At 60.8% G+C, this 115,343-nt stretch carries 98 protein-coding genes, 1 tRNA gene and 2 pseudogenes (1 of these 101 running past the window's edge); 45 read left to right on the top strand and 56 right to left on the bottom strand.

The annotated features are described in order from the left end of the window. Together fabG and ACM6J5_RS04170 are read left to right on the top strand one after the other, a co-directional pair. Window positions 1–388, top strand: partial view of a 3-oxoacyl-ACP reductase FabG gene (gene fabG / locus ACM6J5_RS04175; RefSeq protein WP_095943253.1) — the 3' portion only. Its footprint begins 341 nt before the window's first position; 388 of the gene's 729 nt are visible here — the last part of the coding sequence; the start codon falls outside the window, past its left edge; its stop codon occupies window positions 386–388. Continuing rightward, window positions 388–1,614: a beta-ketoacyl-ACP synthase gene (locus ACM6J5_RS04170; protein WP_414927876.1), complete on the top strand. Its 1,227-nt coding sequence runs from the start codon at window positions 388–390 to the stop codon at window positions 1,612–1,614. The genes fabG and ACM6J5_RS04170 overlap by 1 nt, the downstream gene beginning before the upstream one ends. A gap of 139 nt (window positions 1,615–1,753) precedes the next feature. On the opposite strand, the gene ACM6J5_RS04165 is transcribed toward ACM6J5_RS04170, so the two are convergent. Continuing rightward, window positions 1,754–2,017 (bottom strand): DUF6124 family protein, encoded by a 264-nt coding sequence (locus ACM6J5_RS04165; protein ID WP_414927875.1) that lies wholly within the window; start codon window positions 2,015–2,017, stop codon window positions 1,754–1,756. A gap of 481 nt (window positions 2,018–2,498) precedes the next feature. After that, window positions 2,499–3,401: a LysR family transcriptional regulator gene (locus tag ACM6J5_RS04160; protein ID WP_150672334.1), complete on the bottom strand. Its 903-nt coding sequence runs from the start codon at window positions 3,399–3,401 to the stop codon at window positions 2,499–2,501. Window positions 3,402–3,519: 118 nt separating this feature from the next. Here ACM6J5_RS04160 and ACM6J5_RS04155 point away from each other — a divergent pair, with 118 nt between their 5' ends. Beyond that, the gene (locus ACM6J5_RS04155; RefSeq protein WP_414927874.1) at window positions 3,520–4,794 is read left to right on the top strand and encodes an MFS transporter; all 1,275 of its coding nucleotides are present in this window, start codon (window positions 3,520–3,522) and stop codon (window positions 4,792–4,794) included. 82 nt (window positions 4,795–4,876) lie between these two features. Here the strand turns inward: ACM6J5_RS04155 and hemE are convergent, their stop codons facing one another. The 11 genes from hemE to ACM6J5_RS04100 all read right to left on the bottom strand — a co-directional run bounded on the left by hemE (window position 4,877) and on the right by ACM6J5_RS04100 (window position 20,683). After that, entirely contained in the window at window positions 4,877–5,944 is a 1,068-nt protein-coding gene (gene hemE / locus ACM6J5_RS04150; protein WP_095943258.1) for a uroporphyrinogen decarboxylase, read from the bottom strand. A gap of 250 nt (window positions 5,945–6,194) precedes the next feature. Continuing rightward, window positions 6,195–7,613, bottom strand: coding sequence for an FAD-dependent oxidoreductase (locus ACM6J5_RS04145; protein ID WP_007975602.1), 1,419 nt, complete (start codon window positions 7,611–7,613; stop codon window positions 6,195–6,197). A 32-nt stretch (window positions 7,614–7,645) separates the two neighbouring features. After that, a complete protein-coding gene (gene gltB / locus ACM6J5_RS04140; protein ID WP_095942364.1) occupies window positions 7,646–12,091 on the bottom strand; it encodes a glutamate synthase large subunit in 4,446 nt (1,481 codons plus the stop codon). A 350-nt stretch (window positions 12,092–12,441) separates the two neighbouring features. Further along, window positions 12,442–14,043: an AAA family ATPase gene (locus tag ACM6J5_RS04135; protein ID WP_414927873.1), complete on the bottom strand. Its 1,602-nt coding sequence runs from the start codon at window positions 14,041–14,043 to the stop codon at window positions 12,442–12,444. Between the two features lie 10 nt (window positions 14,044–14,053). Further along, the gene (gene aroB / locus ACM6J5_RS04130; protein ID WP_095942362.1) at window positions 14,054–15,154 is read right to left on the bottom strand and encodes a 3-dehydroquinate synthase; all 1,101 of its coding nucleotides are present in this window, start codon (window positions 15,152–15,154) and stop codon (window positions 14,054–14,056) included. A gap of 151 nt (window positions 15,155–15,305) precedes the next feature. Continuing rightward, window positions 15,306–15,824, bottom strand: coding sequence for a shikimate kinase AroK (aroK, locus tag ACM6J5_RS04125; RefSeq protein ID WP_057712350.1), 519 nt, complete (start codon window positions 15,822–15,824; stop codon window positions 15,306–15,308). A gap of 4 nt (window positions 15,825–15,828) precedes the next feature. Continuing rightward, window positions 15,829–17,895: a type IV pilus secretin PilQ gene (pilQ, locus tag ACM6J5_RS04120; RefSeq protein ID WP_414927872.1), complete on the bottom strand. Its 2,067-nt coding sequence runs from the start codon at window positions 17,893–17,895 to the stop codon at window positions 15,829–15,831. 13 nt (window positions 17,896–17,908) lie between these two features. Next, a complete protein-coding gene (locus tag ACM6J5_RS04115; RefSeq protein ID WP_414927871.1) occupies window positions 17,909–18,436 on the bottom strand; it encodes a pilus assembly protein PilP in 528 nt (175 codons plus the stop codon). Further along, on the bottom strand, window positions 18,433–19,056 hold the full coding sequence (gene pilO, locus ACM6J5_RS04110; protein ID WP_414927870.1) for a type 4a pilus biogenesis protein PilO: 624 nt from the start codon (window positions 19,054–19,056) through the stop codon (window positions 18,433–18,435). Before pilO ends, ACM6J5_RS04115 begins: the two co-directional genes overlap by 4 nt. Further along, window positions 19,053–19,619: a PilN domain-containing protein gene (locus tag ACM6J5_RS04105; protein WP_095942358.1), complete on the bottom strand. Its 567-nt coding sequence runs from the start codon at window positions 19,617–19,619 to the stop codon at window positions 19,053–19,055. The genes pilO and ACM6J5_RS04105 overlap by 4 nt, the downstream gene beginning before the upstream one ends. Beyond that, window positions 19,619–20,683: a pilus assembly protein PilM gene (locus ACM6J5_RS04100; RefSeq protein ID WP_414927869.1), complete on the bottom strand. Its 1,065-nt coding sequence runs from the start codon at window positions 20,681–20,683 to the stop codon at window positions 19,619–19,621. Before ACM6J5_RS04100 ends, ACM6J5_RS04105 begins: the two co-directional genes overlap by 1 nt. Before the next feature lie 216 nt (window positions 20,684–20,899). On the opposite strand from ACM6J5_RS04100, the gene ACM6J5_RS04095 reads away from it, so the two are divergent. Beyond that, entirely contained in the window at window positions 20,900–23,341 is a 2,442-nt protein-coding gene (locus tag ACM6J5_RS04095; protein ID WP_371918217.1) for a penicillin-binding protein 1A, read from the top strand. A gap of 234 nt (window positions 23,342–23,575) precedes the next feature. Here ACM6J5_RS04095 and ACM6J5_RS04090 read toward each other — a convergent pair whose 3' ends face one another. From ACM6J5_RS04090 to rpmE, 3 genes are all read right to left on the bottom strand, one after another. Next, entirely contained in the window at window positions 23,576–24,844 is a 1,269-nt protein-coding gene (locus ACM6J5_RS04090) for a malic enzyme-like NAD(P)-binding protein (RefSeq protein ID WP_056725708.1), read from the bottom strand. 182 nt (window positions 24,845–25,026) lie between these two features. Beyond that, window positions 25,027–25,815, bottom strand: coding sequence for a thermonuclease family protein (locus ACM6J5_RS04085; protein ID WP_095942354.1), 789 nt, complete (start codon window positions 25,813–25,815; stop codon window positions 25,027–25,029). Window positions 25,816–25,850: 35 nt separating this feature from the next. Further along, entirely contained in the window at window positions 25,851–26,069 is a 219-nt protein-coding gene (rpmE, locus tag ACM6J5_RS04080) for a 50S ribosomal protein L31 (protein WP_008047849.1), read from the bottom strand. Window positions 26,070–26,355: 286 nt separating this feature from the next. Between rpmE and ACM6J5_RS04075 the strand changes: the two genes are divergently transcribed. From ACM6J5_RS04075 to ACM6J5_RS04030, 10 genes are all read left to right on the top strand, one after another. Continuing rightward, window positions 26,356–28,575 (top strand): primosomal protein N', encoded by a 2,220-nt coding sequence (locus ACM6J5_RS04075; RefSeq protein ID WP_414927868.1) that lies wholly within the window; start codon window positions 26,356–26,358, stop codon window positions 28,573–28,575. Window positions 28,576–28,813: 238 nt separating this feature from the next. After that, window positions 28,814–30,550 carry an arginine--tRNA ligase gene (gene argS / locus ACM6J5_RS04070; RefSeq protein ID WP_150672329.1) on the top strand — a complete coding sequence of 579 codons (1,737 nt, stop codon included), beginning with the start codon at window positions 28,814–28,816 and terminating at the stop codon, window positions 30,548–30,550. Between the two features lies 1 nt (window position 30,551). After that, window positions 30,552–31,259 carry an SPOR domain-containing protein gene (locus ACM6J5_RS04065; RefSeq protein WP_095942351.1) on the top strand — a complete coding sequence of 236 codons (708 nt, stop codon included), beginning with the start codon at window positions 30,552–30,554 and terminating at the stop codon, window positions 31,257–31,259. A 235-nt stretch (window positions 31,260–31,494) separates the two neighbouring features. After that, a complete protein-coding gene (gene hslV / locus ACM6J5_RS04060) occupies window positions 31,495–32,025 on the top strand; it encodes an ATP-dependent protease subunit HslV (RefSeq protein ID WP_007975582.1) in 531 nt (176 codons plus the stop codon). A 54-nt stretch (window positions 32,026–32,079) separates the two neighbouring features. Then, entirely contained in the window at window positions 32,080–33,417 is a 1,338-nt protein-coding gene (hslU, locus tag ACM6J5_RS04055; RefSeq protein WP_008047842.1) for an HslU--HslV peptidase ATPase subunit, read from the top strand. 119 nt (window positions 33,418–33,536) lie between these two features. Continuing rightward, window positions 33,537–33,914: a gamma-butyrobetaine hydroxylase-like domain-containing protein gene (locus tag ACM6J5_RS04050; protein ID WP_095942350.1), complete on the top strand. Its 378-nt coding sequence runs from the start codon at window positions 33,537–33,539 to the stop codon at window positions 33,912–33,914. Window positions 33,915–34,173: 259 nt separating this feature from the next. After that, on the top strand, window positions 34,174–35,853 hold the full coding sequence (phaC, locus tag ACM6J5_RS04045) for a class II poly(R)-hydroxyalkanoic acid synthase (protein WP_095942349.1): 1,680 nt from the start codon (window positions 34,174–34,176) through the stop codon (window positions 35,851–35,853). Between the two features lie 164 nt (window positions 35,854–36,017). After that, window positions 36,018–36,872 carry a poly(3-hydroxyalkanoate) depolymerase gene (gene phaZ / locus ACM6J5_RS04040; protein ID WP_008047834.1) on the top strand — a complete coding sequence of 285 codons (855 nt, stop codon included), beginning with the start codon at window positions 36,018–36,020 and terminating at the stop codon, window positions 36,870–36,872. 116 nt (window positions 36,873–36,988) lie between these two features. Next, window positions 36,989–38,671: a class II poly(R)-hydroxyalkanoic acid synthase gene (phaC, locus tag ACM6J5_RS04035; protein ID WP_095942348.1), complete on the top strand. Its 1,683-nt coding sequence runs from the start codon at window positions 36,989–36,991 to the stop codon at window positions 38,669–38,671. 172 nt (window positions 38,672–38,843) lie between these two features. Beyond that, window positions 38,844–39,464 (top strand): TetR/AcrR family transcriptional regulator, encoded by a 621-nt coding sequence (locus ACM6J5_RS04030; protein WP_057712365.1) that lies wholly within the window; start codon window positions 38,844–38,846, stop codon window positions 39,462–39,464. Window positions 39,465–39,660: 196 nt separating this feature from the next. On the opposite strand, the gene ACM6J5_RS04025 is transcribed toward ACM6J5_RS04030, so the two are convergent. The 3 genes from ACM6J5_RS04025 to ACM6J5_RS04015 all read right to left on the bottom strand — a co-directional run bounded on the left by ACM6J5_RS04025 (window position 39,661) and on the right by ACM6J5_RS04015 (window position 41,492). Then, window positions 39,661–40,539, bottom strand: coding sequence for a phasin family protein (locus tag ACM6J5_RS04025; RefSeq protein ID WP_414927867.1), 879 nt, complete (start codon window positions 40,537–40,539; stop codon window positions 39,661–39,663). Window positions 40,540–40,549: 10 nt separating this feature from the next. Continuing rightward, the gene (locus ACM6J5_RS04020) at window positions 40,550–40,972 is read right to left on the bottom strand and encodes a phasin family protein (protein WP_008047828.1); all 423 of its coding nucleotides are present in this window, start codon (window positions 40,970–40,972) and stop codon (window positions 40,550–40,552) included. A 244-nt stretch (window positions 40,973–41,216) separates the two neighbouring features. Continuing rightward, the gene (locus tag ACM6J5_RS04015) at window positions 41,217–41,492 is read right to left on the bottom strand and encodes a polyhydroxyalkanoic acid system family protein (RefSeq protein WP_008047826.1); all 276 of its coding nucleotides are present in this window, start codon (window positions 41,490–41,492) and stop codon (window positions 41,217–41,219) included. Between the two features lie 155 nt (window positions 41,493–41,647). Here ACM6J5_RS04015 and ubiE point away from each other — a divergent pair, with 155 nt between their 5' ends. The 11 genes and pseudogenes from ubiE to ACM6J5_RS03960 all read left to right on the top strand — a co-directional run bounded on the left by ubiE (window position 41,648) and on the right by ACM6J5_RS03960 (window position 49,827). Further along, window positions 41,648–42,418 (top strand): bifunctional demethylmenaquinone methyltransferase/2-methoxy-6-polyprenyl-1,4-benzoquinol methylase UbiE, encoded by a 771-nt coding sequence (gene ubiE / locus ACM6J5_RS04010; protein ID WP_007989286.1) that lies wholly within the window; start codon window positions 41,648–41,650, stop codon window positions 42,416–42,418. Continuing rightward, window positions 42,418–43,041 (top strand): SCP2 domain-containing protein, encoded by a 624-nt coding sequence (locus tag ACM6J5_RS04005; RefSeq protein WP_414927866.1) that lies wholly within the window; start codon window positions 42,418–42,420, stop codon window positions 43,039–43,041. Before ubiE ends, ACM6J5_RS04005 begins: the two co-directional genes overlap by 1 nt. After that, on the top strand, window positions 43,038–44,642 hold the full coding sequence (gene ubiB / locus ACM6J5_RS04000; protein WP_095942345.1) for a ubiquinone biosynthesis regulatory protein kinase UbiB: 1,605 nt from the start codon (window positions 43,038–43,040) through the stop codon (window positions 44,640–44,642). The genes ACM6J5_RS04005 and ubiB overlap by 4 nt, the downstream gene beginning before the upstream one ends. A gap of 81 nt (window positions 44,643–44,723) precedes the next feature. Next, the gene (hisI, locus tag ACM6J5_RS03995; RefSeq protein ID WP_046816940.1) at window positions 44,724–45,125 is read left to right on the top strand and encodes a phosphoribosyl-AMP cyclohydrolase; all 402 of its coding nucleotides are present in this window, start codon (window positions 44,724–44,726) and stop codon (window positions 45,123–45,125) included. Then, window positions 45,118–45,450 (top strand): phosphoribosyl-ATP diphosphatase, encoded by a 333-nt coding sequence (locus tag ACM6J5_RS03990; RefSeq protein WP_007975564.1) that lies wholly within the window; start codon window positions 45,118–45,120, stop codon window positions 45,448–45,450. Before hisI ends, ACM6J5_RS03990 begins: the two co-directional genes overlap by 8 nt. A 25-nt stretch (window positions 45,451–45,475) precedes the next feature. Beyond that, on the top strand, window positions 45,476–45,748 hold the full coding sequence (locus ACM6J5_RS03985; RefSeq protein ID WP_007989280.1) for a twin-arginine translocase TatA/TatE family subunit: 273 nt from the start codon (window positions 45,476–45,478) through the stop codon (window positions 45,746–45,748). Between the two features lie 10 nt (window positions 45,749–45,758). Then, window positions 45,759–46,211, top strand: a complete 453-nt coding sequence (gene tatB / locus ACM6J5_RS03980) for a Sec-independent protein translocase protein TatB (RefSeq protein WP_414927865.1) — start codon at window positions 45,759–45,761, stop codon at window positions 46,209–46,211. Then, on the top strand, window positions 46,208–47,002 hold the full coding sequence (gene tatC, locus ACM6J5_RS03975; protein ID WP_095942342.1) for a twin-arginine translocase subunit TatC: 795 nt from the start codon (window positions 46,208–46,210) through the stop codon (window positions 47,000–47,002). The genes tatB and tatC overlap by 4 nt, the downstream gene beginning before the upstream one ends. Then, complete coding sequence (locus ACM6J5_RS03970; RefSeq protein WP_414927864.1) at window positions 46,999–47,706, top strand: 16S rRNA (uracil(1498)-N(3))-methyltransferase; 708 nt, start codon at window positions 46,999–47,001, stop codon at window positions 47,704–47,706. Before tatC ends, ACM6J5_RS03970 begins: the two co-directional genes overlap by 4 nt. Before the next feature lie 204 nt (window positions 47,707–47,910). After that, window positions 47,911–48,972, top strand: a pseudogene (locus tag ACM6J5_RS03965) (methyl-accepting chemotaxis protein); the annotation flags it as partial. Beyond that, window positions 48,955–49,827 carry a methyl-accepting chemotaxis protein gene (locus ACM6J5_RS03960; protein ID WP_371918216.1) on the top strand — a complete coding sequence of 291 codons (873 nt, stop codon included), beginning with the start codon at window positions 48,955–48,957 and terminating at the stop codon, window positions 49,825–49,827. The pseudogene ACM6J5_RS03965 and the gene ACM6J5_RS03960, both read left to right, overlap by 18 nt. Window positions 49,828–49,985: 158 nt before the next feature. On the opposite strand, the gene mdoH is transcribed toward ACM6J5_RS03960, so the two are convergent. The 17 genes from mdoH to hutC all read right to left on the bottom strand — a co-directional run bounded on the left by mdoH (window position 49,986) and on the right by hutC (window position 71,718). Next, window positions 49,986–52,556: a glucans biosynthesis glucosyltransferase MdoH gene (mdoH, locus tag ACM6J5_RS03955; RefSeq protein WP_095942339.1), complete on the bottom strand. Its 2,571-nt coding sequence runs from the start codon at window positions 52,554–52,556 to the stop codon at window positions 49,986–49,988. Next, window positions 52,549–54,363 carry a glucan biosynthesis protein G gene (locus ACM6J5_RS03950; RefSeq protein ID WP_150672325.1) on the bottom strand — a complete coding sequence of 605 codons (1,815 nt, stop codon included), beginning with the start codon at window positions 54,361–54,363 and terminating at the stop codon, window positions 52,549–52,551. Before ACM6J5_RS03950 ends, mdoH begins: the two co-directional genes overlap by 8 nt. Window positions 54,364–54,684: 321 nt before the next feature. Continuing rightward, window positions 54,685–55,122, bottom strand: coding sequence for a D-aminoacyl-tRNA deacylase (gene dtd / locus ACM6J5_RS03945; protein WP_095942337.1), 438 nt, complete (start codon window positions 55,120–55,122; stop codon window positions 54,685–54,687). After that, window positions 55,119–56,090: a prolyl aminopeptidase gene (gene pip, locus ACM6J5_RS03940; protein WP_095942336.1), complete on the bottom strand. Its 972-nt coding sequence runs from the start codon at window positions 56,088–56,090 to the stop codon at window positions 55,119–55,121. The genes dtd and pip overlap by 4 nt, the downstream gene beginning before the upstream one ends. A 105-nt stretch (window positions 56,091–56,195) precedes the next feature. Continuing rightward, window positions 56,196–57,101: an alpha/beta hydrolase gene (locus ACM6J5_RS03935; protein ID WP_095942335.1), complete on the bottom strand. Its 906-nt coding sequence runs from the start codon at window positions 57,099–57,101 to the stop codon at window positions 56,196–56,198. A gap of 151 nt (window positions 57,102–57,252) precedes the next feature. Beyond that, a complete protein-coding gene (locus tag ACM6J5_RS03930; RefSeq protein ID WP_414927863.1) occupies window positions 57,253–58,209 on the bottom strand; it encodes a choline ABC transporter substrate-binding protein in 957 nt (318 codons plus the stop codon). Between the two features lie 244 nt (window positions 58,210–58,453). Continuing rightward, window positions 58,454–59,257 carry an N-formylglutamate deformylase gene (gene hutG, locus ACM6J5_RS03925; RefSeq protein ID WP_414927862.1) on the bottom strand — a complete coding sequence of 268 codons (804 nt, stop codon included), beginning with the start codon at window positions 59,255–59,257 and terminating at the stop codon, window positions 58,454–58,456. Between the two features lie 10 nt (window positions 59,258–59,267). Beyond that, window positions 59,268–60,473, bottom strand: a complete 1,206-nt coding sequence (gene hutI / locus ACM6J5_RS03920; RefSeq protein WP_150672324.1) for an imidazolonepropionase — start codon at window positions 60,471–60,473, stop codon at window positions 59,268–59,270. 17 nt (window positions 60,474–60,490) lie between these two features. Beyond that, a complete protein-coding gene (locus tag ACM6J5_RS03915; RefSeq protein ID WP_095942331.1) occupies window positions 60,491–61,897 on the bottom strand; it encodes an amino acid permease in 1,407 nt (468 codons plus the stop codon). A 124-nt stretch (window positions 61,898–62,021) separates the two neighbouring features. Further along, window positions 62,022–63,554, bottom strand: coding sequence for a histidine ammonia-lyase (hutH, locus tag ACM6J5_RS03910; protein WP_095942330.1), 1,533 nt, complete (start codon window positions 63,552–63,554; stop codon window positions 62,022–62,024). Window positions 63,555–63,667: 113 nt separating this feature from the next. Then, complete coding sequence (gene hutH, locus ACM6J5_RS03905; RefSeq protein WP_414927861.1) at window positions 63,668–65,191, bottom strand: histidine ammonia-lyase; 1,524 nt, start codon at window positions 65,189–65,191, stop codon at window positions 63,668–63,670. 132 nt (window positions 65,192–65,323) lie between these two features. Then, window positions 65,324–66,154: a quaternary amine ABC transporter ATP-binding protein gene (locus ACM6J5_RS03900; protein ID WP_095942328.1), complete on the bottom strand. Its 831-nt coding sequence runs from the start codon at window positions 66,152–66,154 to the stop codon at window positions 65,324–65,326. After that, window positions 66,151–67,002 (bottom strand): ABC transporter permease, encoded by an 852-nt coding sequence (locus tag ACM6J5_RS03895; RefSeq protein ID WP_095942327.1) that lies wholly within the window; start codon window positions 67,000–67,002, stop codon window positions 66,151–66,153. The genes ACM6J5_RS03900 and ACM6J5_RS03895 overlap by 4 nt, the downstream gene beginning before the upstream one ends. A gap of 70 nt (window positions 67,003–67,072) precedes the next feature. Beyond that, a complete protein-coding gene (locus ACM6J5_RS03890) occupies window positions 67,073–68,041 on the bottom strand; it encodes an ABC transporter substrate-binding protein (RefSeq protein ID WP_150672323.1) in 969 nt (322 codons plus the stop codon). Between the two features lie 233 nt (window positions 68,042–68,274). Beyond that, a complete protein-coding gene (hutU, locus tag ACM6J5_RS03885; RefSeq protein WP_095942325.1) occupies window positions 68,275–69,957 on the bottom strand; it encodes a urocanate hydratase in 1,683 nt (560 codons plus the stop codon). A gap of 484 nt (window positions 69,958–70,441) precedes the next feature. Further along, window positions 70,442–71,011, bottom strand: a complete 570-nt coding sequence (locus ACM6J5_RS03880; protein ID WP_095942324.1) for a HutD family protein — start codon at window positions 71,009–71,011, stop codon at window positions 70,442–70,444. Beyond that, window positions 71,008–71,718 (bottom strand): histidine utilization repressor, encoded by a 711-nt coding sequence (hutC, locus tag ACM6J5_RS03875; protein WP_172435301.1) that lies wholly within the window; start codon window positions 71,716–71,718, stop codon window positions 71,008–71,010. The genes ACM6J5_RS03880 and hutC overlap by 4 nt, the downstream gene beginning before the upstream one ends. A 146-nt stretch (window positions 71,719–71,864) precedes the next feature. On the opposite strand from hutC, the gene ACM6J5_RS03870 reads away from it, so the two are divergent. Next, window positions 71,865–73,229, top strand: coding sequence for a formimidoylglutamate deiminase (locus ACM6J5_RS03870; RefSeq protein WP_414927860.1), 1,365 nt, complete (start codon window positions 71,865–71,867; stop codon window positions 73,227–73,229). Between the two features lie 107 nt (window positions 73,230–73,336). Here the strand turns inward: ACM6J5_RS03870 and ACM6J5_RS03865 are convergent, their stop codons facing one another. Continuing rightward, entirely contained in the window at window positions 73,337–73,906 is a 570-nt protein-coding gene (locus ACM6J5_RS03865; protein WP_414927859.1) for a lipocalin family protein, read from the bottom strand. 30 nt (window positions 73,907–73,936) lie between these two features. After that, the gene (locus tag ACM6J5_RS03860; protein ID WP_007975531.1) at window positions 73,937–74,191 is read right to left on the bottom strand and encodes a hypothetical protein; all 255 of its coding nucleotides are present in this window, start codon (window positions 74,189–74,191) and stop codon (window positions 73,937–73,939) included. Window positions 74,192–74,472: 281 nt separating this feature from the next. Between ACM6J5_RS03860 and ACM6J5_RS03855 the strand changes: the two are divergent. Both ACM6J5_RS03855 and ACM6J5_RS03850 read left to right on the top strand, forming a co-directional pair. Continuing rightward, window positions 74,473–75,507, top strand: a pseudogene (locus tag ACM6J5_RS03855) (cache and HAMP domain-containing protein); the annotation flags it as partial. Window positions 75,508–75,600: 93 nt separating this feature from the next. Continuing rightward, the gene (locus ACM6J5_RS03850) at window positions 75,601–76,365 is read left to right on the top strand and encodes a methyl-accepting chemotaxis protein (protein ID WP_371918215.1); all 765 of its coding nucleotides are present in this window, start codon (window positions 75,601–75,603) and stop codon (window positions 76,363–76,365) included. Window positions 76,366–76,482: 117 nt separating this feature from the next. Here the strand turns inward: ACM6J5_RS03850 and ACM6J5_RS03845 are convergent, their stop codons facing one another. The 5 genes from ACM6J5_RS03845 to ACM6J5_RS03825 all read right to left on the bottom strand — a co-directional run bounded on the left by ACM6J5_RS03845 (window position 76,483) and on the right by ACM6J5_RS03825 (window position 85,561). Beyond that, the gene (locus ACM6J5_RS03845) at window positions 76,483–77,085 is read right to left on the bottom strand and encodes a DUF924 family protein (RefSeq protein WP_095942320.1); all 603 of its coding nucleotides are present in this window, start codon (window positions 77,083–77,085) and stop codon (window positions 76,483–76,485) included. Window positions 77,086–77,088: 3 nt separating this feature from the next. Then, complete coding sequence (locus ACM6J5_RS03840; protein WP_095942319.1) at window positions 77,089–78,099, bottom strand: class 1 fructose-bisphosphatase; 1,011 nt, start codon at window positions 78,097–78,099, stop codon at window positions 77,089–77,091. A gap of 269 nt (window positions 78,100–78,368) precedes the next feature. Further along, on the bottom strand, window positions 78,369–79,742 hold the full coding sequence (locus tag ACM6J5_RS03835; RefSeq protein ID WP_095942318.1) for a DUF3999 domain-containing protein: 1,374 nt from the start codon (window positions 79,740–79,742) through the stop codon (window positions 78,369–78,371). Further along, on the bottom strand, window positions 79,739–82,945 hold the full coding sequence (locus ACM6J5_RS03830; RefSeq protein ID WP_414927858.1) for a DUF2339 domain-containing protein: 3,207 nt from the start codon (window positions 82,943–82,945) through the stop codon (window positions 79,739–79,741). The genes ACM6J5_RS03835 and ACM6J5_RS03830 overlap by 4 nt, the downstream gene beginning before the upstream one ends. A gap of 165 nt (window positions 82,946–83,110) precedes the next feature. After that, a complete protein-coding gene (locus tag ACM6J5_RS03825; RefSeq protein WP_095942316.1) occupies window positions 83,111–85,561 on the bottom strand; it encodes a glycogen/starch/alpha-glucan phosphorylase in 2,451 nt (816 codons plus the stop codon). Window positions 85,562–85,817: 256 nt separating this feature from the next. Here ACM6J5_RS03825 and ACM6J5_RS03820 point away from each other — a divergent pair, with 256 nt between their 5' ends. Then, window positions 85,818–86,255: a YkgJ family cysteine cluster protein gene (locus tag ACM6J5_RS03820; protein WP_095942315.1), complete on the top strand. Its 438-nt coding sequence runs from the start codon at window positions 85,818–85,820 to the stop codon at window positions 86,253–86,255. A 201-nt stretch (window positions 86,256–86,456) separates the two neighbouring features. Here the strand turns inward: ACM6J5_RS03820 and typA are convergent, their stop codons facing one another. Then, complete coding sequence (gene typA / locus ACM6J5_RS03815; protein WP_095942314.1) at window positions 86,457–88,277, bottom strand: translational GTPase TypA; 1,821 nt, start codon at window positions 88,275–88,277, stop codon at window positions 86,457–86,459. Window positions 88,278–88,416: 139 nt separating this feature from the next. Continuing rightward, window positions 88,417–89,871: a tRNA uracil 4-sulfurtransferase ThiI gene (gene thiI / locus ACM6J5_RS03810; protein WP_095942313.1), complete on the bottom strand. Its 1,455-nt coding sequence runs from the start codon at window positions 89,869–89,871 to the stop codon at window positions 88,417–88,419. Window positions 89,872–90,199: 328 nt separating this feature from the next. Here thiI and glnA point away from each other — a divergent pair, with 328 nt between their 5' ends. The 4 genes from glnA (at window position 90,200) to ntrC (ending at window position 95,057) form a co-directional block, all read left to right on the top strand. Then, on the top strand, window positions 90,200–91,606 hold the full coding sequence (gene glnA / locus ACM6J5_RS03805) for a type I glutamate--ammonia ligase (RefSeq protein ID WP_008002929.1): 1,407 nt from the start codon (window positions 90,200–90,202) through the stop codon (window positions 91,604–91,606). Window positions 91,607–91,749: 143 nt separating this feature from the next. Continuing rightward, a complete protein-coding gene (locus tag ACM6J5_RS03800; RefSeq protein WP_150672316.1) occupies window positions 91,750–92,265 on the top strand; it encodes a DUF4124 domain-containing protein in 516 nt (171 codons plus the stop codon). 273 nt (window positions 92,266–92,538) lie between these two features. Further along, window positions 92,539–93,624 carry a nitrogen regulation protein NR(II) gene (gene glnL, locus ACM6J5_RS03795; RefSeq protein WP_056725787.1) on the top strand — a complete coding sequence of 362 codons (1,086 nt, stop codon included), beginning with the start codon at window positions 92,539–92,541 and terminating at the stop codon, window positions 93,622–93,624. After that, a complete protein-coding gene (gene ntrC, locus ACM6J5_RS03790) occupies window positions 93,621–95,057 on the top strand; it encodes a nitrogen regulation protein NR(I) (RefSeq protein WP_046040882.1) in 1,437 nt (478 codons plus the stop codon). The genes glnL and ntrC overlap by 4 nt, the downstream gene beginning before the upstream one ends. Window positions 95,058–95,583: 526 nt before the next feature. On the opposite strand, the gene ACM6J5_RS03785 is transcribed toward ntrC, so the two are convergent. Then, a complete protein-coding gene (locus ACM6J5_RS03785) occupies window positions 95,584–96,024 on the bottom strand; it encodes a hypothetical protein (protein WP_414927857.1) in 441 nt (146 codons plus the stop codon). Between ACM6J5_RS03785 and trmL the strand changes: the two genes are divergently transcribed. Continuing rightward, the gene (gene trmL / locus ACM6J5_RS03780; protein ID WP_095942309.1) at window positions 96,023–96,478 is read left to right on the top strand and encodes a tRNA (uridine(34)/cytosine(34)/5-carboxymethylaminomethyluridine(34)-2'-O)-methyltransferase TrmL; all 456 of its coding nucleotides are present in this window, start codon (window positions 96,023–96,025) and stop codon (window positions 96,476–96,478) included. The genes ACM6J5_RS03785 and trmL overlap by 2 nt on opposite strands. A 131-nt stretch (window positions 96,479–96,609) precedes the next feature. Here trmL and secB read toward each other — a convergent pair whose 3' ends face one another. Genes secB through ACM6J5_RS03765 form a run of 3 tightly spaced genes read right to left on the bottom strand, consistent with a single transcriptional unit; the run spans window position 96,610 to window position 97,821 of the window. Further along, window positions 96,610–97,095, bottom strand: coding sequence for a protein-export chaperone SecB (gene secB, locus ACM6J5_RS03775; RefSeq protein ID WP_008047739.1), 486 nt, complete (start codon window positions 97,093–97,095; stop codon window positions 96,610–96,612). A gap of 56 nt (window positions 97,096–97,151) precedes the next feature. Then, the gene (gene grxC / locus ACM6J5_RS03770) at window positions 97,152–97,406 is read right to left on the bottom strand and encodes a glutaredoxin 3 (protein WP_008047737.1); all 255 of its coding nucleotides are present in this window, start codon (window positions 97,404–97,406) and stop codon (window positions 97,152–97,154) included. A gap of 1 nt (window position 97,407) precedes the next feature. After that, window positions 97,408–97,821: a rhodanese-like domain-containing protein gene (locus ACM6J5_RS03765; protein ID WP_095942308.1), complete on the bottom strand. Its 414-nt coding sequence runs from the start codon at window positions 97,819–97,821 to the stop codon at window positions 97,408–97,410. 152 nt (window positions 97,822–97,973) lie between these two features. On the opposite strand from ACM6J5_RS03765, the gene gpmI reads away from it, so the two are divergent. From gpmI to ACM6J5_RS03745, 4 genes are all read left to right on the top strand, one after another. Then, on the top strand, window positions 97,974–99,503 hold the full coding sequence (gene gpmI, locus ACM6J5_RS03760; protein WP_414927856.1) for a 2,3-bisphosphoglycerate-independent phosphoglycerate mutase: 1,530 nt from the start codon (window positions 97,974–97,976) through the stop codon (window positions 99,501–99,503). 230 nt (window positions 99,504–99,733) lie between these two features. Continuing rightward, window positions 99,734–101,029: a murein hydrolase activator EnvC family protein gene (locus ACM6J5_RS03755; RefSeq protein WP_095942306.1), complete on the top strand. Its 1,296-nt coding sequence runs from the start codon at window positions 99,734–99,736 to the stop codon at window positions 101,027–101,029. Between the two features lie 31 nt (window positions 101,030–101,060). Continuing rightward, window positions 101,061–102,380, top strand: a complete 1,320-nt coding sequence (locus ACM6J5_RS03750; protein WP_095942305.1) for a S41 family peptidase — start codon at window positions 101,061–101,063, stop codon at window positions 102,378–102,380. Window position 102,381: 1 nt separating this feature from the next. Then, a complete protein-coding gene (locus ACM6J5_RS03745; RefSeq protein ID WP_414927855.1) occupies window positions 102,382–103,158 on the top strand; it encodes a divergent polysaccharide deacetylase family protein in 777 nt (258 codons plus the stop codon). Window positions 103,159–103,285: 127 nt separating this feature from the next. Here the strand turns inward: ACM6J5_RS03745 and ACM6J5_RS03740 are convergent, their stop codons facing one another. The 7 genes from ACM6J5_RS03740 to ACM6J5_RS03710 all read right to left on the bottom strand — a co-directional run bounded on the left by ACM6J5_RS03740 (window position 103,286) and on the right by ACM6J5_RS03710 (window position 109,093). Next, entirely contained in the window at window positions 103,286–104,041 is a 756-nt protein-coding gene (locus tag ACM6J5_RS03740; protein ID WP_095942303.1) for a substrate-binding periplasmic protein, read from the bottom strand. Window positions 104,042–104,112: 71 nt separating this feature from the next. Beyond that, a complete protein-coding gene (gene hisF, locus ACM6J5_RS03735) occupies window positions 104,113–104,883 on the bottom strand; it encodes an imidazole glycerol phosphate synthase subunit HisF (protein ID WP_095058287.1) in 771 nt (256 codons plus the stop codon). 9 nt (window positions 104,884–104,892) lie between these two features. Continuing rightward, window positions 104,893–105,630 carry a 1-(5-phosphoribosyl)-5-[(5-phosphoribosylamino)methylideneamino]imidazole-4-carboxamide isomerase gene (hisA, locus tag ACM6J5_RS03730; protein WP_095942302.1) on the bottom strand — a complete coding sequence of 246 codons (738 nt, stop codon included), beginning with the start codon at window positions 105,628–105,630 and terminating at the stop codon, window positions 104,893–104,895. 42 nt (window positions 105,631–105,672) lie between these two features. Further along, on the bottom strand, window positions 105,673–105,933 hold the full coding sequence (locus tag ACM6J5_RS03725; protein ID WP_095942301.1) for a DUF2164 domain-containing protein: 261 nt from the start codon (window positions 105,931–105,933) through the stop codon (window positions 105,673–105,675). Continuing rightward, on the bottom strand, window positions 105,934–106,572 hold the full coding sequence (hisH, locus tag ACM6J5_RS03720) for an imidazole glycerol phosphate synthase subunit HisH (protein WP_008047713.1): 639 nt from the start codon (window positions 106,570–106,572) through the stop codon (window positions 105,934–105,936). Next, a complete protein-coding gene (hisB, locus tag ACM6J5_RS03715) occupies window positions 106,572–107,165 on the bottom strand; it encodes an imidazoleglycerol-phosphate dehydratase HisB (RefSeq protein ID WP_003218037.1) in 594 nt (197 codons plus the stop codon). The genes hisH and hisB overlap by 1 nt, the downstream gene beginning before the upstream one ends. Before the next feature lie 263 nt (window positions 107,166–107,428). Then, a complete protein-coding gene (locus ACM6J5_RS03710) occupies window positions 107,429–109,093 on the bottom strand; it encodes an OFA family MFS transporter (protein ID WP_150672310.1) in 1,665 nt (554 codons plus the stop codon). 231 nt (window positions 109,094–109,324) lie between these two features. Here ACM6J5_RS03710 and ACM6J5_RS03705 point away from each other — a divergent pair, with 231 nt between their 5' ends. From ACM6J5_RS03705 to ACM6J5_RS03675, 7 genes are all read left to right on the top strand, one after another. Then, on the top strand, window positions 109,325–109,729 hold the full coding sequence (locus ACM6J5_RS03705) for an acetyl-CoA sensor PanZ family protein (protein WP_414927854.1): 405 nt from the start codon (window positions 109,325–109,327) through the stop codon (window positions 109,727–109,729). 78 nt (window positions 109,730–109,807) lie between these two features. After that, a complete protein-coding gene (locus ACM6J5_RS03700; protein WP_414927853.1) occupies window positions 109,808–112,039 on the top strand; it encodes an AsmA family protein in 2,232 nt (743 codons plus the stop codon). Next, a complete protein-coding gene (gene mutY / locus ACM6J5_RS03695; protein WP_414927852.1) occupies window positions 112,036–113,103 on the top strand; it encodes an A/G-specific adenine glycosylase in 1,068 nt (355 codons plus the stop codon). The genes ACM6J5_RS03700 and mutY overlap by 4 nt, the downstream gene beginning before the upstream one ends. Beyond that, entirely contained in the window at window positions 113,100–113,372 is a 273-nt protein-coding gene (locus ACM6J5_RS03690) for an oxidative damage protection protein (RefSeq protein WP_007989188.1), read from the top strand. The genes mutY and ACM6J5_RS03690 overlap by 4 nt, the downstream gene beginning before the upstream one ends. 103 nt (window positions 113,373–113,475) lie before the next feature. Beyond that, window positions 113,476–113,551, top strand: a tRNA-Phe gene (locus ACM6J5_RS03685). Window positions 113,552–113,726: 175 nt separating this feature from the next. Beyond that, a complete protein-coding gene (locus tag ACM6J5_RS03680) occupies window positions 113,727–113,864 on the top strand; it encodes a hypothetical protein (protein WP_414927851.1) in 138 nt (45 codons plus the stop codon). An 89-nt stretch (window positions 113,865–113,953) separates the two neighbouring features. Then, on the top strand, window positions 113,954–115,343 hold a 1,390-nt coding region (locus ACM6J5_RS03675), incomplete at its 3' end, for a calcium-binding protein (RefSeq protein ID WP_414927850.1).

Here is a 115,343-nt window from a genome sequence, read left to right as displayed (position 1 = left end):
TTTCTACAACGTGCTGCACCCGGTGATGATGCCGATGATCCGTCGTCGCGCCGCCGGGCGGATTGTCTGCATCACCTCGGTGTCGGGGCTGATCGGCAACCGTGGCCAGGTCAACTACAGCGCCTCCAAGGCCGGGTTGATCGGTGCGGCCAAGGCATTGGCGATCGAGCTGGGCAAGCGCAAAATCACCGTCAACTGTGTCGCACCCGGCCTGATCGACACAGCCATGCTCGACGAAAACGTGCCGGTGGAAGAACTGATGAAAATGATCCCCGCACAACGCATGGGCACCCCTGAAGAGGTGGCCGGCGCGGTGAATTTCCTGATGTCGGCGGAAGCCTCGTACATCACCCGGCAGGTTCTGGCCGTCAACGGAGGCCTGTGCTGATGAAGCGCGTCGTCGTCACCGGCATGGCCGGTATCACCTCACTGGGCAGCGACTGGGAGACCATCGCCGGCAACTTCGCGGCCAACCGCAGCGGCATCCGCCGGATGGACGAGTGGGATCGTTTTACCGAGCTCAACACGCGCCTGGCGGGCCCCATCGATGACTTCAAGGTGCCGAGCCACTGGACCCGCAAGCAACTGCGCAGCATGGGCCGGGTATCACGGCTGGCCGTCGGCGCGTCGGAACTGGCACTGGCCGACGCCGGCCTGTTGGGCGACGAGTCGATCAAGGACGGGCGCATGGGCGTTGCCTGCGGTTCCTCCACCGGCAGCACCGACGAGATCAAGGCATTCGGCAACATGCTGCTCAACTCGGTGGCCGAAGGCCTGAACGCCAACTCCTACGTGCGCATGATGCCGCACACCACCGCGGCCAATATCAGCATCTTCTTCGGCCTCACCGGTCGCCTGATTCCCACCTCCAGCGCCTGCACCAGCGGCAGCCAGGGCATCGGCTATGCCTACGAGGCGATCAAGTTCGGGCGACTGCCGCTGATGCTCGCCGGCGGTGCCGAAGAGCTGTGCCCGACCGAAGCCATGGTCTTTGACGCGCTCTACGCCACCAGTCTGAAAAACGACACCCCACAACGCAGCCCACGCCCTTACGACAGTGCACGCGACGGCCTGGTGATTGGCGAAGGCGGCGGCATGCTGGTGCTCGAAGAACTGGAACACGCCCTGGCCCGTGGTGCCCACATCCATGCCGAGATCGTCGGATTCGGCAGCAACGCCGACGGCCAGCACACCACCCGCCCCGAACAAATCACCATGCGCCGGGCCATGGAACTGGCCCTGGAAGACGCCGGGCTGAAACCTTCGGACATCGGCTACGTCAACGGTCACGGCACCGCCACCGAACAGGGCGACATTGCCGAAACCCTGGCCACCAGCAGCCTGTTCGGCGAACACATGCCGATCAGCTCGCAGAAAAGCTTCCTCGGCCACACCCTCGGCGCTTGCGGTGCGCTGGAGTCCTGGTTCAGCATCGAAATGATGAACCGCGACCTGTACGCCCACACCTTCAACCTCGACGAAGTCGATCCGCACTGCGGCAAGCTCGACTACCTGCGCGGCGAGTTTCGGCAGATGAGCAACCAGTACGTGATGAACAATAATTTTGCGTTTGGCGGGGTGAATACTTCGCTGATTTTCAAGCGCTGGCCGTAACCTAAAATATTTCCCTTGTGGGAGCGAGCTTGCTCGCGATGGACGTCAACGATAACGCGCGGTGCCTGAATGACCGCGTTGTCTGGACGTTTTTCGCGAGCAGGCTCGCTCCCACAAGGGTTCTCGCCTCCCCGGACGATCACAGTGGATCGAGGTTATCCAACACCCGATTCACCGCCAGCTCCCCCAACATGATCGATTGCTGAATCCCCAGCAGTGTGTGGCTCTGCGCTCCGTTCAGATTCCTCGCGAAGTCGCTCGCCATGACATTGGCTGATGCCAGTGACACGCAGGCGTATTCCAACAGGGTGTGGTTGTCGATTTCGGGGGCGATGAAGAAGATATTGCTGGCTTGGTGTGGAGTGTCCGGATTGGTATCCGGTGGGTTTAGCGTATTGGTCATGATTCAGCGTCCTGAAAGTGGCGGCCACACCGAATCGCTACTGATCAAACGGGTGGCAGCTGTACGCAGGTTAGTAGACCGGACGAAGCGAAACCGGCGCGCCCGAAGACGCCCTGCGCACAGCTACCATCAAGGGCAGGTATGGGCATACCTGCCTATCAGGAGCGCAAATGCGCTTTACTTCGATACGGGCTACTAAACCCGATCACTGACCATCAGTGACACGAATCAAGTTAGCGATGACCCTCAAAGCGCACAAGCCGGCGGATTCTGGAGTAGTTGTAGGCATCGCCGCAAGGCACTGTAGCCTGTTCTGGATAGTTCAGAAGTGTCCCACGGGCAGCAGCGAAAACTCTGACCTGTAGGAGCGAGCCTGCTCGCGATGGTCGCCAACGATGGCGCGTGCTTCCTGGGTGAACGTGGCGTTTTTTAGTCCATCGCGAGCAGGCTCGCTCCTACAGGGAATATTGTGTTCATACCGTCACTGCTTCAGCGGTTCAACTCTGCGCGTCAGCAGTTCAACAAACGCCTTGGCCATCGCCGACTTCTGGTCCTTACGCTGCACCAACCACACCGCCGACACCGCCGCCGGATCGAGCAAAGGTCGATAGACCACGCCGTCAATACGCATCCGCTGATAAGACGCCGGCAGCACCGACACGCCCAGCCCCGCCGCCACCAGCCCGATGATGGTCATCGCCTCGCCAGCCTCTTGTGCAAAATGCGGACTGAAGCCGGAGTCCCGCGCCAGGCTGAGCAGCTGCGCATACAGGCCACTGCCATAGCTGCGCGGAAAAAACACAAAGGGCTCAAGCGCCAGGGCTGACAGAAACAAGCCTTCATCGCTGCCCTCGACCAGCGGGTGCTTGGAACTGAGCACCGCGACCAGCGGCTCGCGCATCAACTCGACCACGCTGAGGCAGTCCGGCAGCCCCAGCGGGCGCATGATGCCGACCTCGATCGACTCGTCCACCAGCGCATCGGCCACTTGGGTGCTGCTCATTTCCCGCAGGTTCAGGTGCACTGCCGGGAAGCGCTGGCGGAAAGAGAAAATCGCCTGGGGAATGGTCGAGTTGAAGGGGGCCGACGAGGTGAAGCCGATTTTCAGCTCACCCAACTCGCCCAATTGCGCTCGTCGCGCGACATCCGCCGCTTTGTCGACCTGCGCCAGCACCAGCCGCGCCTCTCCCAGAAACAGCCGACCGGCCTCGCTCAGCTCGACCCGACGATTAGTACGTTCGAACAGCCGTGCGCCGACTTCCTGTTCCAGCGCCTGAATTTGCTGGCTCAGCGGCGGCTGGGAGATGCCCAGCACCTGTGCGGCGCGGCCGAAGTGCAGTTCTTCGGCGACGGCGATGAAGTAGCGCAGATGACGCAATTCCATGGAAACCCCATTAGGTCGTTAAAGCTATCAAACAGGTCGAACAATATATTGGATTGAATCATTAGCCAGCTATATGCTTTTTTCATTGCCCGACCGGCTGCGCCCTCCGAGGTCCAACGTGAAAACTGCTGTCGCCCCTCTCGCCCATGAAGTGCCTCCCGCAGCACCGGACGCTATCGCCACTGAACTGGCGGAGATCTACATCGAAAAAGGCACGCCGGCGTTCATGCGCACGGTGCTGGCGTTGTTCTGCGGCGGCTTCGCGACGTTCGCCCTGCTCTACTGCGTGCAGCCGATGATGCCGCTGCTGTCCGACGAGTATTCCATCAACGCGGCGCAGAGCAGCCTGATCCTGTCTATCGCCACCGGCATGCTTGCCATCGGCCTGCTGATCACTGGCCCGATTTCTGACCGTATCGGGCGTAAACCGGTAATGGTGGCCGCGCTGTTCGCCGCGGCGCTGTGCACCATGGCCAGTGCGATGATGCCGAGCTGGCACGGTGTGCTGCTGATGCGGGCGCTGATTGGATTGTCGTTGAGCGGTCTGGCTGCGGTTGCGATGACTTACCTGAGCGAAGAGATCCATCCACAGCACATCGGCCTCGCCATGGGCTTGTACATCGGTGGCAACGCGATTGGCGGGATGAGCGGACGCTTGATCACCGGGGTATTGATCGACTTCGTCAGCTGGCACACGGCGATGCTGGTGATCGGTGGCCTGGCGCTGATTGCCGCAGCGGTGTTCTGGAAAATCCTCCCCGAATCACGCAACTTCCGCCCCCGCTCGCTGCACCCGCGCAGCCTGCTCGACGGTTTCACCATGCACTTTCGCGACGCCGGCCTGCCGCTGCTGTTTCTGGAAGCCTTTGTGTTGATGGGCGCGTTCGTCACGCTGTTCAACTACATCGGCTATCGCCTGCTGGCCGCGCCGTACCACATGGAACAGGCCTTCGTCGGGTTGCTGTCGGTGGTGTACCTGTCGGGCATCTACAGCTCAGCGAAAATCGGCTCGCTGGCCGACAGACTCGGCCGCCGGAAAGTGCTCTGGAGCACCATCGCGCTGATGCTCGGCGGCCTGGCCTTGACGATGTTTACGCCATTGCCGCTGGTGATCATCGGCATGCTGATCTTTACCTTCGGCTTCTTTGGCGCCCACTCGGTGGCCAGCAGCTGGATCGGCCGCCGCGCCACCACGGCCAAGGGGCAAGCATCGTCCTTGTACCTGTTCAGCTACTACGCCGGGGGGAGCATCGCCGGTACGGCGGGCGGCGTGTTCTGGCACCTGGGCGGCTGGAACGGGATCGGGTTGTTCATTGGCACGCTGTTGGTGATTGCACTGTTTGTGGCGTTAAAGCTGGCGAAGCTGCCGCCACTGGGTGATGTGAAGGCCTGAAGACAAAAACCTGTGGGAGCACAATCAAAAACTCCTACAAAAACGCCCGGCATAAGCCGGGCGTTTTTTTATTGGGCAGCCATCACTCGTGATACTGCGCCGACAATTCATGCACGGCGCGCAGGAAGGCGCCCGCATGTTCCGGGTCGACTTCCGGCGTGATGCCGTGACCCAGGTTGAACACGTGACCACTGCCTTTGCCATAGCTGGCGAGAATGCGGCCGACTTCTGCGCGGATGGCTTCCGGTTTTGCGTACAGCACGGTCGGGTCCATGTTGCCTTGCAGCGCGACCTTGTCACCGACACGGGCGCGGGCACTGCCGATGTCGCAGGTCCAGTCCAGGCCCAGTGCGTCGGCACCAGCATCGGCGATGCTTTCCAGCCACAGGCCGCCGTTCTTGGTGAACAGGATCACCGGCACCTTGCGACCTTCATGCTCGCGGATCAAACCGCTGACGATTTTCTTCATGTAGGCCAGGGAGAACTCCTGGTACGCCGCAGCGGAGAGGCTGCCGCCCCAGCTGTCGAAGATCTGCACCGCTTGCGCGCCGGCCATGATCTGGCCGTTGAGGTAGCTGGTAACGGTCTGCGCGAGCTTGTCCAGCAGCAGGTGCAAGGCTTGCGGGTTGTCGTAGAGCATGGTTTTGGTCTTGCGGTAGTCTTTCGACGAGCCGCCTTCGACCATGTAGGTCGCCAGGGTCCATGGGCTGCCAGCAAAGCCGATCAACGGCACACGGCCATTCAGCTCGCGGCGGATGGTGCTGACCGCGTCCATCACGTAGCCCAGGTCTTTCTGCGGATCAGGAATCGGCAGGGCTTCGATGTCGGCCAGGGTGCTGACGACTTTCCTGAAGCGCGGACCTTCACCGGTTTCGAAGTACAGGCCTTGGCCCATGGCATCGGGGATGGTCAGGATGTCGGAAAAGAGGATCGCCGCATCCAGTTGTGGATAGCGGTCGAGAGGCTGCATCGTGACTTCGCAAGCGAACGCCGGGTTCATGCACAGGCTCATGAAATCGCCGGCCTTGGCACGGCTGGCGCGGTATTCAGGCAAGTAGCGACCGGCCTGACGCATCATCCACACTGGGGTGACGTCTACGGGTTGCTTGAGCAGGGCGCGCAGGAAACGGTCGTTCTTCAGGGCAGTCATGTCGGCATCCGGAAAAAAAGTGAGGGCATTTTCTCAGAGCCGGAGGCAAAAGGCACGGTTGCAGGTCAGCCTTTTGTCTATCGGGTCAATTTGTCGCAATAAATACGCAGATTTCAGCAACACCCGGAAACCAATGTGGGAGCTGGCCTGCCAGCGATGCAGACACCTCGGTGTGTCAGTTTTACCGAGGTGATGCTATCGCTGGCAGGCCAGCTCCCACAGGTATTGCATTGCAGTCAGCCGGACGGGTTTAGACGCCCAGATAATCCAGGATCCCTTCGGCGGCATTACGGCCTTCGAAGATCGCCGTCACCACCAGGTCGGAACCGCGCACCATGTCGCCACCAGCAAAAATTTTCGGATTGCTGGTCTGATGCTTGTACTGGCCCTGTTCCGGTGCCACCACGCGGCCCTGGCTGTCGGTCTGGATTTCGAACTGTTCGAACCACGGCGCCGGGCTTGGACGGAAACCGAAGGCGATGACCACGGCGTCGGCCGGGATGATCTCTTCGGAGCCCGGGATCGGCTCGGGGCTGCGACGGCCACGGGCGTCCGGCTCGCCGAGACGGGTCTCGACCACCTTCACGCCTTCGACCTTGTCTTCACCGACAATGGCGATCGGCTGGCGGTTGTAGAGGAATTTCACGCCTTCTTCCTTGGCGTTCTTCACCTCTTTGCGCGAACCAGGCATGTTCGCTTCGTCACGACGATAGGCGCAGGTCACCGACTTGGCGCCTTGGCGGATCGACGTACGGTTGCAGTCCATCGCCGTGTCGCCACCGCCCAGTACCACGACCTTCTTGCCTTTCATGTCGACGAAATCTTCCGGCGACTTTTCAAAGCCCAGGTTGCGGTTGACGTTGGCGATCAGGAAGTCCAGCGCGTCGTACACGCCCGGCAGGTCTTCCCCGGCAAAGCCGCCCTTCATGTAGGTGTAGGTGCCCATGCCCATGAATACCGCATCGTATTCTTCGAGCAGTTGCTCCATGGTCACGTCCTTGCCCACCTCGGTGTTGAGGCGGAACTCGATGCCCATGCCGGTAAAGACTTCGCGACGATTGCTCAGCACGGTCTTTTCCAGCTTGAACTCGGGGATGCCGAAGGTCAGCAGACCACCGATTTCCGGGTTCTTGTCGAACACCACCGGGGTCACGCCGCCGCGCACCAGCACATCGGCACAGCCCAGGCCCGCAGGCCCGGCACCGATGATCGCGACACGCTTGCCGGTCGGCTTGACCTTGGACATGTCCGGGCGCCAGCCCATGGCGAACGCGGTGTCGGTGATGTACTTCTCCACCGAACCGATGGTCACCGCGCCGAAGCCGTCGTTGAGGGTGCAGGCACCCTCGCACAGACGGTCCTGCGGGCACACACGGCCGCAGACTTCCGGCAGGGTGTTGGTCTGGTGCGACAGCTCGGCGGCCTGGAGGATGTTGCCCTCGGCCACCAGCTTCAGCCAGTTGGGAATGAAGTTGTGCACCGGGCACTTCCATTCGCAATACGGGTTACCGCAGCCCAGGCAGCGGTGGGCCTGGTCGGCCGACTGCTGGGGTTTGAAGGGTTCGTAGATTTCCACGAACTCTTTCTTGCGTTGACGCAACAGTTTCTTCTTCGGATCCTTGCGCCCGACCTCGATGAACTGGAAGTCATTATTCAGACGTTCAGCCATTTTAAAACCTCATCAAACTCTTCAGGCGCATATCACTGCGGGTTGGCACGGGTGCTGGAAAGCAACGACTTCAGGTTGGCAGCCTTGGGCTTGACCAGCCAGAAACGACGCACGTAATCATCGAGGTTCTCGGCGAGTTCACGACCCCACTCGCTGTCGGTTTCCTCGACGTACTCGTTCAGCACGCGTTGCAGGTGGCTGCGGTAGGCTTCCATCGCCTCGCCGCTGATCCGCTGGATTTCCACCAGTTCGTGGTTGACCCGGTCAACGAAGGTGTTGTCCTGGTCGAGCACGTAGGCGAAACCGCCGGTCATGCCAGAGCCGAAGTTGTAACCGGTCTTGCCCAATACGCAGACAAAACCACCGGTCATGTACTCGCAGCAGTGATCGCCAGTGCCTTCCACGACGGTGTGGGCACCGGAGTTACGCACGGCGAAACGCTCGCCCGCGGTGCCAGCGGCGAACAGCTTGCCGCCAGTGGCGCCGTACAGGCAGGTGTTGCCGATGATGGCACTGTCCTGGGTGCGGTAGACGCTGCCCTTGGGCGGCACGATCACTAGCTTGCCGCCGGTCATGCCCTTGCCGACGTAGTCGTTGGCGTCGCCTTCCAGGTACATGTTCAGACCGCCAGCGTTCCATACGCCGAAGCTCTGCCCAGCCGTACCCTTGAAGCGGAAGGTGATCGGTGCGTTGGCCATGCCCTGGTTGCCGTGCTTGCGCGCGATTTCGCCGGAGATCCGTGCGCCGATGGAACGATCGCAGTTGCAGATATCCAGAGCGAACTCGGCGCCGCTCAGGTCGTTGATCGCCGAGGTGGCCAGGTCGACCATTTTCTCGGCCAGCAGGCCCTTGTCGAACGGCGGGTTGCGCTCAACACCACAGAACTGCGGCTTGTCCGCCGGCACGTGGTCGCTGCCCAGCAACGGGGTCAGGTCCAGGTGATGCTGCTTGGCGGTCTGGCCTTCGAGGATTTCCAGCAAATCGGTGCGACCGATCAGTTCTTCGAGGGAGCGCACACCCAGCTTGGCCAGCCACTCACGGGTCTCGGTGGCGACGTAGGTGAAGAAGTTCACCACCATGTCGACGGTACCGATGTAGTGATCCTTGCGCAGCTTCTCGTTCTGGGTCGCAACGCCGGTGGCGCAGTTGTTCAGGTGGCAGATGCGCAGGTATTTGCAACCCAGGGCGATCATTGGCGCGGTGCCGAAGCCGAAGCTTTCAGCGCCGAGGATGGCTGCCTTGATCACGTCGAGGCCGGTTTTCAGGCCGCCGTCGGTCTGGACCCGGACTTTGCCGCGCAGGTCGTTGCCGCGCAGGGTCTGGTGGGTTTCGGCCAGGCCGAGTTCCCACGGAGCGCCCGCGTATTTGATCGAGGTCAGCGGCGATGCACCGGTGCCGCCGTCGTAGCCGGAGATGGTGATCAGGTCCGCGTAGGCCTTGGCCACACCGGCGGCGATGGTGCCGACGCCCGCTTCCGCTACCAGCTTCACCGAGACCAGTGCCTTCGGGTTGACCTGTTTCAGGTCGAAAATAAGCTGCGACAAGTCTTCGATCGAGTAGATGTCGTGGTGCGGCGGTGGCGAAATCAGGGTCACGCCCGGCACTGCATAGCGCAGCTTGGCGATCAGACCGTTGACCTTGCCGCCTGGCAGCTGACCACCTTCGCCGGGCTTGGCGCCCTGGGCGACCTTGATCTGCAGCACTTCAGCGTTGACCAGGTATTCCGGGGTTACACCGAAACGACCGGTCGCCACTTGCTTGATTTTCGAGCTCTTGATGGTGCCGTAGCGCGCCGGGTCTTCGCCACCTTCACCGGAGTTGGAACGCGCACCGAGGCGGTTCATGGCTTCGGCCAGGGCTTCGTGAGCTTCCGGCGACAGGGCACCCAGGGAGATGCCGGCGGAATCGAAGCGTTTGAGCACCGATTCCAGTGGTTCGATCTCGCTGATGTCCAATGGAGTGTCGAGAGTTTTGACTTTCAGCAGGTCGCGGATCATCGACACCGGGCGGTTGTCCACCAGCGACGTGTATTCCTTGAACTTGCTGTAGTCGCCCTGCTGCACTGCGGCCTGCAGGGTGCTGACCACGTCCGGGTTGTAGGCGTGGTACTCGCCACCGTGGACGAACTTCAGCAGGCCGCCTTGCTGGATCGGCTTGCGCGGACTCCAGGCTTCGGTGGCCAGGGCTTTCTGCTCGGCTTCGATGTCGACGAAACGCGCACCCTTGATGCGGCTCGGCACGCCACGGAAGCTCAGGTTGCAGACTTCCTCGGACAGGCCGATGGCTTCGAACAACTGCGCACCGCGGTACGAAGTGATGGTCGAGATCCCCATCTTCGACAGGATCTTCAGCAGGCCCTTGGTGATGCCTTTACGGTAGTTCTTGAACACCTCATAGAGGTCGCCCAGTACTTCACCGGTACGGATCAGGTCGCCCAGCACTTCATAAGCCAGGAATGGGTAAACGGCAGAGGCGCCGAAACCGATCAACACAGCGAAGTGATGCGGATCGCGAGCGGTCGCGGTTTCCACCAGGATGTTGGAGTCGCAACGCAGGCCTTTTTCGGTCAGGCGGTGATGCACCGCGCCGGTGGCCAGGGAAGCGTGGATCGGCAACTTGCCCGGGGCAATGTGACGGTCGCTCAGCACAACCTGGGTACGGCCCGAGCGCACGGCTTCTTCAGCCTGATCGGCAACGTTGCGGATCGCAGCTTCCAGGCCGACGCTTTCGTCGTAGTTCAGATCGATGATCGCGCGCTCGAAGCCCGGACGATCGAGGTTCATCAGCGAGCGCCACTTGGCCGGGGAAATGACCGGCGAGCTGAGGATTACGCGCGAAGCGTGTTCCGGCGACTCCTGGAAGATATTGCGCTCGGCTCCGAGGCAGATCTCCAGCGACATGACGATGGCTTCACGCAGCGGGTCGATCGGCGGGTTGGTGACCTGCGCGAACTGCTGGCGGAAATAATCGTACGGCGTGCGCACGCGCTGGGACAGCACGGCCATCGGCGTATCGTCGCCCATCGAGCCCACGGCTTCGTAGCCCTGCTCGCCGAGCGGACGCAGCACCTGGTCGCGCTCTTCGAACGTGACCTGGTACATCTTCATGTACTGCTTGAGCTGATCGACGTCGTAGAACGCCGAACCGTGGTCGTTGTCTTCCATGGTCGCCTGGATGCGCAGGGCATTCTTGCGCAGCCATTGCTTGTACGGATGACGGGACTTCAGGCGGTTGTCGATCGCGTCGGTGTCGAGGATCTGACCGGTTTCGGTGTCCACGGCAAAGATCTGGCCCGGCCCCACACGGCCCTTGGCGATCACGTCTTCAGGCTGGTAGTTCCAGACACCGATTTCCGAAGCCAGGGTGATGAAGCCGTTCTTGGTGGTCACCCAACGCGCCGGACGCAGACCGTTACGGTCGAGCAGGCACACCGCGTAACGACCGTCGGTCATTACCACGCCAGCCGGGCCGTCCCACGGTTCCATGTGCATCGAGTTGTATTCGTAGAACGCACGCAGATCCGGGTCCATGGTTTCGACGTTCTGCCACGCAGGCGGAATGATCATCCGCACGCCACGGAACAGGTCGATGCCACCGGTGACCATCAGCTCCAGCATGTTGTCCATGCTCGATGAGTCGGAACCCACGCGGTTGACCAGCGGGCCGAGCTCTTCCAGATCCATCAGATCGTTGGTGAACTTGGTGCGACGGGCCACGGCCCAGTTGCGGTTGCCGGTGATGGTGTTGATCTCGCCGTTGTGCGCCAGGAAGCGGAACGGTTGAGCCAGCGGCCATTTCGGCAGGGTGTTGGTGGAGAAGCGCTGGTGGAACACGCAAATCGAGGTTTGCAGGCGCTCATCGCTCAGGTCCGGATAGAAGGCGGTCAAATCCGCCGGCATCATCAGGCCTTTGTAAATGATGGTCTTGTGGGAAAAGCTGCACACGTAGTGGTCGGTGTCGGCGGCGTTGGCCACGGACGAGCGACGACGGGAGGTGAACAGCTTGACGGCCATGTCCTGATCGCTCAGGCCTTCACCGCCGATGAACACCTGCTCGATCTGCGGCAGACGCTCAAGGGCCAGGCGGCCGAGGACGCTGGTGTCGATCGGCACTTTGCGCCAGCCGACCAGTTGCAGACCGGCGGCCAGGATCTCGCGGTTCATGTTCTCGCGAGCGGCTTCGGCTTTGACCGGGTCCTGGTTGAAGAAGACCATGCCCACAGCGTATTGCTTGGGCATTTCGACGCCGAAGGTTTCCTGGGCGATGGCTCGCAGGAACACGTCCGGCTTTTGAATCAGCAGACCGCAACCGTCACCGGTCTTGCCGTCGGCATTAATCCCACCGCGGTGGGTCATGCAGGTCAGGGCCTCGATGGCCGTTTGCAAAAGGGTATGACTGGGCTCGCCCTGCATATGAGCAATCAGGCCGAAACCGCAGTTATCCTTGAATTCATCTGGTTGGTACAGACCTGCTTTCATAGACACTTTCTCACCAGGCTGCCTCTTATCGAGGCAAATTTCTTTTCAATTCAACCACTTACCATCCGCGCCGAACGTACGCCAGCTTTGCGGGGGCAAAAGGGAGGTCATTGTACACACCGACACAGAGGCTCACAAATTTGACGACGAAATGTCGCAAATCTATGTCGCATTTGTGAAAGGTTTAAAGCGATCTGCTGTGCTAGTCAAAACTTTTTTTAATTCTGACCGCAACGACTCAAAGACTACTGTGACGCAGACACCACAAGGCACGCAGCCCGAAGGGCGGCGCGCACTTGTAGAAATTTTGAGGTGCTTGGAGAGGCGGCCTGGGTAAGGCCGCCGAATCTTCAGCGAGTTGTTGCCAGTTCCTGTTGGACGCTGGCGACAGTGCGAGGCCAAGGTTTACCAGCCTGAACCTTCGCTGGCAAGGCCTTGATGGCGGAAACGGCTGCATCACGATTGGCGAAGTTGCCGTAGGTGATCACGTAGAGCGGCTTGCCATTGAGGACTTTCTTGAAATAACGGTACTCGCCGCCCTGCTCCTTGACGAAGCTTTGCGCGGCGGTTTCGGAGCTGGTGCCGAGGATCTGCACCACGTAGTTGCCCGGTGCCTGGCCGGCGTACCAGGTACCACCAGCGGCCTTGGCCACCGGAGCCGGTTTCTCGGCAGGCTTGGCCGCCGCCGCAACGACTGGCTTGGCTGGCGCTGGAGCAGGCTTTGTCACAGGAGCAGGCGCTGGCTTGGCGGTGGCGACCTGGGTCGGCGCAGGCGTCGGCTTGGCCGCAGGTGTCGGTGTCGGTGTCGGCGCAGGACCGGCAGGAACGCCTGCAGGCGGTGCAGTGGTGGTCACCGTCGGCGGTGTGGCGCTGGAGCCTTCGACCGGAACGCCGTCATCGCCTTCGGTGATGCCGCCCGCGGCTTCAGCCAGCGGGGCGCGCATGACCGGTTGCGAGTTACCGACCAACGGCAATGGCATCGGCTGAGTGTTGCCGGCGAATTCGACGGCCGGTGCACCGCCATTCGCGGTTGGCTGGCCCTGGCCAAGCGGCAGTTGTGCCTGTTCATTGGCCGGAGCACCGGTGGTCGGTGCCTTGTTGCGACCCGGAATCAACCAGGCGGCAGCTACCGCGACCACGACCACGGCGGAAATCGCCAATACGTGTTTCTTCGGCATATTGAACCCCATTTTTGGACGCTTGACCGCTGAGCGGCTGGCGATCATGGCTTCGATCATTGCATCGCGGGCGACCTGATTGATGCTTCCAGGCCAGCCTTCGGAGCTTTCGTGAATATCAGAGATCTGATCCGCGGTGAAAAGTTCGATACCGCGACCCGCGCCTTCGAGCCGCTGCTCCAGATATTCGCGGGTTTCTTCTTCGGTGTAGGGTTGCAACTCGATGACGTGGAAACGCTCTTCCTCGAGATGCAAAGCCTCAAGCTGACCGATCAGCGAGGTCTCACCGAACAGGAACACATGCGGACGGCCTTCAGGCGCGCCGGCAGCCAGGACCATCAGAGCCTCAAGGGCGGACTCGTCGAGTTGTTCGGCGTCATCGACCAGCAGATAGACTTCTTGCCCGGTCAGGGCAAGCTGCACCACCTGGGCCAGAATCGCGTCGGCATCAGCCTGGCCGACGCTCAGCGCCTGGGCAACCTGGCGCAGCACACCGGCCGCATCGCCGGCGCCGCGGGCAGAAACCACCACGCTTTGCACCGATTGCTTGTTGGTGCTGGCGACCAGGGCCTGACGCAACAGGGTCTTGCCACTGCCTTCGGGGCCAGTGACTACCAGCAGCAACTGGCTGTAGCGGGCCAGGTGATGCAGTTGTCCCAGCACGGGTTTGCGCTGGGCCGGGAAAAATTTGAAGCCAGGCACCCGTGGAGCAAAAGGGTCATGACTCAACTGGTAATGGCCGAGGAAAGCCTCGTCGGCATGCAAACTAGTCATCGTGTTCTTATTAACCTTTAAGCTGAGCCAGGGCGCGGTAGTCTGCCCCCAGCGTGGCCTGTAGAACCTCTTTCGGATAATCGTCGGTCACCACCGCTTCGCCCATGTGGCGCAGCAGCACCAGGCGCAAACGACCGTCGATCACTTTTTTATCAATGGACATGTGTTCGAGGAAATCGGCTTCTGTCATCTCTTGCGGCGGAATGACCGGCAGCCCCGCCCGCTGGAACAGACGAATGCCGCGATCACGCTCCTGCTCGCTGATCCAGCCCAGTCGCGTGGACATTTCCAGCGCCATTACCGTGCCAGCAGCCACTGCCTCACCATGAAGCCATACACCATAGCCCATGTGGGTTTCGATGGCGTGGCCAAAGGTGTGGCCCAGGTTCAGGGTGGCACGAACGCCCGTCTCTTTCTCATCGGCACCGACTACCGCCGCCTTCGCCGCGCAGGAGCGCTCGATGGCATAGGTCAGGGCTTGCTGGTCCAGATTGCGCAGGCGGTCAACGTTGTCTTCGAGCCAGGTCAGGAACGGCTCATCACAGATCAACCCGTACTTGATGACTTCGGCGAGGCCGGCGGACAGTTCGCGGGCCGGCAGGGTATTGAGGCTGGCGGTATCGATCAGCACCACGTTCGGCTGATAGAAGGCGCCGACCATGTTCTTGCCCAGCGGATGGTTGATCCCGGTCTTGCCGCCGACCGAGGAGTCGACCTGGGACAGCAGCGTGGTCGGAACCTGGATGAAATCGACGCCGCGCTGGTAACAGGCGGCGGCAAAGCCGGCCATGTCACCGATCACACCGCCGCCAAGGGCGATCACCGTGGTGCGGCGGTCATGCCGGGCGGTCAGCAGACCGTCGAAAATCAACTGCAGGGTTTCCCAGGTCTTGAAGGCTTCGCCGTCGGGCAGTACCACGGAAATCACCGAGAACTGCGCCAGGCTGCGGGTCAGACGTTCGAGATAGAGTGGCGCAACAGTCTCGTTGGAGATGATCGCTACTTGCCGTCCGCGAATGTGCGGGGCCAGCAACTCGGGCTGATCCAACAAACCTTCGCCAATATGAATCGGGTAGCTGCGCTCGCCTAGATCGACCTTGAGTGTCTGCATGTGTCCCCACAGTGAAGATGGAATCAGGCGTTCCGCCCTGAGTTAACGAATATCCACGGCCTCTGCTGGTGTGACGCCGTTCGGTAGCCATCCGCCACAACCTTGTTCGGTCATGGCGGGACGCCGAGGATAGCGCATTTCGCGCGGCGCTTTAACGGGGTGGCAGCTGCTGCAGACGCTCCAGAATGTCGAGTACGACCATTCGTGGCGGCCGCTCATCGGTTTCGACCACCAGGTCGGCAATTTCCCGATAAAGCGGATCGCGGATCGCCAGCAGATCCCGAAGAGTCTTGGCCGGATCGGCGGTACGCAACAATGGCCGATTGCGGTCGCGGGACGTGCGGCCGACCTGCTGCTCGACCGACGCATGCAGATAAACCACTCGCCCACCGGCATGCAGTGCCCGACGATTGGCTTCGCGCATGACCGCGCCTCCGCCTGTCGCCAGCACCACACCGTCGCAATCGCACAGCTCGGCAATCATTGCCTGCTCACGATCACGAAAGCCCGGTTCGCCTTCCTTATCGAAGATCCAAGGGATATTGGCGCCCGTGCGCAATTCAATTTCCTTATCGGAATCTTTGAATGGCAGGCGCAGCTCTTTGGCCAGCAACCGGCCGATGGTGCTTTTTCCAGCGCCCATCGGTCCAACAAGAATCAAATTTCGCACAGAATCAATGACTCACAGCAATCGCCTGATTATTCATGATACGCGGAGTGAGGAATACCAACAGCTCGGATTTTTTCTCCGAAACCACATCACGCCGGAAAAGGCGGCCAAGATACGGCACATCGCCAAGAAATGGCACCTTATCTACAACCTTGCTCTGAGTATTTGAGAAAACGCCGCCAATGACGATGGTCTCGCCATCGTTGACCAGAACCTTGGCATTGACTTCGTTTTTCTTGATGGGCGGTACATCCTGGACCTTGTTCAGGAAGTCCGGTTCGTCCTTGGTGACCTTGACCTCCATGATGATCCGGTTGTCGGGCGTGATCTGCGGCGTCACCTCAAGCGACAGCGAAGCCTCCTTGAACGACACCGAAGTCGCGCCGCTGGAACTGGCTTCCTGGTAGGGAATCTCGGTGCCCTTGAGAATTTTCGCGGTTTCCTTGTCGGACGTGACCACCTTGGGCTGCGAGACGATTTCCCCGTTGCCGGTTTTCTCCATGGCCGTCAGTTCCAGGTCCAGCAAGACATTATCGGTGATGAACGCGATGCCGATTCCCGAGGTGTTGTTGGCTACGCCCATGTCGACAAACGGTGAGTTGGTGCTGGTGCTGCCGGGTGTGCCGATGGTCGATGACCCATTGAGTCCGTTGCTGACACCGGAGGTATTCCAGTTGCCCTTGTTCTGTATCGAACCGCCCCAACGCACCCCGAGGCTTTTGTCATAGTCGACATTGGCTTCGACAATGCGCGCCTCGATCATCACCTGACGCACCGGGATATCCAGTTGCGTGACGATTCTGCGCAGCTCGTCCAGCCGGTCCTGGGTCTGGTAGGCAATGATGTTGTTGGTGCGCTCATCGACGGTGATCGAGCCCCGCTCGTCGGGTTTCGCTTCGGCACTGGTCACCGACTGGAAGAGCTTGGCGATGTCCGCCGCCTTGGCGTAATTGACCTGCAACAGCTCCCGACGCAACGGCGCCAGATCGGCAATCTGCTTCTGCGATTCGAGCTCCTGACGTTCACGGGCAGCAATTTCATCGGCCGGCGCAACCAGCAGGACATTGCCGACCTTGCGCTTGTCCAGCCCCTTGGTTTTCAGCACCAGGTCCAGCGCCTGATCCCACGGCACGTTCTGCAGGCGCAGGGTAATTCCCCCCTGGACCGTGTCGCTGGCCACCAGATTGAGGTTGGTGAAATCGGCGATCAGTTGCAGCACCGAACGCACGTCGATGTCCTGGAAATTCAGCGATAGCTTCTCGCCGCTGTAGGCCTGCTGCCCGACTTTGCGCTTTTGCAGCTCGTCGACCGTCGCCGGGCGAACGCTGATCGTGAGCTTATTGTCAGTCTGATAGGTCGAGTAATCGAACGTCCCGCCGGGCTCAATGCTGATGGTGGCCCGGTCGCCGCTCGCGCTGGCATTGACGAACTGCACGGGCGTGGCGAAATCCTTCACGTCCAGCCGCACGCGCAATCGCTCGGGCAATCGGGTTTTGGCAAATCCGACGATGATCCTGCCCTCGCGCTCTTGTATCTCGGGCGCAATCGATGGATCCGACAAGTCGATCACCACGTTGCCTTCGCCCTGGGTTCCCCGCTGGAAATCCACACCCCGAATGGCTTTGCCTGCCGTGGCGGCTCGAACCGGAACCGGCATTGCTGTGGCCGCCGGCCTGGATGACGACGGTTTGACTCCCTGCCCGACAACGACCAGCAAATTGTTGCCTTCAATTCGCGAATCATACGGGGCCGGCTGAGCCAGGTTGATGATCAATCGCGTACGGTCCCGGGCTTCCACCACCGTCGCACTACGGGCATTTCCACTGCCGAGATCGCGAGTCTTGCTGGCCAGCCGACTGGCGACACCCGGCAAATCCAGAGCAATCCGGGCCGGCGAATCCGTCGTGTAGCCGTGGGGCACCGGGGGCGGCGCATCGAACGACAACTTCAACTCGACACGGTCACCCGGCAGCGCAGCGACATCCAGCGCCTTGAGATTGGCCGCTTGTACCATCGGCGACAACAACGCTATCCATAGCGAAAGGCCGACGGTGGGAAAAATCCTGTTCATTTTTGGAGTTCCACTATGAGTGCTCTTTCAAGGAAATGGTCCGGGGACGCTCCAGCCAGGCACCCTGACCATCAGGGACAATTTCAACCACATCGACTTGAGAGCCGCTGATCGCAACGACCCTTCCTTCGTTACGCCCCAGGTAATCGCCGACTTTCAGACGGTGCACCCCACCCGCCCCGCGCAGCAGGGCATAGGAGCCTGTTGCATTGGAAAGGGTGCCGACCATTTCAAACTGCTCGATGTTGAAGCCTTCGAGGTATTGCTTAACCCGAGCCGGGTCGGGTTTGACGTTATGCGAGCCCCGCCGACGGGTCGCCAGATCTGTGCTGATCTGCGGCGAGAACGGGCTGCGCAGATTCGCCGCGTTGTAAGTGAATGCCGGGTAAGACCGGAAGACCGGCATTGGTTCAATCTTCCCCGGCCCATGCAGGCGCGTTTCGTTCATGTACGCATCCAGACCGGTGTAGTCGTCGCCTGCGTCACAACCGGACAGGGCAAACAGCAACACCACCACCGAAAAACAACGTGCCGGACTCATTGATGCTGTCCCTTGTCGTTGTAGCGGTAGGTCTTGGCGAGGATGGTCAAGCGCAGCTTCGGAGCGCTCTCGGGGTTGACGGGGGCAAGATCGAAATCGTGCAAGGTGACGATTCGCGGCAACCCGGCCACACCGCTGACGAACGTGGCCAGGTCATGGTAGTCCCCGGTGACCGTGATCTGGATCGGCAGCTCGATGTAGAACGGCTGGGCGACCTCCGGCAACAGCTTGATCTCTTCGAACTCCAGGCCGCTGCCCAGCCCCGTACGCGTAATGTCTTCGAGCAAGCCGGGCACTTCGGTGTCGCTGGGCAATTGTCGCAGCAGTACGTCGAAGGCGTTCTCCATCTCCTTCAACTGCCGGGTGTAGAGATCCAGATTCGCCGCCATGCGGGCTTTGCCGGCGAACTGTTCCTTGAGTGTCGACTCTTCCTCGCGCTTGAGGTCGAGCTGGCTCACAAGGTCGCGGGTGGAAAAGCTGTAGCCAAAGATCAGCACCAGAAGCACAAGCAAACCAGCCACCAGAAACTTGATCGCCGGCGGCCAGGAACCCACGTTGCTGGTATCCAGATCATTGATGTCGATCTTGCGCAGCCCTTCGAACCATTCGGACAGGCTCATTTGCCACCCTCCGGCGCTGCGGGCTGAGCCTGGCGAACGGTCAACCGGAAGATGTTGGCCTGCTCCACCTGACCCGCAGCCGTAGCCTTGACTTCGGTCAGGCTCGGCGCATCGAACCAGTCTGATGCCTCGATATTGCGCATCAACTCTGAAACACGGTTGTTGGATTGCGCGGCGCCGGTGATGGACAAGGTCTTTGCGGTCATTTTCACTTCGGTGAAATACACGCCGTCGGGCAGGGCTCGCGCCAACTGATCAAATACTCGCCCGCTGATTTGGCGATTGCCTTGCAGCTCCTGAATGATGCTCATGCGTTCGACCAGTTGCTGACGGCGCGCCTTGAGATCATTGATCTGTGCGATCCGTTCATCGATCACGGCGACTTGCTTGCCTATGTAATCGTTACGGGCGACTTGCCGGTCGATGGCACCGCTGATGACCTGGTTCGCGACCAGCACCGCACCCATCGCGCCCATCATTGCCGCCACCAGGACCAGCAGGAAACGCTTGCGGCGAACTTCACGCCGCTCTTCGCGCCAGGGTAAAAGGTTGATCCGCGCCATCAGTCGAAGCTCCTGAGGGCCAGACCGCAAGCGATCATCAACGCCGGGGCATCACTCGCCAGGGCAGCACCGTTGATCTTGCTGCCCAGAATCATTTCGCAAAAAGGGTTCGCAACCTGGGTCGGCGTGCCCAATTGCTGCTCGATCAAACGGTCCAGCCCCGGGATCGACGCCGTACCGCCGGCCAGCAGGACATGGTCGACGGCGTTGTACTGGCCTGAGGCAAAGAAGAAATGCAACGAGCGCGACACCTGCTGCACCAGCGCCTCTCGAAATGGCTGCAAGACCTCATCGGCATAGCTTTCCGGCAGACCGCCCTTCTTTTGCGCCAGCCCCGCCTGCTCCAGTGTCAGGCCATAGCGACGCTGGATTTCCTCGGTCAGTTGCCGACCGCCGAACAGCTGTTCGCGGGTGTAGATAATCCGCCCGTTGTGCAACACGCTCAGGGTGGTCATGGTCGCGCCAATGTCCACCACGGCGACCGTCGAAGGCTTCCCGGAAACCACGAGTCGGCCGGCCAGCAGTTCGAATGAACGCTCCAGCGCGTAGGCCTCGATATCGACCACGCGGGCGGTCAGCCCCGCCAAGGCCAGGGCTGCCTCGCGAAATTCGACGTTTTCCTTGCGACAGGCGGCGAGCAGCACGTTGACACGTTCAGGATTGCGCCCGGAGGTGCCCTGGACTTCAAAGTCGATCGCGACTTCGTCCAGGGGATAAGGAATGTACTGATCGGCCTCGATCTTCAGCTGGCTTTCCATCTCGTCCTCGGAAAGACCGGCCTCCATCTCGATGGTCTTGGTGATCACCGCCGAGCCTGCCACGGCCACGGCCACGTTCTTGAGGCCGGTTCTGGCCTTGGCCAGTGCGCGTGCGACGGCCAACCCCACGCCTTCGAGCTCGGCGATATTCTTTTCGATCACCGCGCCGACCGGCAACGGCTCGACCGCATAGGCCTCGACCCGATAGCGTTCACCCTGACGGCTCAACTCAAGCAGTTTCACCGAGGTGGAGCTGATGTCGATTCCCAGCAGCGTATTGGATTTTTTGTTGAAGAGTCCTGGCACTACCAATTCCCTATGACTTTCCGTGAGTTACGGACTCTGCAATGTCCATTGCGTTCAATCCGCCCGTCTTGACAGCAGCGCCAGCCACGCTCCCGATCAGAAAAATGCTTATAATGCCCAGCGTTTTTTTCCGCATTTGCTCAAGCGCGGGTCGTTCTCATTTAGCCTGAACCCTGTTGCCCAATTCATTTTTACCCTGGATATCCAAAAGCCTTGATTCGTCTGCTGAAGTTTTTCGGTTGGTCCATCGTCGCGGTTTTCTGCGGACTCCTTCTGGGTCTGAGCGGGGCGTACCTTTACCTTAGTCCCGGACTTCCGTCCGTGGAGGCGCTGAGAAGCATCCAGTTGCAGATCCCTTTGCGGGTCTACAGCAGCGATAACAAGTTGATCGCAGAGTTTGGCGAAATGCGCCGTACGCCGATCCGTTTCGCCGACATTCCCCCCAATTTCATCAATGCGTTACTAAGTGCTGAAGACGACAATTTCGCCAACCACTACGGCGTCGATCCGAGCAGCCTGATGCGTGCCGCGACCCAGCTGGTCAAAAGCGGGCACATCCAGTCCGGCGGCAGCACGATCACCATGCAGGTGGCGAAGAACTTCTTCCTGACCAGCGAACGCAGCTTTTCGCGCAAGACCACCGAAATCCTCCTGGCCCTGCAGATCGAACGTCAGCTGACCAAGGACGAGATCCTCGAGCTGTACGTCAACAAGATCTATCTGGGTAACCGTGCCTACGGTATCGAGGCGGCGGCGCAGGTCTATTACGGCAAATCAATCCGCGATGTCAGCCTGGCGCAAATGGCAATGATCGCCGGCCTGCCCAAGGCGCCGTCGCGTTTCAACCCGCTGGCCAACCCGGCGCGCAGCAAGGAACGTCGCGACTGGATCCTGGGGCGCATGTACAAGCTCGGAAAAATCAGCGAGGCCGACTACACCGCGGCGATCAACGAGCCGCTGAACGCGAGCTATCACGTGCCGACGCCGGAAGTGAACGCCCCGTACATCGCCGAAATGGCCCGTGCCGAAATGGTCGGGCGTTATGGCAGCGATGCGTATACCGAGGGCTTCCGCGTCACCACCACGGTGCCGAGCGACCTCCAGGAACTGGCCAACACGGCGGTCCACGAAGGTCTGATGACCTACGATCAGCGCCACGGCTATCGCGGGCCTGAGTCGCGGCTGCCGGGCAAGACTCGCGAAGCCTGGGCAACCGAGTTGACCAAACAACGCATCATCAGCGGCCTGGAACCGGCCATCGTGACCCAGGTCGACAAGAACGGCCTGCAAGTGCTGACCCGCACCGGCCAGGAACACGTGAACTGGGACACCATGAAGTGGGCCCGGCCGTTCCTGAACACCAACAGCATGGGCGCCAACCCGAAACAACCCTCGGACGTGGCCCAGGTCGGCGATCTGATTCGCGTGCAGCGTCAGCCGGACAACTCGCTGAAGTTCAGCCAGATCCCGCAGGCACAGGGCGCGCTGGTGTCCCTGGATCCGCAGAACGGCGCCATTCGTTCGCTGGTCGGCGGCTTCGCCTTCGAGCAGAGCAATTACAACCGCGCATTGCAGGCCAAGCGCCAACCGGGCTCGAGCTTCAAACCCTTCGTCTACGCCGCTGCGCTGGATAGCGGCTACACCGCCTCCAGCCTGGTGAACGACGCACCGATCGTGTTCGTCGACGAGTACCTGGACAAGGTCTGGCGCCCGAAGAACGACACCAACACCTTCCTCGGCCCGATCCGCCTGCGTGAAGCGCTGTACAAGTCACGCAACCTGGTGTCGATCCGCTTGCTGCAGGCGATGGGCGTCGGCAAGACCATCGACTACATCACGCGCTTCGGCTTCAACAAACAGGACCTGCCGCCCAACCTGTCCCTGGCGCTGGGCACCGCGACCCTGACGCCAATGGAAATCGCCACCGGCTGGAGTACCTTCGCCAACGGCGGCTACAAAATCACCCCGTTCATCATCGACAAGATCGAAAGCCGCAACGGCGACACGCTGTTCGTCGCCAACCCGCCGAGCGTGCCTCAGGGCGGCGCCGCCAGCGATGGCATTGCCGCGCCAGCCGCCCCTCAAGCCTTCACGGTCAACGCAACACCGGGTGAAGCCCCGGGCACTACGTCGACGCCACAAGCTCCCGCCGTGGCCGAACGCATCGTTGACGGGCGCACCACGTACATCCTCAACAGCATGCTTGAGGACGTGATCAAGCTCGGCACCGGCCGCCGTGCGCTGGCCCTGGGTCGCCCTGACATTGCCGGCAAGACCGGTACGACCAACGAATCCAAGGATGCCTGGTTCTCCGGCTACAACGCCGATTACGTGACGACCGTGTGGACCGGTTTCGACCAACCGGAAAGCCTCGGCCGCAAGGAATTCGGCGGCACCGTCGCGCTGCCGATCTGGATGAACTACATGGGCGCCGCGCTCAAAGGCAAACCGCCACATACGCAACCGGAGCCAGAAGGCATCCTCAGCCTGCGAGTCGATCCGATCAGCGGCCGCGCGGCCAGCCCGGGCACCCCGGGGGCCTACTTCGAACTGTTCAAGGTCGAAGATACGCCACCGTCGGGGAACGAACTGGGCAACGGCCTGGCACCTGGCAGCCCGCTGCCGGCGGATGAAGCGGCACCGATCGATTTGTTCTGATTGGATGACGCAAGGCAAAAAGCCCCGCTCTTCTTTTGAAGGCGGGGCTTTTTGATATCCGGGTTTCTTGTAACACCGCCATCGCGAGCAGGCTCGCTCCCACAGGGGTACGCATTCCAATGTGGGAGCGAGCTTGCTCGCGAAGAGGCCCTGACAGGTGGCGCAAAACTGTCAGACACAAAAAAAGCCCCGACTCTCACAAGCCGGGGCTTTTCGTTGAAGCGCTACAACGGCTTAGCCGTTGAACACGTCATCCACGCTTTTGAGCGGGTAGTTCTTCGGATACGGCAGGGTCGCCACACCGGTCTCGATGGCGGCTTTGGCCACGGCATCGGAGATCAGGGTGATCAGACGGGCATCCATTGGCTTCGGAATGATGTACTCACGACCGAATTCCAGCTTGATGCCGCCGTAGGCGTCGCACACTTCCTGAGGGACTGGCAGCTTGGCCAGTTCACGCAGGGCGTTGGCCGCAGCTACTTTCATTTCTTCGTTGATGCGCTTGGCGCGAACGTCCAGGGCACCACGGAAGATGAACGGGAAGCCCAGTACGTTGTTGACCTGGTTCGGGTAGTCGGAACGACCGGTGGCCATGATCACGTCGTTACGGGTAGCGTGCGCCAGTTCCGGTGAGATTTCCGGATCAGGGTTCGAGCACGCGAACACGATCGGGTTCGGCGCCATCGACAGCAGGCCTTCAGCGCTCAGCAGGTTCGGGCCGGACAGACCAACGAACACGTCAGCGCCTTGCAGGGCGTCAGCCAGGGTGCGCTTGTCGGTCGCGTGAGCGAACACAGCCTTGTACTGGTTCAGGTCGTCACGGCCGGAGTGGATCACGCCGGTACGGTCGACCATGTAGATGTTTTCGATGTTGGCGCCCATGCTCACCAGCAATTTCATGCAGGAGATAGCGGCGGCGCCGGCGCCCAGGCAGACGATCTTGGCTTCCGGCAGGGTTTTGCCAGCGATTTCCAGGGCGTTGATCATGCCGGCGGCGGTCACGATAGCGGTGCCGTGCTGGTCATCGTGGAATACCGGGATATCGCACTGCTCGATCAGAGCGCGTTCGATTTCAAAGCACTCTGGTGCCTTGATGTCTTCCAGGTTGATGCCACCGAAGGTGATGGAGATGCGCTTGACGGTGTCGATGAAGGCTTGCGGGCTTTCGGAGTCGACTTCGATGTCGAAAACGTCGATGCCGGCGAAGCGCTTGAACAGTACGCCTTTACCTTCCATCACTGGCTTGGAGGCCAATGGGCCGAGGTTACCCAGGCCGAGAATCGCGGTGCCATCGGAAATGACTGCAACCAGGTTGCCTTTGCCGGTGTATTTGTAGGCCAGTTCAGGATCGCGGGCGATCTCGCGGACTGGTTCGGCTACGCCCGGGCTGTAGGCCAGCGACAGGTCGCGAGCGGTAGCAGTGGCCTTGGTGAGCTCGACACTCAGCTTCCCTGGACGAGGATTGGCGTGATATTCGAGAGCGGCAGTTTTCAGATCAGACATTTTGGCATTCCGCTTTTACTGTTGGACAGACTGGTGAGCGAGGATACGCGCCTCGCAAAGTCCCCACAAGACTGACCGGTCACCCCTGTCAAGCGCCCGGCCCTACGACTTTGGGCCAAGAGCCACGGCACACAAGGGCTAGACTGTTCACAATATACGGAAAAAATGTCTACAACTTTTTATCACTGCACGACTTGAAGCATCACCGGGTCGGTCAAGGGCAACATCCAGCGCGCCTGCCCTTCTTTCAGTCCGCCACGTCGCGAACGATCCAGGACCCAGCCGCGCGCCTCGATCTGCTTGCCTTCGAGCCTTTCCAGCGAGGCCGCATCGAACCGCCCCAGGAGATTGGGCGCAACCTTCAATACAACCGAATCCTGCAATTCGATCCAAACCCCGCCGCGATTGCGTTGAACCTTGCTCACACGACCGCTGAGCACCGCGAAACCGGAAGTGCTGATCTGCTCCGCTTTCAGTACAGGCGACTGGCGCCATACACCGAGCCCCGCCTGTCGAGCGCTGCTTTCTGCGGCTTGCTGACAGGTGACCAGATCGACATTCGGCGCCACGGCCACCTGAAAACCCAGGCCCTCAGCGAGCATTTGCGCTTCGAGGTTGGCACCATCGGCACCGTAGACATGGGCCAGGGTGCGGCCGTAATGGTCTTGGCTGTCTTTACCTGGCAGCAAAGCAACCTGCCCATCGCTCGCCGCCACCAAGGCTTCGAGTCGCTTGCGCGCGACCACCGCGAACGGTTCGTCGGAACGGCCATTCTTGCCCAGCTCCGGCGTGTTCAAGCCGATCATGCGCACGCTGCGGCCATCGCTCAGGCGCAGGGTGTCGCCGTCCACCACCCGCTGTACCGCAACGGGCGTCAGGCCGCTGGGTGCCGGACAAAATGCCTGGGCGCCGGATAGCCAAATCGCGGACATAAAAAAGGCGCCCGCGAGGGACGCCTTTTTCATCAGCATGGAAAAACCGGAACGGCTTCCCAAGTTGATTGGCCTTAGGCCTTTTTCGCGCCGAAAGCACCGAAACGGTCGGCGAAGCGCTGAACGCGGCCGCCAGTGTCCAGAGTCTTCTGCTTACCGGTGTAGAACGGGTGGCATTCGTTGCAAACGTCGATCGCCAGGGCTTTGCCGAAGGTCGAACGGGTTTCGAACTTGTTGCCGCAGCTGCAGGTAACAGCAACTGCTGGGTATTCTGGATGGATATCAGCTTTCATGGTGTCTTCCTCAGGCTAGCGTGCCGCCACCCAACACTATTGTTGAATACCGCACGTAATTAGGCCGCGGATTCTACCAGACAATGCCAATCACGCAAGCTGTCCCTGAGACCGACCGTCTGCTAGGCTCCCGGCCCAATACGCGATCCCCTGTAGGAGTGAGCCTGCTCGCGATAGCGATCTGCCAGTCGCCGCAATGTTGACTGCAAGATTGCTATCGCGAGCAGGCTCACTCCTACAGGTTATATGTCCTGCCCACTATTGTTTGTTGATCGAGACCCCCCGCGTGCCCAACGCCATTTTGCGCCTCGCCCTGCCTTCGCCGCTGCGCCGCCTGTTCGACTACCGCGCTCCGGCCGGCGTCCTGCGCGTCCATCTGCACCCTGGCATGCGCCTGCGGGTACCGTTCGGCCGGCGCGAGATGATCGGCATTCTGGTGGAGGTCACCGACACCAGCGAAGTGCCGGCCGAGAAGCTCAAGCCGGCCCTGGCCCTGCTTGACGCTACGCCACCGCTGCCACCGGCACTGTTCAAGCTGTGCCTGTGGACGTCCCAGTATTACCAGCACAGCCTCGGCGACACCTTGAGCTGGGCGCTGCCGGTGTTGCTGCGCCAGGGCGAGCTGGCCGAAGCGCGCCAGGAGCGTTTCTGGTCCGCCGCACCGGGGGCCAGCCTCGACGATCCGCGTATCGCCCGCGCCCCGCGCCAGCGCGAAGCCCTGGCCACGCTGGCCCAGCATCCCCATGGCGTCGCCCATCAATTGCTGAGCAAACTGATGCTGAGCAAGGACAGCCTGGATTTGCTGCTTGCCAAGGATCTGGTGCAAGTCGAGATCCGCCGACACGCCCCGGGCGCACGCCACGAACACTGGCTGGCGCAACCGGAACTTGCGCTGAACCCGGAGCAGCGCGCCGCCTATGAGGCTATTCGCGCCGGCTTCGACAGTTATCACGCGTTCCTGCTGGCCGGCGTCACCGGCAGCGGCAAGACCGAAGTCTATCTACAGTTGATCCGCGAAACCCTCGAGGCCGGCAAGCAGGCGCTGGTGCTGATCCCGGAAATCAACCTCGGCCCGCAGACCCTGGCGCGCTTCGAACAGCGTTTCAATGCCCGTATCGCGCTGATCCATTCGGCGGTCAATGACCGCGAACGCCTCGAGGCCTGGCTGGCCGCCCGGGACGGCGAGGCCGACATCATCATCGGCACCCGCTCGGCCCTGTTCACACCGATGAAGAACCCCGGCCTGATCATCATCGACGAAGAGCACGACGGTTCCTATAAACAGCAGGAAGGTTTGCGCTACCACGCCCGCGATCTGGCATTGGTGCGGGCGCGACAGGAAAACATCCCGATTGTCCTCGGCTCCGCCACCCCGTCTCTGGAAAGCCTGCACAACGCCTACACCGGCCGCTACGGGCTGCTGCGCTTGAACGAGCGCGCCGGCGGCGCCAAACAGCCGCGTTTCCTGCGCCTGGATGTCAAAAGCCGCCCGCTGGACAGCGGCATTTCCGGGCCGATGCAACAAGCCATCGGCCAGACCCTGGCCGCCGGGCAGCAGGTTCTGGTGTTCCTCAACCGCCGCGGCTTCGCCCCGACCCTGCTGTGTCATGACTGTGGCTGGATGTCCGAGTGCCAGCGCTGTGATGCGCGGATGACCGTGCATCAGCGTTATGGCGAGCTGCGCTGCCACCATTGCGGCTACGTCGAACGCGTGCCGCGCCAGTGCCCGAAGTGCAACAAGGTCGATCTGCGCCCCGTGGGCGCCGGCACCGAACGGGCCGAGGAGCGCCTGGCGATTCTGTTCCCGGACTATCCGGTGCTGCGGGTCGACCGCGACAGCACATCGCGCAAGGACGCAATGAACCAGCTGTTCGCGACCATTCAAAAAGGCCAGCCGTGCATCCTGATCGGCACGCAGATGCTTGCCAAAGGTCACCACTTTCCACGGGTGACGCTGGTGTCGATCCTCGACGCCGACGGCGGCCTGTTCTCCGGTGACTTTCGCGCCAGCGAGCGCATGGCTCAACTGATCGTCCAGGTCGCCGGCCGCGCCGGTCGCGCCGAAGAGCCGGGCAAGGTGATTATCCAGACGCACCTGGCCGACCACCCGCTGCTGGTGCAATTGACCGAGCAAGGCTATTTCGCCTTCGCCGAACAGGCCTTGAGCGAACGTCGTGCGGCCGGGTTGCCGCCGTTTGCGCACCTGGCACTGCTGCGGGCCGAGGCGCATAAACCGGGTCAGGCCGAAGGTTTCCTGGATGAGGCCTGCAGCGAGGCGGAGCGTTTGCTGACCGAGCAGAATCTGACCGGGATCGAGTTATTGGGACCGGTCCCCGCACCGATGGAACGCCGGGCCGGGCGTTATCGTGCGCAACTGTTGGTACAGGCTACGGCGCGGGCCCCCTTGCATCGATTGCTGGCCAGCTGGTTGCTGGTGCTGGAGCAGATGCCGAGCGGGCGGGCGGTGCGCTGGTCTCTGGATGTCGATCCGGTCGATTTGTATTAATTTGAAGATTGCCATCGCGAGCAGGCTCGCTCCCACAGGGGCTTGGTGGTGAATGCAGAATTTATGCACATCCGAGATCCACTGTAGGAGCGAGCTTGCTCGCGAAAGCGGTCGAATTGTCACCACACATCCACATCCTGCCTGCTAAGGTTGGCAAGCCCGTCTTCGCAACGGATAATGCCCAGTTTTTCCACCAGCGCATGATGCGCCGCCGCGCCTGCGGTCGAAAGAGAAGACCATGAAAGACACCATTCGCCAGCTGATCCAACAAGCCATCACCCAACTCGTCAACGAAGGTGTGTTGCCTGAAGGCCTGTCGCCGGCGATCCAGGTGGAAAACTCCCGCGACAAGAAGAACGGCGATTTCGCCAGCAACATCGCCATGATGCTGGCCAAGCCGGCCGGCATGAAGCCCCGCGACCTGGCGGAAAAAATCATCGCCGCGCTGCCGGCCGACGAAAACGTCGCCAAGACCGAAATCGCAGGCCCCGGCTTCCTGAACTTCTTCCAGAACACCGACGCCCTGGCCTCGCGCCTGGACGCCGCCCTGGCCGACGCCCACATCGGCGTACGCAAGGCCGGCCCGGTGCAGCGCACCGTGGTCGACCTGTCGGCACCGAACCTGGCCAAAGAGATGCACGTCGGCCACCTGCGCTCGACCATCATCGGCGACGGCGTGGCCCGTGTGCTGGAATTCCTGGGCGACACCGTGATCCGTCAGAACCACGTCGGCGACTGGGGCACCCAGTTCGGCATGCTGATGGCTTACCTGCAGGAAAACCCGATCACCAGCGACGAGCTGTCGGACCTGGAGAACTTCTACCGCGCCGCCAAGCAACGCTTCGACGAGTCCGAAGAGTTCGCCGACCGCGCCCGTGGCCTGGTGGTCAAGTTGCAGGCTGGCGATCCGGACTGCCTGGCGCTGTGGACCAGGTTCAAGGACATCTCGCTGTCCCACTGCCAGAAGATCTACGAACTGCTCAACGTCAAACTGACCATGGCCGACGTGATGGGCGAAAGCGCCTACAACGACGACCTGATCAACGTGGTCAACGACTTGAAGGCCGCAGGCATGCTGGTCGAGAGCAACGGCGCCCAGTGCGTGTTCCTCGACGAGTTCAAGAACGCCGACGGCGACCCGCTGCCGGTGATCATCGTCAAGGCCGACGGCGGCTACCTCTACGCCACCACCGACCTGGCGGCCGTGCGCTACCGCAGCGGCAAGCTCAAGGCCGATCGCGCGCTGTACTTCGTGGACCAGCGCCAGGCCCTGCACTTCCAGCAAGTGTTCGCCGTGGCCCGCAAGGCCGGTTTCGTGACCCATCCGATGGAAATGGAACACATGGGCTTCGGCACCATGAACGGCGCTGACGGTCGTCCGTTCAAGACCCGTGATGGCGGCACCGTGAAGCTGATCGACCTGCTGACCGAAGCCCAGGAGCGTGCCTACACCCTGGTCAAGGACAAGAACCCGGAGCTTGCCGAAGCCGAGTTGCGCAACATCGCCAAGGTGGTGGGCATCGGTGCGGTGAAATACGCCGACCTGTCCAAGCATCGCACCAGCGACTACAGCTTCAACTTCGACCTGATGCTCAACTTCGAAGGCAACACCGCACCGTACCTGCTGTACGCCTACACCCGCGTGGCCGGCGTGTTCCGCAAGCTGGGCAAGGACTTCAGCGAAGTCGACGGCCAGATCGTCCTCGAAGCGGCGCACGAACACGAACTGGCTGCGAAGCTCGCACAGTTCGGCGAAGTGCTGAACAACGTGTCCGAAAAAGGCACCCCGCACATCCTCTGCACTTACCTGTACGACGTCGCCGGCCTGTTCTCCAGCTTCTACGAGAACTGCCCGATCCTCGCCGCCGATACCCCGGCGCAAATGCAGAGCCGCCTGCGCCTCGCCGCGCTGACCGGACGCACTCTCAAGCAAGGCCTGGAACTCTTGGGCCTGGAAACTCTGGAGCGAATGTAAGTTGGCCGCCAAGAAAAAACCTGCACCCAAGCGTGGCGCCAGCCGTTACCAAGCTCCTGCAAAGCAACCGATCCCGGGCTGGCTGTGGATGGCCATCGGCCTGACGGTCGGCGCCTTCATCGTATTCCTGATGAAGCTGGAACCGGGCAAGGGCAGCGATACGGTCAAGCGTGAGAAAGTCGAGCAACAGCAGAAAGCCAGCAAGATCGCCGAGGCCAACAAGACCCCGCCGAGCCCGACGCAACCGGTGAAGCCGAAGTACGACTTCTACACCTTGCTGCCGGAATCGGAAGTCATCGTGCCGCCGGATGCCGTGCCGGAGAAGACCCTGCCGACGCCGCAAGTGCCGGCCATCCCGACCACGCCGGTCACCCCGGCCGAAGCGGCGAAGATCGACACCGCGCGCGCCCAGGCTGCTTTGGCCGGGATTACTCCGCCTCCTGCGCCACCGGTCAAGGCTGCGCCGGTGACGAAGTTTTTCCTGCAGGCTGGCTCGTTCCGCAAAGAGACCGATGCGGACAAGGTGCGGGCGCAGATCATTCTGCTGGGCCAGGCCGTGGCGGTTGAGTCCGGCACGGTGAAAGACGAAACCTGGTATCGGGTATTGGTCGGACCGTTCAGCAACCGGGAACAACTGACCACCGCGCAGAAACAATTGGCGGGCGCAGGCTTCAGCAATTTGTTGTTACAACAACGCCAGAGCCGCTGATTCCTTCAGAACCACCGCGTCATCGTTCATCGCCAGCAGGCTGGCTCCCACAGGGTTGGCGCAGAACCCTGTGGGAGCCAGCCAGCCTGCTGGCGATGGCGTCAGACCAGACAACACAACCTTACCTGCGAAACACCACTCGTCCTCTCTCCCGCCCTACAGTTGAAATCCTCTCCACCACCCCCATATGAATGGGCATAAGGCATTTTCGCCCCGCTGCGTGGAGACTCTTCCCTTGACCACCATCGTTTCAGTTCGCCGCCACGGCAAAGTCGTCATGGGCGGCGACGGCCAGGTTTCCCTTGGTAATACCGTGATGAAAGGCAACGCGAAAAAAGTTCGCCGCCTGTACCACGGCCAGGTCATTGCCGGTTTTGCCGGTGCCACCGCCGACGCCTTTACCCTCTTCGAACGTTTCGAAGGCCAACTTGAAAAACACCAGGGCCACCTGGTGCGCGCTGCCGTCGAACTCGCCAAAGAATGGCGCACCGACCGCTCTCTGAGCCGCCTTGAAGCCATGCTCGCGGTCGCCAACAAAGACGCCTCCCTGATCATCACCGGCAACGGCGATGTGGTTGAACCGGAAGACGGCCTGATCGCCATGGGCTCCGGCGGCGCTTACGCTCAAGCAGCTGCCAGCGCACTGCTGAAAAAGACCGACCTGTCGGCCCGTGAGATCGTCGAAACCGCCCTCGGTATCGCCGGCGACATCTGTGTATTCACCAACCACACCCAGACCATTGAGGAGCAGGACTGCGCCGAGTAAGCCCGTGCAGCCATCGCACCACGGCTCATTCTTGCTTGAGGTCCACTGAATATTATGTCCATGACTCCCCGTGAAATCGTCCACGAACTCAACCGCCACATCATCGGCCAGGACGATGCCAAGCGCGCCGTCGCCATTGCCCTGCGCAACCGCTGGCGCCGCATGCAGCTGCCGGAAGAGCTGCGCGTTGAAGTAACGCCGAAGAACATCCTGATGATCGGCCCGACCGGTGTCGGTAAAACCGAGATCGCCCGTCGCCTGGCGAAACTGGCCAATGCGCCGTTCATCAAGGTCGAAGCGACCAAGTTCACCGAAGTCGGCTATGTCGGCCGCGATGTCGAGTCGATCATTCGTGACCTGGCCGATGCCGCGATCAAGCTGCTGCGCGAACAGGAAATCGTCAAGGTTCGCCACCGCGCCGAAGACGCCGCCGAAGAGCGCATCCTTGACGCCCTGCTGCCACCGGCGCGCATGGGCTTCAGCAACGACGACGCCCCGACTGCCGATTCCAACACCCGCCAACTGTTCCGCAAGCGCCTTCGCGAAGGTCAGCTGGATGACAAGGAGATCGAAATCGAGGTCGCCGAAATGGCCGGCGTCGATATCTCCGCGCCACCAGGCATGGAAGAAATGACCAACCAGCTGCAAAGCCTGTTTGCCAACATGGGCAAGGGCAAGAAGAAGGCCCGCAAGCTCAAGGTCAAGGAAGCGCTCAAGCTGGTACGCGACGAAGAAGCCAGCCGCCTGGTCAACGATGAAGAGTTGAAGGCCAAGGCCCTGGAAGCGGTCGAGCAGCACGGTATCGTGTTCATCGACGAAATCGACAAGGTGGCCAAGCGTGGTAATTCCGGTGGCGTCGATGTGTCCCGCGAAGGCGTGCAGCGCGACTTGCTGCCGCTGATCGAAGGCTGCACCGTCAACACCAAACTGGGCATGGTCAAGACCGATCACATCCTGTTCATTGCTTCCGGTGCGTTCCACCTGAGCAAACCGAGCGACCTGGTGCCCGAGCTGCAAGGCCGTCTGCCGATCCGTGTCGAACTCAAGGCCCTGAGCCCTGAGGATTTCGAACGCATACTCAGCGAGCCTCACGCCTCGCTCACCGAGCAATATTGCGCACTGCTGAAAACCGAAGGCCTGGGCATCGAGTTCCAGCCGAGCGGGATCAAGCGCATCGCGGAGATCGCCTGGCAGGTCAACGAGAAAACCGAAAACATCGGTGCCCGTCGCCTGCATACCCTGCTCGAGCGCCTGCTCGAAGAGGTGTCGTTCAGCGCCGGAGACCTGGCCAGCGTCCATGACGGCAAGGTCATCCAGATCGATGCCGACTACGTCAACAGCCACCTGGGCGAATTGGCGCAGAACGAAGACCTGTCCCGTTATATCCTGTAAGCCATACTTGTAGGAGCGAGCCTGCTCGCGATGGTGTGTCAGTCACATTGATGTTGCCTGACACACCATCGCGAGCAGGCTCACTCCTACAGGGTTCCCCCCATAACGGAACTCAGGCCATGACCCAACTCCCCACCGACATCAAACTGCACAAAGCCTCGAAAACCCTGACGCTCAAATACGCGTCCGGCGAGGAATACACCCTGCCCGCCGAGTTCTTGCGCGTGCACTCTCCTTCCGCCGAGGTTCAGGGCCACGGCAAACCCATCCTGCAATTTGGCAAGATCAACGTAGGGCTGAGCAAGGTAGAACCGGCCGGTCAGTACGCACTGAAATTGACCTTCGACGACGGCCACGACAGCGGCTTGTTCACCTGGGAATATCTGTACGAGCTGGGGCGACGTTATGACGCACTCTGGGATGATTATCTGGCCGAGCTCAAAGCCGCCGGAAAAACCCGCGACCCGAACGAATCCGTCGTCAAGCTGATGCTCTAATCCGAGCCTCTTGCTCTTTAGAGGGCATTTTCTAATTTCATCTGTTTGAATGCTCCGCTCCAGGGCCGCCGATTGGCCTGCTTGCGAAAAAAATTAAACTCGGGTAACCAATGGAACTGGCAAGTTCCCTGCAGTGCTCTCTGCATTAAAAAAGCAGCGATGCAGAATTAACGGTCACCCCGAGCAGCAGTACCTGGCATTGGCTGTGTGACTACACAGCAGGACCCGGTACTCGTCTCAGGACAATGGAGCGTCGTAGATGAGTAACAAGAATAACGATGACTTGAAGAGTCAAGCCTCGGAAAACACCTTGGGGCTGAATCCTGTCGTTGGACTGCGTGGAAAGGATCTACTGGCTTCTGCTCGAATGGTGCTCAGGCAGGCCATCAAGCAACCGATTCACAGCGCCAGGCATGTCGCTCATTTCGGCCTTGAACTCAAGAACGTGCTGCTTGGCAAATCCGAGCTGCTGCCGACCAGCGATGACCGTCGCTTCGCGGATCCGGCCTGGAGCCAGAACCCGCTCTACAAACGTTATCTGCAAACCTACCTGGCGTGGCGCAAGGAGCTCCACGACTGGATCGACGACAGCAACCTGCCGGCCAAGGACGTCAGCCGCGGGCACTTCGTAATCAACCTCATGACCGAGGCCTTCGCCCCGACCAACACGGCGGCCAACCCGGCGGCGGTCAAGCGCTTCTTCGAAACCGGTGGCAAGAGCCTGCTCGATGGCCTCTCGCATCTGGCCAAGGACCTGGTGCATAACGGCGGCATGCCGAGCCAGGTCAACATGGGCGCATTCGAGGTCGGCAAGACCCTTGGCGTAACCGAGGGTGCGGTGGTCTTTCGCAACGACGTGCTGGAGCTGATCCAGTACAAGCCGATCACCGAGCAGGTGCATGAACGCCCACTGCTGGTGGTACCGCCGCAGATCAACAAGTTCTACGTTTTCGACCTGAGCCCGGAAAAGAGCCTGGCGCGGTTCTGCCTGCGCAACAACGTGCAGACCTTCATCGTCAGCTGGCGCAACCCGACCAAGGAGCAACGCGAGTGGGGCCTGTCGACCTACATCGAAGCGCTCAAGGAAGCGGTCGATGTGGTCACCGCCATCACCGGCAGCAAAGACGTGAACATGCTCGGTGCCTGCTCCGGCGGCATCACCTGCACCGCGCTGCTGGGCCACTACGCGGCAATAGGCGAGAACAAGGTCAATGCCCTGACCCTGCTGGTCAGCGTGCTCGACACCACCCTGGACAGCGACGTGGCCCTGTTCGTCGACGAGCAAACCCTCGAAGCCGCCAAGCGCCAGTCGTACCAGGCCGGTGTACTGGAAGGCCGCGACATGGCGAAAGTCTTCGCCTGGATGCGCCCCAACGACCTGATCTGGAACTACTGGGTCAACAACTACCTGCTGGGCAACGAGCCGCCGGTATTCGACATCCTGTTCTGGAACAACGACACCACCCGGTTGCCCGCCGCGTTCCATGGCGACCTGATCGAGATGTTCAAAAGTAACCCGTTGACCCGTGCCGATGCACTGGAAGTGTGCGGTACGCCGATCGATCTGAAGAAGGTCACCGCCGACATCTTCTCGCTCGCCGGCACCAGCGACCACATTACCCCGTGGCGCTCCTGCTACAAGTCGGCGCAACTATTCGGCGGCAACGTTGAATTCGTGCTGTCCAGCAGCGGGCACATCCAGAGCATTCTGAACCCGCCGGGCAATCCGAAATCGCGCTACATGACCAGCGCCGAAATGCCCGCCAATGCCGATGACTGGCAGGAAGAGTCGACCAAGCACGCCGACTCCTGGTGGCTGCACTGGCAGGCATGGCAGGCACAGCGTTCGGGCAACCTGAAAAAAGCTCCGCTGAAATTAGGCAACAAGGCCTATCCAGCGGGCGAAGCCGCGCCGGGCACTTATGTGCACGAGCGGTAACTGACACACCTCGCCCCTTGTAGGAGCGAGCTCGCTCGCGATGAACGTCAACGATAACGCGTGCTGTCTGGATAAATGCGTTGCCTTTGCGTTTTTCGCGAGCAAGCTCGCTCCTACAGGGGATCGAGGAAGAATTTGAGATAGCGACCCACAGGGCCAGAAGCATGCCGCAACCCTTCATATTCCGTACCGTCGATCTGGATGGCCAGACGCTCCGCACGGCGGTACGCCCCGGCAAGCCTCACTTGACGCCCCTGCTGATTTTCAACGGCATCGGCGCCAACCTGGAGCTGGTGTTCCCATTCATCGCGGCACTGGACCCGGACCTGGAAGTCATCGCCTTCGACGTACCCGGCGTCGGCGGTTCGTCGACACCGAACCGGCCGTACCGTTTTCCGAGCCTGGCGAAACTCACGGCGCGGATGCTCGACTATCTCGACTACGGGCAGGTCAACGTCATCGGCGTGTCCTGGGGGGGCGCCCTGGCCCAACAGTTTGCCTACGACTATCCGGAGCGCTGCAAAAAACTCGTGCTGGCCGCAACGGCGGCGGGCGCGGTGATGGTGCCGGGCAAACCGAAGGTGCTGTGGATGATGGCCAGCCCTCGACGTTACATCCAGCCGTCCCACGTGATCCGTATTGCGCCGATGATCTACGGCGGCGCTTTCCGTCGCGACCCGACGCTGGCCGCCAGCCATGCGGCCAAGGTGCGTTCGGCGGGCAAGCTCGGTTACTACTGGCAGTTGTTCGCCGGCCTCGGCTGGACCAGCATCCACTGGTTGCACAAGATCCGCCAGCCGACCCTGGTGCTGGCCGGCGACGATGACCCGCTGATCCCGTTGGTCAACATGCGCTTGCTGGCCTGGCGGATTCCCAACGCCCAGTTGCACATCATCGATGACGGGCATCTGTTCCTGATTACCCGGGCTGAAGCGGTGGCCCCGATCATCATGAAATTCCTGGAAGAGGAGCGCCAGCGCGCAGTAATGCATCCGCGTCCGGCGCCATTGGGCGGCTGAAACCGCTGCCTCAGCGGTTGGCAGGACGCCACGCCGCGCAACAACCCGTTACAGCGTCTATGGTGTTCTGGTTCGGTGTATTTGTTTTTGGCCTGAAGACGAAGGAGTGTTGAATCATGCGCGAGAAACCAGCGAGGGACTCCTTACCGACTCCCGCCGCGTTCATCAATGCACAGAGCGCGATTACCGGCCTGCGCGGCCGGGATCTGTTGTCGACCCTGCGCAGTGTGGCCGCCCATGGCTTGCGCAATCCGGTGCACAGCGCCCGACACGCCCTCAAACTCGGCGGTCAGCTGGGCCGTGTGCTGCTGGGCGAAACCCTGCACCCGACCAATCCGCAGGACGCTCGCTTCACCGATCCGGCGTGGAGCCTCAACCCGTTTTATCGGCGCAGCCTGCAGGCCTATCTGAGCTGGCAGAAACAGGTCAAGAGCTGGATCGACGAGAGCGACATGAGCCCGGACGACCGCGCCCGCGCCCACTTCGCTTTCGCCCTGCTCAACGACGCTGTATCGCCCTCCAACACCCTGCTCAATCCGCTGGCGGTCAAGGAGCTGTTCAATTCCGGCGGCAACAGCCTGGTGCGCGGCATCGGCCATTTGGTGGACGATCTGCTGCACAACGATGGCCTGCCCCGGCAAGTCACCAAGCAAGCGTTCGAGGTCGGCAAGACGGTCGCCACCACCACCGGTGCCGTGGTGTTTCGCAACGAGCTGCTGGAGTTGATCCAGTACAAGCCGATGAGCGAAAAACAGTACTCCAAGCCCCTGCTGGTAGTGCCGCCGCAGATCAACAAGTACTACATTTTCGACCTGAGCCCCCACAACAGCTTCGTTCAGTACGCGCTGAAAAACGGCCTGCAAACCTTCATGATCAGCTGGCGTAACCCGGATGTGCGCCACCGTGAATGGGGGCTCTCGACCTACGTGGAAGCCGTGGAAGAAGCCATGAACGTCTGCCGGGCAATCACCGGCGCACGGGAGGTCAACCTGATGGGCGCCTGCGCCGGCGGGCTGACCATTGCCGCGTTGCAGGGTCACCTGCAGGCCAAGCGGCAGCTGCGCAGGGTGTCCAGCGCGACTTATCTGGTGAGCCTGCTCGACAGTCAGATGGACAGCCCCGCGACGCTGTTCGCCGACGAACAGACTCTTGAAGCTGCCAAACGCCGTTCCTATCAGAAAGGTGTTCTGGACGGCCGCGACATGGCCAAGGTCTTCGCCTGGATGCGCCCCAACGATTTGATCTGGAGCTACTTCGTCAACAACTACTTGTTGGGCAAGGAGCCACCGGCGTTCGACATTCTCTACTGGAACAACGACAACACACGCCTGCCGGCCGCCCTGCATGGCGACCTGCTGGACTTCTTCAAGCACAACCCGCTGACCCACCCGGGCGGGCTGGAAGTGTGTGGCACGCCGATCGATTTGCAGAAGGTCACCGTCGACAGCTTCAGCGTCGCCGGCATCAACGATCACATCACGCCGTGGGACGCGGTGTATCGCTCGACGCTGTTGCTCGGTGGCGAGCGCCGCTTCGTGCTGTCCAACAGCGGTCATGTGCAAAGCATCCTCAACCCGCCGAGCAACCCGAAAGCCAACTACGTCGAGAACGGCAAACTGAGCAGCGACCCACGGGCCTGGTACTACGACGCCAAGCGTGTCGATGGCAGCTGGTGGACCCAATGGCTGGGCTGGATTCAGGAACGCTCCGGCGCGCAGAAGGAAACCCACATGGCCCTCGGCAACCAGAACTATCCACCGATGGAGGCAGCACCCGGTACCTACGTACGAGTGCGCTGAACCTAAAAAAGGCCGCAGTCAGTCTCCGACCCTGTAGGAGCGAGCATGCTCGCGATGGACATCCAGACGCCGCGGGTCATCAGGTAGCCCGCGTAATCGTTAACGACCATCGCGAGCATGCTCGCTCCTACGGGACTGGAGGTTGGCCTGGCACAAACATTAAGAAGACTGGATGAAAACCCGCGACCGGATCCTTGAATGTGCCCTGCAGTTGTTCAATCAAAAGGGCGAACCGAATGTCTCCACCATGGAAGTTGCCAATGAAATGGGCATCAGCCCGGGCAACCTCTACTACCACTTCCACGGCAAGGAACCGCTGATTCTCGGGCTGTTCGAGCGCTTTCAGGGCGAACTGGCGCCCTTGCTCGATCCACCGGCCGATGCCGAACTGGCACCCGAAGAATACTGGCTGTTCCTGCACCTGATCGTCGAACGCCTGTCCCACTACCGGTTCCTGTTCCAGGACCTGTCGAACCTCGCCGGGCGCCTGCCGAAACTGGCCAAGGGCATTCGCAACCTGCTCAATGCACTCAAGCGCACACTGGCGTCGTTGCTGGCGCGACTGAAGGCACAAGGGCTGCTGGTCAGCGATACCCAGGCACTGGGGCAACTGGTGGAGCAAATCACCATGACGCTGCTGTTCTCACTGGATTACCAGCGGATTCTTGATCGTCAGGGCGAGGTGCGATTGGTGGTTTACCAGATCATGATGCTGGTGGCGCCGCACCTGCTGCCGTCGATGAAGGCTGCAACCGAACAGATGGCGATGGAGTATCTGGAAGACCACGAATAACCCTGGCCACAACGCCCCCCCCTGTAGGAGCGAGCTTGCTCGCGATGGTATTTCAGGCACTGAGTAGCGTCGGCTGTACCTTTTTCGCGAGCAAGCTCGCTCCTACAGTGGATCTGGGTCTGTGTCGATCAGAGATTCGCGCACAAACAAAAACGCCCGACCTTCACAGGCCGGGCGTTTTCTTGAGCCCTGAAAATCAGGACTGACTGGTTGGCGTCGATGGAGCTGGCGCGACAGTCGGGGTGACAGCAGGGGTTGGCGCGGTCGCGGAGTTCGACGCGCTGACCGGAGCTGCCGGCGTTGCCGGTTTGGCAGCTGCCACTGCTGGTTTTGGCGCGGCGGCTTTTGGAGCTGCCGGCTTTTTCACCGCTGGTTTTTTCGCCGCAGCAGGCTTGGCTGCTGGCTTGGCCGCTGCAGTTTTCGCTGCAGGCTTGGCGGCCGGTTTAGCCGCTGGTTTAGCGGCGGCTTTTGCAGCAACCGGCTTGGCCGCGGCCGGTTTGGCGGCTGCAGTTTTAGCCGCAGGCTTGGCCGCGGCCGGTTTGGCGGCTGCAGTTTTAGCCGCAGGCTTGGCAGCAGGTTTAGCCGCTGCTTTTGCCAGTGGCTTGGCTGCGGTTTTGGCGGCCGGTTTGGCCGCTGCGGTTTTCGCCGCAACAGGCGCAACCTTGGCACCGGTCAGTTTTTCGATTTGCTTGGTCAGTGTTTCGACCTTGCTGTGCAGTGCCTTGACTTCGTTGCGGCTTGGTACGCCCAGACGCGAAATGGCGCTGTTCAGACGCTTGTCGAAAGCGCCTTCCAGCTCATCCCACTTGCCCAGTGCGCGATCTTTCACGCCGCTGATGCGCGATTTGGCCGAAGAAGCGGAGTCCTTGGCGGCGTCGACAGTCTTGCCAACAGCGCTCTTGGTGAGCTTCTCGGCTTTCTCGCCGTCCTTGACCAATGCATCGAAGAGTTTGCTGCCGTCAGTGTCGATCTTCGAGTACACGCCTAAACCAGCCAGCCAGATTTTTCGGGAGTAATCTTCAACCTTCCCGATCCACGAGCTGCCTTCTTTTTCGGTTTTCTTTTTAACAGCCATCCCGTTCTCCTTAAGATTTACGCGCGACACGTTCGAGCAATGCCGTCAGCTCATCGAGCTTAGCAGAGAGTGTCTCAACGTCATGTTTAGACGGAATGCCGATACGATTCAAGGCACTTGCGACACGCGTGTCGAACGCCTTCTCGACCTTGTCGAGTTGAACTTCGACACGGCCTTTGAAAGTGCTGACTTCACTCTTGGCTTCATCGATCTCGGCATTGGCCGCTTCAAGTTTCTCGGCAACTACCTTTTTGCCTTTCTTTTCAACAACCTGACCCGCCTTGATCAGCTCTTGAAAGTATTCGCTGCCCTCTTGGCCGACCTTGGTGTAGGCACCCAGGCCCGCCAGCCAGATCTTGCGGGCATAGGATTTGACGTCGCCCAGCGTGCCGGTCGACGGGTCGATTTTTTTCTTCAAAATAACTTTGGCCATGGTGCACCTCACGCGCAGAAGGTTTGAGGAACTGCCCGGGTAAGTGTCGGGCTCTGGCACAAAGTAGGGAGAAAAATTAGAAACGGCACCCTAACAAATGACATGAACCGTCAGGTGCACCACAAAACAAATGTAGGAGTGAGCCTGCTCGCGATAGCGGTTAACCAGTCAACATTGATATTGGCTGACATTCCGTCATCGCGAGCAGGCTCACTCCTACAAGGGATGTGATTTCAATCGGGGATCAGACCAACGCCTTGTCCAGCGCCTTCTCGATTTCCGCTTTGATCATGCCGCTCATGGCCGACATCATCAGGCCCAGCTCCACGTCGACCCTGATCGAATCCTCGCTGACATGCACCGCGCCCTTCACACCCGAGCGCTTGAGGTTCAGGGTGTCGCCGGACCACTGCGGCTCCAGGCCATACTGATCGGAAAGTTTCTGCGCCAGCTTGTCGGCCTTCTCGCGAGCCGCTTCCTTACCCAGGCCATGGGCACGTTCAACACTAATACGGGCCATCGAATGACTCCTGCTTTATGGATGCTTTCCCGAGGCATCTTGACCTCTGCTGCGTCAAAACGTCCCGATGGTTGCCCATCTTACCTTCAGCCTTGCCAAGACAAAGCATGCCTTGGGGATTAGAATGTCGCGCATTCTCTTTTGGTGACAGCGATATGACTGATCAGCGCAAAGGCAGCGATGCCGAACCCACCACTCACTTCGGCTTCAAAAACGTTCCGGAAAGCCAGAAAGCGGAAAAAGTCGCTGAGGTTTTCCACTCGGTAGCCGCCAAGTACGACCTGATGAACGACCTTCTGTCGGGCGGCATGCACCGTCTGTGGAAGCGTTTCGCGATCGAACTGTCGGGTGTGCGCACCGGTAACCGCGTGCTGGACATCGCCGGCGGTACCGGCGACCTGACCCGCAAGTTCTCGCATCTGGTAGGCCCGACCGGCCAGGTCGTGTTGGCCGACATCAACGAATCCATGCTCAAGGTCGGTCGTGATCGCCTGCTGGATCTGGGTGTGGCCGGCAATGTCGAATTCGTCCAGGCCGACGCGGAAAAACTGCCGTTCCCGGACAACCATTTCGATTGCGTGACCATCGCCTTCGGCCTGCGCAACGTGACCCACAAAGAAGACGCCCTGCGCTCGATGCTGCGCGTGCTCAAGCCTGGCGGCCGCTTGTTGGTGCTGGAGTTCTCCAAGCCGACCAACGCGCTGATGTCCAAGGCCTACGACGCCTACTCGTTCGCCTTCATGCCGCTGATGGGCAAGCTGATCACCAACGACTCGGAAAGCTATCGCTACCTGGCCGAATCGATCCGCATGCACCCGAACCAGGAAACCCTGAAGTCGATGATGGTCGAGGCCGGTTTCGACCGCGTGACCTATCACAACATGACCGCAGGCATCGTTGCCCTGCACCGCGGCATCAAGCCCTGATGCTGCTCGCCGGCCTGCTCGCCAGCGTTGAACTCGGCCTGAACCGGGTGCTGCGCCTCGACAGCACGGCGCTGCCGCGGCTGGCGCACTTGACCGGCAAAGTGATCGCCGTCGATTGCCGCAGCCCGGCGCTGCAACTGTTCATCCTGGCCAGCGACGAAGGTTTGATGCTCGCCTCGCAGTGGGAAACCGGCGCCGACTGCACCTTGCGTGCGCCGGCCTGGAGCCTGCTGAAACTGGCGATGAGCCGGGACAAGACTTCCGTCCTGCACGCACCTGAAGTCGAACTCGATGGCGACAGCGGCGTGCTGCTGGAACTGGCGGCGATCCTCCAGGACCTCGAACTGGACTGGGAGTACGAGCTGTCGCGCTGGCTCGGCCCGGTAGCCACGCAACTGGTCGGCGGCCACCTGCGCAGCCGCGCCCGCTGGTATCAGCAAGGCTTTGCCAGCCTGGGCCAGAACCTGGGCGAGTACCTGGCCGAAGAATCGCGCACCCTCGTCGGTCAGCGCGAAGCCGAAGCCCGATTCAGTGAACTGGACCAGATCAAGCTCGATCTGGAACGTCTCGAGGCGCGTTTCGAGCGCCTTTCCCGATCCCTCGACCCAAGCGATAACGCATGAAGCTGCTTGCCGTCCGCCGTTTGTTGCGCATCCAGCGCGTCGTGATCCGCTACCGCCTCGATGACCTGCTGTTCGCCCTGCCGCTGCCCTGGTTCTTGCGGGCGCTGCGTTATGCCTTGCCATGGCGCTGGTTCCCGCGCAAGCCCCTGGACCTGAGCCGTGGCGCGCGCTTGCGCCTGGCGTTGCAGGACCTGGGGCCGATCTTCATCAAGTTCGGGCAGATCCTGTCCACCCGCCGCGACCTGCTACCCGAAGACATCGCCGACGAACTGATGAAGCTGCAGGACCGCGTGCCGCCGTTCGACTCGCAGGTTTCGGTCAAGCTGATCGAAGAACAGCTGGGCAAGAAAATCAGCGAAGTGTTCAGTCGTTTCGACGTCGAACCGCTGGCCTCGGCCTCGGTGGCGCAGGTGCATGCCGCGCAACTGAAAACCGGCGAAGAAGTGGTGGTCAAGGTGATCCGCCCGGGCCTCAAACCGGTGATCGCCCAGGACCTGGCGTGGCTGTTCATCCTCGCCCGCGCCGCCGAAAAACTCTCGGCCGATGCGCGTTTGCTGCACCCGGTGGACGTGGTCAGCGACTACGAAAAAACCATCTACGACGAACTCGACCTGCTGCGCGAGGCGGCCAATGCCAGCCAGTTGAAACGCAACTTCGATGGCTCGCCGCTGCTGTACGTGCCGCAAGTGTATTGGGACTGGTGCCGGCCGAAAGTGCTGGTGATGGAACGCATCTACGGCATCCAGGTCACCGATCTGGCGACCCTGGCGGACCAGCGCACCGACATGAAAATGCTCGCCGAGCGTGGCGTGGAGATTTTCTTCACCCAGGTGTTCCGCGACAGCTTCTTCCACGCCGACATGCACCCCGGCAACATTTTCGTCAGCACCGTGAATCCGTGGAGCCCGCAGTACATTGCGATCGACTGCGGCATCGTCGGCAGCCTGACCCCGGAAGACCAGGATTACCTGGCGCGCAACCTGTTCGCCTTCTTCAAGCGCGATTACCGTCGCGTGGCGCAGTTGCACATCGATTCGGGCTGGGTACCGGCGGAAACCAAACTCAACGAGTTCGAAGCGGCGATCCGTACCGTGTGCGAGCCGATCTTCGAAAAACCGTTAAAAGATATTTCCTTCGGCCAGGTGCTGATGCGCCTGTTCCAGACCGCGCGGCGCTTCAACATGGAAGTGCAGCCACAGCTGGTCCTGCTGCAAAAAACCCTGCTGAACATCGAAGGCCTGGGCCGCCAGCTGTACCCGGACCTCGATCTGTGGAACACCGCGCAACCGTTCCTCGAGCGCTGGATGCGCGAGCGGGTCAGCCCCAAAGCCCTGCTCGGCAACGTGCACAGCCAGTTTGAACAGATCCCGCACCTGGCCAACATGGCCCGCGACCTGCTCGAGCGCATGTCCCAACCCCATGCCCTCAACCCGCCGCCATCGTGGCACCGACGCCGTGACGACTGGTTCCTGCGCCTGCTCGGTACAGCCCACCTGGCCGGTGGCGCCGTCCTTGCCGCGGGTGGTCCGCTGAACCAGCTGGCCTATTGGCCGGCGGGAATCATGATGGCGGTCGGCTTGTATCTGGTCGTGCGCCGATAGCCAGTTGTGTGAACGACTGGCACACTGTTTCAACGCCTGAGCTCGGCTATTGAAGTGTCGAGCCCGCTGTCGGAGTCGAAGATGAAAAACTGGCTGGACGAGATCAAGTGGGACGCTGACGGCCTGGTGCCGGCCATCGCCCAGGATCACAAGACCGGGCGCGTCCTGATGATGGCCTGGATGAACCGCGAAGCACTGGAACTGACCGCTGCCGAGAACCGCGCCATTTACTGGTCGCGTTCCCGTGGCAAGCTGTGGCGCAAGGGCGAAGAATCCGGCCATGTGCAGACCCTGCACGAGATGCGCCTGGACTGTGACGCCGACGTCATCATCCTGATGGTCGAGCAGATCGGCGACATCGCCTGCCATACCGGCCGCCAGAGCTGCTTCTACCGCGTCTTTGAGAACGGCGACTGGACAACCGTCGACCCGGTTCTGAAAGATCCGCACGCCATCTATTCCGCAGGGCACAAACATGAGTGACACTCTCACCCGCCTCGCCGAGGTACTGGAGGAGCGCAAAGGCGCCGCCGCCGATAGCTCGTATGTCGCCAGCCTGTACCACAAGGGCTTGAACAAGATTCTGGAAAAAGTCGGCGAAGAGTCGGTCGAGACCATCATTGCCGCCAAGGACGCCGCCGTCAGCGGCGACTGCAGCGATGTGATCTACGAAACCGCCGATCTGTGGTTCCACAGCATGGTCATGCTCGCCCAATTGGGGCAGCATCCACAGGCTGTACTCGATGAACTGGACCGTCGTTTCGGTCTCTCCGGACACGCCGAGAAAGCCTCGCGACCGTCCGCCTGAATAACGATTAGAGAGGAGCAGCAGCATGGGCATTTTTGACTGGAAACACTGGATCGTCATCCTGGTGGTCGTGGTACTGGTGTTCGGCACCAAGAAACTGAAAAACCTCGGCACCGACGTCGGCGAGTCGATCAAGGGCTTCAAGAAAGCCATGAACGACGACGAAAAACCGGCCGATCCGAATGCGACCCCGGCCCAACCGGTTCCACCGGTACAGCCACAGGCATCCGTGAACCAGCCGCACACCATCGACGTGCAGGCACAGAAAGTCGAAGAGCCGATCCGCAAAGACGTGTGAGCACTGACTAATGTTTGGTATCAGCTTCTCTGAACTGCTGCTCGTCGGCCTCGTCGCCCTGCTGGTGCTGGGCCCCGAGCGCTTGCCGGGCGCTGCGCGCACCGCCGGCCTGTGGGTCGGGCGCCTGAAGCGCAGCTTCAACGCGATAAAACAGGAAGTTGAACGTGAAATCGGTGCCGACGAAATTCGTCGGCAACTGCACAACGAACACATCCTGTCGCTTGAGCAGGAGGCGCGGAAAATCTTCACGCCGACCCAGCAGGAGCCGACGCCGGTGGAGCATGTGGGTGCGCAGACGATTCATGCGCCTGCCGCTGCCGTCGACCCGACACCTGCTCCCGTTGTAACGCCTGTCGAACCTGCGCCCGTTGTTGCAGCCACTCCGGTTGAACCCGTTACACCCGCGGCTGCGCCCGTTGCGCCGGCCCCTCATGACCCAACACTGCCGCCGCGAGCCCCATGAGCGATCTCCCTGAAAACGACCAGCACATGCCGCTGGTTTCGCACCTCACCGAGTTGCGTACCCGCCTGCTGCGCTGCGTAGCGGCGATCTTCATCATCTTTGCCGGGCTGTTCGCCTTCACCCAGCAGATCTACACCTTTGTCTCCACGCCGCTGCGCGCGTACCTGCCCGCCGGCGCGACGATGATTGCCACCGACGTGTCGTCGCCGTTCCTGACGCCGCTGAAGCTGACGATGATGGTCTCGCTGTTCCTGGCCATCCCGGTGATCCTGCACCAGATCTGGGGTTTCATCGCCCCGGGCCTGTACAAGCATGAAAAGCGCATCGCCGTACCCTTGCTGGTCTCCAGCATCTTTCTGTTCTACGCCGGCATGGCGTTCGCCTATTTCCTGGTGTTCCCGCTGATCTTCAAGTTCTTCGCCTCCGCCACCCCGGCCGGCGTGGAAATGATGACCGACATCACCAGCTACCTTGATTTCGTCATGACGCTGTTCTTCGCCTTTGGCGTGGCGTTTGAAATCCCGGTGGCCGTGGTGCTGCTGGTGTGGATCGGCGTGGTCGACGTCAAATACCTGAAGAAGATCCGCCCGTACGTGATCATCGGCTGCTTCGTGGTCGGCATGATCCTGACCCCGCCGGACATCTTCTCGCAGACCCTGCTGGCCATACCGATGTGGATGCTGTTTGAAGTCGGCATCCTGTTTGGCAGCCTGATCAGCAAGCGTGGCGAGCATCCGGACGATCAGCCGGCTGACGATCACAACGACCAGCCGCCAGCGACCCAAGCGTGAACCTGCTGCTCCTTGAAGAGGCCGATTTCATTGCGGCCGACCGGGTGATCCTGCGTGATCGCCGGTTGACGCACATGCAGGAAGTCCACCGCTGCGAAGTCGGTGACAGCATGCGCGTCGGGCGGATCGGCGGCTTGATGGGTTCGGCCCAAGTGCTGCGCCTGGACGCCGACGAAGCGGAATTGCGCGTCATCCTCGACCAGCCACCACCAGCCAAGCTGCCATTGACCCTGATATTGGCCCTGCCACGCCCCAAAATGCTGCGTAGGGTGTTCCAGACCGTGGCGGCCATGGGTGTGCCGCGTATCGTCCTGGTCAACAGCTATCGCGTCGAGAAGAGCTTCTGGCAGACCCCCTTCCTGGAGCCTGAGGCGATCCGCGAGCAGTTGATCCTCGGCCTCGAACAGGCCCGGGACAGCGTGCTGCCGCAAGTCGTGATCGAGAAGCGCTTCAAGCCCTTCGTCGAAGACCGTCTGCCGGCGATGACCAATGGCACCCTCGGCCTGGTGGGGCATCCGGGCAATTACCCGCCCTGCCCTCGCGCGCTCAGCGAACCGGTGACTCTGGCCATCGGCCCCGAAGGCGGCTGGATTCCCTACGAGATCGACCTGCTGGGCAAGTCCGGCCTGCAACCGGTGCAACTGGGCGAGCGCATCCTGCGCGTCGAAACCGCCGTGACCGCGCTGCTCGCACGACTTTTCTGAGATCACACATTTACCCTGTAGGAGCGAGCCTGCTCGCGATGGCGGTATACCAGCCACATCAATGTCGGCTGATCCGCCGCCATCGCGAGCAGGCTCGCTCCTACACTTCATCATCCGCCCATATATCGGGCAGCGCCTACAGAACCTCCCACCCCTGCCGATACATCCCCCATAAAACCAAATTGTGGTCCAGGGAGTTTCAGCATGTACCAATGGCTAGCCGAGAATCTGGGAAACGTCAGCGTCAAACGCAAGCTGGGGATCGGCTTCGGCCTGGTGCTGTTACTCACCCTGCTGATCACCTTCACCGGTTGGAACGGCCTGAGCGGTGTGACCAGCCGTGGCGATAAACTGGGGTTCATCGCCAGTCTCAACGACCTGACCAAGGACCTGCGCATTGCACGCCTGGATTATGAGATGCGTCGCGGTGAACAAGGCCCCGGCGCCGTCAACGATCTGTTGGGCAGGCTCGAAAGCGGCCTGCAGACCGCCCGCGGCCTGATCGAGCAACCGGCCGATACGGCCATGGTCGATCAACAACTGGCCGCTGTCGCCGAATACCGTCGTGCCTTCAGCGACATGACCCAGGCCGGCGCCCAGCGTGAAGACGCCCGCAGCAAGCTCGGCGCCACCGCCGACAATGCCGTGGCCCGCGTCGCCGACGTGGAAAAATCCATGCTGCAAGGTGACAGCGTGGCGGCGTTCAACAGCGTGATCGACCTGAGCAAACTGATCCAGCAAGCGCGCTTCCAGGTGCGCGGCTACACCTACAGCGGCAAGAGCGAGGCCGAACAGCCAGCCCTCGACGCGATCGACAACGCCCTGAAGAACCTCGAGAGCCTACCGGCCAGACTGCCCGAAGAACACATCGCCAACCTGCAACAGACGACTGATTCACTGAAGGCCTACCGTGCCGCCGTCAGCCAGTTCCGCGACTCCCAGGTGGCCAGCGCCAAGGCCCTGGCACGCATGTCCGTCCAAGGCGACATCCTGGTGGACATGAGCCAGAAACTCACCGTCTCGCAAACCGTCGTGCGCGACACCGACGCCGCCCACGCCAAGAACATGCTGACCCTCGCCACCGCTCTGGCCATCGCCTTCGGCTTGCTGGCCGCCTGGGCGATCACCCGGCAGATCATCATTCCGTTGAACCAGACCCTGGTCGTGGCCCAGCGCGTCGCCAGTGGCGACCTGACCCACAACCTGACGTCGCAGCGCCGCGACGAACTTGGCCAGTTGCAGCGTGCCATGCAGAGCATGACCCAAGGCTTGCGCGAACTGATCGGCGGCATCAGCGATGGCGTCACGCAGATCGCCAGCGCCGCCGAAGAGTTGTCCGCGGTCACCGAGCAGACCAGCGCCGGAGTCAACAGCCAGAAGGTCGAAACCGATCAGGTCGCCACCGCCATGAACGAAATGGCCGCTACCGTGCAGGAAGTTGCGCGCAACGCCGAAGAAGCTTCCGAAGCCGCCGTCGCCGCCGACCAGCAGGCCCGTGAGGGTGACAAAGTGGTCGGTGAAGCCATCGCCCAGATCGAACGCCTGGCCAAGGAAGTCGGCCACTCCACCGAAGCCATGGGCGAACTCCAGCGCGAAAGCGACAAGATCGGCAGCGTGCTCGACGTCATCAAGTCCGTGGCCCAGCAAACCAACCTGTTGGCGCTCAACGCCGCCATCGAAGCAGCCCGCGCCGGTGAAGCCGGACGTGGTTTTGCCGTGGTCGCCGACGAAGTCCGCAGCCTGGCCCAGCGCACCCAGAAGTCCACCGAAGAGATCGAAGAGCTGATCGTCGGCCTGCAAAACGGCACCCAGCAAGTGGCGACCATCATGGACAACAGCCGTAGCCTGACCGACAGCAGCGTAGAGTTGACCCGCCGCGCCGGTGGCTCACTGGAAAGCATCACCCGCACGGTGTCGGCGATCCAGGCGATGAACCAGCAGATCGCCGCGGCTGCCGAGCAACAGAGCGCCGTGGCTGAAGAGATCAACCGCAGCGTGCTGAATGTGCGGGATGTGTCGGATCAGACGTCGGCGGCGAGTGAAGAGACCGCGGCTTCCAGCGTTGAGTTGGCACGGTTGGGAACGCATTTGCAGATGCTGGTGGGCAAGTTCAGGGTTTGAGTGGCACCTCATCGCGAGCAGGCTCGCTCACACACTGACCTGCTCGAACACAACACCTGTGCCAGGCACAGGCTCCGTGGGAGCGAGCTTGCTCGCGATTGGAACGGCGCGGTATAACTTTGAAGCCATAAAAAAACCCGCTTTCGCGGGTTTTTTCATTACGCCAACTGAGGCTGCACGCTCAACGGTTTGAGCGGCAACAGTGGCGCATGGGGGTCGGCCTTGACCGACTTGCGCCAAGCGCCCAGCCACTCAGGGTGACCCTCGCTCCAGACCTGCTCATGCAGTCGCGCCAGTGCCACCGGGTCGCTCAACAGTTGCACACGCTCGTTGTTGGTCAGGCCCTCAGGTCCAACCTTCATCGCGTGCCGCACCCGCTCGATCCGCAGCCACTCAATCGGCTCAGCCTGATTGTGCCGGGAGGTCGCCAGCGAGCATGCCAGGGCGTTCTGCTGTGGGTCGACCACCGAACGGACGAAGCCGTCGTTCAATGCGTGGTAACGGTTTTCGTGGGTGTATTGGTCGGTGGCCAGCAAGGCTTGCGGCGGATTGTATTCCTCCGGGATCAGGAACAGGCTCTCGTCGCGGGACTTCAGGCCAAGGCCGACACGGCTGGAGATCACCGACACCGGAATCGACAGAATCAACGAGCCGACAATCGGCACCAGCCACCACAGGAAGCTCGGGTTCAGCCAGATCACCAGCAAGGCCCAGAAGAAGCCCAGCAGGGTTTGCGGGCCGTGGCGCTTGACCGCTTCGCTCCACGGCGTGGAGTCGTCGTCACGTTGCGGCGAGTTCCAGGTCGCGGCCCAGCCGAGGAACGCGGCAAGCACGAAACGGGTGTGGAAGATCATCCGCACCGGCGCCAGCAGCATGGAGAACAACATCTCCAGCAGCATCGACAGGGTCACCTTGAACTTGCCGCCGAACTCTTTCGCGCCCTTGGCCCAGATCAGGATGATGCTCAACAGCTTCGGCAGGAACAGCAGCACGATGGTGGTCGAGAACAGCGCAATCGCCTTGTCCGGATGCCATTGAGGCCACAGCGGATAGAGCTGGCGCGGCTCGAGGAAGTACTGTGGCTCCATCAGCGTGTTGACCGCCAGCAGCGCGGTCGACAGCACCAGGAAGAAGAACCACAACGGTGCCGACAGGTAGGACATCACGCCGGTCAGGAACACCGCACGGTGCACCGGGTGCATGCCCTTGACCAGGAACAGGCGGAAGTTCATCAGGTTACCGTGGCACCAGCGACGGTCACGCTTGAGTTCGTCCAGCAGGTTTGGCGGCAGTTCTTCATAGCTGCCCGGCAAGTCGTAGGCAATCCACACGCCCCAGCCGGCACGGCGCATCAACGCAGCCTCTACGAAGTCGTGGGACAGGATCGAGCCGGAGAACGCGCCTTTACCCGGCAACGGCGCCAGGGCGCAGTGGTCGATGAACGGCTTCATGCGGATGATCGCGTTGTGGCCCCAGTAGTGCGATTCGCCCAGTTGCCAGAAGTGCAGGCCGGCAGTGAACAGCGGGCCATACACGCGAGTGGCGAACTGCTGCATGCGCGCATACAGGGTGTCCATGCCCGACGCCCGTGGCGCGGTCTGGATGATCCCGGCGTCCGGCGTGGCTTCCATCAGGCGCACCAGACTGGTCAGGCACTCGCCACTCATCACGGAGTCGGCGTCGAGTACGACCATGTATTTGTAGTCACCGCCCCAGCGACGGCAGAAGTCGTCGAGGTTGCCGCTTTTACGTTTTACGCGACGACGACGGCGGCGATAGAAAATCTTGCCGAAGCCCCCGGCTTCACGGCAGACGTCCAGCCAGGCCTGTTGCTCGGCGACGCAAATATCGGCGTCGTTACTGTCGCTGAGGACGAAGAAGTCGAAGCGGTCCAGGTCACCCGTGGCCGCCACCGACTCGAAGGTCGCCCGCAGGCCGGCGAATACCCGTGGCACGTCTTCGTTGCAGATCGGCATCACAAGAGCGGTGCGCGCATCCTTCGGAATCGGCTCGTTGCCGGCACTTTTGCCGGAGATACGGTATTTATCGTGGCCGGTCAGCAACTCCAGGAAGCCCATCAGCGCGGTCCAGAAACCGGCCGATACCCAGCAGAACAGAATCCCGAACAGGATCAGGATGCTGGTCTGCAAGGCATACGGCAGCACTTGCGTGGCGGTTTGCAGCAGCGGTTGGTGCAGCACTTCGTTGAGGTCGACGAACGACCAGCCCTGGTACGGCATGATGCCTTTCATGTACCAGCCGGCAACGATGGTCTGGCCGAGCATCAGCAGCAACAGAATGTAGCGACGGATCGAACCCACGGTACGCCAGCGCGCGGCCGGCAATACACGCTCGTCCTTCGGCGGCTTCGGCGGGTTGGTACGACCGGTCATCCGGCGCCAGCCACGCACCAGAATGTTGGTGCGCCACGGCTCCGGCACGACCTTGGTCCGCCGGATCGGCGGGGTCGCCTTGAGGCAGACCCGGCCGTTGGCGTCGAGCACCAGCATTTCCGCGTCCTGTAGCTCTTCGGCAGTGCTCAGGGTCAGGCGTTTGCCCACCGAAGCCTGGGCGGCTTCGGTCGGGGCGTCGAACGTCGACGATGAAAGGCGTTCATGCAATTCGCTGAAAGACTGGCAGCCCGCGAGTTCCGCGCGCTGCTGGTCGGTCATCGGCAGATGCGCCAGATACTCGGAAAGAGTTTCTGGCCGTACTTGAGAGTTACTCATCGGCAGGCAACTGATAGCTCCAGGTCTCGGTCAGGACTTCTTCAGTCGGCGCCGATTCCGGTGTGGCTGGGGCCGCGTCGGCAGCGACAGGCTGCTTGGCGTCTTTATTGGCCTGGTCCTTGGCATCTGTAACAGGCTTCGCTTCGGCCTGCTTGGCCTCCGCTTGCCTGGCTTCCTTGTCCGCTTTCTCTTGTTGCTTGGCGGCAACCTTGTCGGCCTTGGCAACCGACGAGTTCGACGACGGAATCGAAGTCTTGGCCAGGTCCGCCGGCACGATGTTCTGCACCAGAGCGGCACGCATCTCGGTGGACTTGCTCGGATCCTTGATCTTCATCCGCAGGGTCAGGCGCCAGCCCTTGGTTTCAGGGTTGTAACGCACGCTGTTTTCCACCAGCTCGGCGTTGTCGCCCACGCTGACCTGGCTGCGAACTTCCGTATCGGCCGGCAATGCCGCCAGGGACGGGCCTTCGAAATCCACCAGGTAGGCAACGCTGCCGTCCGGTTGACGAATCAGGTTGGATTGCTTGACGTCACCGGTGGAACGCAGGGTCTGTTTGACCCAGGCGCTGTCCGGCGCGTGAATCGAGGTTTCATCCATGGTCCAGTGCATACGATAAGCGACATCGAGCGGCTGGCCAGGTTCCGGCAGTTTTTCCGGGTTCCAGAAGGCAACGATGTTGTCATTGGTTTCGTCGGCGGTCGGAATCTCGACCAGGTCAACAGTGCCCTTGCCCCAGTCACCCTTCGGCTCGATCCAGGCGCTTGGGCGCTTGTCGTACCGGTCGTCGAGGTCTTCGTAGTGGCTGAAGTCGCGGCCACGTTGCAGCAGACCGAAGCCGCGCGGGTTTTCCACGCTGAAGTTGCTCACGGCCAGGTGCTTTGGATTGTTCAGCGGACGCCAGATCCACTCGCCGTTGCCGGCATGGATCGCCAGACCGCTGGAGTCGTGCAGTTCGCGACGGTAGTTCAGTACTTTCGACGGCTGGTTGGCGCCGAACAGGAACATGCTGGTCAACGGAGCGATGCCCAGTTTGCCGACCTTGTCACGCAGGAACATCTGCGCCTTGACGTCGACGATGGTGTCGCTACCCGGACGCAGGGTCAGGCGATACGCGCCGGTGGCACGAGGAGAGTCCAGCAGGGCGAAGATCACCAGGTGCTTGTCGCCTGGCTTGGGCTGCTGAATCCAGAATTCGCGAAAACGCGGGAACTCTTCGCCGGACGGCAATGCGGTATCCAGCGCCATGCCGCGAGCGGACAAACCATAGACGTGCCCCTTGCCGACGACGCGGAAGTAGCTCGCGCCAAGCATGGTCATGATTTCGTCTTGCTTGTCGGCCTTGTTGATCGGGTACAGCACACGGAAACCGGCATAACCCAGTTGCTCGGTGGCCTTGGGATCGAACTGCATGTCGCCGAAATCGAAACGACTCGGATCGTATTTGATCTCTTCGACGGTGTTCGCGGTGATTTCGTTGATTTTCACCGGCGTATCGAAATGCATGCCCTGGTGATAGAAGGACAGCTTGAACGGCGTCTTCTGATCAGCCCACTCGGCTTTTTCCGTCAGAAAACGAATTTTCTGATAGTCCGCGAATTTCATGTCGCGGAACTCGTTCGGCAGGTTACTGCGCGGCGCTTCGTATTTCTGCGCGGCCAGCTCTTTTGCCTTGACCGATACATCATCCAGACTGAATGCCCAAAGCTGACCGGCGCTGAGCAGGCAGAGCAGTGCAGAGCCCGCTACCAGGGCGCTGCGTAACCGTTTGGCAGACAATTTTGGTGCGTTACAGGGACTAACAATCACGAGCAACCCTCGCCGAAAACAGATCAAAAAACCAACGGCCAGTTAAAGGGTCTGCACGGTCTACGGTATGAAAAAACCGCCCTTGCAAACCACTCTTGCCAAGTTGGCGAGCATTGTTCCGACTCCGCGGGGGCGAAATGATTCCCCAATCGGATACGGTCAAGTCTCTACCTAAGTCAAAATGGACCAACGAACGCTGATCCCCGTAGCGCGGGATTATCTAGTAGGCCGCGTTACAACGCATCAGGGGTAACAAAGTATTTATCGCGAAAAAACCCTGTTTTCAGTCGAAATGAGCGTAAAAACTTGTTTCAAACGCTTTCAGGTCTGTAACAGGAAGGTTACCGGGCCATCATTGACCAGGTGCACCTGCATATCCGCGCCGAATCTACCTGATGCCACAGTGCCATGCACCTGTTTCGCTTTGCTTAATAGATAGTCGAACAGCTCCTCGCCCAGCGCTGGAGGGGCCGCAGTCGAGAAACCCGGACGCAGCCCGCTTTTGGTATCGGCAGCCAGGGTGAACTGAGAGACCAGCAGCAGCCCGCCGCCCACATCCGCCAGGGACAGATTCATCTTGCCCTCGGCGTCACTGAATACCCGATAGTTAAGCAGTTTATTAAGAAGTTTGTCGGCGCTGGCCCGCGTATCGTCGGGCTCGACGGCTACCAGGACCAGCAATCCCTGATCGACGGCACCCACAATCTCGCCCCCGACCTCGACTCGCGCGCCGCGCACACGCTGCAGCAGGCCCTTCATGCTTCTTCAGGCGGCAGATCGAGCAGACGCCGGGCCATCTGATCGGCGGCGCGTACCAGCGCGTCGGTGATGCCAGGCTCGGAAGCGGCATGACCGGCATCGCGGATGACCTGCAGTTCGCTGTTCGGCCAGGCCTGATGCAATTCCCAGGCGTTATCCAGCGGGCAGATCACGTCATATCGACCGTGGATGATCACACCAGGCAAATGGGCGATCTTGCCCATGTCGCGGATCAACTGGTTCTGCTCCAGGAAGGCGTGATTGGTGAAGTAGTGGCATTCGATGCGGGCAATCGACAGCGCACGTTGCGGCTCGGAGAAACGGTCGACTACCAGCGGGTTGGGACGCAGGGTCGCGGTGCGGCCCTCCCAGGTGGACCAAGCCTTGGCCGCGTGCATCTGGGCGATCTGGTCGTTGCCGACCAGGCGTTTGTGAAACGCGGTGAGCAAGTCGCCGCGCTCGTCCAGCGGGATCGGCGCGATGTAGTCCTGCCAGTAATCGGGGAACAGACGGCTGGCGCCGGCCTGGTAGAACCATTCGATTTCCTGCGGACGGCAGAGAAAGATCCCACGCAGGATCAGACCATGTACCCGCTCAGGATGGGTTTGCGCGTAGGCCAGTGCCAGGGTCGACCCCCAGGAGCCGCCAAACAGCACCCATTTGTCGATACCCAGGTGCTGGCGAATCCTCTCGAGGTCGGCGACCAGATCCCAGGTGGTGTTGTTTTCCAGGCTGGCGTGGGGGGTGGAGCGACCACAGCCACGCTGATCGAAGGTGACAATGCGATAGAGGTTGGGATCGAAGAAGCAACGACTCTGGGCATCACATCCGGCACCGGGGCCGCCGTGGATGAACACCACCGGCAAACCTTCCGGTGAACCGCTTTCGTCGACGTACAGGGTGTGGGTCGCATCGACGGCCAGATCGTGCCGGGCGTAGGGTTTGATCTGCGGGTACAAAGTCTGCATTGCGCACTCCGTAAGGGGTCGAGGTCATCCCTGGGGGGACTTTCTATTATTCTGCCGTCCGGCATCATAAACCCGATTTACGTCAATGAGCATGCCCGTGCGGAGTCAGAGTTTTTCCGCAAGATAACCAAACAGGGTTTCGTACAGTGCATCGACCTCGGCCGCCTGCCCGCGGGCCCGCAAACAGCCATGGACCAAACCCGCGCCGACATACAGCGTGGCAGCAACGCCCGCGGCATTCAGTCGCTCGGCATACAGCACGCCGTCGTCACGCAACGGGTCGAATTGCGCCACGGCGATCAATGCAGGTGGCAATCCGCTGAAGTCCGTGGCGAGCAATGGCATGGCGTAGGCGTCCGGATGGCGGGTGCCTTGCAGGTAAAGCGCGTGATAGCAATCGACGTCACTGCTGCCGAGTAATGGCGCGTCGATGCACTCGCTGCGCGACGGCAGACGGTGATCGCCGCCCAACCCCGGATAGATCAGCACCTGCGCGCACGGCACCGGCTCACCGGCATCGCGTAGCGCCAGGCACAACGCCGCCGCGAGGTTGCCACCGGCACTGTCGCCGGCCACCAGCGTACGCGCAGGATCGAGTTGAAACGGCCCGGTGCGCAGTGCTCGCCAGACCTTCAGGCAATCATCGAACGCGGCGGGAAACGGATGCTCCGGTGCCCGGCGGTAATCGACGGCGATCACCCGCACACCGAGTGCCGATGCCCATTCGGCGCAGATGAAATCGTGGGAATCGAGGTCCCCCACCACCCAGCCGCCGCCATGCAGGTAAACGATGCACGACGCACCGCTGGCTGGTGGTTGATAGGAACGAACAGCGACACCAGCCAACTCGAAATCGGCCACATGCAACCCGGCGGGGCGTGCCGGGGTAAACGCCCGGCACATCTCGCTGTAGGCCTGGCGCAACCCGGTGATGCTGCTGTCGGTGCTGTTGAAACTCAGGGTTTTGTCGACGAATGCTGTCATTTGCCTGGAAAGCGGGTAAGGAGCCATAAACCTGGTGCCCGTTCAGAAAAGTCGGTGAAATCCCCCTGTAGGAGCGAGCCTGCTCGCGATGGCGGCGCGTCAGTCGATCTATTCTGAATGTCCTACCGCTATCGCGAGCAGGCTCACTCCTACAGGTTTTGCACAGATCAGACAGGGGTCAGTTCTTGAGACTGGCCTGAACCGTCGCCACGCCATCCTTGCTATCGAAACTGCTGACACCCGCCAGCCAGCGCTGCAAGTCTTCCGGATGGTCACGCAGCCATTTCTTCGCGACATCCTGAGCCGACTGGCGCTCCATGATCGGCACCATCAACTGGCTTTCCTGGGCGGCGGTGAAGGTCAGGTTTTCCAGCAGGCGATTGACGTTCGGGCAGCGCTGGGCGTAATCCGGCGCAGTCACGGTGGAAACGGTCGCCGCGCCTTCATTCGGCCCGTACACGTCTTCACTGCCGGTCAGATAGTCGATCTTCATGTTGATGTTCATCGGGTGCGGGGTCCAGCCGACGAACACCACGAACTCCTTGCGATTCACCGCCCGCTGCACGGCCGCCAGCATCCCGGCCTCACCGGACTCGATCAGTTTGAAGTCCTTGAGGCCAAAGTGATTGGTTTCGATCATGGTCTTGATCGTGGTGTTGGCGCCGCTGCCCGGCTCGATGCCGTAGATCTTGCCGCCGAGTTGATCCTTGAACCTGGCGATGTCGGCAAAGGTTTTCAAGCCCGCCGCTGCCACATAGTCAGGGACCGCGAGGGTGGCCTGGGCGTCGGCCAGGCTCGGTTTGTCCATGACCTTGACCTGATTGGCAGCCACGAAGGGGGCGATGTTTTTATCCATCGCCGGTTTCCAGTAACCGAGGAAGATGTCCAGGCGCTTGTCGCGGATGCCGGCGAAGATGATTTGCTGCACGGCGCTGGTCTGCTTGCTTTCGTAGCCCAGACCGTTGAGCAGCACATCGGCCATGCCACTGGTGGCGATCACGTCGGTCCAGTTGACCACGCCCATACGCACGGTTTTGCAGGAAGCATCGTCCGCGGCCATGGCGCCGGCGCTCAACAGCGCGGTACCGCAGAAGATTGAGAGACAGCGGGTGAACAGACCTTTGGGGCTTGTCATGGATAGCATTCTCGTGCGGCAGCGGATTATTGTCGGGGCGGTGTCTTTGTGCACCGTGGCCAGAACATTACGCAGCAGACGAGCGGTAGAAGCGAACTGTGGCGACCGTGTTTTGCACGGTGGCGACTTGTAGGAGCGAGCTTGCTCGCGATGGAGGACAACGATGACGCGGGCTGCCTGAATGCATACGTTGACCTGACGTTTTTCGCGAGCAAGCTCGCTCCTACAGAGACCGCACCAAGCCTTAATGCCCGTAGTGCTTCTCGCCCCAGGCCAACAACCCTTGCAGCAACTCCTTCAACACCACCCGCGTCGGCTCCGCCAGATCCGGGCGATAACGGAACGGCTCGAACTCTTCCATGTAGGTGCACTGCCCCAGTTCCAGTTGCACCGCGTGGATGTTCTCGGCCGGGTTGCCGTAATGGCGGGTGATGTGGCCGCCCTTGAAGCGCCCGTTGAGTACGTGAGTGTAGTTGTCGTGAAGCGCACAGACCGCTTCCAGCCGGGTCGCAAGCTGTGGATCGCAACTGGCGCCATTGAAGGTGCCGAGGTTGAAGTCCGGCAGTTTGCCGTCGAACAGGTGCGGGATGATCGAGCGGATCGAATGCGCGTCGAACAGCAGCGCGTAGCCGAACTCGGCCTTCATCCGCGCCAGTTCCTGCTGCAAGGTGCTGTGATACGGCGTCCAGATCTGCTCCAGATAAGTCGCGCGCTCATCGGCAGAAGGCTCCAACCCTTCGCGGAACAACGGTATGCCGTCGAACAACGTAGCCGGGTACAGGCCGGTGGTCGCGCCCACGTACAGCGGTTTGTCGTCGGATGGCCGGTTCAGGTCGATGACGAACCGCGAGTACTCGGCGGCCAGGGTGCTTGCACCCAGTTCCGCGGCGAAGTCGTAAAGCTGCGGGATATGCCAGTCGGTGTCCGGCAGGCTTTTCGCGTCAGGGATCAACCCGGCTTCGACCGCAGGGGTCAGGCGCACGCCAGCGTGGGGCATGCTGATCAGCAGCGGTACGCGGCCTTGTTTGAAGTTCAGAACCTTATCCACAACAGATCTCCTACAGACTTGATTCGACGCCGTGGCGCACGACGCGTTTTTCCAGGTCACCGCCCAGCCAGTAACACAGGTCGGCCGGACGATCGATTTGCCAGGCGACGAAATCCGCGACCTTGCCGGCTTCCAGCGAACCATGGGTGTCGGCCATGCCCAGCGCGGTGGCGGCATGAATCGTCGCGCCGGCCAGGGCTTCTTCCGGGGTCATGCGGAAACAGGTGCAAGCCATGTTCAGCATCAGGCGCAATGACAGTGCCGGCGAAGTGCCCGGGTTGAGGTCGCTGGCGATGGCGATTTTCACGCCGTGCTTGCGCAGGGCTTCCATCGGCGGCAACTGGGTTTCGCGCAGGAAGTAAAAGGCGCCGGGCAACAGCACCGCGACCGTGCCGGATTCAGCCATGGCAATGGCGTCATCCTCGGTCATGAATTCCAGGTGATCGGCAGACAGCGCGTGGTAACGCGCCGCCAGGCTCGAACCATGCAGCGACGACAATTGCTCCGCGTGCAGTTTCACCGGCAACCCCAGTTCCTGGGCTGTGATGAAGACGCGCTCGACCTGTGCAGGCGAGAACGCCAGGTATTCACAAAATGCGTCCACCGCATCCACCAGCCCTTCGGCGGCCAGAGCCGGGAGCATCTCGGCGCAGATGTGATCGATGTAGTCGTCAGCGCGATCCTTGTACTCCGGCGGCAAAGCGTGAGCCGCCAGGCAGGTGCTGCGCACGCTGACCGGCAATTCGGCGCCGAGGCGACGGGCCACGCGCAGCATCTTGCGTTCGTTGGCCAGGTCCAGGCCGTAGCCGGACTTGATTTCGATGCTGGTGACGCCATCGCGCATCAGGCTTTTCAGGCGTTTGGCGGCGCTGGCGAACAATTCATCTTCGCTGGCCGCGCGGGTGGCGCGCACGGTGCTGGCGATGCCGCCACCGCTGGCGGCGATTTCCGCATAGCTGACGCCTTGCAGGCGCTGCTCGAATTCACCGCTGCGGTTTCCGCCGAACACCGTGTGGGTGTGGCAGTCGATCAGGCCCGGTGTGACCCAGGCCCCGTTCAAATCATTGACGGCCGGGTACTCGCCCGCCGGCAACTCACCGCGCGGGCCGATCCACTCAATGTGCGCTCCTGACGTCACGATGGCCGCGTCCTCGATGATCGAGTAGACGCCTTGTGCCATGGTTGCGACGTGACAGTGTTGCCAGAGCGTTTTCATCCTTGGCCTCCATTAGGTTATCGATGAGAAAAAACAGGGTCCTGTGTCACCAGGGCAGCCTGGCCCGCCGCCGGTTTCACCCATGTCAGGTAAGCCAGCACCAGCAACACGATCCAGACCACGCCGACGATCAGCGCCGCCTGGGTGTCCGGGAAATAGCCCAGCACGCCGAAAATGAACAGCATGAAGGCAATCGCCGCCGCCGGCGCATAGGGCCAGAACGGTACCGGGAATTTCAGTTGTGCAACCTGCTCGGCGCTCATGGAGCGGCGCATCGCCACTTGGGTCACCAGAATCATCAGCCAGACCCACACCGTGGCAAAGGTCGCGATGGAAGCGATCAACAGGAACACGTTTTCCGGGATCAGGTAGTTCAGCAAAACGCCCAGCAACAGTGCGGCACTCATCACCACGACCGTCATCCATGGCACGCCATTGCGCGACAGGCGGGCGAAGCCCTTGGGTGCATGCCCTTGCTGGGCCAGACCGAACATCATGCGGCCAGCGCCGAAGATGTCACTGTTGATCGCCGAAATCGCCGCCGTGATCACCACGATATTGAGGATGGTGGCCGCCGAGCTGATCCCCAGCTTGTCGAAAATCTGCACGAACGGGCTGCCCTGGCTGCCGATCTGCTGCCATGGAAAGATCGACATCAACACCAGCATCGTCAGCACGTAGAACAGCAGGATCCGCAACGGAACAGCATTGATCGCCCGGGGCAGCACGTGCTGCGGGTCCTTGGCTTCACCTGCCGTTACGCCGATGATTTCAATACCGCCAAACGCAAACATCACCACCGCGAACGAAGCAATCAGACCGCTCATGCCATTGGGCATGAAGCCGCCATGGCTCCAGAGGTTGCTGATGTCGGTCGCTTGGCCGGGGGCCGAGCTGATGCCGAACCACATGATGCCGAAACCACCCAGGATCATCGCGATGATAGCCGCGACCTTGAGCAGCGACAGCCAGAACTCCATTTCACCGAAGACTTTGACGTTGCACAGGTTCAGGCCGCCGACGATGGAAACGACACCCAGCACCCAGATCCAGCGGGAGACTTCCGGGAACCAGAAGCCCATGTAGATACCGAACGCCGTGACGTCCGCCATGCCGACGATGACCATTTCAAATGCGTAGGTCCAACCGAGGACAAAGCCCGCCATTGGCCCCAGGTAAGTGCTGGCGTACTGGCCGAACGAGCCGGTCACAGGGTTATGCACCGCCATCTCACCGAGGGCGCGCATGACCATGAACACCGCCGCGCCACCGATCAGGTAAGCGAGCAATACCGCGGGCCCGGCCATTTGAATGGCCGAGGCGGAACCATAAAACAGCCCGGTGCCGATCGCCGACCCCAGCGCCATGAAGCGAATATGTCGGGCAGAGAGCCCGCGTTTCAAACCTTTTTCTGCCTGTTGCATTTCTCGTCCCTAATTATTGTTATTCGACGCAAAATCGAATCGCTGGCAAGCCAGCTCCTACAGGTTCAGTACGATCCATGTGGGAGCGGCGGTGCGACGATTCGACTTGCTCGCGAAGGGGCTATTACAGGCTAGGCAACAACTTCGCCGTCACCAGCTCGTTCAGGCAACGCGAGGCCAACAATTCAGACGCCGCATTGATGTCCGGCGCGAAGAAGCGGTCTTTCTCGTAGAACGGCACGTCGGCACGCAGGATGGCTCGGGCCTTTTCCAGTTTCGGCGAGGTCTTCAAGCCATTGCGCAGGTCCAGGCCCTGAACGGCCGCCAGCCATTCCACGGCGAGAATCCCACGGGTGTTTTCGGCCATTTCCCACAGACGCTTGCCAGCCGCCGGCGCCATCGATACGTGGTCTTCCTGGTTGGCGGAAGTCGGCAGGCTGTCCACCGAATGCGGATGGGACAACGCCTTGTTCTCGCTGGCCAGTGCCGCTGCGGTCACCTGGGCGATCATGAAGCCGGAGTTCACGCCACCGTTGGCCACCAGGAACGGCGGCAGTTGCGACATGTGCTTGTCCATCATCAGCGAGATGCGGCGTTCGCTCAGGGAACCGATTTCAGCGATGGCCAGCGCCATGTTGTCAGCGGCCATGGCCACCGGCTCGGCGTGGAAGTTGCCACCGGAGATCACGTCACCTTCAGCGGCGAACACCAACGGGTTGTCGGAAACGGCGTTGGCTTCGATCGCCAGCACTTCGGCCGCCTGACGGAACTGAGTCAGGCAGGCGCCCATGACTTGTGGCTGGCAGCGCAGGGAGTACGGGTCCTGGACCTTCTCGCAGTTTTCGTGGGAGTCGGAGACTTCGCTGCGCTCGCCCAGCAGGTCGCGGTAAGCGGCGGCGGCGTCGATCTGGCCTTTCTGGCCACGGGCAGCGTGGATGCGTGCGTCGAACGGCGAGCGCGAGCCCAGGACCGCTTCAACGGTCAGGCCGCCCAGTGCCAAGGCACCGGCGAACAGGTCTTCGCCTTCGAACAGGCCACGCAGGGCAAAAGCAGTGGACACCTGAGTGCCGTTGAGCAGCGCCAGGCCTTCTTTCGCGGCCAGGGTCAGCGGGGTCAGACCGGCAACTTTCAGCGCTTCGGTGGCTTCCATCCACTCGCCTTTGTAGCGCGCCTTGCCTTCGCCCAGCAGCACCAGCGACATGTGGGCCAGAGGTGCCAGGTCACCGGAAGCACCGACCGAACCTTTCAATGGAATGTGCGGGTACACCTCAGCGTTGATCAGGGCGATCAGCGCGTCGATCACCACACGGCGGATGCCGGAGAAACCACGGCTCAGGCTGTTGACCTTGAGCACCATGATCAAACGCACCAGGTCATCGCTGATCGGCTGGCCGACACCGGCGGCGTGGGACAGCACCAGCGAGCGCTGCAGGTTTTCCAGGTCTTCGCTGGCGATGCGGGTCGAGGCCAGCAGGCCGAAACCGGTGTTGATGCCGTAGGCGGTGCGGTTCTCGGCGAGGATCTGTTCCACGCAGGCAACGCTGGCTTCGATCTGGGCCGAGGCGCTGTGGTCGAGGGTCAGTTTCACCGGCTGCTGGTAGACGTCACGCAGTTGGGCGAGGGTCAGTTGGCCGGGAATCAGGTTTAGCGCAGTCATTTTGTGCTCCTTTTGAGAGTTGTTATTAACTCACCAGACGCTCCGGAGATGTCCGTTGTCCGTCGCGTCTGCCTTTTGGGGAGACGCGCCTTGGCACGCTGGTGTTGTGGAAGTCAGTTCAGTTCTGGAAAAGCGTTGTGCAGCAAAATCGGGTCTTTCAATACCGCAGCAGCGGCGGCAATGTCCGGTGCCAACCAGCGATCCTGGTCGTAGGGGGCAACATGCTCGCGCAACAGACGCCAGGCAGTATCGGTGCCCGCGCCGAAGCGTTGTTCTTTGAGGAACTCGAACGCCTGGGCCGCCAACAGGTACTCGATGGCGAGGATCTGCGTGCAGTTTTCCAGCGCGCGGTGCAGCTTCAGCGCGGCGTTGGTGCCCAGGCTCAGGTGGTCTTCCTGCAAACCCGACGTCACGTAGTTATCCAGCACCGCCGGTTGCGCCAGTTGACGATTCTCCGCGCACAGCGAAGCGGCCACGTATTGCACGATCATCATCCCGGAGTTGACACCCGGGTTGGCCACCAGGAAGGCCGGCAGGCCGCTGACGTGCGGATTGATCAAGCGGTCCAGGCGACGCTCGGCGATGGAGCCGATTTCCGCCATGGCAATCGCCAGCAGGTCCGCCGCCATTGCCACGGACTGGCCGTGGGGGTTGGCCTGGGATACCACGCGGTAATTGTCCGCAGTGCCCAGCACCAACGGGTTGTCGGTGGCGCCGTTGAGTTCGGTTTCGATCTGTTGGGTCGCGTGTACCAATTGGTCGCGAGCGGCGCCGTGCACCTGCGGAATCGAGCGGATGCTCAGGGCGTCTTGCGTACGAATGCCTTTGCTCTTGGCGATCACTTCGCTGCCGTCGAGCAAGGCCCGCAGGTTGATCCCGACCTGCTGCATGCCAGGGTGCGGCTTGAGCGCGATGATCTCGGCATCGAACGCGTCGATCTGCCCGCGCTGGGCTTCGAAGCTCATGGCACCGATCACGTCGGCCCACTCCAGCAGGCGCGCGGCATCGGCAATCGCCAGGCAGCTCAGGCCGGTCATGCACGGCGTACCGTTGACCAGGCACAAACCGTCCTTGGCCCCGAGCCTGACCGGTTGCAGGCCTTCTTCGGCCAACGCTTGCTGCGCGGAAACAACCTGACCGCGATAGCTGACATTGCCGACACCCAGCAGCGCGATGCCGATGTGGGCCATGTGGGTCAGGTAGCCCACGGAACCCTGGGACGGCACTTGCGGGGTGATGCCACGGTTGAGCAGCGCCAGCAGGGCTTCAACGACCTGACGGTGCAGGCCGGATTTGCCATGGCTGTAGTTGACGACGGCGGCGCACATGATCGAGCGGGTCTGCTCGTTGGTCAGTGGCGCGCCAACGCCACAGGCGTGGCTGAGCAAGGTGTTGCGCGACAACTGGCTGAGTTGTTCGTCCTGCAGCGAGACGTTGCACAGCGCACCCAGGCCGGTGTTGATGCCGTAGGCACGTTCGCCGCTGGTGACGATGCGCTGGACGATGGCCTGCGCGTTTTCGATGCGCGCCCAGATCGGTGCCGACAGCTCAAGCTGTGCGCCATCGCGGGCCACGGCGACCACGTCCTGCCAAGTGACCTGCGCTTCGGTGATAACGATTTTTTCAGCCTGGGACATCTTCAACCTCATCCAAATATTGATGCAGCTTCACCGCCGCCTTCGCGAGCAGGCTCGCTCCCACATTGGAATGCATTTCCCTGTGGGAGCGAGCCTGCTCGCGAAGGGGCCAGCTCACTCACTGCAAATCTCTCAAACCACCGCCGCCCGACGCTGCACAAAGCGGTCGACATATTCATCCGCCGGCGAATGCAGGATCTCTTTCGGCGTGCCGACCTGGATCAGGCGGCCATCCTTGAGGATCGCAATGCGGTTGCCGATGCGCACGGCTTCGTCGAGGTCGTGGGTGATGAAAACGATGGTCTTGTGCAGGGTCTTTTGCAGTTCCAGCAACTGGTCCTGCATTTCGGCGCGGATCAGCGGGTCGAGGGCGCTGAAGGCCTCGTCCATCAGGATGATGTCGGTGTCCGCCGCCAGGGCGCGGGCCAGGCCCACACGTTGACGCATGCCGCCGGAGAGCTGGTGCGGGTATTTGTTTTCGTAGCCCTTGAGGCCCACGGTGTTGATCCAGTGCAGCGCACGCTCGGCGCACATGGCTTTGGTTTCGCCACGGATTTTCAGGCCGTAGGCGACGTTGTCCAGCACGCTCTTGTGCGGCAACAGGCCGAAGCTCTGGAACACCATGCTGATCTTGCGCCGACGAAATTCGCGCAGGGCTTCCATGTCGTATTGCAGGATGTCCACGCCGTCCACCAGGATCGCGCCGCTGGTCGGGTCGATCAGGCGGTTGAAGTGGCGGACCAGGGTCGACTTGCCGGAACCCGACAGGCCCATGATCACGAAGATCTCGCCGCTGCCGATGCTAAGGGACAGGTCGTTCACGCCGACCACGCAGCCGGTCTCGGCCAGCACCTGATCCTTGGTCTTGCCCTGGCCGATCATGGCCAGCGCATCCTTGGAACGGTTGCCGAAAATCTTGAAGACGTTCTTGACTTCGATCTTGCTCACGGTTGCGTTGTTCATTTGCTCACCTCATGCCGTGCGCGACCGTACGCTTGTGTAATGCGGTCGATCACCACGGCCAGAATCACGATCGCCAGACCGGCTTCAAGGCCACGTCCGACGTTGAGGGTCTGAATCCCCACCAGCACGTCTTCACCCAGGCCACGGGCACCGATCATCGAGGCAATCACCACCATCGACAGGGCCATCATGGTGGTCTGGTTGATCCCGGCCATGATGCTCGGCAGGGCCAGAGGCAGTTGCACGCCGAACAGTTGCTGCCAGCGGTTGGCACCGAAGGCGTTGATTGCTTCCATCACTTCGCCGTCAACCTGGCGAATACCCAGATCGGTCAGGCGGATCAGTGGCGGCGCGGCGTAGATCACCGTGGCGAAAATCGCCGGGACCTTGCCCAGGCCAAACAGCATCAGCACCGGGATCAGGTACACGAAGCTCGGCATGGTCTGCATGATGTCCAGCAACGGCATCAATATCGAACGCAGGCGATTGCTGCGCGCCGAGAGAATGCCCAGCGGAATGCCGATCAACACCGAAATGATCGTCGCCACCATCATCAGCGCCAGGGTCTGCATCAGCTTGTCCCAGAGGCCGACCGCACCCACCAGGAACAGCAGACCGACGATGACGCCAGTGGTCACGACCTTGCGGGTCGCGTGCCAGGCCACACCGGCCACGATCGCCAGCATCAGCCACCAGGGTGCCGCGCGCAGCAGGCTTTCGAGATTGACGATGGCCCACAACAGGGTGTCGGAGATGCTGCGAAAAACGTCGCCGTAGTTGGTGACCAGCGAATCGACCCAACCGTTGACCCAGTCGGCGATGGAAAAGGTAAAGCTTTCGGGAAACATAAGAGACTCTCAATCAAGGGGTTGCGATCAAGCGTCCGACTGCCGTTGCCGACAGCCGGAAAAGCCCAACCTACAAGGCCGCGTCGATTTTCTTGGCTGCGTCTTCGCTCACCCATGCGTGCCAGACTTCAGGATGTTCCTTCAGGAAGATCTTGGCCAGTTTTGGCGACTCGATCCGCTCTTTGGTCATGCGCCCAAGGTTCTGGTTCAGCAGGTCGATTGGCACGTTGACCTTTTCCAGCACGGCCACCAGTTCCGGTGCTTCGTCGTGGAAGGTCTTGGACAGGCCGACCTTGATGGTCACGGTCTTGTTCACGCCTGGTTTCTCTTCGAGTTTGACCACGTCGATCTGGCCCATCAGCGGGGTTGGCGACCAGTAGTAGAACAGGATCGGCTCGCCACGCTTGTAGCTCGACAGCACGGCGGCATCCAGTGCCGGGCCGGTGCCTGGGCGGAAGTTGGTGTAGGTGCTTTCCAGGCCGTAGCTTTTCAGCATTTCGCTGTTGTCCAGCTCACAGGTCCAACCGGCCGGGCAGTTGTAGAAACGGCCCTTGGACGGCTCTTCGGCGTCCTTGAACACTGCCGAGTATTTGCCCAGGTCAGCAATGTTTTTCAGGTCCGGGGCCTTGGCTTCCAGCTTGCGCTTGGCGTCGCCTTCGATCACGTAGCGCGGCACGTACCAGCCTTCGATCGCGCCAACCACCGGCGCGCCGACACCGACGACCTTGCCGGCCTTCTCGGCCTTGTTCCAGACTTCGCTGCGGCCGACCCATTCTTCGGCAAACACTTGAATATCGTTGCTGCCCAAGGCGTTTTCCATGGTGATGGAGTTGCCCGGCAGGCTGTCAGTCTTGCAGTCGTAGCCTTTCTCCAACACAACTTGCATCACGTCGGTCAGCAGCATGGCGCTTTCCCAGTTCAAACCGGCGAACTTCACCGGTTTGCCCGACTCGCACCAACCCGCCGCCTGAGTGGCGCCAGCGCTGGCCAGCAGGCCCATGGAAAGCAATGTGGTCAGCAGGGTCTTGTTCGATTTCATTGTTGTGACGCTCCTAATCATGAATTGGCTTACGGCAGTCAAGAGGCATCCAGCCCTGTCCACGTCCAATCAGGCCTGCGCCGCAGCGCGACCGACATTCAGCTTTTGTTCGGTGACAGCGTCCTGCTCGAAACGGCAGGATCAAACGGTCTGGTATTGCGTAATGCCGCTGCGTGGCCAGTGAGAGCGAGCGAACTCGCTCTCACATAAAAGCAGCTCCCACAGATCAGGTGTTACTTGCCGGTAATCATCGGCAGGTTCAGCCCTTGTTCCTTGGCGCAGTCGATGGCGATCTGGTAACCGGCATCGGCGTGACGCATAACGCCAGTGGCCGGGTCGTTGTGCAGCACGCGAGCGATACGCTCGGCCGCTTCGTCAGTACCGTCGCAGACAATCACCATGCCCGAGTGCTGGGAGAAGCCCATGCCGACGCCGCCGCCGTGGTGCAGGGAAACCCAGGTCGCGCCGCTCGCGGTGTTGAGCAAGGCGTTGAGCAGTGGCCAGTCGGAAACGGCGTCGGAACCGTCTTGCATCGATTCGGTTTCGCGGTTCGGGCTCGATACCGAACCGGAGTCCAGGTGGTCGCGGCCGATCACGATGGGCGCGGACAACTCGCCGCTGCGTACCATTTCGTTGAACGCCAGGCCCAGCTTGGCGCGCAGGCCCAGGCCAACCCAGCAGATTCGTGCCGGCAGACCCTGGAAACTGATGCGTTCGCGGGCCATGTCCAACCAGTTGTGCAGGTGGGCGTCGTCCGGGATCAGTTCCTTGACCTTGGCGTCGGTCTTGTAGATGTCTTCAGCGTTGCCCGACAGTGCAGCCCAACGGAACGGGCCGATGCCACGGCAGAACAGCGGACGGATGTAGGCCGGTACGAAACCCGGGAAGTCGAATGCGTTTTCCACGCCTTCTTCCTGCGCCATCTGACGGATGTTGTTGCCGTAGTCGAAGGTCGGTACGCCCATTTTCTGGAACTCGAGCATCGCTTTGACGTGCACGGCCATCGATTGCTTGGCGGCCTTTACCACAGCGGCTGGCTCGGTCTTGGCGCGAGCGCGGTATTCGTCCCAGGTCCAGCCGGCCGGCAGGTAGCCGTTGAGCGGGTCGTGGGCGCTGGTCTGGTCGGTAACCATGTCCGGGCGTACGCCACGCTTGACCAGTTCCGGCAGGATTTCAGCGGCGTTGCCCAGCAGTGCGATGGAAATCGCCTTGCCTTCTTTGGTGTACTTGGCGATGCGGGCCAGAGCGTCGTCGAGGTCGGTAGCCTGCTCATCGACGTAGCGGCTTTTCAGACGGAAATCGATGCTGATCTGCTGGCATTCGATGTTCAGCGAGCAAGCGCCGGCCAGGGTTGCAGCCAGAGGCTGGGCGCCACCCATGCCGCCCAGGCCAGCGGTCAGTACCCACTTGCCCTTGAGGTCATCGTTGTAGTGTTGGCGACCGGCTTCGACGAAGGTTTCGTAGGTGCCTTGGACGATGCCCTGGCTGCCGATGTAGATCCAGCTGCCGGCGGTCATCTGGCCGTACATGGCCAGGCCTTTGGCGTCCAGTTCGTTGAAGTGCTCCCAGCTCGCCCAGTGTGGAACCAGGTTGGAGTTGGCGATCAGTACGCGCGGGGCATTGCTGTGGGTCTTGAACACGCCGACCGGCTTGCCGGATTGCACCAGCAAGGTCTCGTCGTCGTTCAGGTTGGTAAGGCTTTCGACGATCTTGTCGTAGCATTCCCAGTTACGTGCAGCGCGACCGATACCACCGTAAACCACCAGTTCTTTAGGGTTCTCGGCGACTTCCGGGTCGAGGTTGTTCATCAGCATGCGCAGCGGCGCTTCGGTCAGCCAGCTCTTGGCGGTCAGCTTGTTACCGCGTGCGGCACGGATTTCAACGTCACGAAACTTGGTACGTTTAATGTCAGTCACGAAAAAGACTCCTCAGCAATCAATCCAAACCAACCCAGGCAGTGGGCGAGCAAGCCAATGGGCATCAGTGCACACCGGCGAATCAGTGGACGATGGTTGAGTCTTCGTGACTCATACGCATACGTCTTTACTTGTACATACAAGCATATGCAATCAAGCGGCCAACTTGTTGGATGAGCATTCAAGAAAAATTCGGAAATGGCTGGAGAGCGCCTGAAACAAGGGTTCTGGCGAAGATGAAATTTTTTGAGCGGGATTTTTGTGGCGAGGAGATTTTGTTACTTGAGCGTGGTTTTGCGCCACGCTGGGGCGTTCGGTAACAACGTGGTGCGCTGTGGGAAACGTAATTTGGAAGGGAAACGACATCGCGAGCAAACCCAACCCTGTAGGAGCGAGCTTGCTCGCGAAAAACACATGGGCGCCGCAGGGCATCTGGTTTTACGCGTTATCGTTCACGACCATCGCGGCTCGCTCCTACAGGAGATCAGCGCGTTGTCAGTTCGATCACGCAGCAGGCGCCATTGCTGGAGACTTCCAGCAGCCCGGTGTTACCGTCCAGTTGCAGGCAATCATGCCGACCCAGTTGCGAAGCGTTGTCACCGACCTTCACTTCCAGCGCTTCACTAATACTGAATACCAGCACCGTATCCGCCGAGCTGAAGAACCGCTGCTCGCCGCTCAACCACTGCAACCGCGCAGCGTAACGCTGCGGCGCGTAAATCAGGTTGAAATCGCGAATCGGACCGCCGAGCAATGTGCAGGAAACCTTGCTTTCACCGCTGAAGGCAAACGGGTCCAGCGGTAACAGTGGCCGCGTAACCTGGCCGTCAACCGACAGCGACATGCCGTCGCCCTGCAACACGGTGATCACCCGCTCGTAACCGGCGAAGGTGGAAAACCCGCCCGACTCGCCTATGTCGGCAATCGACAGGCGCCAGCCAAAGCCATCCAGGCCGGTGCCGGCGTCACGGGTGATCTCTTCGGTGCTGCCGCCACCGTTTTTCCACGGCATGCGCGGGTAATCTTTGGCGCGTAGAACTTTCAGACTGCTCATTTATGGAACCGACCTTCCAGACGATGACGGGAACCGGGGTGGATCAAGCGGGCGGCGGTCACCGGCTGACGACCGGACCAGGTGCGGCGACGGATCAGCAGGCACGGTTCGCCTTTTTCAATCTGCAGCAATTTGCATTCGGACGCCTCGGCCAGGATCGCCTCGACCACGTGCTCGCCTTCGGTCAGCGGCGCGACCTGGTTCAGATAGGCGTATGGCGTTTGCAGGGTGAAGTCCTGTTTGAGGTAGTCCGGTGCCACCAGCGCGTTGACGAAACGGTCTTCGATTTGCACCGGAATATCGTTTTCGAAATGCACGATCAGCGAATGGAACACCTTCTGCCCTTCGCGCATGTCCAGGGCCAGGGCGCGCTCGGAGCCGGCGGCCTCTTCTTCAAGGGTGATGACCTTGCAGGTATGGCGATGACCGCGAGAGGCGATTTCGTCGGCGATGTTGTGCACTTCAAACAGGGCTGACTGGCTTTTCGGCTCGGCGACGAACGTACCGACGCCTTGCATGCGCACCAACAGGCCATCGGCGGTCATCTCGCGCAGGGCGCGGTTGATGGTCATGCGGCTGAAGCCCAACTGGCTGACCAGCTCGCTTTCCGACGGAACGCGGTAGTGCGGCGGCCAGTTTCCACTGTCGATTTGCTGGGTGATCATTTGTTTGACGCGGGCGTACAGGGGCGCCGGACTGTCGCCCATGTTCGCGGCCAACGGAGAGACTGGAGGCGGAGTCGGCACGGTTAATCCTTGGTCGTTTGGATAGGGTTGCTAGCTTGCCGGAGTTTACCGGGCAGGCAAACGTCTGTATATGTATATACAAATAACACACGATGGGGTGCTGAACCATGTCCGCCTTCTTTGCCGAACGCGCGCTGCTGCCTAGTGGATGGGCCAACAATGTACGTCTTGAGGTCAACGCCGACGGCGTATTGACCCATATCCAGGCCGATTCCAACGCAGATGACGCCGAACGGTTAAGCGGTCCGCTGCTGCCTGGCATGCCGAACCTGCACTCCCACGCCTTCCAGCGGGCCATGGCCGGGCTGGCGGAAGTGGCGGGCAATCCGAACGACAGTTTCTGGACCTGGCGCGACCTGATGTATCGCCTCGTCGGAAAAATCAGCCCGGAACAACTCGGCGTCATCGCTCGTCAGCTGTACATCGAAATGCTCAAGGCCGGTTACACATCGGTGGCGGAATTTCATTACGTACACCATGACACCAATGGCCAGCCTTACGCGGACCCGGCCGAACTGGCCCTGCGTATCAGCCAGGCCGCAGGTTCCGCCGGTATCGGCCTGACCCTGCTGCCGGTGCTCTACAGTCACTCCGGTTTCGGCGGCCAAGCGCCGAACGACGGTCAGCGTCGTTTTATCAACAGCACCGAAAACTACCTCAAGCTGCAATCGCGCCTGCAACTGGTGCTGGCGCAGCAACCGGCGCAAGCCCTGGGCCTGTGTTTTCACTCGCTGCGCGCGGTCACGCCGCAACAGATCAGCGAAGTGCTGGCGGCCAGCGACAAGCAATGCCCTGTGCATATCCACATTGCCGAGCAGCAGAAGGAAGTCGACGACTGCCTCACCTGGAGCGGTCGTCGTCCGCTGCAATGGCTGTACGAAAACATCGACGTCGATCAGCGCTGGTGCCTGGTCCACGCCACTCACGCCAACCCGGAAGAAGTCACGTCGATGGCCAAGAGTCGCGCCATTGCCGGCCTGTGCCTGACCACCGAAGCCAACCTGGGCGACGGGATTTTCCCGGCGGTGGATTTCCTCGCCCAGGGCGGTCGCATGGGTATCGGTTCCGACAGCCATGTGTCGTTGAGCGTGGTGGAAGAATTGCGTTGGCTGGAATACGGCCAGCGTCTGCGTGACCAGCGGCGTAATCGTTTGTATGGCGCGGATCAGCCGATGGTCGGCCGCACACTGTTTGATGCCGCGCTGGATGGCGGCGCCCAGGCATTGGGCCAGCCGATTGGCACCCTGGCAGTCGGCAAGCGCGCTGACTGGTTGGTGCTCGATGGCAACGACCCGTACCTGGCAACGGCCAGCGGCGACGGGATTCTCAACCGCTGGTTGTTTGCCGGTGGCGATCGTCAGGTGCGGGATGTGTTGGTCAATGGCCAGTGGGTGGTGCGTGACGGGCGGCATGCTGACGAGGAAGAAAGCAGCCGCGCCTTCACTCAGGTCCTGCGCGATCTTCTGAACTAACGCAAAAACCCTGTAGGAGCGAGCCTGCTCGCGATGGTGTATCAGTCGACATCGCTGTGTCTGACACTCCATCGCGAGCAGGCTCGCTCCTACAGGGTCATGCGTTGTTAGTTGGACGTCTCGGCCATCTGCTGTTCCGACGCCCGCCAGATCAGCCGCGTGGTGTCATAACCCTGCTGACGTGCCTTGCTCAGCAGTTCCTCACGCACGACACCGTTCACGGTTGGTGTGCGCGACAACAGCCATAAATACTTCCGGCTCGGATCACCGACAATGGCGGTCTTGTAGTCATCGCTGACATACAGCACCCAGTATTCACCCTTCGCCGTACCCGGGATCAGCCTGGAGAACCAGGTATCGAACTCGATCCACAGTTTGTCACCCTTGCCGGGCACCTGTGGATAAGCCGTGCCCTTGACCTCTTCCCATTGCCACTGCGCCGTCAGGCAGCGGTTCAACACCGCGACATTGCCGTCAGGCTTGAGCGTGTAATGAGCTTCGGATTGCGCGCAGTCGCGCTGGAAGTACATCGGCATACGAGCCAGCTCGTACCAGGTGCCCTGGTAGCGCTTGAGGTTGACGCTATTGACCGTCTTGGGGGCCAATGGGTCCTGGCCAGATGTGGCACAGCCAGCCAACACCAGGCCGGCAAAAAGGATGATCAATAACCGCTTCATTATTTTTCTCCCGTGGGCGATCGCCCCGGTTTACTTCAGGCCTTGGCCGGAAAACATCAGCACTTTGTCACCGGCGAACTGCACGCTGATAAAGCTGTTCTTGTCGCCCCAGGTGCAGCTGGACATGCCGAGCGCGCCTGAACAATCGGCGGGTTTGCCCAACAGGGTCTCCACATCGGCCTTGGCCATGCCGGCGGAGAGCTTCGAGTAGTTTTCCTGATTGACCTTGCTGCAGGCAGCGAGCAATACGCAGAACGAAAGCAGGGCGATGGAACGCAACGACATGGTGAAACTCCGGGGGCGTAGGGGATTGGCATGGCTGCCAAGCTGAAGCTTAGAAGAGAAAACCCCTGTCAGGTTCCCTGCCCGGCAGGCTATTTATCGGGCCACTCGTCTACCTTTTGCCGAAAATCAGCCACTTTGCCTGTTTACCGGGCATTTCGTCGTTTTTCAGAGATTGCGCCTAATCTTTGGCGCTGTTCAGTCGACATAAATGCAACGCAAAGCCACGTCGGTGGCATTTGCCCTCCCATTTTGTAGAACAGCCCCTCTGCGGTAGCTCATCCATGACCAGAAACATGAAGTTCAGCCACAAGATATTGCTGGCTGCCGCCCTCGTAGTGGCCGTCGCATTCGCTTGTTTCATCCTGTTCAACGACTATCGCCAACGCGAAACCTTGCGCACCAGTACCGAAGCCTCGATGCAGGAACTCGGCAGCCTGACCACCAGCAACATCCAGACCTGGCTGGAAAGCCGCATGCAATTGCTGCAGTCGATGGCCCAACAGATCAACGCCGACGGCAATGCTACCGCTGGCCTGAAACGGATCATCGACCTGCCCGCCTACACCGGCAACTTCCAGCTGAGTTACTTCGGTGGCGCCGACGGCGTGATGTTCTCGGTCCCGGCGGGCAACCGCGCGGCGGACTACGACCCGCGCGCCCGTGGCTGGTACAAGGCGGCCAATAGCGCACAACAGACCATCGTCACCGAGCCGTACATTGCCGCCTCCTCCGGCAAGCTGGTGATCACCGTCGCCACTCCCGTGCAGCATCAGGGCCAGATGATCGGCGTCGCCGGTGCCGACATCGATCTGTCCAGCGTCAGCGCGATCATCAATTCGCTGAACTTCGGCGGTCACGGCCATGCGTTCATCGTCGGTGCCGACGGCAAGATCCTGATTCACCCGGACAGCAAGCTGGTACTCAAGAACCTGACCGAGGCCTACCCCAACGGTGCGCCGAAAGTCAGCCCGGGCATGAAAGAAGTCGAGATCGACGGCAAGCGCCAGCTCATCTCCTTCACCCACGTCAACGGCGTGCCATCGGCGGACTGGTACGTGGCGCTGGTGCTCGACCAGGAAACGGCGTTCTCGATGCTCAGTGAATTCCGCACCTCGGCGATCATCGCCATGGTGATTGCCGTGGTGATCATCATTGTGCTGCTGGGCATGCTGATCAGGCTGCTGATGCAGCCGCTGCTGACCATGGGCCGCGCCATGCACGACATCGCCGAAGGCGAAGGTGACTTGACCAAACGCCTGACCATTCACGGCCACGACGAATTCGGCGCGCTGGGGCTGTCGTTCAACCGCTTCGTCGAGCGCATTCACACCTCGATCATCGAAGTCTCCTCGGCCACCGGCCAGGTCAACGAGGTGGCACTGCGGGTAGTCGCCGCCTCGAACTCGTCGATGTTCAACTCAGACCAGCAAGCCTCGCGCACCAGCAGCGTGGCCGCGGCGATCAACCAGCTCGGTGCCGCCGCCCAGGAAATCGCCCAGAACGCCGCCCTCGCCTCGCAACATTCCAGCGATGCCCGCAGCCTGGCCGAAGACGGCCAACAGGTGGTGGATAAAACCATCGCGGCGATGCAGCAACTGTCGGCCAAGATCAGCGATTCGTGCGGCAACATCGAAAACCTCAACAACAACACGGTCAACATCGGGCAGATCCTGGAAGTGATTACCAGCATCTCCCAGCAGACCAACCTGTTGGCGCTTAACGCCGCCATTGAAGCGGCGCGCGCCGGTGAGGCCGGTCGTGGTTTCGCGGTGGTTGCCGACGAAGTGCGCAACCTCGCTCACCGCACCCAGGACTCGGCGCAGCAAGTGCAGACGATGATCGAAGAGCTGCAAGTCGGCGCCCGGGCAGCGGTGGGCATCATGACCGACAGCCAGCGCCAGAGCGAAAGCAGCGTCGGCATCGCCAATCAGGCGGGGGAACGCCTGGGCAGCGTGACCCAGCGCATCGGAGAGATCGATGGCATGAACCAGTCGGTCGCCACCGCCACTGAAGAACAGACGGCCGTGGTCGAGTCCATCAACGTCGACATCACCGAGATCAACACGCTGAACCAGGAAGGCGTGGAGAACCTGCAGTCGACCTTGCGTGCGTGTGCCGATCTAGAGCAACAGGCGGCGCGGTTGAAGCAGTTGGTGGGTAGCTTCAGGATCTGAGGCGCTGCTACCGGCACAATCGCCAGCAGGCTAGCTCCCACAGTAGATCTCCAGTGCAACATAGATCAATGTGGGAACCAGCCTGCTGGCGATAGCAGCATCAGCAACACCGCAAAACTAAAACCGAGAGCCCGGCTTCGACAGAAACTCGAGTTCCTCAGCCGTCGATTCCCTTCCCAACACCGCATTGCGATGCGGAAAGCGCCCAAACTGCGCAATCACCCTCTGATGCCGCTCGGCGTAATCCAGGTAATCAGCAAACAGCGCTTGATCACCTTCAGGCTGCTGCGCCACCAACCCGATATAACGCGAGACGCCTTCGTTCTGCACCGCGAGGTTTTCGCTGTGCTCGAACACCAGGTAGATGAACACCCGCTGAATCGGCTGTAACTGCCGATCGAAATCCGCGGCAATGCCTTGGGCCACCAGCTTTTGCGCCCGCAGATCGCCCGCAAAGGCTTTGGGAGTATCGCGAAAAATCATTCGCGGGATTTGATCGAGCAACAGCACCAGGGCCAGCCAACCTTCGGGACATTGCATCCACTCGGTCAATCCGCCGGCCAGTGCCTGCTCGGCCAAGTCCCCGAAACGCTCACGCGCTTCGAGGTCCTGGCTGTCGCGCTTGCCAAACCATAACCTGCCCTTCTGCGCCGCCACTTCCCTCGCTGATCCGGAACTTCCGAACCACCAATCAAGCAACGGCTGCCAGGGCGCGGTCATGGTTTATTCCTTGTGGTAAGCCGTGACACGGGCAACTTCTTCTTTCGAGCCGAGGAACACCGCAACACGCTGGTGCAGGCCTTCCGGCTGGATGTCGAGGATGCGCTGGTGGCCGTTGGTGGACGCGCCGCCCGCCTGTTCCACCAGGAACGACATCGGGTTGGCTTCGTACATCAGGCGCAGTTTGCCCGGCTTCGACGGCTCGCGGCTGTCGCGTGGGTACATGAACAGGCCACCACGGGTCAGGATGCGATGCACGTCCGCGACCATCGCGGCAACCCAACGCATGTTGTAGTTCTTTTTCAGCGGGCCTTCATCGCCTGCCAGCAATTCGCCGACGTAGCGCTGTACCGGTGCTTCCCAGTGACGCTGGTTGGACGCGTTGATGGCAAATTCCTGGGTGGCTTCAGGAATGGTGATGTTTTCGTGGGTCAACACGAAGCTGCCCATTTCACGGTCCAGGGTGAAGCCTTTCACGCCGTCGCCCAGGGTCAGGATCAGCATGGTCTGCGGACCGTAGATCGCGTAACCGGCGGCCACTTGCTGGGTACCTGGCTGCAGGAAGGCCTTTTCATTCAAGGGCTCGTTCTGGCTCAGGTATTCGTTCGGGCAACGCAGTACCGAGAAGATGGTACCGACCGGGGCGTTGATGTCGATGTTCGACGAACCGTCCAGCGGGTCGAATACCAGCAGGTACGCGCCTTTCGGGTATTTGCCCGGGATCTGGTAGGCATTGTCCATTTCTTCGGACGCCATGCCGGCCAGGTGACCGCCCCATTCGTTGGCTTCGAGCAGAATCTCGTTGGAGATCACGTCGAGCTTCTTCTGCACTTCGCCCTGGACGTTTTCAGTGCCCATGCTGCCCAGAACGCCACCGAGGGCGCCTTTGGACACGGCGTGGTTGATCTCCTTGCAGGCACGCGCCACCACTTCGATCAGGAAGCGCAGATCGGCAGGAGTGTTGTTGCTGCGGGTCTGCTCAATCAAATAGCGACTCAAGGTAACGCGGGACATGGAAGGCTCCGGAGGAATGGGGGGCTAAAAACCCGCGCAGTTTAACGCGAGTCGGGGCGCATTTCCTCCTATCAGACGTGATCGGCCGAAGAGAGTTCATGCGCGGGGATGAGCGTAGTTGGAAAAGGGCTGGGTGTGAGCTCGGGGAAAGAGGCAAATACGGTATTTTTGTTGAATGAACTAACGCTTTCGCGAGCAGGCTCGCTCCCACAGGGGTACGCATTCCAACTGTGGGAGCCTGCTCGCGATTGGGGGCGCAGCACCCACTGTCAGGATTTGACAGAGGGCTTGCGCAACAAACTGAACGCCATCGCCGCCAGGAACAAGACACTGAGCAACAACACCGCCCACAAGCCGAACCTCTTCCACTGAGTGTCCGTCGTCGCCGGCGTTTTCTCTGTCGATGCATTCGAGACCACCGCCCCGACATCCACCATGGCCCGGCCCAGGGTCGCGAGCTTCGTCGGGCTGTAATCCGGAATCAGCGTCGACAGCGACAAGTTCGCCGCCTTCGCCGTCGAACTCCCCACGGCCAGCGTGTAAGGCCCAGGCCCGCGCGCCAGGAACACCAGTTGCGTGGCACGCACGGCAAACTTCAACGTCGGTGCCTGATCACCCAGGCCGCCGCCGCGTTCGTCCACGGTCAGTTTCAATTGCTGCACGATTTGCCCTGACAGCTGCAATTCGTTTTGGACCACGTCCTGACCGTTCTGGGTCAGGCGATAGAGCAAACCGTTGCCCAACGACTGCCATGGCAGGCTGCTGTCACGCCGCCCGGCCAGGCTCACTGGCGCCAGGCTGTTGGGCTGGCTCAACTCGACCTGCACCCGCTCGACATTCAGCCCCATCGGCAACTGCCAGGTGTATTCACCCGCCTTCACGCTGCTGCCGGCCAATGCCTGGGACCAGACCAACGGCAGCGGCAGGCTGCGGATATTGGCGCTCTGCAGTTGCGCCGACGTCAGTGTCGGCGCCGAATGCGGGGTGATCCACAGCAACCGCAGGTAGCGCGCCGGCTGGCCCGGCAGGTTGACTTCATGCTGCTCGACCCGCTCGTCGGAAAAGGTCAGGCGCGCCACCTGCCCTTCACCCCAGGACTGCCAATGCTGCAAATCATCGCTGGCTTCGACGGTGAAACGCTGGAAGCCGTCGCGCTCGCTGGTCCAGTCGAGAATCAACTGCTGCAACGGCGCCTTGATCGCCGAAGCGTCGAGCAACCAGCCGCGCAACTCCTCCTCACCCGCCTCCAACTGACTGGAGGGCTGCACCTCGACCAATGTGCCGTTGGTACTCGATTGCACCCGCACGCTCGGCGCGGTTTCAGTGGCGTCCACCGAGCTGTACAGCGCAAACCATTTCACCTCGTTCAAAGTCCGCGTTTCATTGCTGCGCGCCGATTCCCGAGCCAAGGCGTAAGCCTGAACATCGCCCACCGCGTTGAACACACGCACGTCGCTCAGGTCGGCCTGCCGTGCATTCAGTTGTACGCTCAGGGGCAGTTCAATGCGATACCAGGGGCCTTCGCCCGTCACCGACAGGGGCACTTGGGTAGTGAAGTCCGCCGGTTTTTCCTGGGCAACCGCCGACAACACCACGCCCATGGCAACCGCGCCCAACCAACCCAGGTTCAGCTTCTGACTCAAGACGACACTCCTTCGGATTCCGGGACCGGTTTCTCGATATCCGGCACAGCTTCGGCACGCTTGGGCGGCAGTGGGGCGAAATAACCCACCACCAGCAGCAACACGCCGACACCGATAAACGACACGATCCGCGCCAGCCCGCCGCGGTTACTCAATTCAACAAAAAACAGTTTGGTCACGACCACGCCGATCAAGGCGGCGCCGATCAACCAGACTTCCCGGCGACGACGCAAATGGCCGCCGATCATCAGGCTCAGGGCCATCAAGGTCCAGACGATGGACAACCCGGCTTGCACCTGCATCGACGCCAGCAACAGGTCCAGCTCGAACGGCACCCCGCTCCAATGGTGCGCCGTACGCATCACCAATGCCGTAAAGAACACGAACAGCGAGGCACCCGCGACCCCTTGCGTGGCGATGGCGGCGTAATCCTCGCGGACTGCCAGTTGTGTCATGGCGCTGCGGGACCAGGCATAGACGCCGAACAACGCGAACAGCAAACCCAGCTCCAGCGGGTTGATCAATGGCACGTAGGGCAGTGGCTCGGCGTTGCCGTCACTGGCGACATTCGCCAGCCAGAACCAGCCGAGCATCAACAACGCCAGCGGCGCGGCGGCGTATACGCGGTATTCGCGTGGATACGCCGACACTGGCCAAGGCCACGCGCGAGGTGCCGCCATCAGCACCAGATACAGACTGGGCAGAATCGCCCAACCCAACCAGCGCCAGGCGTTGTATTGCTCGGACAACACCAGCAAGCCGTAACGCAGCTCCAGAGCCAGCACCCCCATCAACAACCAACAGCCGAGCACATGGGCCACGCTCGTCACGCGCGCCGCCAGCATGAGTGCCAGGCGCCTCAGGGACATGAAATGCACGACGAGCACCGCGGCCCACGCCAGCCAGCCGACGTTGGCCGCCGGGTGATAACGCGAGTGCCAGGCCGCGAGCAGCACCAGTGCTGCCGCGGGAATCAACGCCGTGCAGAGCACACCCAGTGACGGCCATTTCAGGCGCAGCGCCAACACCGTCCACAGCGCCACACTCACGGCAGCGATGCTCAACAACAAAGTCGCCCGCACCGGCAACGGCGCAAAATGCAGCACTTCGATGATCCAGGCCAACGCCCACCAACCTGCGCCCCACACCAGCAACGCCTGGGACAATCGCAACAGGCTCAGCCCTTCGAATGTTCCAAGCGAATGACCAATCTGCAAACGCCAGGCCCCGGCCATCGCCGCCAGCCCCAACACCAGCGGCGCCCAGAATCCGGCATGAGCCAAGGGATTCAGCCCTTCACTGAACAGCGGCCCCGTCGCCAGGAACAGCGCGCCACCCAACAGTTGCACAGCGAGCGCGGTGAACACGAAGGTGCGCGATGGCAGGCGCACGCCAACCAACAACGTCAGCGCCCCGGCCAGGGCCCAACTGATCACCGTGCCGTGGCTGAAGAAAAACAACGGCGCCAGCAAATAGAGAAACGCCAGCCCGAGGCATGCCAGGACTGGCAGGCCTTTCAGTTCCCAAGGCCTGATCTGTTCCGGCAAGGCTTTACGCAACTGGTGGAAGCTGAACAGCAACGCGATGCCCAGTAACAACGCGCCTAGCGGCTCGCCGCCGAGCAGGCTGCCCTCGCTGTCGTGCAGCTCGCTGAGAAACGCCAGCGCCGAACCCAGTTGCAGGAGCAAGGCAAACGCCCGACCCAAGGGCCTTTGCTGGCGCAGGCCGAGCCAGAAGATCCCCGCGCCCTCCACCGCCCACGCCGCTGTCGTCCAGCGTGCATCGAGCCCCAGCGGAATCGCCAGGCTGGTGAAGATCACGCCCAACGCCAGACAGGTTTCCCCCAGCAACAGCGTGCGCCCGGCCATCAGCCAACGGGCAAGCCCCATATAAATAATGCCCAGCGCCAAGGCACTGAACGCCGCCGCGAACTCCAGATGCTGTACCAGTGCGAACTGCAAACCGAAACCCGCCAGCGGCGGGCCGAACAACAGAGTGCCGTCGACGTAGTTGCCCTTGCGCGCCGACCACTGCAACAGCGATTCGCGACTGCCCTCTGCCGGTGCATCGCTCATTTCCAGCAGCTTGCGTCGGGCGAACAGCAGACCAATGGCCAGGTACATCAGGAAAAACAAAATCAGAAACGGCTCGGTACTCCACAGTAGTTCCGGCGAGTAGGAGCGCAGGCCCCAGGCGAAACCGATGCCGAAGGTGCCGGTGAACCCGATGACATTCAACAGCCGCCAGGCCTTGAACCAGGCAATGACGAAGATGCCGGCGTTGAGCAGGGCGAAGTAGCTGAACAGCGCGACGTGGTTGCCGGCGCCGGTGGAGGCCAGTAGCGGCGCGGCGAACCCGCCCAGTGCGGCTGCGGCGGCCAGCCCCAGGGAGTCCTGGGTGATGGCGAGAATCGCCGAACAGACAGTCACCGCCACCAGCAGGCCGAACCCCGCCGAGGGATCGAGCAGTGGATGCAGGCGCATCGCGGCAAACACTGTCAGATACAACACGGCGATCCCGGCGCCTTGCAGGATCAACGCATAACTGCTGTTGCGCGCTCGCAACCACCACCCCAGCCCGAGCAACCCCAAGGCTGCCGCCGCAACGCCTGCATAACGCAATTCAACCGGCACCACCACGCCTTCGGTGGCATAGCGCAGCAGGAAGGCCAGACCGAGGAACAGCAGCACCACGCCGACCCGCAACACGGTATTGCCGCCGAACAACCAGGCCCGGGCGCGACTGATGGCGCGGTCGATGAGGTTCGGACCACGCGGGGGGGCAGGTGGTTGTGCCTGGCGAGCGATCGTCTCGGCCTTCCAGGCATCGGCAGGCTGCGAACGGTTGGTTTCGGTGGCCGCGACGGCTATCGGTTCGAGTTCGGGCGGCAGCTCCCAGAGCAAATCCGGGGCCGCTGCTGGTGCTTCATCGAGGATGGTTTCAGGTGAGACCAGTGGTTCGCGGGTTTCCGGCGCCTTGACGCCCGATGCTTCGAGCAGCGCCAGCCGTTGCTCGACCGCGTGCAGCGCTACCTGCGCCTGTTCCAGCAAGCGCTGCTGCTCGACGGCCTGCGAGTCCATGCGAGTCAGGCGAAGGGCCTGGCCGATACCCAATCCGAGTAATGCGCCCAACAGTGCATCACTGAATGACTCGTCGAGTATCCAGCCGAGCACCAGCCCTATCAGCATGAACATCCATTGCATGGTCGATATCCCTAAGCGGCCCCATCGTGGGGCAAGTCCAAGCGGTACAGTGTCTGATCAGTCTAGTGTGAAAACACCACAAACCCTGCCGCTCGGCAATCCGGCGCCTAGTATATCGATCCGGCCCGGCAACAACCGGGCCTTGCTCGCAGTTCTGGCTGAAAACTACTCCAGTGCCTTCCAGATTTCCGTTGCGTACTCGCGAATGGTCCGGTCCGACGAGAACCATCCCATCCGCGCCGTACTCAACACCGCCGAGCGCCACCACTCCTTCGAGTCGTGCCAATGGGCTTCGACGCGCATCTGGGCGTGCCAGTAGGAGTCGAAGTCGGCACAGACCAGGAAGCGGTCGTAGTCCACCAGCGAATCGATCAACCCGGTGTAACGGGACGGATCATCCGGTGAGAACACCCCGCCACGAATCGCTTGCAGCACATCGTTCAGACGATGGGACGCGGCAATATCCGGCACCGCGCTGAACTCATGGTTCTGCTTGCGCGCTTCCACCTGCTGCGCGCTGAGGCCGAAGATGAACATGTGCTCGGCACCGATGAGGTCGCACATTTCCACGTTGGCCCCGTCCAGGGTGCCGATGGTCAGCGCGCCGTTCAGGCCGAATTTCATGTTGCTGGTGCCTGACGCTTCGAACCCGGCGGTGGAGATCTGCTCGGACAAATCCGCCGCCGGAATGATGCTCTCCGCCAGGCTGACGTTGTAATTGGGCAGGAACACCACTTTGAGCAAGCCGCGCACGGTCGGGTCGTTATTCACCACCCGGGCGATGTCGTTGGTCAGCTTAATGATCAGTTTGGCCTGGTGATAACTCGCGGCCGCCTTGCCGGCGAAGATTTTCACCCGTGGCACCCAATCGATTTCAGGTTCCGCGCGAATCGCCTGGTACAACGCCACGGTGTGCATCAGGTTCAGCAACTGGCGTTTGTATTCGTGGATCCGCTTGACCTGCACATCGAACATCGCCGCCGGGTTGACCGCCACGCCCAGCCGCTCATGAATCAGGTACGCCAGGGCTTTCTTGCTGTGCAGGCGTTGCTCGGCAAACGCCTTGCGGAATGCACTTTTCTCGGCGAACGGCTCGAGGGCGAGCAAACGCTGTTCCGGGTTATCCAGCACTTCGGGCCCGAGGGCATCGACCAGCATCGAGGTCAGCTCGGGGTTGGCCTGATACAGCCAGCGGCGGAAGGTGATGCCGTTGGTTTTGTTGTTGATCCGCTCCGGGTAGAGCTTGTGCAATTCGGAGAACACCGTTTGACGCATCAGTTGCGTGTGCAGCCCCGACACACCGTTGATGCTGTGGGAACCGAGAAACGCCAGGTTGCCCATGCGCACCCGGCGTCCGTTGTCTTCCTCGATCAGCGACACCGCGCGCAGCACGTCGAAGTCGTGAATGCCTTTGGCCCGCAGGGAGTCGATGTGCTGGGCGTTGATCAGGTAAATGATCTGCATGTGCCGTGGCAGCATGCGCTCCATCAGGCCCACCGGCCAGGTTTCCAGCGCTTCCGGCAGCAACGTATGGTTGGTGTAAGACAACGTATCGACGGTGACCTGCCACGCCGCGTCCCATGCCACGTCGTACACGTCGACCAGTTGCCGCATCAGTTCAGCCACGGCAATCGAAGGGTGGGTGTCGTTGAGCTGAATCGCCGCGTGGTCGCCCAGGGTCAGTACCGAGGTGTGCATGTTGCGATGGCGACGCAGCAGATCCTGCAATGAGGCGGCGACGAAGAAATACTCCTGGCGCAGGCGCAATTCCTGGCCGGCCTCGGTGCTGTCCGCCGGGTAGAGCACCCGAGAGATACTTTCGGCCCGGGCCACTTCGGCCACGGCGCCCAGGTGGTCACCGGCGTTGAAACGCTCCAGATGCAGCTCTTCCATGGCCCGGGCGCGCCACAAACGCAGCGTGTTGACGCTTGCCCCGCGCCAACCGACCACCGGCGTGTCATACGCAATGGCTCGTACGGTTTCCACCGGGTGCCAGACTTGCCTGGACTTGCCGTTTTCATCGGTCACTGTCTCGACACTGCCGCCGAAACCGATCGGGTAAACCACCTCCGGGCGTTCGAACTCCCAGGGGTTGCCGAAATCCAGCCAGTGTTCGGTCTGCTCCTGTTGCCAGCCGTCGACGATGGCCTGGCGGAACAAGCCGTGTTCGTAACGAATACCGTAGCCATGACCGGCGATGCCGAGGGTCGACATGCTTTCCATGAAACACGCCGCCAGACGTCCGAGGCCGCCGTTGCCCAGGGCCGCATCGGGTTCCAGCAGGCGGATGCGCTCAAGGTCGACGCCGAGTTCGGTCAGGGCTTCGCGGGCCACGTCGAGCAGGCCGAGGTTGCTCAGGCTGTCGTAGAGCAGCCGGCCGATGAGGAATTCAAGGGAGAGGTAATAGACGCGCTTCTGACCTTTGCGGTAGATCTGCCGCGTGTGGTCCATCCAGTGCTCGACCATGTGATCCCGCGCGGCCAGGGCAATGGCTTCGAACCAGTCATGGTCGAAGGCGTGATCCGGGTCTTTACCCACTGCATAAGTGAGTTTGGTCAAGACGGCGTCGCGGAATGCGGCCACCTCTGCTTCGCGAACAAGTGGTTCTTGAGTCATCGATAGGACCTCGAGCGAGCTTGGAGTTGTCTGAGCCTAGTCGGTCTGACAGGCGGTAGAGGCTCTGGTTCGGCAGTTTTTCCTTTGAATGCAAGCTGGATCGACATTGCGTTGTCTTGTGCCTGAATCAATGCAGGGCTCGTGCCTATTTTCCGGTTGTTTGCGCTGTCTGTGAAAAAAACTGGCGAAAGGTTGTTCAAAAATCCACCAGTCCCGGTATGATCGCGCGCCCTGATGCACACGCTGGTAACAACCGATGATGAAGCCGAACCTGATCGCTGCCGCAGAGATCGACCGCCTCGATACCTGGGCCAAGTACTCTGCCCCGATGTGCGGCTCATGCATGTCCAGCTGCTGCACCCTGCCCGTCGAGGTCAAGATCAAGGATCTGGTCCGCATCGGCGTGGTCGATGAATTCGAGCTGGGTGATCCGCCGAAGAACATCGCCAAGCGCTTGCAAAAAGAAGGCTTGGTTGAACGCTTCAACCAGAAGTCAGGAATCTTCACCCTCCAGCGCATGAGCAACAACGATTGCTACTACCTGGATCGTAAGAGCCGTCTGTGCACTATTTATGAAAAGCGCCCGGATACCTGCCGCAATCACCCGAAAATCGGCCCGCGGCCGGGGTATTGCGCATACAAGCCCAAGGAAGTGGAGCGCGAGCGGAGTTCGCGGGCGATTGAGCGGTTCTGATCCATCCTGAAATCTTCTGTGGCTGATTGGCCGCCATCGCTAGCAGGCTAGCTCCCACAGGGGATTTGTGTCGATCACAGGTCAAGTGTGGGAGCTAGCCTGCTAGCGATGGGGCCCGAACAAACACTGCACAAACCCCAGACAAACAAAAACGCCCCCGGCCTTTCGACCGGGGGCGTTTTCGTTAAGCCGGGCTAAATCTTATGCCTTGGCTTTCTTGGCAGCGCGGGTACGCTCGCTTTCGTCCAGGATCTTCTTGCGAAGACGGATGGACTTAGGAGTCACTTCACACAGCTCGTCGTCCTGAATGAATTCCAGAGCCTGTTCCAGGGTGAAGCGAACAGGTGGAACCAGGGCGATGGTTTCGTCTTTACCCGAAGCACGCATGTTGTCGAGCTTCTTGCCCTTGGTAGGGTTGACGCCCAGGTCGTTGTCACGGCTGTTCAGACCCACGATCTGACCGTTGTAGATTTCCTGACCGTGTTCTACGAACAGCTTGCCACGCGCCTGCAGGGTTTCCAGGGAGTAGGTCAGTGCCTTGCCGGTTTCAACCGAAACCAGAACGCCGTTCTGACGGCCGGACATGTCGCCGGACTTCATCACGTCGTAACGGTCGAAGATCGAGGTCAGGATGCCAGCACCGTTGGTCAGGGTCAGGAACTGGTTACGGAAACCGATCAGACCGCGAGCAGGGATGTTGTATTCCAGACGTACACGGCCCTTGCCATCCGGCACCATGTTGGTCAGGTCGCCCTTACGCAGGCCCATCTCTTCCATCACCTTGCCCTGGGATTCTTCAGGGGTGTCGATGGTGACGTTTTCGAATGGTTCGTGCTTCACGCCGTCAACCAGACGGATGATCACTTCCGGACGGCCTACAGCCATTTCGAAGCCTTCGCGACGCATGGTTTCGATCAGTACCGAGAGGTGCAGTTCGCCACGGCCGGAAACCTTGAACTTGTCAGCCGAGTCGCCTTCTTCAACGCGCAGTGCAACGTTGTACAGCAGCTCTTTGTCCAGACGTTCCTTGATGTTACGGGAAGTCACGAACTTGCCTTCTTTACCGCAGAATGGCGAGTCGTTTACCTGGAAGGTCATGGAAACGGTTGGCTCGTCGACGGTCAACGGCTTCATCGCTTCAACAGTGTCCGGGTGGCACAGGGTGTCGGAGATGAACAGCGAGTCCATACCGCTGATGCACACGATGTCGCCTGCGGCAGCTTCTTCAACGTCTACACGGTGCAGACCGTGGTGACCCATCAGCTTCAGGATACGACCGTTACGCTTCTTGCCGTCGGCGCCGATAGCGACAACCGGGGTGTTCGGCTTGACGCGACCACGAGCGATACGGCCAACACCGATAACACCCAGGAAGCTGTTGTAATCCAGTGCGGAGATCTGCATCTGGAACGGACCTTCACGGTCAACAGCCGGCGCCGGTACGTTGTCGACGATCGACTGGTACAGCGGGGTCATGTCTTCAGCCATTTCGTTGTGGTCCAGACCGGCAATACCGTTCAGGGCCGAGGCGTAGACGACTTTGAAGTCCAGCTGTTCTTCGGTGGCACCCAGGTTGTCGAACAGGTCGAAGATCTGGTCCAGAACCCAGTCCGGACGCGCGCCTGGACGGTCAACCTTGTTGATGCACACGATCGGACGCAGGCCGGCTTCGAAAGCCTTCTTGGTCACGAAACGGGTTTGCGGCATAGGGCCGTCTTGAGCGTCAACCAGCAGCAGAACGGAGTCAACCATCGACATTACGCGTTCAACTTCGCCGCCGAAGTCGGCGTGGCCCGGGGTGTCCACGATGTTGATGTGGTAGCCGTTCCAGTTGATGGCGGTGTTTTTCGCCAGAATGGTAATACCGCGCTCTTTTTCCTGGTCGTTGGAGTCCATCACGCGCTCGTCGTTGAGCTCGTTGCGCTCCAGGGTGCCGGATTGACGCAGGAGTTTGTCTACCAGGGTGGTCTTACCATGGTCAACGTGGGCAATGATGGCGATGTTGCGTAGATTTTCGATCACTTGTGTATCTCGATCAGAGGATTCGGTGTGCTGACAAGTCTTGGCAGCGATTAACAGTAGCGTCCGTGAAAGCCGTTACAGCTTGACGGTGGCATCGGGGGGCCGGTGACGCAGGCCACAGGCAAACAGCCCCGGGCACTTAGCTCGGTCGATAAACGCGCACATTGGCATGCCCCTCACTGAGCAAATGGTGGGCATGCAGGCGACTCATCACGCCTTTGTCGCAATACAGCAGGTACTGGCGAGTAGGGTCCAGTTCCTTGAAACGAGCGTTCACTGCATAAAACGGCATCGTTTGTACCTCGATGCCAGCGAGTTCCAGCGGGTCGTCTTCAGCGGCATCCGGGTGGCGGATGTCGATGACGATCTGACCGGCCAGCGCTTCGCTGACTTCTTCAATCTGCAAATCCTGGCCCAGTTCATCGATCACGCGATCGATCGGCACCAGCTTGGCGTTTTCGAGCGCACGCTCGAGTACCGCCATATCGAATTCTTTCTCTTCATGCTCGACGCGATGGCGCTTGGCCGCGGTCTTCGGATTGACCGAGATGACGCCGCAGTATTCCGGCATGTGCCGGGCAAAATCGGCGGTGCCGATTTCGTTGGCCGTGTCGATGATGTCCTGCTTGTGCGCGACGATCAGTGGGCGCAGGACAAGCTTGTCGGTCACACAGTCGATCACTGACAGGTTCGGCAGCGTCTGGCTCGACACCTGGGAGATCGCCTCACCGGTGACCAGTGCGTCGATGTGCAGTCGATCGGCAATTTGGGACGAAGCGCGCAACATCATACGCTTCAATACTACGCCCATATGACTGTTATCGACTTTGCCGAGGATTTCGCCCAGCACTTCTTCGAACGGCACACTGACAAATAGCACGCGTTGGGAGCTGCCGTACTTCTTCCAGATGAAATGCGCGACTTCCATGACGCCCAGCTCGTGGGCACGTCCGCCCAGATTGAAGAAGCAGAAATGCGCCATCAGCCCGCGGCGCATGATCTGGTAGGCCGCCACGGTGGAGTCGAAGCCACCGGACATCAGCACCAGAGTCTGCTCCAGGGCGCCCAGCGGATATCCGCCGATGCCGTTGTGCTGGCTGTGGATCACGAACAACCGTTGGTCGCGAACTTCGATCCGGACTTCGACTTCAGGCTTTTTCAGGTCGATCCCGGCGGCGCCGCACTCACGTCGCAGCTTGCTGCCGACATATTTTTCGATATCGATCGAGCTGAACGGGTGCTTGCCGGCGCGTTTGCAACGCACCGAAAAGATCTTGCCGGCCAGCGCATCGCCGTAGTGCTGCCTGCACTTTTCGGTGATGTCGTCGAAGTCGCCCAGCGGGTACTCGTCGATCTGCAGAAAGTGCGCGATGCCCGGCATGCAGGTCAGACGCTCACCCATCTCTTTCAAGGCTTTCGGGTCGGTAACGCGGGTTTCCAGCTCGAGATTGTCCCACACGCCGTTCACCACCACGGCCGGGTCCAGATCGCGGAGCACGGCGCGGATGTTTTTGGCCAACTGGCGGATAAATTTCGTCCGGACAGGTCGACTCTTGATGGTGATCTCGGGGAAGACTTTTACGATTAATTTCATGGAAACAGCGCGCGCATGGCCTGCCGAAAAAGGGGGGCGCGGATTATAGCGGAAATTGCTCAAGGTTTAACCAGTTAATGTGCAGAAGGTTTTGCGCGCACCAAAACAGGTCATTTATTGAATCTGACGCCACATTACAGGGCGAGATTTTCTGCTTTAAAGCGCAATATGCCTTCGCAAGCGTGTTTTTGGGGCAAAAAACCCATGCTGGGGCACTGGCATGCAATTTGCTCCCTTGTGAGGCAGGTTGCCTTGGCAGAGTATTCGCGCCGGCATCACCCACATTTAAGGGCATCCATTACTAGCCCGAAGCCACCCGGAGGACACTATGTCGAAGTCGGTTCAACTCATCAAAGATCATGACGTCAAGTGGATTGATCTGCGCTTCACGGACACCAAAGGCACTCAGCACCACGTGACCATGCCGGCTCGCGATGCGCTGGATGATGACTTCTTCGAAGTCGGCAAAATGTTCGACGGTTCCTCCATCGCTGGCTGGAAAGGCATCGAAGCCTCCGACATGATCCTGATGCCGGACGACTCCACCGCCGTCCTGGATCCGTTCACCGAAGAGCCGACCCTGATCCTGGTCTGCGACATCATCGAACCTTCGAGCATGCAAGGCTACGACCGCGACCCACGTGCGATCGCCAAGCGCGCCGAAGAGCACCTGAAAGCCACCGCTATCGGCGACACCGTATACGCCGGTCCAGAGCCAGAGTTCTTCATCTTCGACCAGGTGAAGTTCAAGTCCGACATTTCCGGTTCCATGTTCAAGATCTACTCTGAACAAGGTTCGTGGATGTCCGACCAGGACATCGAAGGCGGCAACAAAGGCCACCGTCCAGGCGTCAAAGGCGGCTACTTCCCGGTTCCGCCGTTCGACCACGACCACGAAATCCGTACCTCCATGTGCAACGCACTGGAAGAAATGGGCCTGACCGTCGAAGTTCACCACCACGAAGTGGCAACTGCCGGCCAGAACGAAATCGGCGTCAAGTTCAACACCCTGGTGAAGAAAGCCGACGAAACCCAAACCCTGAAGTACGTCGTGCACAACGTAGCCGATGCCTACGGTCGCACCGCGACCTTCATGCCTAAGCCTCTGTACGGCGACAACGGCTCGGGTATGCACGTACACATGTCCATCTGGAAAGATGGCAAGAACACCTTCGCTGGCGAAGGCTATGCCGGCCTGTCCGACACTGCCCTGTACTTCATCGGCGGCATCATCAAGCACGGTAAGGCCCTGAACGGCTTCACCAACCCGGCCACCAACTCCTACAAGCGTCTGGTTCCAGGCTTCGAAGCCCCAGTGATGCTGGCCTACTCGGCTCGCAACCGCTCCGCTTCGATCCGTATTCCTTACGTGTCGAGCCCGAAAGCCCGCCGTATTGAAGCACGCTTCCCGGATCCGGCTGCCAACCCGTACCTGTGCTTCGCCGCACTGCTGATGGCTGGCCTGGACGGCATCCAGAACAAGATCCACCCTGGCGATGCCGCTGACAAAAACCTGTACGACCTGCCGCCTGAAGAGGCCAAAGAGATCCCACAAGTTTGCGGCAGCCTGAAAGAAGCCCTGGAAGAGCTGGACAAAGGTCGTGCGTTCCTGACCAAAGGCGGCGTTTTCAGCGACGACTTCATCGACGCTTACATCGCCCTTAAAAGCGAAGAAGAAATCAAGGTACGTACCTTCGTACACCCACTGGAATACGAGCTGTACTACAGCTGCTGATCCGGTAGCGTCGCGACACGCGGCGTGACAAAAAGAGGCCTCCTTCGGGAGGCCTTTTTTATTGTCAGGATGTTCAGCGACTTGGGATAACCACCAACCCTGACCTATGCTGCAACCCTACGCTTTCGTTTCCGGTTGTTTTTATGGGTCGTGGTTTTCTTTTCATCCTGCTGCTGATCGCTCTGCCCGCCCTGGCGCAGATCTACAAGTACACGGACGCCAACGGCGCCACCGCGTACAGCAATCAACCGCCTGACGGTGTCAGCGCCCAACCGGTCAACTTGCCGCCCCTCAACAGCATCGAGCGCCAGCCTCCGGGCGAACCCGCGCCTGCTGCGCGGGCCGCCCATAGTGAACAACCCCTCAAGACCTATGAAGTGCTGGAGCTGACCGGTCTGCCTGCCAACGAAGCCCTGCGCGCCAACAACGGCACGTTCACCGTAACCGTACTGATCAAGCCGCGCCTGCAAGCCCCTCACCTGCTGCGCCTGCTGCTGGACGGTCAGCCGTACGGCGAGCCAGGCAACGTGCCGACCCTGCAACTGGTGAACATCGATCGCGGCGAACACAGCCTCGCCGTGCAAGTAGTCGATGGCGAAAACGTTGTCCAGCAGAGCCCCACCACGACCCTCACCGTGCAACGAGTGCACACGCGCTGAAGACCTGACTGCCGAGTGCCTGCCGGCATGCCCAAGACTTTTTAACCTTGTTCAGGTTTGCGCACTATATTGGTGCGATTGCTTGCACCGTACTCACATTCCAACCCATTTTGGTTCGAAAGTACCCGCGAAAGCTGGCAGAACGCCACGCAAACGAGCGTCAAACGCCTGTTTCAGGCCTCGAGCGCTTCTTTTCGGAGCCTTGGTTTGGTTTTTGCATTTTGCCCGTACCAGCGCTTTTTTTGCGCATGCTCTGCCCTAAAAGAGGTCCCGATGACCATTAGCGACGCGCTCCACCGTTTGCTACTCGACAACCTCACCACTGCCACGATCCTGCTCGACGCCGAACTGCGCCTCGAGTACATGAACCCGGCGGCGGAGATGCTGCTGGCAATCAGCGGTCAGCGCAGCCATGGGCAGTTCATCAGTGAGTTGTTCACCGAATCGACCGAGGCACTGAACTCGTTGCGCCAGGCCGTCGAACAGGCGCATCCGTTCACCAAGCGCGAAGCCATGCTCACCGCCCTCACCGGCCAGACCCTGACCGTCGACTACGCGGTAACGCCGATTCTGAGCAATGGCGACACGATGCTGCTGCTCGAAGTCCACCCCCGTGACCGCCTGCTGCGGATCACCAAGGAAGAAGCACAGCTGTCGAAACAGGAAACCAGCAAGATGCTGGTGCGCGGCCTTGCCCATGAAATCAAGAACCCCTTGGGCGGGATTCGCGGCGCGGCACAATTGCTGGCCCGGGAACTGCCGGAAGAAAGCCTGCGCGACTACACCAACGTCATCATCGAAGAAGCCGACCGCCTGCGTAATCTGGTGGACCGCATGCTCGGCTCCAACAAGCTGCCGTCGCTGGCCATGTGCAACATCCACGAAGTGCTGGAGCGTGTCTGCCATCTGGTGGAGGCCGAAAGCCAGGGCTGCATCACCTTGGTGCGCGACTACGATCCAAGCATCCCCGACGTCCTGATCGATCGCGAACAAATGATTCAGGCCGTGCTGAACATCGTGCGCAACGCCATGCAGGCCATCAGCAGCCAGAATGAACTGCGCCTGGGCCGCATCAGCCTGCGCACCCGCGCCATGCGCCAGTTCACCATCGGTCATGTGCGTCATCGCCTGGTGACCAAGATCGAGATCATCGATAACGGTCCGGGCATCCCGGCAGAGCTTCAGGAAACCATTTTCTTCCCCATGGTCAGCGGTCGTCCGGACGGTACCGGGCTGGGCCTGGCCATTACCCAGAACATCATCAGCCAGCACCAGGGCCTGATCGAATGTGACAGCCACCCCGGCCACACCACCTTCTCGATCTTTCTGCCACTGGAACAAGGAGCCACATCGACATGAGCCGTAGTGAAACCGTGTGGATCGTCGATGACGACCGTTCTATCCGTTGGGTCCTGGAAAAAGCCTTGCAACAGGAAGGCATGACCACGCAAAGCTTCGACAGCGCCGATGGCGTGATGAGCCGTCTGGCGCGCCAGCAGCCGGACGTGATCATCTCCGACATCCGCATGCCGGGTGCCAGTGGCCTGGAGCTTCTGGCGCGGATTCGCGAACAGCACCCACGGCTGCCAGTGATCATCATGACCGCGCACTCCGATCTGGACAGCGCTGTCGCGTCCTATCAGGGCGGCGCCTTCGAATACTTGCCCAAGCCGTTCGATGTCGACGAGGCGGTTTCCCTGGTCAAGCGCGCCAACCAGCACGCCCAGGAACAACAGGGCCTGGAAGTTGCCCCGACCCTGACCCGCACCCCGGAAATCATCGGCGAAGCGCCGGCGATGCAGGAAGTGTTTCGCGCCATCGGGCGCTTGAGCCATTCCAACATCACCGTGCTGATCAACGGTGAATCGGGTACCGGTAAAGAACTGGTGGCCCACGCGTTGCATCGTCACAGCCCGCGTGCCGCTTCGCCGTTCATTGCGCTGAACATGGCGGCGATCCCCAAAGACCTGATGGAATCCGAACTGTTCGGCCACGAGAAAGGCGCGTTCACGGGCGCCGCCAACCTGCGTCGCGGGCGTTTCGAGCAAGCTGATGGCGGTACGCTGTTCCTCGACGAAATCGGTGACATGCCCGCCGACACCCAGACTCGCCTGCTACGGGTACTGGCCGATGGCGAGTTCTACCGCGTCGGCGGTCATGTGCCGGTGAAGGTCGATGTGCGCATCATCGCCGCGACTCACCAGAATCTGGAAACCCTGGTGCACGCCGGGAAATTCCGAGAGGACTTGTTCCATCGCCTCAACGTGATCCGCATCCATATCCCGCGTCTGTCGGATCGCCGCGAAGACATCCCGACCCTGGCCAAGCACTTCCTCGGCCGCGCCGCCCAGGAGCTGGCAGTCGAGCCGAAGCTGCTGAAAAGCGAAACCGAGGAATACCTGAAGAACCTGCCGTGGCCGGGCAACGTGCGTCAGCTGGAGAACACCTGCCGCTGGATCACGGTGATGGCTTCGGGTCGCGAAGTGCACATCGGCGACCTGCCGCCGGAGTTGTTGAGCCTGCCGCAGGACTCGGCACCGGTCACCAACTGGGAACAGGCCCTGCGCCAGTGGGCTGACCAGGCCCTGGCCCGTGGTCAATCGAGCCTGCTCGACAGCGCCGTGCCGGCCTTCGAGCGAATCATGATCGAGACTGCCCTCAAGCACACCGCCGGTCGCCGCCGCGATGCCGCCGTCTTGCTGGGCTGGGGGCGTAATACCCTGACCCGCAAGATCAAGGAATTGGGCATGAAGGTTGATGGCGGGGATGATGATGAGGGGGATGAGGGTTAATCGGTCTTCCGATCTTCGCTGACAGTTACATCCAATCGCGAGCAGGCTCACTCCTACAGGGGAACGCATTCCAACTGTAGGAGTGAGCCTGCTCGCGATGCTTTTAGGGCCAGCATGCACCGCATCAATGCACGATGACCCGTGATCGGGCACATCCTGCCTTTCAAAATCCCGCCTGAAAACGTCAAAAATCCAAGTCTTTAAAAACACGAAAGCCCCGGTTTACGGGGCTTTCGCGTTTCTGATCCGCTTTTTTGTTTCAACAGATGAAAACCTGGCACGCCCCCTGCAGTACCTCTTACAGGTGATTCGATTCACCAACCCTTTCGGGGACCTTGGTACAGGCAGGCCGGGGATTCCCCTCTTTACATCGGGCTCACACCGCAACCGCGACGAGCCCAGCCGTTTTGGGGCCCTTGATACAGGCAGGTCAGGGGTTCCTTCTTTACACCAGGCTCAAACCGCATTCGCGACGAGCCTCCCGTTTTGGGGACCTTGGTACAGGCAGGCCGGGGATTCCCCTCTTTTATTGCTCCCGGAGATGGATCTCCAGCCGCCAGCGGTCTTCGACCTCGCTACCGGACCATTCACCCTGCAGGGGTCTGGCCGCCACCAGCGTCAGCAACACCCCCCCATCGCTCAAACGTACCCGCCAGTTCACGTCCTTGCCGCCGAACTTGAGTTGGCCTTTCTGCGCCTTGCCCTCGGCGTCAAACAGCAGCGCGACAGTGCCATCAACCATCTCGCCGTGGGTCTTGGGCTCATTGTTGAACCACACCACCAGCCCGTCATTCGTCACTTCCACCTGCTGCAACTGACTGAGGTCCGGCGCGGTCAGGCGACCGATCATCATCCCGACCATCACCCCGACAATCGCCAGCGAGCCCATTACCCGCAGGAATAGTTTCGAGCGCACGCCTTCTGGCGGCGTAGAATGCGCGTCATCTTTGCCTTCGGAGCCGTGCATGTTTCACGTCATCCTTTTCCAACCAGAAATTCCGCCGAATACCGGCAACGTTATCAGGCTGTGCGCCAACAGTGGCTGCCACCTGCATTTGATCGAACCGCTGGGCTTCGAGATGGACGACAAGCGCCTGCGCCGGGCCGGCCTCGATTACCATGAGTATGCCACCCTGCAACGCCACGCGGACCTCGCCAGCTGCCTGGAGAGCCTCGGCCATCCACGACTGTTCGCCTTCACCACCAAGGGCTCGCGGCCGTTCCACGATGCCAGCTTCGTCCCGGGCGACGCATTCCTGTTCGGCCCGGAAAGCCGTGGTTTGCCCGCCGACGTACTGGACGCCCTGCCCAGCGAACAACGCCTGCGTCTGCCGATGCGCGAGGGCTGCCGCAGCCTGAACCTGTCCAATACCGTGGCGGTGGCCGTTTACGAAGCCTGGCGTCAGAACGACTTCAAGTAACACCGCAAAGCAAATGTGGGAGCGAGCCTGCTCGCGAAAGCGGTGTGCCAGGCGACATTGATGTCATCTGATACGCCCTCTTCGCGAGCAGGCTCGCTCCCACATTGAATTACTGTGGCGATTGAAACCGTTTACTGAACGGTCGGAGTCTCGCCAGCAGCCTGCATGCGTTGCAGCTCTTGAGCGTACAGCGCATCGAAGTTCACCGGAGCCAGCATCAGTGCCGGGAACGAACCGCGGGTCACCAGGCTGTCCAGGGTTTCGCGAGCGTACGGGAACAGGATGTTCGGGCAGAACGCACCCAGGGTGTGGCTCATCGAAGCGTCATCCAGGTTCTTGATCAGGAAGATCCCGGCCTGTTGCACTTCAGCGATGAACGCCACTTCGTCACCGTTTTTCACGGTAACCGACAGGGTCAGCACGACTTCGTGGAAGTCGGCTTCCAGCGTCTTCTGACGGGTGTTCAGATCCAGACCGACGCTCGGCTCCCACTGCTGGCGGAAGATCGCCGGGCTTTTTGGAGCTTCGAAGGACAGGTCACGCACATAAATGCGCTGCAAGGAGAATTGCGGTGCAGTTTCTTCTTCGTTCGCAGCAGTGTTCTGTTGGTCAGTCATCGCAGATCCTTCTTGATCCAGGGTTCTTTTAGGTTTGCTTGTTTGGGGTATTGCCGTCAGGCCCTGAGCAACGCGTCGAGCTTGCCGGCGCGCTCCAGGGCGAACAGATCATCACAACCGCCCACGTGGGTGCTGCCGATCCAGATTTGCGGCACGGACGTACGCCCGGCTTTCTGGGCCATCGCAGCGCGCACCTGCGGCTTGCCATCGACCTTGATCTCTTCGAAGGCCACGCCTTTGTTCTCGAGCAGGTACTTGGCTCGCGAGCAGTAAGGGCAGTAATCGCTGGAATAGACGACGACGCTACTCATATCACTTCACCAGCGGCAGATTGTCGGCTTTCCAGCTGGAGATACCGCCGGACAGCTTGGCGGCGGTGAAGCCGGACTTCATCAATTCGCGGGCGTGGGTGCCGGCGGTCTGGCCCATGGCGTCGACCAGGATGATGGTCTTGGCCTTGTGCTTTTCCAGCTCGCCAACGCGGGCGGTCAGTTTGTCCTGGGGAATGTTCAACGCGCCGACAATGTGACCGGCGGCGAAATCCTTGGCTGGACGAATGTCGATCACCACGCCTGCGTCCTTGTTGACCAGCCCGGTCAGTTCGCCGGTGCTCAGGCTACGGCCGCCGCCCTGCATTTGATAGGCAATCAGCAACGCCAGCAGTACGACGAAGATACCGACGAGAATGTAGTGGTTAGTGGCAAATTGAATCAGGTTAGCAACCATCGAAGGAGGTTCCAGGGCGTTAAAATGTCGGCCAGTATACACAGCCACTATGGTGGGCCAAACCCCGTCCGGCGGTGACGCGGCCGGAACTTCGCTTTAAACTGCGACTCCCTTCTCCATCGCCCCTTTTTACTTAAGCCAGAGCGGATTCCATGACTACCACGCCTAAACCTTTGGTCCTGATGATTCTCGACGGCTTCGGTCACAGCGACAATCCCGAATCCAACGCCATTTTCGCGGCGAACAAGCCTGTACTGGATCGTCTGTGGGCCACCGTGCCGAACGGCCTGATCTCGGGCAGCGGCATGGACGTCGGCCTGCCGGATGGCCAGATGGGCAACTCCGAAGTCGGCCACATGAACCTGGGCGCCGGCCGCGTGGTGTATCAGGACTTCACTCGCGTGACCAAATCGATCCGCGACGGCGAGTTCTTCGAGAACCCGACCATCTGCGCCGCCGTGGACAAGGCCGTCGCCGCCGGCAAAGCCGTGCACTTCATGGGCCTGCTGTCCGATGGCGGCGTGCATAGCCACCAGGATCACCTGGTCGCCATGGCCGAACTGGCCTTCAAGCGCGGCGCACAAAACATCTACCTGCACGCCTTCCTCGACGGTCGCGACTCTCCGCCGAAAAGCGCGCAGTCGTCGATCGAACTGCTCGACGCGACCTTCCAGGCCCTGGGCAAAGGCCGGATCGCCAGCATCATTGGCCGCTACTACGCCATGGACCGCGACAACCGCTGGGACCGCGTGTCCCAGGCCTACAACCTGATTGTCGATGGCCAGGGCGAATTCAACGCCGCCACCGCTCAGGAAGGCCTGCAAGCGGCCTACGAACGTGGCGAGAGCGACGAATTCGTCAAAGCCACCTCCATCGGCGAGCCGGTAAAAGTCGAAGACGGCGATGCCGTGGTGTTCATGAACTTCCGCGCCGACCGTGCCCGCGAGCTGACCCGCGTGTTCGTTGAAGACAATTTCAGTGAGTTCGAGCGTGCCCGCCAGCCGAAACTGGCCGGTTTCGTCATGCTGACCCAATACGCCGCCAGCATCCCTGCGCCGTCGGCTTTCGCGGCCGGCAGCCTGGAAAACGTGCTGGGCGACTATCTGGCGAAAAACGGCAAGACTCAGCTGCGCATCGCCGAAACCGAAAAATATGCCCACGTGACCTTCTTCTTCTCCGGCGGCCGCGAAGAACCGTTCCCGGGCGAAGAGCGCATCCTGATTCCGTCGCCGAAAGTCGCCACCTATGACTTGCAGCCGGAAATGAGCGCACCTGAAGTCACCGACCGCATCGTCGACGCCATCGAAAACCAGCGTTACGACGTGATCGTGGTCAACTACGCCAACGGCGACATGGTCGGTCACAGCGGCGTGTTCGAAGCAGCGGTCAAGGCCGTCGAATGCCTGGACCTGTGCGTGGGCCGCATCGTCGATGCCCTGGAAAAGGTCGGCGGTGAAGCCTTGATCACCGCCGACCATGGCAACGTCGAGCAAATGTCCGATGAAACCACCGGCCAGGCGCACACGGCGCACACCACCGAACCGGTACCGTTCATCTATGTCGGCAAGCGCGACTTGAAGGTTCGCGAGGGCGGTGTGCTGGCAGACGTGGCGCCAACCATGCTCAAGTTGCTGGGCCTTGAGCAACCGGCGGAAATGACCGGGACTTCGATTCTGGTCTGATTGGTTCTCCAAAACGCCACAAAACCCTGTAGGAGCGAGCCTGCTCGCGATAGCAATCTGACAGTCAATATCGATATTGAATGTCAGGACGCCATCGCGAGCAGGCTCGCTCCTACAGTGGGTTTGCGGTGTTTTTCGATCCAGTTATCACACAGTCAGAAATGGGCATTTTTTTTGCCGCCCATGGCGGGCATACTAGGCCGTCCCTTTCCCTGGTGCCGCCCGCCCCTATGCTCCGCATCCTGACTGCCCTAGCCCTGACATGCCTGCTCCAACCGGCTTTCGCTGACGAGCGCGCAGATACCCAACAACAGTTGGACGCCACGCGTCAGGACATTGCCGAGCTGAAGAAGCTGCTGGGCAAGTTGCAGGAAGAAAAGTCCGGTGTACAGAAAGAGCTCAAGGGCACCGAAACCGAAATGGGCAAGCTCGAAAAGCAGGTCGACGCCCTGCAAAAAGAGCTGAAGAAAAGCGAAGCCGAGCTGCAGCGACTCGATGCGGAGAAAAAAAAACTCCAGAGCGCGCGCATTGAACAGCAACGACTGATCGCCATTCAGGCCCGGGCGGCCTACCAGAACGGTCGCCAGGAATACCTCAAGCTGCTGCTCAACCAGCAGAATCCGGAAAGATTCGCCCGTACCCTCACCTATTACGACTACCTGAGCCAGGCTCGCCTGGAACAGTTGAAGAATTTCAACGAAACCCTGCGCCAACTGTCCAATGTCGAGAAAGACATCGCCATGCAGCAGGCGCAATTGCTGGTGCAGCAAAGCAGCCTCGACACCCAGCGTGACGAGCTCGAGAAAGTCCGCAAGGAGCGCCAGCAAGTCCTGGCCAAGCTCAATGACGACGTAAAGGCTCGCGATCAGAAACTGGCGGCGCGCGAGCAGGATCAGGCAGACCTGTCTAAAGTCCTTAAAACCATTGAAGAAACCTTGGCACGCCAGGCTCGTGAGGCAGAAGAAGCGCGGCAAAAAGCGCTGATTGCCCAGCAGGAAGCCGAAAAAAAGCGTTTACGTGAGGCCCAGGCGCAGGCAGATGCCAGCGATGACGCCCCACGCAAGCCAGTCAGATCGTCACCCGGCGCACTGGTTTCCAGTTCCGGCGAGACCTTTGGCGGTCCGTTTGCGTCAACCCGCGGCAAACTTCCCTGGCCTGTCGATGGTCGACTGCTGGCGCGCTACGGTGAAAGCCGTGGCGACGATGCCCGGACCAAGTGGGATGGCGTGATGATCAGCGCGTCTGCCGGCAGCACCGTGCATGCGGTGCATGGTGGTCGTGTAGTGTTTGCCGATTGGCTGCGAGGCGCCGGGTTGCTGGTGATCCTCGACCACGGCAACGGTTTCTTGAGTCTTTATGGTCACAACCAGACGCTGCTCAAGTCTGCGGGTGATGTGGTTAAAGCCGGTGAGTCCATCTCCACTGTCGGCAGCAGTGGCGGGCAAGACACGCCAGCGCTGTATTTTGCTATTCGTCAGCAGGGTCACCCGAGTGATCCGGCGCAATGGTGCCGCGCGCAAGGATAAGTGCGTTACCTAATTCAGGAGTTTGTTAGACATGCTGCATTTGTCCCGCCTTACCTCGCTGGCCCTGACGATCGCCCTGGTGATCGGCGCGCCTCTGGCGTTTGCCGCTCAACCAGCGCCGGCGGTTGCGCCTGCGGGCACTGCCGCGACCACCAAGGCGCCATTGCCGCTGGATGAGTTGCGCACCTTTGCCGAGGTGATGGACCGGATCAAGGCCGCTTATGTCGAACCGGTGGACGACAAGACCCTGCTGGAAAACGCCATCAAGGGCATGCTCAGCAACCTCGATCCGCATTCGGCCTACCTGGGCCCTGAAGATTTCGCCGAGTTGCAGGAAAGCACCAGCGGTGAATTCGGCGGCCTGGGCATTGAAGTCGGTGCCGAAGACGGCTTCATCAAGGTGGTGTCGCCCATTGACGACACTCCGGCCTCCAAGGCCGGCATTCAGGCCGGCGACTTCATCGTCAAGATCAACGGCCAGCCGACCCGCGGCCAGAGCATGACCGAAGCCGTGGACAAGATGCGCGGCAAGATCGGCCAGAAAATCACCCTGACCCTGGTCCGCGACGGTGGCACGCCGTTCGACGTGACCCTGACCCGCGCCGTCATTCAAGTGAAGAGCGTGAAGAGCCAGTTGCTGGAATCGGGCTACGGCTACATCCGCATCACCCAGTTCCAGGTCAAGACCGGCGAAGAAGTCTCCAAGGCCCTGGCCAAAATGCGCAAGGAAAACGGCAAGAAGCTCAAGGGCATCATTCTCGACTTGCGCAACAACCCGGGCGGCGTGTTGCAGGCGGCGGTGGAAGTGGTCGACCACTTCATCACCAAGGGCCTGATCGTTTACACCAAGGGCCGCATCGCCAACTCCGAGCTGCGTTTCTCTGCCACCGGCAAGGACGAAAGCGAAGCCGTGCCGATGGTCGTATTGATCAACGGTGGCAGTGCCTCGGCTTCGGAAATCGTCGCCGGTGCCCTGCAGGACCAGAAACGCGCAGTCGTCATGGGCACCACCAGCTTCGGCAAAGGCTCGGTACAAACCGTGCTGCCGCTGAACAACGAGCGCGCATTGAAGATCACCACGGCGCTGTATTACACGCCGAACGGTCGCTCCATCCAGGCCCAGGGCATCGTGCCGGACATCGAAGTACGCAAGGCCAAGATCACCAGCGAGCAAGACAGCGATTACTTCAAGGAAGCTGACTTGCAGGGTCACCTGGGCAATGGCAATGGCGGCGCCGACAAACCGACCGGTTCCAGCGGCAAAGCCAAGCCGATGCCGCAGGACGATGATTACCAATTGGCCCAGGCCCTGAGCCTGCTCAAAGGGCTGAGCATCACGTCCGGCCGTTGAGATGCTTCTACGGTTACTGATCGGTCTATTGTTTTGTCTGGCGGGTGTTGCTCACGCAGAACCCGTCGGATCGACGCCCCACAAAGCCTACCTGAGCCTGATCATCGATGACCTGGGGCAGAACCTGCCCCGGGATCGCCGCGTGCTTGCCCTGCCTGGCCCTGTGGCCACAGCGATCATGCCCGACACGCCCCACGCCACCGAATTCGCCCGCGAAGCCCATCGCGCCGGTAAGATCGTCATCCTGCACATGCCCATGGACCCGGCCACCGGACCGTTTGCCTGGCACCCCGAGTTGCCCATCGAAGAGCTGGAAAAACGCCTGGATGCCGCGTTCAAAAGGGTCCCGTACACCAGCGGCATCAACAACCACATGGGCAGCCGCATGACCGCACAGTCAGCCGCCATGGCGTGGTTGATGGCGGATTTGCAGCGCCGGCATAAACTCTTCGTCGACAGCCGCACCAGCGCCCAGACCGTGGCCGCTGCCCAAGCGCAGAAGATCGGTTTGGCGAGCGTTTCGCGGGATGTGTTTCTCGACGATGAGCGTACTGAAGCGGCGATCCTGACCCAGTTGCAGACCGCGATCAGCCTCGCGCACAAGCAGGGTTCGGCGGTGATGATCGGGCATCCGTATCCGCAGACACTTGCGGTGCTGGAGCGCGAACTGCCCAAGCTGAAAGCCCAGGGAATCGAGTGGATCGATATCAAGCAAATGATCAGTGTGCGCGGTAACCGGGCGACGGCTGCGCATGGGAAGGATGGGGTGTACCGCTAATCCGCGGGCACCACCAAACAACTGTGTGCGAGCCTGCTCGCGATGGGGTCATGACAGTCACTGCAAATGTCGACTGTAAAACCGCTTTCGCGAGCAGGCTCGCTCCCACATTGATATGTGCAGGGCTCTACAGATACTGCGCCATGATCTCGTCCACCCGGCCTTCCTTGCGCATCTGGTCCAGCGCCGCCTGGAGCTTGGCCACCGTCTCGTCCGGCACATCCTTGTTCAGCGCCAGGTACAGTTCAGCACTGTTGAAACGCAATACGGTTTTCAACCCGCTGACCCCGTCCTGGCGCGCCAGATAGCGCCCGGCCGGGTCACCGGTGGCCCACAGGTCGATCTGGCCGTTGACCAGTTTTTTCGCGTTGTCTTGATCACGCAGCACAACAATAGGATTGAGCCCCTGCTTGGCCAGCGTCTCGGCAATCGCATCGCCCTTGTAGGCGCCGATCTTGTATTTGCGCGCGTCATTGAGAGTTTCGAGAGTGATCTTGCTATCGGCCCTGGCCAACATGATCCAGTCGTCCGGGCCAATCGGGCCGACCCATTTGAAGAGTTTTTCACGATCGGGCAGACGCGCCATCACAAAGGCACCGTAACCGGGGTTTTCCAGAGCCAGTTTGTACACCCGCTCCCAAGGGAAACGCAGCGTCAGGCTGTAGGTAATGTCGGCGCGCTTGAACATCTCGCGGACGATGTCCACGGCAATGCCATTGATGTTCTCGTCCTGAGCGAAGTTCTTGCCGTTCTTCGCCATGTTGTACGGCGGGAAGTTCTCCGTCAGCAACACCAGGTCGGTATCGGGGCTGTCTTTAGCGTTTGCTCCGTTGATCAACAACAGAGATGCGCTGGCGAGGACGAGAAGAAAGCGTTTAAGCATGTCTGGCTACCGAAATCCATGGCGTACCCAAGAGTGCCTTGGGTACGCCATGGTGTCCACTGGCCTGTTGTTTAACGCATCACGATTGCGCGATGGGCCATATAGGCCTTGGCTTCCTGCACCGTGTATTCGCCGAAGTGGAAAATACTCGCCGCCAGTACCGCGCTGGCGTGGCCTTCGATAATGCCGTCGGCCAGGTGTTGCAGGTTGCCGACACCGCCGGAGGCGATCACCGGAATGCCCAGCGCATCACTGATCGCGCGGGTGACACCCAGGTCGAAACCGTTTTTCATGCCGTCCTGGTCCATGCTGGTCAGCAGGATTTCGCCGGCACCCAGGCCTTCCATTTTCTTCGCCCACTCAACGGCGTCGAGGCCGGTTGGCTTGCGACCGCCATGGGTGAAAATTTCCCAGCGCGGGGTTTCGCCCGGCCCGGAAACCTTCTTCGCGTCGATGGCCACCACGATGCATTGCGAGCCGAAATGCTGCGCGGCTTCACCGACAAACTCCGGGTTGAACACTGCTGCGGTGTTGATCGAAACCTTGTCCGCACCGGCATTGAGCAGGTTGCGGATGTCCTGCACGGTACGCACGCCACCGCCCACGGTCAGCGGGATGAACACCTGGCTGGCCATGCGCTCGACGGTGTGCAACGTGGTGTCGCGGCCGTCGACGCTGGCGGTGATGTCGAGAAAGGTAATCTCGTCGGCACCCTGCTCGTCGTAGCGACGGGCGATTTCCACCGGGTCACCGGCGTCGCGGATGTTTTCGAATTTCACACCCTTGACCACCCGGCCGTTGTCCACGTCCAGGCAAGGGATGATGCGTTTGGCCAGCGCCATGATCAGTCCTCAGCCTTTGTACGAATCGCAGAAAGCTTGCGCTTGAGCGACGTCGAGGGTGCCTTCGTAAATCGCTCGGCCCGTGATCGCACCGATGATGCCTGGCGCCTTGGCGTCGAGCAGGGTCTTGATGTCACCCAGGTTGTGGATACCGCCGGAAGCGATCACCGGGATCTTCGTGGCAGCAGCCAGTGCGGCGGTGAACGGTACGTTGCAGCCCTGCATCATGCCGTCTTTGGCGATGTCGGTATAAACGATCGAAGACACGCCGTCGGCTTCAAACTGCTTGGCCAGGTCGATCACCTGGATGGTGCTGATTTCAGCCCAGCCGTCAGTGGCGACAAAACCGTCCTTGGCATCCAGGCCCACGATGATTTTGCCCGGGAACGCGCGGCAGGCTTCAGCGACGAAGGCCGGATCTTTCACAGCCTTGGTGCCGATGATCACGTAGCTCACGCCCGCTTTCACGTAGTGCTCGATGGTTTCCAGGGAGCGGATACCGCCGCCGATCTGGATCGGCAGGTTCGGATAACGCTTGGCGATGGCGGTGACCACCTCGCCGTTGACTGGCTGGCCTTCGAAGGCGCCGTTCAGGTCGACCAGATGCAGACGGCGGCAACCGCCCTCCACCCACTTGGCAGCCATGCTCACCGGGTCATCGGAGAACACCGTGGAATCTTCCATACGGCCCTGGCGCAGACGAACACAGGCACCGTCTTTAAGATCGATAGCGGGAATAATCAGCATCTGGCAAACCTTCAAATTTGAATGATCAGCTTGGCTCGGAAATCAGTTTTTCTCGAGCGCCCACAGGTCGCTTTCGATGCTTTCGAACCTCTCTTTGAGATGCGCCTGCACATCGAAAATCGCCCTGTTGTAATAGTGCGGAGCAATTTCACGGGTAAACAGCTCAAGAATCTCCGCCGCCTCGAACGAGCCGAGGTCGAGTTCGAAGCGGTCTTCCATGAAACGCTTGATCTTGCGATTGGCCTCGCTCTCCTGCTCGGGAGTGAGGGTCAGAATCGGCGGCTTGGATTTCTTGGTTGCCATTTACCAGCGACCGTCCCACGCAGCGAAGTTCTGCAGCAATTGCAGGCCATGGGTATGGCTTTTCTCCGGGTGGAACTGCACGGCGAAACGCGAGCCTTCGGCCAGCGCAGCGGCGAAATCGACACCGTAGTGACCGCCACCCACCACTTGCCGCGCGTTGGCGGCAGCGATGTAGTAGCTGTGCACGAAGTAGAACCGCGCCATGTCCGGAATGTCGTGCCACAGCGGGTGACTGACCTTCTGCTTCACTTCGTTCCAGCCCATGTGCGGGACTTTCAGGTGTTCGCCGTCTTCGACCAGATCCTTGCCGAAGAACTTCACCGCGCCCGGGAACAGGCCGATGCAGTCGACACCGTCGTTCTCTTCGCTGGTATCGAGCAAGGCTTGCATGCCCACGCAGATGCCAAGGAACGGACGGTCCTGGCTGACTTCACGCACCAGCGAATCGAAACCGAGGCGACGGATCTCCGCCATGCAATCGCGAATCGCGCCGACACCTGGGAAAACCACCCGGTCGGCTTCGCGAATCACGTTGGCATCGCTGGTGATCAGCACCTTGCCTGCACCCACGTGTTCGAGGGCTTTGGCCACCGAGTGCAGGTTGCCCATGCCGTAATCGATAACCGCGACTGTCTGCATTACAGGACGCCTTTGGTCGAAGGCATTTGCCCGGCCATGCGGTCATCGAGCTCCACGGCCATGCGCAGGGCGCGGCCGAAAGCCTTGAACACGGTTTCGATCTGGTGGTGGGTGTTGGTGCCACGCAGGTTGTCGATGTGCAGGCTGACCAATGCGTGATTGACGAAGCCCTGGAAGAATTCCTGGAACAGGTCAACGTCGAAGCCGCCAACGGTGGCGCGGGTGTACGGCACGTGCATCTGCAGGCCTGGACGGCCGGAGAAGTCGATCACCACGCGCGACAGCGCTTCATCGAGCGGCACGTAGGCGTGGCCGTAGCGACGGATGCCTTTCTTGTCGCCGATGGCTTTGGCAAACGCCTGGCCGAGGGTGATACCGACGTCTTCCACCGTGTGGTGGTCATCGATATGCAGGTCGCCCTTGCTGACAATATCCAGGTCGATCAACCCGTGACGGGCGATCTGGTCCAGCATGTGCTCAAGAAAAGGAACACCGATATCGAATCGGGCCTTTCCGGTGCCATCGAGGTTGATCGAGGCTTTGATCTGGGTTTCCAGAGTGTCGCGCTCGACAGACGCCTTACGTTCGGCCATCACCAGCTCCGCAAAATCATTGGGCGAAAAAGGCAGCCATTATAGGCGTGCGGGCGCCAAACAGAAACACGCGAGGTGATATCCCTGACGGAGTGAATTCGGGGGTGTCGGCGATAGACATGTCCATACAAGCCATTTCAGACACCCCAAAACAACTGTAGGAGCGAGCCTGCTCGCGATGAGGGTCGTTCATTCAACATTTCTGTCGACTGTCAGACCGCTATCGCGAGCAGGCTCGCTCCTACAGGGATAGTGCGTTTTACTTAGTGAAACAGCACCGCCGTCTTCTGCAGGGTCACCCACACACCCCACGCCAGCGGAATACCCACCACCAGCCATGCCGCAATCGCCAGCGGCTTGGTGCCCGGCGCGGCTTTCCACTCCAGCACGGTGCTGCTGTCAGCGCCTTTGTCATGGCCCAGCGCCTGCTCGGCGGCCAGTTCGGCGTCGGTCATGAAGTACTTGTCCGCCACCGGACGCACCAGCAGGTTGCACAGGAAGCCCAGCACCAGCAGGCCGGCGAGGATGTACAGGGTGATGTCGTAAGCCGCCGCACGCTCGACGCCGATGCTCAGCTGATACTCACGCAGGTAGTTCACCAGCACCGGACCGAGCACACCGGCAGCAGCCCACGCCGTCAGCAGACGACCGTGAATCGCACCGACCATTTGCGTACCGAACAGGTCCGCCAGATACGCCGGAACAGTCGCGAAACCACCGCCATACATCGACAGGATGATGCAGAACGCCGCCACGAACAGCGCGATGCTGCCCAGGTGACCCAGGTTCGGAATCAGTCCGTACAGGGCAAAGCCCAGGGCGAAGAACACGAAGTAAGTGTTTTTGCGGCCCAGGTAGTCCGAGAACGAAGCCCAGAAGAAGCGCCCGCCGATGTTGAACAGACTGAGCAAACCGGTGAAACCGGCAGCAATGGCGGCGATCGAAGCCAGTTGCGAGGCATCCAGTTGACCGAAGGACAGGTCATTGCCCAGCAACTTGCCAGCGAACACTTCCTGCAACAGCGGCGATGCCATGCCGAGGATGCCGATACCGGCCGATACGTTCAGGCACAGCACCAGCCATACCAGACGGAACTGCGGCGTCTTCCAGGCCACATTCACGTGAACATGGCGATGAGTGATCATTGCGTTCGAGGCTTTTTTCGCCGGGGCCGTCCAGCCTTCAGGCTTCCAGCCGGTTGGCGGAACGCGGTAGGACAGCGCGCCACCGATCATGAACACGAAGTAGATCGCGGCCATCACCAGGAAGCTCTGCCACACGCCGACGCTGGTTGGCGAAGCGAAATGCCCCATCAGCGCCGCCGCCAGTGGAGCGCCGACCATTGCGCCGCCGCCGAAGCCCATGATTGCCATGCCGGTCGCCATGCCGCGCTTGTCCGGGAACCATTTGATCAGGGTCGACACCGGCGAAATGTAGCCCAGGCCCAGGCCGATACCGCCAATGACCCCGGAGCCGATCCACATCAGCCAGATCTGGTGGGTATAGACCCCCAGCGCCGAAATCAGCAGGCCGCCGCACCAGCACAGCGCCGATACGACCCCGGCCTTGCGCGGTCCGGCATGTTCCAGCCAGCCACCCCAGATGGCGGCCGAGCAACCGAGGAAGATGAAGAACAGGGTGTAGATCCAGCCGAGCATCGAGATCGGCCAGTCACACTGGGACGAAAAGACTTGTGCGATAAAACCCATGTCCGGTGCGCAGGCCACTGGAGCGGTGATGCCCAGCGCCTTGGACAGCGGCAACCAGAACACCGAAAAGCCATAGGCCATGCCGATGCACAGGTGGATGGCCAGCGCGGCCGGTGGCACCAGCCAACGGTTGAAACCGGGCTTGGCGATGATCCGCTCCTTGGACAGGAACGCAGGCTGGTCGGCGCTGAAGCCGTCCGCCGTGATGCTCGTGGTCATTGTGTATCCCCCAATTGTCAGTATGGTTCGCCAGCCACAGCCCACTCCCGGCCTCTATGCACGCAGACATGACCGTTTTATCGGTGGAGCACCTTGTTGTGCGACAACAGGTCGCAGAAGGACGGACGAACGGGCAAAGGTTACCATTTGCAAGTGACAGAAAAACCAAACTGACATCACCTTTTGTACGTCAACTGATCTCTATCGCTTCATGACCCCACAGGAATCACCATGCCGATCATTGTCGAGCCGTTGAACCAAGCCACTGCCCAGGATCGGCAGGATCTGCAGAAGATCTACTGCGACGCCCCGGACTGGCTGTTCGCCCCTTTTTCCGGGGCCGCGCAGTTGATCGAAGACTGTTTGCGCGACGGCACACTGATCGCCGGACGCTTCAATGATCGCCTGCTGGGCGCGGCCCGCTTGCAAAGGCACCAAGACGCCTGGCACTTGTCCCAAATATGTGTGCGAAAAATTACCCGCCGCCGTGGTGTTGCCGAGCGACTGGTCGCCGAAGCCCGGAAAATGGCCGCGCAATCGGGCATGCCCCTGCGCCTGCTGGCGCCTGTCGGGCATCTGGAGGCTCAGGCGCTGGCCGCGAAGCTGAAACTGCCGCTGGACGTATTGCCGGCGTGATCACTGACCGGTCGTCTGTTCGGGGGCGCTATACTCCTCGGCTAAATTTTGAATTCGATTAACTACAAGGACTCGCCCATGAAAGCGTTCGGCAAAATCCTGGGTCTGGTACTTCTCGGGCTGTTGCTGATCATTGTGGCGCTGGGCTTTGCCCTGACCCACCTCTTCGATCCCAACGACTACAAAGACGAGATTCGCCAGATTGCCCGCGACAAGGCCCACATCGAGCTGACGCTCAATGGCGATATCGGCTGGAGCCTGTTCCCGTGGCTGGGCCTGGAGCTGCACGACGCCAGTGTGGCGACCCTGGTCAAGCCGGCCGAACCGTTCGCCGACCTGCAAATGCTGGGTCTGTCGGTGCGCGTACTGCCGCTGCTGCGCCGTGAAGTGCAAATGAGCGATGTGCGCGTCGAAGGCCTGAACCTGCGCCTGAACCGTGACAAGGACGGCCACGGCAATTGGCAAGACGTCGGCAAGGTGCCGGCAGCGGCCAACACCGACACGACCAGTACTGCGCCCGCGGAGAGTGAACCTGCACCCGCGACCAGCGTCGCGGCCGAAAAACCGCCGCAGCCGATCCGCCTGGACATCGACAGCCTGACCGTGAACAACGCACGGGTCGAATACAGCGACGAAAAAACCGGCAAGAGCTTCAGCGCCGAAAGCATCCAGTTGAGCACCGGTGCGGTTCACGACTCCGTCAACATTCCACTCAAGCTCACGGCATTCCTGTCAGCCAACCAGCCGGCACTGCGAGTGCGTACCGAGCTCAACGGTGAGGTGCGCATCGCACGCGCACTGCAGCGCTATCAGCTAGAAGACATGAAGCTGTCCGGTGAAGTGACCGGCGACCCGTTGCAAGGCAAGACCATGACATTCTCCGCCCAGGGCCAGTTGGTGCTGGACAAGGCCGCCAATGTCGCCGAATGGACCGGCATCAAGATCTCCGCCAACCAGTTGCGGGCACTGGGTGAACTGAAGGTCAACGACCTCGACAAGACCCCGCAAGTCAGCGGCGGCATCTCGATCGCCCAGTTCGACCTGGCGAAATTCGTCGACAGTATCGGCCAGAAACTCCCGGCCATGGCCGAAGGCAGCCTGAGCAAGGTCGAGCTTGTCAGCCGTCTGGCGGCAACACCCACCAGCCTGACGCTCGACGACATCAACCTGAAAGTCGACGACAGCACCTTCAGCGGCCGCATTGCCGTCGAAGACTTCGCAAAACAATCGCTACGTGCAGCGCTCAAGGCCGACACCTTCAACGTCGACCGTTACCTGCCGCCGAAGTCCGCCGAAGCCAATAGCGCAACACAAGTGCGTCAGGCCGAAGTCGCCAGCACCGAAGCCGATGCCATGGCTGGCGCCGGCAGCACTCCGTTGCCACCCGCGCCGACCAAGGACGCCTGGAGCAGCGATCGCCTGTTGCCCGTGGAACGCTTGAGCAAGCTCGATGTGGACGCCGACCTGACCTTCGGCCAGTTGACCCTGAAAAAATTGCCGATCCATAACGCGGCGCTCAAGGCCACCGGCCAGGGCGGCCTGCTGACGCTGGCCAACCTGCGTGGCGACCTGTACGAGGGCAACTTCGAAACCACCGGCACGCTCGATGTGCGCCAACCCGTGCCGGCACTGAATCTGCAGACGAAGATCAGCCGGGTACCGGCTGAAAAAATCCTCGAAAGCCAGGGCAAGAACCCGCCGGTCAAAGGCCTGGTCACGCTCAACAGCAGCCTGACCGGCAGCGGCAACAGCCAGAAAGCGTTGATCGAAACCCTCAACGGCAACGCCAGTTTCGTCATCAACAATGGCGTGCTGCTCAACGCCAACCTCGAGCAACAGCTGTGCAAAGGCATCGCCACGCTCAACCGCAAAACCCTCAACGGTGAGCCGCGGGGCAAGGACACACCGTTCCAGGAGCTCAAGGGCAACCTGACCTTGCGTAACGGCGTGGCCAGCAATCCGGACCTGAAAGCGCGCATCCCGGGCATGACCGTCAACGGTGACGGTGACATCGATCTGCGAGTGCTGGGCATGGACTACCGCGTCGGCATCATCGTCGAAGGCGATACCAGCGCCATGCCGGACCCGGCCTGTCAGGTCGGCGACAAGTTTGTCGGCATCGAGTGGCCACTGCGCTGCCGCGGCCCTCTGGAGCTGGGCGCCAAGGCTTGCCGTTTGGATAACGACCGCATGAGCCAGGTCGCGTCCAAACTGGCTGGCGACAGGATCAGCGAAAAAATCGACGAGAAATGGGGCGACAAGGTCGACCCGAAACTGAAAGACGCGCTCAAGGAGCTGTTCAAGCGATGAGAGCCGAGCAGTTTTCAATGGCGGTGCTGGACTGGTTCGACCGCCACGGCCGACACGATTTACCCTGGCAGCAAGACATCAACCCGTATCGGGTGTGGGTCTCGGAAATCATGCTGCAGCAGACCCAGGTCAGCACCGTGCTGAATTACTTCGACCGTTTCATGGCCTCGTTGCCGACGGTCGAGGCCCTGGCGGCGGCACCGGAAGACGAAGTGCTGCACCTGTGGACGGGCCTGGGCTACTACACCCGCGCACGCAATTTGCAGAAGACCGCGAAGATCGTCGTCGAGCAGTACGGCGGCCAATTCCCCCGAGACGTGGAAAAGCTCACTGATCTGCCGGGGATCGGCCTGTCCACCGCCGGCGCCATTGCCAGCATCAGCATGGGCCTGCGCGCGCCGATCCTCGACGGCAACGTCAAACGGGTGCTGGCGCGATTTACCGCACAAGAGGGCTACCCCGGCGAGCCCAAGGTCGCCAAACAGCTCTGGGCGAACGCTGAGCGTTTTACGCCGCACGATCGGGTCAACGCCTACACCCAGGCAATGATGGATCTGGGCGCCACGCTCTGCACCCGCAGCAAGCCGAGCTGCCTGCTGTGCCCGCTGGAAAAGGGCTGTGAAGCGCACATGCTCGGCCTGGAAACCCGCTATCCGATCCCCAAGCCACGCAAGGCCATCCCGCAGAAACGCACGTTGATGCCGATGCTCGCCAACAACGACGGCGCGATCCTGCTTTACCGTCGCCCGTCCACGGGCCTGTGGGGCGGTTTGTGGAGCCTGCCGGAACTCGACGACCTCGACGACCTGCCGCACCTGGCATCGCAGCACTCGCTGAAACTGGGCACTCAACAGGCATTGCCAAGCCTGGTGCACACCTTCAGCCATTTTCAGTTATCCATCGAACCCTGGCTGGTTCAGGTCCAGGAGTCCGGCCATCACGTGGCCGAGGCCGACTGGCTCTGGTATAACCTCGCCACCCCGCCGCGCCTGGGCCTTGCCGCCCCGGTCAAAACCTTGCTCGAACGCGCGGCCGCCGTATTGAACGCAGGAGAGTCGTCATGACCCGCACCATCATGTGCCGCAAGTACAAAGAAGAATTGCCAGGCCTGGAGCGCGCTCCCTTCCCGGGCGCCAAAGGCCAGGACATTTTTGACCACGTCTCGCAAAAGGCCTGGGCCGACTGGCAGAAGCACCAGACCCTGCTGATCAACGAAAAACGCCTGAACATGATGAACGCCGAAGATCGCAAATATCTTCAGGGCGAGATGGACAAGTACTTCTCCGGCGAGGATTACGCCAAGGCCGAAGGCTACGTGCCGCCGTCGGAATAACCCCGATTTATCGGGGGTCGGAACGTAAGCGACGGTAATAATTAAATTTTTTTTGAAAACTTGCTTGACGACCCCCTGAAAAACCCGTTTAATGCGCCCCGTTGCCCAGATAGCTCAGTCGGTAGAGCAGGGGATTGAAAATCCCCGTGTCGGCGGTTCGATTCCGTCTCTGGGCACCAAATACCGAAAACCCTGAATCGCAAGATTCAGGGTTTTTTTATGCCTGCGATTTAATGGTCGCCGGACCAAGCCCCTATCCACCCGGCCCTAACTCCAACTCCCCCCCCCCCCAACCAAGTACCTCCGAAAACAAACACCCAAGGCCGTATCGACGGTGCCTTCAGCTTCATCGGGATGAGCGCTTTCGCCAGCAATACGACCGGGCAACTACCGTTCGCCAGCGGCATGGCTCATGGCAGCACCGATACCGTCTCGGCCGCCGAATTCGAAATACAACTGGAAGAGGCAAGCAGCCTGAAGCCACCGATTTGAATACCTGAATGATGGCAGTTTGACGCCACCGTTTTGCACTGTAAACTGCAGGTCACTTCAGTTTTCTCTTTGCGCAAAAGGAATTTGCAATGCCAATCCTGGGCGAAATCCGCGTCAACCCTACGACTGGCTATCATTCCGAGCCCTCCCTCACGGCCCTGAAAGATGGTGGTTACATCGTGGCGTGGAGCGATCAGGGAACAAGCACCACCGATTACATCTACACCCAGCGCTATAACGCCAGTGGCGTGAAGGTAGGCGGGCCAGCCCTCGTCAACAACGTTACGAACAGCGCACAGGAAGATCCCACCATTACCGCATTGGCCAACGGTGGCTACGTAGTCACCTGGCAATCGGATAGCTTCGACGACATGTCGGACATCGCCGCCCAGGTCTACAACGCCAATGGCGTCAAGGTTGGAGGTGAGCTACTCGTCAACACAACCAGAAACGGCATCCAGGACAGCGCAGAGATCACCGCGCTTAAAGACGGCGGCTTTGTGGTGTCCTGGGCTTCGTACGGTCAGGACGGCAGCGGCTGGGGCGGTTACCTGCAGCGCTATAACGCCAACGGGGCAAAGGTAGGTGTAGAAACACGCGTCTCCACCACCACTCAATACGATCAGGATGGCCCTACCGTCACCGGCCTCGCCGATGGCGGCATGATGGTGGTTTGGGAGGGTAACGGAAAAGACGATACGTCCGGCATCTTCGGTCAACGGTTCAAGGCCGACGGCAGTAAATCGGGCGGAGAAATTCGCATCAATACCAGGGTTACCGACGATCAGACTGACCCCATGATCAAGGTGCTCAGTAGCGGTAACTATGTCGTCACCTGGCAATCAGCTCCCGACGATGGCGATGGCAATGACGAAACCGATGCCCCTGGCGACGTCTACGCGCAGCTTTTCAATGCCGCTGGCGTAAAAGTGGGTGCAGAAACCCGGGTGAACACCACCACCGCTGGCAATCAGGAAGAGCCCAATGTCACCGCCATGACAGATGGCGGTTATCTGGTGACCTGGGCAGGCCAAGGCATCGGTGATGTAAATGGCATCTTCGCTCAACTCTTCAATGCCAGCGGCGTCAAGGTTGGTACCGAAACCCGCATCAACACCACCACTACCGGCAACCAATCGTTCGGCCAGGTTACTGCATTGACCGATGGCGGCTATGTGATTGCCTGGGAGTCCCATGGGGTGAATGGGCAGGTTGACATCTATACCCAGCGCTTTGACGCGAGCGGCAACAAGGTTTCCAGCCTGACAGGCGATGCCCTGGCCAACACCCTGACCTGGACCAGCGCCGGCAGCGTGATCATTGACGGCGGCGCGGGTAACGACACACTGACAGGTGGCCGCGCCAATGATCATCTGAACGGTGGCGTCGGCAATGACTCGCTCAACGGCGCTGCCGGTGCCGACCGCCTGATCGGCGGCGATGGTTCCGACTTCTACTTCGTCGACAATGCCGGCGATA

The organism is Pseudomonas sp. IT-P74 (assembly GCF_949768175.1).
In the GTDB taxonomy this organism is placed as follows: Bacteria; Pseudomonadota; Gammaproteobacteria; order Pseudomonadales; family Pseudomonadaceae; genus Aquipseudomonas.
This window is presented reverse-complemented; position numbering and strand designations above follow the sequence as displayed.

What these genes read in the sequence shown, in the direction of transcription:
- ACM6J5_RS04020 (WP_008047828.1), bottom strand. Translation starts at nt 40,972, where the DNA reads ATGGCCAAAGTTATTTTGAAGAAAAAAATCGACCCGTCGACCGGCACG.
- mutY (WP_414927852.1), top strand. Translation starts at nt 112,036, where the DNA reads ATGAGAGCCGAGCAGTTTTCAATGGCGGTGCTGGACTGGTTCGACCGC.
- ubiE (WP_007989286.1), top strand. Translation starts at nt 41,648, where the DNA reads ATGACTGATCAGCGCAAAGGCAGCGATGCCGAACCCACCACTCACTTC.
- hisB (WP_003218037.1), bottom strand. Translation starts at nt 107,165, where the DNA reads ATGGCCGAACGTAAGGCGTCTGTCGAGCGCGACACTCTGGAAACCCAG.
- ACM6J5_RS04025 (WP_414927867.1), bottom strand. Translation starts at nt 40,539, where the DNA reads ATGGCTGTTAAAAAGAAAACCGAAAAAGAAGGCAGCTCGTGGATCGGG.
- ACM6J5_RS03705 (WP_414927854.1), top strand. Translation starts at nt 109,325, where the DNA reads ATGCCGATCATTGTCGAGCCGTTGAACCAAGCCACTGCCCAGGATCGG.
- ACM6J5_RS03850 (WP_371918215.1), top strand. Translation starts at nt 75,601, where the DNA reads ATGTTCAACTCAGACCAGCAAGCCTCGCGCACCAGCAGCGTGGCCGCG.
- ACM6J5_RS04145 (WP_007975602.1), bottom strand. Translation starts at nt 7,613, where the DNA reads ATGGCTGAACGTCTGAATAATGACTTCCAGTTCATCGAGGTCGGGCGC.
- pip (WP_095942336.1), bottom strand. Translation starts at nt 56,090, where the DNA reads ATGCAGACTTTGTACCCGCAGATCAAACCCTACGCCCGGCACGATCTG.
- ACM6J5_RS03740 (WP_095942303.1), bottom strand. Translation starts at nt 104,041, where the DNA reads ATGCTTAAACGCTTTCTTCTCGTCCTCGCCAGCGCATCTCTGTTGTTG.
- ACM6J5_RS03765 (WP_095942308.1), bottom strand. Translation starts at nt 97,821, where the DNA reads ATGGTTGCTAACCTGATTCAATTTGCCACTAACCACTACATTCTCGTC.
- ACM6J5_RS03895 (WP_095942327.1), bottom strand. Translation starts at nt 67,002, where the DNA reads ATGTTTCCCGAAAGCTTTACCTTTTCCATCGCCGACTGGGTCAACGGT.
- glnL (WP_056725787.1), top strand. Translation starts at nt 92,539, where the DNA reads ATGACCATTAGCGACGCGCTCCACCGTTTGCTACTCGACAACCTCACC.
- ACM6J5_RS04135 (WP_414927873.1), bottom strand. Translation starts at nt 14,043, where the DNA reads ATGACTAGTTTGCATGCCGACGAGGCTTTCCTCGGCCATTACCAGTTG.
- ACM6J5_RS03820 (WP_095942315.1), top strand. Translation starts at nt 85,818, where the DNA reads ATGATGAAGCCGAACCTGATCGCTGCCGCAGAGATCGACCGCCTCGAT.
- hisA (WP_095942302.1), bottom strand. Translation starts at nt 105,630, where the DNA reads ATGCTGATTATTCCCGCTATCGATCTTAAAGACGGTGCCTGTGTTCGT.
- hisH (WP_008047713.1), bottom strand. Translation starts at nt 106,572, where the DNA reads ATGCAGACAGTCGCGGTTATCGATTACGGCATGGGCAACCTGCACTCG.
- thiI (WP_095942313.1), bottom strand. Translation starts at nt 89,871, where the DNA reads ATGAAATTAATCGTAAAAGTCTTCCCCGAGATCACCATCAAGAGTCGA.
- tatB (WP_414927865.1), top strand. Translation starts at nt 45,759, where the DNA reads ATGTTTGGTATCAGCTTCTCTGAACTGCTGCTCGTCGGCCTCGTCGCC.
- aroB (WP_095942362.1), bottom strand. Translation starts at nt 15,154, where the DNA reads ATGCAGACACTCAAGGTCGATCTAGGCGAGCGCAGCTACCCGATTCAT.
- phaC (WP_095942348.1), top strand. Translation starts at nt 36,989, where the DNA reads ATGCGCGAGAAACCAGCGAGGGACTCCTTACCGACTCCCGCCGCGTTC.
- gpmI (WP_414927856.1), top strand. Translation starts at nt 97,974, where the DNA reads ATGACTACCACGCCTAAACCTTTGGTCCTGATGATTCTCGACGGCTTC.
- hutH (WP_414927861.1), bottom strand. Translation starts at nt 65,191, where the DNA reads ATGTCCCAGGCTGAAAAAATCGTTATCACCGAAGCGCAGGTCACTTGG.
- hisF (WP_095058287.1), bottom strand. Translation starts at nt 104,883, where the DNA reads ATGGCGCTGGCCAAACGCATCATCCCTTGCCTGGACGTGGACAACGGC.
- hutH (WP_095942330.1), bottom strand. Translation starts at nt 63,554, where the DNA reads ATGACTGCGCTAAACCTGATTCCCGGCCAACTGACCCTCGCCCAACTG.
- ACM6J5_RS04115 (WP_414927871.1), bottom strand. Translation starts at nt 18,436, where the DNA reads ATGAGTCCGGCACGTTGTTTTTCGGTGGTGGTGTTGCTGTTTGCCCTG.
- mdoH (WP_095942339.1), bottom strand. Translation starts at nt 52,556, where the DNA reads ATGAGTAACTCTCAAGTACGGCCAGAAACTCTTTCCGAGTATCTGGCG.
- ACM6J5_RS03990 (WP_007975564.1), top strand. Translation starts at nt 45,118, where the DNA reads ATGAGTGACACTCTCACCCGCCTCGCCGAGGTACTGGAGGAGCGCAAA.
- hisI (WP_046816940.1), top strand. Translation starts at nt 44,724, where the DNA reads ATGAAAAACTGGCTGGACGAGATCAAGTGGGACGCTGACGGCCTGGTG.
- ACM6J5_RS03680 (WP_414927851.1), top strand. Translation starts at nt 113,727, where the DNA reads ATGAGCGCTTTCGCCAGCAATACGACCGGGCAACTACCGTTCGCCAGC.
- phaZ (WP_008047834.1), top strand. Translation starts at nt 36,018, where the DNA reads ATGCCGCAACCCTTCATATTCCGTACCGTCGATCTGGATGGCCAGACG.
- ACM6J5_RS03690 (WP_007989188.1), top strand. Translation starts at nt 113,100, where the DNA reads ATGACCCGCACCATCATGTGCCGCAAGTACAAAGAAGAATTGCCAGGC.
- ACM6J5_RS04160 (WP_150672334.1), bottom strand. Translation starts at nt 3,401, where the DNA reads ATGGAATTGCGTCATCTGCGCTACTTCATCGCCGTCGCCGAAGAACTG.
- ACM6J5_RS03750 (WP_095942305.1), top strand. Translation starts at nt 101,061, where the DNA reads ATGCTGCATTTGTCCCGCCTTACCTCGCTGGCCCTGACGATCGCCCTG.
- dtd (WP_095942337.1), bottom strand. Translation starts at nt 55,122, where the DNA reads ATGAAGGGCCTGCTGCAGCGTGTGCGCGGCGCGCGAGTCGAGGTCGGG.
- ACM6J5_RS03860 (WP_007975531.1), bottom strand. Translation starts at nt 74,191, where the DNA reads ATGTCGTTGCGTTCCATCGCCCTGCTTTCGTTCTGCGTATTGCTCGCT.
- ntrC (WP_046040882.1), top strand. Translation starts at nt 93,621, where the DNA reads ATGAGCCGTAGTGAAACCGTGTGGATCGTCGATGACGACCGTTCTATC.
- rpmE (WP_008047849.1), bottom strand. Translation starts at nt 26,069, where the DNA reads ATGAAAGCTGATATCCATCCAGAATACCCAGCAGTTGCTGTTACCTGC.
- ACM6J5_RS04165 (WP_414927875.1), bottom strand. Translation starts at nt 2,017, where the DNA reads ATGACCAATACGCTAAACCCACCGGATACCAATCCGGACACTCCACAC.
- ACM6J5_RS03700 (WP_414927853.1), top strand. Translation starts at nt 109,808, where the DNA reads ATGAAAGCGTTCGGCAAAATCCTGGGTCTGGTACTTCTCGGGCTGTTG.
- ACM6J5_RS03755 (WP_095942306.1), top strand. Translation starts at nt 99,734, where the DNA reads ATGCTCCGCATCCTGACTGCCCTAGCCCTGACATGCCTGCTCCAACCG.
- ACM6J5_RS03900 (WP_095942328.1), bottom strand. Translation starts at nt 66,154, where the DNA reads ATGAACAACGCAACCGTGAGCAAGATCGAAGTCAAGAACGTCTTCAAG.
- ACM6J5_RS03725 (WP_095942301.1), bottom strand. Translation starts at nt 105,933, where the DNA reads ATGGCAACCAAGAAATCCAAGCCGCCGATTCTGACCCTCACTCCCGAG.
- hslU (WP_008047842.1), top strand. Translation starts at nt 32,080, where the DNA reads ATGTCCATGACTCCCCGTGAAATCGTCCACGAACTCAACCGCCACATC.
- ACM6J5_RS04050 (WP_095942350.1), top strand. Translation starts at nt 33,537, where the DNA reads ATGACCCAACTCCCCACCGACATCAAACTGCACAAAGCCTCGAAAACC.
- phaC (WP_095942349.1), top strand. Translation starts at nt 34,174, where the DNA reads ATGAGTAACAAGAATAACGATGACTTGAAGAGTCAAGCCTCGGAAAAC.
- hemE (WP_095943258.1), bottom strand. Translation starts at nt 5,944, where the DNA reads ATGACTGCCCTGAAGAACGACCGTTTCCTGCGCGCCCTGCTCAAGCAA.
- ACM6J5_RS03800 (WP_150672316.1), top strand. Translation starts at nt 91,750, where the DNA reads ATGGGTCGTGGTTTTCTTTTCATCCTGCTGCTGATCGCTCTGCCCGCC.
- ACM6J5_RS03825 (WP_095942316.1), bottom strand. Translation starts at nt 85,561, where the DNA reads ATGACTCAAGAACCACTTGTTCGCGAAGCAGAGGTGGCCGCATTCCGC.
- tatC (WP_095942342.1), top strand. Translation starts at nt 46,208, where the DNA reads ATGAGCGATCTCCCTGAAAACGACCAGCACATGCCGCTGGTTTCGCAC.
- ACM6J5_RS04090 (WP_056725708.1), bottom strand. Translation starts at nt 24,844, where the DNA reads ATGTCTGATCTGAAAACTGCCGCTCTCGAATATCACGCCAATCCTCGT.
- ACM6J5_RS03930 (WP_414927863.1), bottom strand. Translation starts at nt 58,209, where the DNA reads ATGACAAGCCCCAAAGGTCTGTTCACCCGCTGTCTCTCAATCTTCTGC.
- ubiB (WP_095942345.1), top strand. Translation starts at nt 43,038, where the DNA reads ATGAAGCTGCTTGCCGTCCGCCGTTTGTTGCGCATCCAGCGCGTCGTG.
- ACM6J5_RS03745 (WP_414927855.1), top strand. Translation starts at nt 102,382, where the DNA reads ATGCTTCTACGGTTACTGATCGGTCTATTGTTTTGTCTGGCGGGTGTT.
- ACM6J5_RS03710 (WP_150672310.1), bottom strand. Translation starts at nt 109,093, where the DNA reads ATGACCACGAGCATCACGGCGGACGGCTTCAGCGCCGACCAGCCTGCG.
- ACM6J5_RS03960 (WP_371918216.1), top strand. Translation starts at nt 48,955, where the DNA reads ATGCAGAGCATGACCCAAGGCTTGCGCGAACTGATCGGCGGCATCAGC.
- ACM6J5_RS04170 (WP_414927876.1), top strand. Translation starts at nt 388, where the DNA reads ATGAAGCGCGTCGTCGTCACCGGCATGGCCGGTATCACCTCACTGGGC.
- ACM6J5_RS03890 (WP_150672323.1), bottom strand. Translation starts at nt 68,041, where the DNA reads ATGAAATCGAACAAGACCCTGCTGACCACATTGCTTTCCATGGGCCTG.
- hutI (WP_150672324.1), bottom strand. Translation starts at nt 60,473, where the DNA reads ATGAAAACGCTCTGGCAACACTGTCACGTCGCAACCATGGCACAAGGC.
- ACM6J5_RS04030 (WP_057712365.1), top strand. Translation starts at nt 38,844, where the DNA reads ATGAAAACCCGCGACCGGATCCTTGAATGTGCCCTGCAGTTGTTCAAT.
- trmL (WP_095942309.1), top strand. Translation starts at nt 96,023, where the DNA reads ATGTTTCACGTCATCCTTTTCCAACCAGAAATTCCGCCGAATACCGGC.
- ACM6J5_RS03865 (WP_414927859.1), bottom strand. Translation starts at nt 73,906, where the DNA reads ATGAAGCGGTTATTGATCATCCTTTTTGCCGGCCTGGTGTTGGCTGGC.
- secB (WP_008047739.1), bottom strand. Translation starts at nt 97,095, where the DNA reads ATGACTGACCAACAGAACACTGCTGCGAACGAAGAAGAAACTGCACCG.
- ACM6J5_RS03845 (WP_095942320.1), bottom strand. Translation starts at nt 77,085, where the DNA reads ATGACCGCGCCCTGGCAGCCGTTGCTTGATTGGTGGTTCGGAAGTTCC.
- ACM6J5_RS03785 (WP_414927857.1), bottom strand. Translation starts at nt 96,024, where the DNA reads ATGCACGGCTCCGAAGGCAAAGATGACGCGCATTCTACGCCGCCAGAA.
- ACM6J5_RS03935 (WP_095942335.1), bottom strand. Translation starts at nt 57,101, where the DNA reads ATGGCTCCTTACCCGCTTTCCAGGCAAATGACAGCATTCGTCGACAAA.
- gltB (WP_095942364.1), bottom strand. Translation starts at nt 12,091, where the DNA reads ATGAAAGCAGGTCTGTACCAACCAGATGAATTCAAGGATAACTGCGGT.
- ACM6J5_RS03880 (WP_095942324.1), bottom strand. Translation starts at nt 71,011, where the DNA reads ATGAGCAGTCTGAAAGTTCTACGCGCCAAAGATTACCCGCGCATGCCG.
- ACM6J5_RS04085 (WP_095942354.1), bottom strand. Translation starts at nt 25,815, where the DNA reads ATGCTGATGAAAAAGGCGTCCCTCGCGGGCGCCTTTTTTATGTCCGCG.
- ACM6J5_RS03830 (WP_414927858.1), bottom strand. Translation starts at nt 82,945, where the DNA reads ATGCAATGGATGTTCATGCTGATAGGGCTGGTGCTCGGCTGGATACTC.
- glnA (WP_008002929.1), top strand. Translation starts at nt 90,200, where the DNA reads ATGTCGAAGTCGGTTCAACTCATCAAAGATCATGACGTCAAGTGGATT.
- ACM6J5_RS03840 (WP_095942319.1), bottom strand. Translation starts at nt 78,099, where the DNA reads ATGTCCCGCGTTACCTTGAGTCGCTATTTGATTGAGCAGACCCGCAGC.
- hutC (WP_172435301.1), bottom strand. Translation starts at nt 71,718, where the DNA reads ATGGGCGACAGTCCGGCGCCCCTGTACGCCCGCGTCAAACAAATGATC.
- argS (WP_150672329.1), top strand. Translation starts at nt 28,814, where the DNA reads ATGAAAGACACCATTCGCCAGCTGATCCAACAAGCCATCACCCAACTC.
- pilO (WP_414927870.1), bottom strand. Translation starts at nt 19,056, where the DNA reads ATGAGCCTGTCCGAATGGTTCGAAGGGCTGCGCAAGATCGACATCAAT.
- ACM6J5_RS03915 (WP_095942331.1), bottom strand. Translation starts at nt 61,897, where the DNA reads ATGCAACAGGCAGAAAAAGGTTTGAAACGCGGGCTCTCTGCCCGACAT.
- ACM6J5_RS04015 (WP_008047826.1), bottom strand. Translation starts at nt 41,492, where the DNA reads ATGGCCCGTATTAGTGTTGAACGTGCCCATGGCCTGGGTAAGGAAGCG.
- pilQ (WP_414927872.1), bottom strand. Translation starts at nt 17,895, where the DNA reads ATGAACAGGATTTTTCCCACCGTCGGCCTTTCGCTATGGATAGCGTTG.
- ACM6J5_RS04105 (WP_095942358.1), bottom strand. Translation starts at nt 19,619, where the DNA reads ATGGCGCGGATCAACCTTTTACCCTGGCGCGAAGAGCGGCGTGAAGTT.
- ACM6J5_RS03870 (WP_414927860.1), top strand. Translation starts at nt 71,865, where the DNA reads ATGTCCGCCTTCTTTGCCGAACGCGCGCTGCTGCCTAGTGGATGGGCC.
- ACM6J5_RS03985 (WP_007989280.1), top strand. Translation starts at nt 45,476, where the DNA reads ATGGGCATTTTTGACTGGAAACACTGGATCGTCATCCTGGTGGTCGTG.
- ACM6J5_RS04005 (WP_414927866.1), top strand. Translation starts at nt 42,418, where the DNA reads ATGCTGCTCGCCGGCCTGCTCGCCAGCGTTGAACTCGGCCTGAACCGG.
- grxC (WP_008047737.1), bottom strand. Translation starts at nt 97,406, where the DNA reads ATGAGTAGCGTCGTCGTCTATTCCAGCGATTACTGCCCTTACTGCTCG.